The 112,694-nt window shown below is 67.4% G+C and carries 103 protein-coding genes and 1 riboswitch (1 of these 104 running past the window's edge); of the genes, 39 read left to right on the top strand and 64 right to left on the bottom strand.

Annotation, left to right across the window (positions count from 1 at the left end; genetic code table 11):
- The first annotated feature begins 17 nt into the window (after positions 1-17).
- The 3 genes from mgtA to ABD017_RS10625 all read left to right on the top strand — a co-directional run bounded on the left by mgtA (position 18) and on the right by ABD017_RS10625 (position 7,296).
- Positions 18-2,645, top strand: coding sequence for a magnesium-translocating P-type ATPase (gene mgtA, locus ABD017_RS10635; protein ID WP_343882731.1), 2,628 nt, complete (start codon positions 18-20; stop codon positions 2,643-2,645).
- A 629-nt stretch (positions 2,646-3,274) separates the two neighbouring features.
- The gene (locus ABD017_RS10630; RefSeq protein WP_343882730.1) at positions 3,275-4,924 is read left to right on the top strand and encodes a DNA recombination protein RmuC; all 1,650 of its coding nucleotides are present in this window, start codon (positions 3,275-3,277) and stop codon (positions 4,922-4,924) included.
- A 170-nt stretch (positions 4,925-5,094) separates the two neighbouring features.
- Positions 5,095-7,296, top strand: a complete 2,202-nt coding sequence (locus ABD017_RS10625; RefSeq protein WP_343882729.1) for an AAA family ATPase — start codon at positions 5,095-5,097, stop codon at positions 7,294-7,296.
- A 486-nt stretch (positions 7,297-7,782) separates the two neighbouring features.
- On the opposite strand, the gene ABD017_RS10620 is transcribed toward ABD017_RS10625, so the two are convergent.
- The 6 genes from ABD017_RS10620 to rpsU form a co-directional block, all read right to left on the bottom strand.
- Positions 7,783-8,769, bottom strand: coding sequence for a bile acid:sodium symporter family protein (locus tag ABD017_RS10620; protein ID WP_343882728.1), 987 nt, complete (start codon positions 8,767-8,769; stop codon positions 7,783-7,785).
- Positions 8,770-8,813: 44 nt separating this feature from the next.
- On the bottom strand, positions 8,814-9,434 hold the full coding sequence (locus ABD017_RS10615; RefSeq protein ID WP_343882727.1) for a DedA family protein: 621 nt from the start codon (positions 9,432-9,434) through the stop codon (positions 8,814-8,816).
- Between the two features lie 130 nt (positions 9,435-9,564).
- Positions 9,565-11,310 (bottom strand): DNA primase, encoded by a 1,746-nt coding sequence (dnaG, locus tag ABD017_RS10610; RefSeq protein WP_343882726.1) that lies wholly within the window; start codon positions 11,308-11,310, stop codon positions 9,565-9,567.
- A 65-nt stretch (positions 11,311-11,375) separates the two neighbouring features.
- A complete protein-coding gene (locus ABD017_RS10605) occupies positions 11,376-11,546 on the bottom strand; it encodes a DUF1328 domain-containing protein (protein WP_343882725.1) in 171 nt (56 codons plus the stop codon).
- A gap of 102 nt (positions 11,547-11,648) precedes the next feature.
- Complete coding sequence (locus ABD017_RS10600; protein ID WP_343882724.1) at positions 11,649-12,095, bottom strand: GatB/YqeY domain-containing protein; 447 nt, start codon at positions 12,093-12,095, stop codon at positions 11,649-11,651.
- A 194-nt stretch (positions 12,096-12,289) separates the two neighbouring features.
- Positions 12,290-12,505 (bottom strand): 30S ribosomal protein S21, encoded by a 216-nt coding sequence (gene rpsU / locus ABD017_RS10595; RefSeq protein WP_007081639.1) that lies wholly within the window; start codon positions 12,503-12,505, stop codon positions 12,290-12,292.
- A 66-nt stretch (positions 12,506-12,571) separates the two neighbouring features.
- On the opposite strand from rpsU, the gene tsaD reads away from it, so the two are divergent.
- A complete protein-coding gene (tsaD, locus tag ABD017_RS10590) occupies positions 12,572-13,636 on the top strand; it encodes a tRNA (adenosine(37)-N6)-threonylcarbamoyltransferase complex transferase subunit TsaD (RefSeq protein ID WP_343882723.1) in 1,065 nt (354 codons plus the stop codon).
- A gap of 75 nt (positions 13,637-13,711) precedes the next feature.
- On the opposite strand, the gene ABD017_RS10585 is transcribed toward tsaD, so the two are convergent.
- The 3 genes from ABD017_RS10585 to ABD017_RS10575 all read right to left on the bottom strand — a co-directional run bounded on the left by ABD017_RS10585 (position 13,712) and on the right by ABD017_RS10575 (position 16,278).
- Positions 13,712-14,431: a pseudouridine synthase gene (locus tag ABD017_RS10585; protein ID WP_343882722.1), complete on the bottom strand. Its 720-nt coding sequence runs from the start codon at positions 14,429-14,431 to the stop codon at positions 13,712-13,714.
- Between the two features lie 123 nt (positions 14,432-14,554).
- Entirely contained in the window at positions 14,555-15,334 is a 780-nt protein-coding gene (locus ABD017_RS10580; protein WP_343882721.1) for an ABC transporter permease, read from the bottom strand.
- On the bottom strand, positions 15,331-16,278 hold the full coding sequence (locus tag ABD017_RS10575; RefSeq protein ID WP_343882720.1) for an ABC transporter ATP-binding protein: 948 nt from the start codon (positions 16,276-16,278) through the stop codon (positions 15,331-15,333). The genes ABD017_RS10580 and ABD017_RS10575 overlap by 4 nt, the downstream gene beginning before the upstream one ends.
- A gap of 91 nt (positions 16,279-16,369) precedes the next feature.
- On the opposite strand from ABD017_RS10575, the gene ABD017_RS10570 reads away from it, so the two are divergent.
- The 8 genes from ABD017_RS10570 to ABD017_RS10535 all read left to right on the top strand — a co-directional run bounded on the left by ABD017_RS10570 (position 16,370) and on the right by ABD017_RS10535 (position 24,450).
- Positions 16,370-17,131 carry a ferredoxin--NADP reductase gene (locus ABD017_RS10570; RefSeq protein WP_343882719.1) on the top strand — a complete coding sequence of 254 codons (762 nt, stop codon included), beginning with the start codon at positions 16,370-16,372 and terminating at the stop codon, positions 17,129-17,131.
- 108 nt (positions 17,132-17,239) lie between these two features.
- Positions 17,240-18,175 carry an alpha/beta fold hydrolase gene (locus ABD017_RS10565; protein ID WP_343882718.1) on the top strand — a complete coding sequence of 312 codons (936 nt, stop codon included), beginning with the start codon at positions 17,240-17,242 and terminating at the stop codon, positions 18,173-18,175.
- Positions 18,176-18,207: 32 nt separating this feature from the next.
- Positions 18,208-18,816 carry a hypothetical protein gene (locus ABD017_RS10560; protein WP_343882717.1) on the top strand — a complete coding sequence of 203 codons (609 nt, stop codon included), beginning with the start codon at positions 18,208-18,210 and terminating at the stop codon, positions 18,814-18,816.
- Positions 18,809-19,003 carry a helix-turn-helix transcriptional regulator gene (locus ABD017_RS10555; protein WP_343882716.1) on the top strand — a complete coding sequence of 65 codons (195 nt, stop codon included), beginning with the start codon at positions 18,809-18,811 and terminating at the stop codon, positions 19,001-19,003. Before ABD017_RS10560 ends, ABD017_RS10555 begins: the two co-directional genes overlap by 8 nt.
- A gap of 129 nt (positions 19,004-19,132) precedes the next feature.
- Positions 19,133-20,698 carry an alpha/beta hydrolase gene (locus ABD017_RS10550; RefSeq protein WP_343882715.1) on the top strand — a complete coding sequence of 522 codons (1,566 nt, stop codon included), beginning with the start codon at positions 19,133-19,135 and terminating at the stop codon, positions 20,696-20,698.
- Positions 20,699-20,710: 12 nt separating this feature from the next.
- On the top strand, positions 20,711-21,445 hold the full coding sequence (locus ABD017_RS10545) for an ABC transporter ATP-binding protein (protein WP_343882714.1): 735 nt from the start codon (positions 20,711-20,713) through the stop codon (positions 21,443-21,445).
- On the top strand, positions 21,442-22,650 hold the full coding sequence (locus ABD017_RS10540) for an ABC transporter permease (protein WP_343882713.1): 1,209 nt from the start codon (positions 21,442-21,444) through the stop codon (positions 22,648-22,650). Before ABD017_RS10545 ends, ABD017_RS10540 begins: the two co-directional genes overlap by 4 nt.
- Positions 22,651-22,734: 84 nt before the next feature.
- Positions 22,735-24,450: a dipeptidyl-peptidase 3 family protein gene (locus ABD017_RS10535; protein WP_343882712.1), complete on the top strand. Its 1,716-nt coding sequence runs from the start codon at positions 22,735-22,737 to the stop codon at positions 24,448-24,450.
- 231 nt (positions 24,451-24,681) lie between these two features.
- Here ABD017_RS10535 and ABD017_RS10530 read toward each other — a convergent pair whose 3' ends face one another.
- The 7 genes from ABD017_RS10530 to ABD017_RS10500 all read right to left on the bottom strand — a co-directional run bounded on the left by ABD017_RS10530 (position 24,682) and on the right by ABD017_RS10500 (position 32,430).
- Positions 24,682-25,296 (bottom strand): FmdE family protein, encoded by a 615-nt coding sequence (locus tag ABD017_RS10530; protein ID WP_343882711.1) that lies wholly within the window; start codon positions 25,294-25,296, stop codon positions 24,682-24,684.
- A 3-nt stretch (positions 25,297-25,299) separates the two neighbouring features.
- Entirely contained in the window at positions 25,300-25,566 is a 267-nt protein-coding gene (locus ABD017_RS10525; protein ID WP_343882710.1) for a DUF2249 domain-containing protein, read from the bottom strand.
- A gap of 91 nt (positions 25,567-25,657) precedes the next feature.
- Positions 25,658-26,425, bottom strand: coding sequence for a bifunctional demethylmenaquinone methyltransferase/2-methoxy-6-polyprenyl-1,4-benzoquinol methylase UbiE (ubiE, locus tag ABD017_RS10520; protein ID WP_343882709.1), 768 nt, complete (start codon positions 26,423-26,425; stop codon positions 25,658-25,660).
- A gap of 183 nt (positions 26,426-26,608) precedes the next feature.
- The gene (gene plsB / locus ABD017_RS10515; protein WP_343882708.1) at positions 26,609-29,140 is read right to left on the bottom strand and encodes a glycerol-3-phosphate 1-O-acyltransferase PlsB; all 2,532 of its coding nucleotides are present in this window, start codon (positions 29,138-29,140) and stop codon (positions 26,609-26,611) included.
- A gap of 242 nt (positions 29,141-29,382) precedes the next feature.
- Positions 29,383-30,288, bottom strand: coding sequence for a hypothetical protein (locus tag ABD017_RS10510; RefSeq protein ID WP_343882707.1), 906 nt, complete (start codon positions 30,286-30,288; stop codon positions 29,383-29,385).
- Between the two features lie 129 nt (positions 30,289-30,417).
- Positions 30,418-31,344 carry a 2OG-Fe(II) oxygenase gene (locus tag ABD017_RS10505; RefSeq protein WP_343882706.1) on the bottom strand — a complete coding sequence of 309 codons (927 nt, stop codon included), beginning with the start codon at positions 31,342-31,344 and terminating at the stop codon, positions 30,418-30,420.
- 237 nt (positions 31,345-31,581) lie between these two features.
- The gene (locus ABD017_RS10500) at positions 31,582-32,430 is read right to left on the bottom strand and encodes a 5'-nucleotidase, lipoprotein e(P4) family (RefSeq protein WP_343882705.1); all 849 of its coding nucleotides are present in this window, start codon (positions 32,428-32,430) and stop codon (positions 31,582-31,584) included.
- Positions 32,431-32,568: 138 nt separating this feature from the next.
- Here ABD017_RS10500 and ABD017_RS10495 point away from each other — a divergent pair, with 138 nt between their 5' ends.
- From ABD017_RS10495 to ABD017_RS10485, 3 genes are all read left to right on the top strand, one after another.
- Positions 32,569-33,615 carry an AI-2E family transporter gene (locus ABD017_RS10495; RefSeq protein ID WP_425543715.1) on the top strand — a complete coding sequence of 349 codons (1,047 nt, stop codon included), beginning with the start codon at positions 32,569-32,571 and terminating at the stop codon, positions 33,613-33,615.
- 179 nt (positions 33,616-33,794) lie between these two features.
- Complete coding sequence (locus ABD017_RS10490) at positions 33,795-35,516, top strand: RHS repeat domain-containing protein (protein WP_343882704.1); 1,722 nt, start codon at positions 33,795-33,797, stop codon at positions 35,514-35,516.
- Positions 35,517-36,718: 1,202 nt separating this feature from the next.
- Positions 36,719-37,096 (top strand): SecDF P1 head subdomain-containing protein, encoded by a 378-nt coding sequence (locus ABD017_RS10485; RefSeq protein ID WP_343882703.1) that lies wholly within the window; start codon positions 36,719-36,721, stop codon positions 37,094-37,096.
- Between the two features lie 101 nt (positions 37,097-37,197).
- Here the strand turns inward: ABD017_RS10485 and ABD017_RS10480 are convergent, their stop codons facing one another.
- Positions 37,198-39,180: a UvrD-helicase domain-containing protein gene (locus ABD017_RS10480; protein ID WP_343882702.1), complete on the bottom strand. Its 1,983-nt coding sequence runs from the start codon at positions 39,178-39,180 to the stop codon at positions 37,198-37,200.
- Positions 39,181-39,322: 142 nt separating this feature from the next.
- Here ABD017_RS10480 and ABD017_RS10475 point away from each other — a divergent pair, with 142 nt between their 5' ends.
- Complete coding sequence (locus tag ABD017_RS10475) at positions 39,323-40,693, top strand: NAD(P)/FAD-dependent oxidoreductase (RefSeq protein WP_343882701.1); 1,371 nt, start codon at positions 39,323-39,325, stop codon at positions 40,691-40,693.
- Between the two features lie 154 nt (positions 40,694-40,847).
- On the opposite strand, the gene ABD017_RS10470 is transcribed toward ABD017_RS10475, so the two are convergent.
- Positions 40,848-41,339 carry a GAF domain-containing protein gene (locus tag ABD017_RS10470; RefSeq protein WP_343882700.1) on the bottom strand — a complete coding sequence of 164 codons (492 nt, stop codon included), beginning with the start codon at positions 41,337-41,339 and terminating at the stop codon, positions 40,848-40,850.
- Between the two features lie 59 nt (positions 41,340-41,398).
- Between ABD017_RS10470 and ABD017_RS10465 the strand changes: the two genes are divergently transcribed.
- From ABD017_RS10465 to ABD017_RS10445, 5 genes are all read left to right on the top strand, one after another.
- Positions 41,399-42,088, top strand: coding sequence for a TMEM175 family protein (locus ABD017_RS10465; protein WP_343882699.1), 690 nt, complete (start codon positions 41,399-41,401; stop codon positions 42,086-42,088).
- Positions 42,085-42,771: a dethiobiotin synthase gene (gene bioD / locus ABD017_RS10460; RefSeq protein ID WP_343882698.1), complete on the top strand. Its 687-nt coding sequence runs from the start codon at positions 42,085-42,087 to the stop codon at positions 42,769-42,771. The genes ABD017_RS10465 and bioD overlap by 4 nt, the downstream gene beginning before the upstream one ends.
- 84 nt (positions 42,772-42,855) lie before the next feature.
- Positions 42,856-43,203, top strand: coding sequence for a hypothetical protein (locus tag ABD017_RS10455; RefSeq protein ID WP_343882697.1), 348 nt, complete (start codon positions 42,856-42,858; stop codon positions 43,201-43,203).
- A 96-nt stretch (positions 43,204-43,299) separates the two neighbouring features.
- Positions 43,300-45,441: a peptidyl-dipeptidase Dcp gene (gene dcp, locus ABD017_RS10450; protein ID WP_425543714.1), complete on the top strand. Its 2,142-nt coding sequence runs from the start codon at positions 43,300-43,302 to the stop codon at positions 45,439-45,441.
- A 114-nt stretch (positions 45,442-45,555) separates the two neighbouring features.
- Complete coding sequence (locus ABD017_RS10445) at positions 45,556-46,614, top strand: STAS-like domain-containing protein (protein WP_343882696.1); 1,059 nt, start codon at positions 45,556-45,558, stop codon at positions 46,612-46,614.
- A gap of 110 nt (positions 46,615-46,724) precedes the next feature.
- Here the strand turns inward: ABD017_RS10445 and ABD017_RS10440 are convergent, their stop codons facing one another.
- The 3 genes from ABD017_RS10440 to trxA all read right to left on the bottom strand — a co-directional run bounded on the left by ABD017_RS10440 (position 46,725) and on the right by trxA (position 50,754).
- Positions 46,725-48,092, bottom strand: a complete 1,368-nt coding sequence (locus ABD017_RS10440) for a glutamate--cysteine ligase (RefSeq protein ID WP_343882695.1) — start codon at positions 48,090-48,092, stop codon at positions 46,725-46,727.
- A gap of 304 nt (positions 48,093-48,396) precedes the next feature.
- Positions 48,397-50,262 (bottom strand): transcription termination factor Rho, encoded by a 1,866-nt coding sequence (gene rho / locus ABD017_RS10435; protein ID WP_343882694.1) that lies wholly within the window; start codon positions 50,260-50,262, stop codon positions 48,397-48,399.
- Between the two features lie 165 nt (positions 50,263-50,427).
- Complete coding sequence (gene trxA / locus ABD017_RS10430) at positions 50,428-50,754, bottom strand: thioredoxin TrxA (protein WP_007081605.1); 327 nt, start codon at positions 50,752-50,754, stop codon at positions 50,428-50,430.
- A 465-nt stretch (positions 50,755-51,219) separates the two neighbouring features.
- Between trxA and ABD017_RS10425 the strand changes: the two genes are divergently transcribed.
- The 5 genes from ABD017_RS10425 (at position 51,220) to ung (ending at position 56,371) form a co-directional block, all read left to right on the top strand.
- Positions 51,220-52,953 carry a DEAD/DEAH box helicase gene (locus tag ABD017_RS10425; protein WP_343882693.1) on the top strand — a complete coding sequence of 578 codons (1,734 nt, stop codon included), beginning with the start codon at positions 51,220-51,222 and terminating at the stop codon, positions 52,951-52,953.
- Between the two features lie 111 nt (positions 52,954-53,064).
- Complete coding sequence (gene ftsE, locus ABD017_RS10420; protein ID WP_343882692.1) at positions 53,065-53,742, top strand: cell division ATP-binding protein FtsE; 678 nt, start codon at positions 53,065-53,067, stop codon at positions 53,740-53,742.
- The gene (gene ftsX / locus ABD017_RS10415; protein ID WP_343882691.1) at positions 53,739-54,701 is read left to right on the top strand and encodes a permease-like cell division protein FtsX; all 963 of its coding nucleotides are present in this window, start codon (positions 53,739-53,741) and stop codon (positions 54,699-54,701) included. The genes ftsE and ftsX overlap by 4 nt, the downstream gene beginning before the upstream one ends.
- 85 nt (positions 54,702-54,786) lie before the next feature.
- Complete coding sequence (locus ABD017_RS10410) at positions 54,787-55,653, top strand: response regulator (protein ID WP_343882690.1); 867 nt, start codon at positions 54,787-54,789, stop codon at positions 55,651-55,653.
- Positions 55,646-56,371, top strand: coding sequence for a uracil-DNA glycosylase (gene ung / locus ABD017_RS10405; RefSeq protein ID WP_343882689.1), 726 nt, complete (start codon positions 55,646-55,648; stop codon positions 56,369-56,371). The genes ABD017_RS10410 and ung overlap by 8 nt, the downstream gene beginning before the upstream one ends.
- Here ung and ABD017_RS10400 read toward each other — a convergent pair.
- From ABD017_RS10400 to thiC, 8 genes are all read right to left on the bottom strand, one after another.
- Entirely contained in the window at positions 56,368-57,042 is a 675-nt protein-coding gene (locus ABD017_RS10400) for a Fe2+-dependent dioxygenase (protein ID WP_343882688.1), read from the bottom strand. The two genes, ung and ABD017_RS10400, sit on opposite strands and share 4 nt — an antisense overlap.
- A gap of 102 nt (positions 57,043-57,144) precedes the next feature.
- Positions 57,145-57,891 carry a bifunctional hydroxymethylpyrimidine kinase/phosphomethylpyrimidine kinase gene (gene thiD, locus ABD017_RS10395; protein ID WP_343882687.1) on the bottom strand — a complete coding sequence of 249 codons (747 nt, stop codon included), beginning with the start codon at positions 57,889-57,891 and terminating at the stop codon, positions 57,145-57,147.
- Complete coding sequence (locus ABD017_RS10390) at positions 57,888-58,874, bottom strand: ThiF family adenylyltransferase (protein ID WP_343882686.1); 987 nt, start codon at positions 58,872-58,874, stop codon at positions 57,888-57,890. Before ABD017_RS10390 ends, thiD begins: the two co-directional genes overlap by 4 nt.
- Positions 58,871-59,479 (bottom strand): thiamine phosphate synthase, encoded by a 609-nt coding sequence (locus ABD017_RS10385; RefSeq protein ID WP_343882685.1) that lies wholly within the window; start codon positions 59,477-59,479, stop codon positions 58,871-58,873. The genes ABD017_RS10390 and ABD017_RS10385 overlap by 4 nt, the downstream gene beginning before the upstream one ends.
- Entirely contained in the window at positions 59,476-60,246 is a 771-nt protein-coding gene (locus ABD017_RS10380; RefSeq protein WP_343882684.1) for a thiazole synthase, read from the bottom strand. Before ABD017_RS10380 ends, ABD017_RS10385 begins: the two co-directional genes overlap by 4 nt.
- A 3-nt stretch (positions 60,247-60,249) precedes the next feature.
- A complete protein-coding gene (gene thiS, locus ABD017_RS10375; RefSeq protein ID WP_343882683.1) occupies positions 60,250-60,447 on the bottom strand; it encodes a sulfur carrier protein ThiS in 198 nt (65 codons plus the stop codon).
- Entirely contained in the window at positions 60,432-61,418 is a 987-nt protein-coding gene (thiO, locus tag ABD017_RS10370) for a glycine oxidase ThiO (protein WP_343882682.1), read from the bottom strand. Before thiO ends, thiS begins: the two co-directional genes overlap by 16 nt.
- Before the next feature lie 5 nt (positions 61,419-61,423).
- Positions 61,424-63,256, bottom strand: a complete 1,833-nt coding sequence (gene thiC / locus ABD017_RS10365; protein WP_343882681.1) for a phosphomethylpyrimidine synthase ThiC — start codon at positions 63,254-63,256, stop codon at positions 61,424-61,426.
- Between the two features lie 72 nt (positions 63,257-63,328).
- Positions 63,329-63,429: riboswitch (TPP riboswitch) on the bottom strand.
- A 267-nt stretch (positions 63,430-63,696) separates the two neighbouring features.
- On the opposite strand from thiC, the gene rpoH reads away from it, so the two are divergent.
- Positions 63,697-64,557, top strand: coding sequence for an RNA polymerase sigma factor RpoH (gene rpoH, locus ABD017_RS10360; protein WP_343882680.1), 861 nt, complete (start codon positions 63,697-63,699; stop codon positions 64,555-64,557).
- Between the two features lie 81 nt (positions 64,558-64,638).
- Here rpoH and ABD017_RS10355 read toward each other — a convergent pair whose 3' ends face one another.
- Together ABD017_RS10355 and hemH are read right to left on the bottom strand one after the other, a co-directional pair.
- Positions 64,639-65,946: an NAD(P)/FAD-dependent oxidoreductase gene (locus tag ABD017_RS10355; protein WP_343882679.1), complete on the bottom strand. Its 1,308-nt coding sequence runs from the start codon at positions 65,944-65,946 to the stop codon at positions 64,639-64,641.
- A 191-nt stretch (positions 65,947-66,137) separates the two neighbouring features.
- A complete protein-coding gene (gene hemH / locus ABD017_RS10350; protein ID WP_343883089.1) occupies positions 66,138-67,202 on the bottom strand; it encodes a ferrochelatase in 1,065 nt (354 codons plus the stop codon).
- A gap of 115 nt (positions 67,203-67,317) precedes the next feature.
- Here hemH and ABD017_RS10345 point away from each other — a divergent pair, with 115 nt between their 5' ends.
- From ABD017_RS10345 to tatC, 4 genes are all read left to right on the top strand, one after another.
- The gene (locus ABD017_RS10345; protein WP_343882678.1) at positions 67,318-68,007 is read left to right on the top strand and encodes a lipid-binding SYLF domain-containing protein; all 690 of its coding nucleotides are present in this window, start codon (positions 67,318-67,320) and stop codon (positions 68,005-68,007) included.
- Positions 68,008-68,068: 61 nt separating this feature from the next.
- Positions 68,069-68,290, top strand: a complete 222-nt coding sequence (gene tatA / locus ABD017_RS10340; RefSeq protein ID WP_343882677.1) for a twin-arginine translocase TatA/TatE family subunit — start codon at positions 68,069-68,071, stop codon at positions 68,288-68,290.
- 30 nt (positions 68,291-68,320) lie between these two features.
- The gene (gene tatB / locus ABD017_RS10335; RefSeq protein WP_343882676.1) at positions 68,321-68,743 is read left to right on the top strand and encodes a Sec-independent protein translocase protein TatB; all 423 of its coding nucleotides are present in this window, start codon (positions 68,321-68,323) and stop codon (positions 68,741-68,743) included.
- Positions 68,740-69,501, top strand: coding sequence for a twin-arginine translocase subunit TatC (gene tatC / locus ABD017_RS10330; protein ID WP_343882675.1), 762 nt, complete (start codon positions 68,740-68,742; stop codon positions 69,499-69,501). Before tatB ends, tatC begins: the two co-directional genes overlap by 4 nt.
- A gap of 6 nt (positions 69,502-69,507) precedes the next feature.
- Here the strand turns inward: tatC and ABD017_RS10325 are convergent, their stop codons facing one another.
- Both ABD017_RS10325 and ABD017_RS10320 read right to left on the bottom strand, forming a co-directional pair.
- Positions 69,508-70,863 carry a S41 family peptidase gene (locus ABD017_RS10325; protein WP_343882674.1) on the bottom strand — a complete coding sequence of 452 codons (1,356 nt, stop codon included), beginning with the start codon at positions 70,861-70,863 and terminating at the stop codon, positions 69,508-69,510.
- A gap of 76 nt (positions 70,864-70,939) precedes the next feature.
- Positions 70,940-72,154 carry a murein hydrolase activator EnvC family protein gene (locus ABD017_RS10320; protein ID WP_343882673.1) on the bottom strand — a complete coding sequence of 405 codons (1,215 nt, stop codon included), beginning with the start codon at positions 72,152-72,154 and terminating at the stop codon, positions 70,940-70,942.
- Between the two features lie 197 nt (positions 72,155-72,351).
- On the opposite strand from ABD017_RS10320, the gene ABD017_RS10315 reads away from it, so the two are divergent.
- Entirely contained in the window at positions 72,352-73,227 is an 876-nt protein-coding gene (locus ABD017_RS10315) for a methylglyoxal synthase (protein WP_343882672.1), read from the top strand.
- Here ABD017_RS10315 and ABD017_RS10310 read toward each other — a convergent pair.
- Genes ABD017_RS10310 through ABD017_RS10285 form a run of 6 tightly spaced genes read right to left on the bottom strand, consistent with a single transcriptional unit; the run spans position 73,224 to position 78,356 of the window.
- Positions 73,224-74,144 carry an SMP-30/gluconolactonase/LRE family protein gene (locus tag ABD017_RS10310; RefSeq protein ID WP_343882671.1) on the bottom strand — a complete coding sequence of 307 codons (921 nt, stop codon included), beginning with the start codon at positions 74,142-74,144 and terminating at the stop codon, positions 73,224-73,226. The two genes, ABD017_RS10315 and ABD017_RS10310, sit on opposite strands and share 4 nt — an antisense overlap.
- Entirely contained in the window at positions 74,141-74,908 is a 768-nt protein-coding gene (locus ABD017_RS10305) for an SDR family NAD(P)-dependent oxidoreductase (RefSeq protein ID WP_343882670.1), read from the bottom strand. The genes ABD017_RS10310 and ABD017_RS10305 overlap by 4 nt, the downstream gene beginning before the upstream one ends.
- Before the next feature lie 5 nt (positions 74,909-74,913).
- Positions 74,914-76,062 carry a galactonate dehydratase gene (dgoD, locus tag ABD017_RS10300; RefSeq protein ID WP_343882669.1) on the bottom strand — a complete coding sequence of 383 codons (1,149 nt, stop codon included), beginning with the start codon at positions 76,060-76,062 and terminating at the stop codon, positions 74,914-74,916.
- Positions 76,059-76,691 carry a 2-dehydro-3-deoxy-6-phosphogalactonate aldolase gene (locus ABD017_RS10295; RefSeq protein WP_343882668.1) on the bottom strand — a complete coding sequence of 211 codons (633 nt, stop codon included), beginning with the start codon at positions 76,689-76,691 and terminating at the stop codon, positions 76,059-76,061. The genes dgoD and ABD017_RS10295 overlap by 4 nt, the downstream gene beginning before the upstream one ends.
- Complete coding sequence (locus ABD017_RS10290; protein WP_343882667.1) at positions 76,688-77,656, bottom strand: 2-dehydro-3-deoxygalactonokinase; 969 nt, start codon at positions 77,654-77,656, stop codon at positions 76,688-76,690. The genes ABD017_RS10295 and ABD017_RS10290 overlap by 4 nt, the downstream gene beginning before the upstream one ends.
- Entirely contained in the window at positions 77,640-78,356 is a 717-nt protein-coding gene (locus ABD017_RS10285; RefSeq protein WP_343882666.1) for a FadR/GntR family transcriptional regulator, read from the bottom strand. The genes ABD017_RS10290 and ABD017_RS10285 overlap by 17 nt, the downstream gene beginning before the upstream one ends.
- Positions 78,357-78,624: 268 nt before the next feature.
- Between ABD017_RS10285 and ABD017_RS10280 the strand changes: the two genes are divergently transcribed.
- From ABD017_RS10280 to ligB, 3 genes are all read left to right on the top strand, one after another.
- On the top strand, positions 78,625-79,785 hold the full coding sequence (locus ABD017_RS10280; protein ID WP_343882665.1) for an aldose epimerase family protein: 1,161 nt from the start codon (positions 78,625-78,627) through the stop codon (positions 79,783-79,785).
- Between the two features lie 72 nt (positions 79,786-79,857).
- Positions 79,858-80,625 (top strand): NRDE family protein, encoded by a 768-nt coding sequence (locus ABD017_RS10275; RefSeq protein WP_343882664.1) that lies wholly within the window; start codon positions 79,858-79,860, stop codon positions 80,623-80,625.
- Between the two features lie 113 nt (positions 80,626-80,738).
- Positions 80,739-82,418: an NAD-dependent DNA ligase LigB gene (gene ligB, locus ABD017_RS10270; protein ID WP_343882663.1), complete on the top strand. Its 1,680-nt coding sequence runs from the start codon at positions 80,739-80,741 to the stop codon at positions 82,416-82,418.
- A gap of 24 nt (positions 82,419-82,442) precedes the next feature.
- Here ligB and ABD017_RS10265 read toward each other — a convergent pair whose 3' ends face one another.
- From ABD017_RS10265 to dinG, 3 genes are all read right to left on the bottom strand, one after another.
- Positions 82,443-82,844 (bottom strand): YchJ family protein, encoded by a 402-nt coding sequence (locus ABD017_RS10265; RefSeq protein WP_343882662.1) that lies wholly within the window; start codon positions 82,842-82,844, stop codon positions 82,443-82,445.
- A 78-nt stretch (positions 82,845-82,922) separates the two neighbouring features.
- Positions 82,923-83,120 (bottom strand): hypothetical protein, encoded by a 198-nt coding sequence (locus ABD017_RS10260; protein WP_343882661.1) that lies wholly within the window; start codon positions 83,118-83,120, stop codon positions 82,923-82,925.
- A gap of 544 nt (positions 83,121-83,664) precedes the next feature.
- Entirely contained in the window at positions 83,665-85,785 is a 2,121-nt protein-coding gene (gene dinG / locus ABD017_RS10255) for an ATP-dependent DNA helicase DinG (protein ID WP_343882660.1), read from the bottom strand.
- A gap of 274 nt (positions 85,786-86,059) precedes the next feature.
- Here dinG and ABD017_RS10250 point away from each other — a divergent pair, with 274 nt between their 5' ends.
- Positions 86,060-88,963 carry a bifunctional diguanylate cyclase/phosphodiesterase gene (locus tag ABD017_RS10250; protein ID WP_343882659.1) on the top strand — a complete coding sequence of 968 codons (2,904 nt, stop codon included), beginning with the start codon at positions 86,060-86,062 and terminating at the stop codon, positions 88,961-88,963.
- A 70-nt stretch (positions 88,964-89,033) separates the two neighbouring features.
- Positions 89,034-89,201 (top strand): hypothetical protein, encoded by a 168-nt coding sequence (locus tag ABD017_RS10245; protein ID WP_343882658.1) that lies wholly within the window; start codon positions 89,034-89,036, stop codon positions 89,199-89,201.
- 46 nt (positions 89,202-89,247) lie between these two features.
- Here the strand turns inward: ABD017_RS10245 and ABD017_RS10240 are convergent, their stop codons facing one another.
- From ABD017_RS10240 to ABD017_RS10195, 10 genes are all read right to left on the bottom strand, one after another.
- The gene (locus tag ABD017_RS10240) at positions 89,248-89,901 is read right to left on the bottom strand and encodes a DsbA family oxidoreductase (protein ID WP_343882657.1); all 654 of its coding nucleotides are present in this window, start codon (positions 89,899-89,901) and stop codon (positions 89,248-89,250) included.
- A gap of 83 nt (positions 89,902-89,984) precedes the next feature.
- On the bottom strand, positions 89,985-91,286 hold the full coding sequence (locus ABD017_RS10235) for a type II toxin-antitoxin system HipA family toxin (protein WP_343882656.1): 1,302 nt from the start codon (positions 91,284-91,286) through the stop codon (positions 89,985-89,987).
- A complete protein-coding gene (locus ABD017_RS10230) occupies positions 91,283-91,573 on the bottom strand; it encodes a helix-turn-helix domain-containing protein (protein ID WP_343882655.1) in 291 nt (96 codons plus the stop codon). The genes ABD017_RS10235 and ABD017_RS10230 overlap by 4 nt, the downstream gene beginning before the upstream one ends.
- Before the next feature lie 94 nt (positions 91,574-91,667).
- Complete coding sequence (locus ABD017_RS10225) at positions 91,668-93,290, bottom strand: NAD(P)/FAD-dependent oxidoreductase (RefSeq protein WP_343882654.1); 1,623 nt, start codon at positions 93,288-93,290, stop codon at positions 91,668-91,670.
- A gap of 111 nt (positions 93,291-93,401) precedes the next feature.
- Entirely contained in the window at positions 93,402-93,908 is a 507-nt protein-coding gene (locus ABD017_RS10220) for a DUF1993 domain-containing protein (RefSeq protein WP_343882653.1), read from the bottom strand.
- Positions 93,905-95,179, bottom strand: a complete 1,275-nt coding sequence (locus ABD017_RS10215; protein ID WP_343882652.1) for a TCR/Tet family MFS transporter — start codon at positions 95,177-95,179, stop codon at positions 93,905-93,907. The genes ABD017_RS10220 and ABD017_RS10215 overlap by 4 nt, the downstream gene beginning before the upstream one ends.
- Before the next feature lie 109 nt (positions 95,180-95,288).
- Positions 95,289-95,684 carry an EF-hand domain-containing protein gene (locus tag ABD017_RS10210; RefSeq protein WP_343882651.1) on the bottom strand — a complete coding sequence of 132 codons (396 nt, stop codon included), beginning with the start codon at positions 95,682-95,684 and terminating at the stop codon, positions 95,289-95,291.
- Positions 95,684-96,886, bottom strand: a complete 1,203-nt coding sequence (locus ABD017_RS10205; protein ID WP_343882650.1) for a GGDEF domain-containing protein — start codon at positions 96,884-96,886, stop codon at positions 95,684-95,686. The genes ABD017_RS10210 and ABD017_RS10205 overlap by 1 nt, the downstream gene beginning before the upstream one ends.
- A gap of 69 nt (positions 96,887-96,955) precedes the next feature.
- The gene (gene folE / locus ABD017_RS10200; protein WP_343882649.1) at positions 96,956-97,558 is read right to left on the bottom strand and encodes a GTP cyclohydrolase I FolE; all 603 of its coding nucleotides are present in this window, start codon (positions 97,556-97,558) and stop codon (positions 96,956-96,958) included.
- Between the two features lie 77 nt (positions 97,559-97,635).
- Complete coding sequence (locus ABD017_RS10195; protein WP_343882648.1) at positions 97,636-99,078, bottom strand: DNA recombination protein RmuC; 1,443 nt, start codon at positions 99,076-99,078, stop codon at positions 97,636-97,638.
- Positions 99,079-99,200: 122 nt separating this feature from the next.
- Here ABD017_RS10195 and ABD017_RS10190 point away from each other — a divergent pair, with 122 nt between their 5' ends.
- The gene (locus tag ABD017_RS10190) at positions 99,201-100,394 is read left to right on the top strand and encodes an NAD(P)/FAD-dependent oxidoreductase (RefSeq protein WP_343882647.1); all 1,194 of its coding nucleotides are present in this window, start codon (positions 99,201-99,203) and stop codon (positions 100,392-100,394) included.
- 6 nt (positions 100,395-100,400) lie between these two features.
- Here ABD017_RS10190 and ABD017_RS10185 read toward each other — a convergent pair whose 3' ends face one another.
- From ABD017_RS10185 to ABD017_RS10145, 9 genes are all read right to left on the bottom strand, one after another.
- Positions 100,401-101,468 carry a DNA topoisomerase IB gene (locus ABD017_RS10185; protein ID WP_343882646.1) on the bottom strand — a complete coding sequence of 356 codons (1,068 nt, stop codon included), beginning with the start codon at positions 101,466-101,468 and terminating at the stop codon, positions 100,401-100,403.
- Between the two features lie 42 nt (positions 101,469-101,510).
- Entirely contained in the window at positions 101,511-102,680 is a 1,170-nt protein-coding gene (locus tag ABD017_RS10180) for a class I SAM-dependent rRNA methyltransferase (protein ID WP_343883088.1), read from the bottom strand.
- 41 nt (positions 102,681-102,721) lie between these two features.
- Positions 102,722-104,827 (bottom strand): hybrid sensor histidine kinase/response regulator, encoded by a 2,106-nt coding sequence (locus tag ABD017_RS10175; RefSeq protein WP_343882645.1) that lies wholly within the window; start codon positions 104,825-104,827, stop codon positions 102,722-102,724.
- Positions 104,811-106,322, bottom strand: a complete 1,512-nt coding sequence (locus tag ABD017_RS10170; RefSeq protein WP_425543713.1) for an ATPase domain-containing protein — start codon at positions 106,320-106,322, stop codon at positions 104,811-104,813. The genes ABD017_RS10175 and ABD017_RS10170 overlap by 17 nt, the downstream gene beginning before the upstream one ends.
- Before the next feature lie 185 nt (positions 106,323-106,507).
- Positions 106,508-106,945, bottom strand: a complete 438-nt coding sequence (locus ABD017_RS10165) for a hypothetical protein (RefSeq protein WP_343882644.1) — start codon at positions 106,943-106,945, stop codon at positions 106,508-106,510.
- Positions 106,946-106,999: 54 nt separating this feature from the next.
- Positions 107,000-108,181 carry a glutathionylspermidine synthase family protein gene (locus tag ABD017_RS10160; RefSeq protein ID WP_343882643.1) on the bottom strand — a complete coding sequence of 394 codons (1,182 nt, stop codon included), beginning with the start codon at positions 108,179-108,181 and terminating at the stop codon, positions 107,000-107,002.
- Complete coding sequence (locus ABD017_RS10155) at positions 108,181-108,723, bottom strand: DUF1190 domain-containing protein (RefSeq protein WP_343882642.1); 543 nt, start codon at positions 108,721-108,723, stop codon at positions 108,181-108,183. Before ABD017_RS10155 ends, ABD017_RS10160 begins: the two co-directional genes overlap by 1 nt.
- 74 nt (positions 108,724-108,797) lie before the next feature.
- Complete coding sequence (locus ABD017_RS10150) at positions 108,798-109,760, bottom strand: serine/threonine protein kinase (protein WP_343882641.1); 963 nt, start codon at positions 109,758-109,760, stop codon at positions 108,798-108,800.
- 73 nt (positions 109,761-109,833) lie between these two features.
- Positions 109,834-110,274 carry a hotdog fold thioesterase gene (locus tag ABD017_RS10145; protein WP_343882640.1) on the bottom strand — a complete coding sequence of 147 codons (441 nt, stop codon included), beginning with the start codon at positions 110,272-110,274 and terminating at the stop codon, positions 109,834-109,836.
- Positions 110,275-110,393: 119 nt separating this feature from the next.
- On the opposite strand from ABD017_RS10145, the gene ABD017_RS10140 reads away from it, so the two are divergent.
- On the top strand, positions 110,394-111,446 hold the full coding sequence (locus ABD017_RS10140; RefSeq protein ID WP_343882639.1) for a 2Fe-2S iron-sulfur cluster-binding protein: 1,053 nt from the start codon (positions 110,394-110,396) through the stop codon (positions 111,444-111,446).
- A 44-nt stretch (positions 111,447-111,490) separates the two neighbouring features.
- Here ABD017_RS10140 and ABD017_RS10135 read toward each other — a convergent pair whose 3' ends face one another.
- The 3 genes from ABD017_RS10135 to ABD017_RS10125 form a co-directional block, all read right to left on the bottom strand.
- A complete protein-coding gene (locus tag ABD017_RS10135) occupies positions 111,491-111,937 on the bottom strand; it encodes a rhodanese-like domain-containing protein (protein ID WP_343882638.1) in 447 nt (148 codons plus the stop codon).
- Between the two features lie 88 nt (positions 111,938-112,025).
- Positions 112,026-112,433: a hypothetical protein gene (locus tag ABD017_RS10130; protein WP_343882637.1), complete on the bottom strand. Its 408-nt coding sequence runs from the start codon at positions 112,431-112,433 to the stop codon at positions 112,026-112,028.
- A gap of 69 nt (positions 112,434-112,502) precedes the next feature.
- A protein-coding gene (locus tag ABD017_RS10125; protein ID WP_343882636.1) for a YiiD C-terminal domain-containing protein crosses the window boundary here: on the bottom strand, positions 112,503-112,694 show its 3' end. 309 nt of this gene lie beyond the right edge of the window; only the last 192 of its 501 coding nucleotides appear in the window; the start codon falls outside the window, past its right edge; the stop codon is at positions 112,503-112,505.

Below are 112,694 nucleotides of genomic sequence, written 5' to 3'. Positions count from 1 at the left end.
CTCCAAAGCAGCATCCGATGAACAACTTCACCATCCAGCGAGCGGAAAAAAAGGCGCCGAGGCCGGCTGCCGCGGCGGCGGCGTTCCGTCCCGCCGATGCGTTGTTGCACGCCCTGGACAGCACGCACGGCGGCCTCGACGAGACGCAGATCAGGGCCCGGCTGCACCGCGACGGGCCCAACGAAGTAGCGCACGAGAAGCCGCCGCACTGGGCGCGGCAGCTGCTGCGGGCGTTCATGAACCCTTTCATCGTGGTGCTGCTGGTGCTGGCCGGCGTGCAGCTGTTCACCGATCGCGGCGACCTGACCGGTCCGGCGATCATCGCGGTGATGGTGGGGATCAGCGTGGCACTCGGCTTCAGCCAGGAGTACCGCTCCTCGCGCGCGGCCGACAGCCTGAAGGCGATGGTGCGCAACACCGCCAGCGTCACGCGGCGCGCGTCCGACGGCCACAGCGAGATGATCGAGGTGCCGGTGGCCGAGCTGGTCGCCGGCGACATCGTGCACCTGGGCGCGGGCGACATGGTGCCCGCGGACGTGCGCCTGCTGGTCGCCAAGGACCTGTTCATCAGCCAGGCCATCCTCACCGGGGAGTCGCTGCCGGTGGAGAAATCCGCGCCCGTCTCCATTGCCCATGAGCAGGCGGGCGGTGATCCGCTGGAGCTGCCCACGATCTGCTACATGGGCACCAACGTGGTCAGCGGCACGGCGGTCGCGGTGGTGCTTGCCACCGGCCCGCGCACGTACCTGGGGTCGCTGTCGCACAGCATGACCGGCCAGCGCGTGCAGACCAGTTTCGACCGCGGCGTGAGCGGGGTCAGCTGGCTGCTGATCCGCTTCATGGCGGTGATGGTGCCGGTGGTGTTCCTGATCAACGGGCTGGACAAGCACGACTGGACCGAGGCGTTCCTGTTTGCGCTGTCGATCGCGGTGGGGCTGACGCCGGAAATGCTGCCGCTGATCGTCACCGCCAACCTGGCCCGCGGTGCGATGGCGATGTCGCGGCGCAAGGTGGTGGTGAAGCAGCTCAACGCGATCCAGAACTTCGGCGCGATGGACGTGTTGTGCACCGACAAGACCGGCACGCTCACGCTCGACCGCATCGTGCTCGAACGCCACCTCGACCTCGATGGCGAGGCCTCGGGCGAGGCGCTGGAATACGGCTATCTCAACAGCCGCTTCCAGACCGGCCTGCGCAACCTGATGGACAAGGCCGTGCTGGAACACCGCGAGCTGGAAACGGCGGCGGCGCGCTTTCGCGTGGTCGACGAGATCCCGTTCGACTTCCAGCGCCGGCGCATGTCGGTGGTGGTGGCCGAAGGCGACGGCGACCATCTGCTGATTTGCAAGGGCGCGGTCGAGGAGATGCTGGCGATCTGCGATTTCGCCCGGACCGGCGACGCTATCGAGCCGATGACCGACGCCCGTCGCCGCGCGATCAAGGCCATGACCCGTCGCCTCAACGAGGACGGCCTGCGCGTACTGGTGGTGGCCATGCGGCGCCAGCGCGCCCACGGACGACCCTACGGCGTGGCCGACGAAAGCGGCCTGACCGCGGTCGGTTGCCTGGCGTTTCTCGACCCGCCCAAGGATTCGGCGGCCACCGCGATCCGCGCCCTGCATCAGCATGGCGTCGCGGTGAAGGTGATCACCGGCGACAACGAGGCGGTGACGCGCAAGATCTGCCGCGAGGTGGGGCTGGAGGTGCGCCACGCGATGCAGGGCAGCGAGGTGGAGGCGCTCGACGATGCGGCGCTGGATGCGCAGGTCGCGCGCGTCACCGTGTTCGCCAAGATGTCGCCCCTGCAGAAGTCGCGGGTGGTGCGCTCGCTGCAGCGGCTGGGCCATACCGTGGGCTTCCTCGGCGACGGCATCAACGACGCGCCGGCGCTGCACGATGCCGACGTGGGTATCTCGGTGGACACCGCCACCGACATCGCCAAGGAGTCGGCCGACATCATCCTGCTGGAAAAAAACCTGATGGTGCTGGAGGAGGGCGTGCTGGAAGGGCGCGTCACCTTCGGCAACATCATGAAGTACATCAAGATGACCGCCAGCTCCAACTTCGGCAACGTGTTCAGCGTGCTGGTGGCCAGCGCGTTCCTGCCGTTCCTGCCGATGCTGCCGCTGCAGATCCTGGTGCAGAACCTGCTCTACGACATCTCGCAACTGTCGATCCCGTTCGATCGCATGGACGAGGATTACCTGAGCCGGCCGCGGCAGTGGGATGCCGGCGACATCGGCCGGTTCATGGTGTGGGTGGGGCCGGTCAGCTCGATCTTCGACCTCACCACGTTCTGGCTGATGTGGCATTACTTCGGTGCGAATTCACCGGCGCAGCAGTCGCTGTTCCAGTCCGGCTGGTTCATCGAGGGCCTGCTGTCGCAGACCCTGATCGTGCACATGATCCGCACCCGCCGCATCCCGTTCCTGCAGAGCACGGCCGCCGCGCCGGTGCTGGGCCTGACCATCGCCATCATCGTCGCCGGCATGCTGATTCCGTTCAGCGCGCTGGGCGCGAAGATCGGCATGGTTCCTCTGCCGCCGGTGTACTTCGCGTGGCTGGCGCTTACCCTGGCGAGTTATTGCGTGCTGACGCAGTTGGTGAAGGTGATCTACATCCGCCGTTATGGGCGCTGGCTCTGATCGCGAGAACTCCTTCCGCTCGCTGTAGGAGCGCACCCTGTGCGCGATGCTCTTGCTTCATCCATGGTGGCGGGTTTCAAAGCCACGGGCTTTAGAGCGAAGAGCTTTCGATCGCCTACGGCGCTCGAGTCACTTTTCTCTTGCGTGGCCAAGAGAAAAGTAACCAAAAGAGAAGGCCACCCCGCTTGGCGCTTGCCGGGCCTCCTGCCCGGCAAGTCCGTGAGCCGGGGCCGGGCTTTTCGACAGGGCATCGTGCCCTGACGAAAAGGAGCCGACATCCATGTCGACTCCCGCTGCGCGGCCTGTCGACCCCGACTCACCGCCGCACAGGGGCCCCGGGTAGAGCAGCGGGCCATCGTGGCCCGCACTCTTCAGAAGGGCCAAGCAACAGCAACGGGCGTCGCGGACAGTAACCGCGCGCCATCACTTGAAAATAAGCACCTCAATAAAAGCAAGCTTGACGGTCTGCTATCGACCCAAAGCGGACATTCGGGCGAAAGACTTGAATCGAGGCAAGTCCGGGTTGCTACGTCTTAATGGGGCGCCTCAGGGTTCTGGCGACAACGGGGCTGCGGGGTTTGCGCCCGCACGCCCCTGTGCGTAGGCTTTAATGCACAGGGAGGAGTGCCATGTTGATGCCGATTTGGGGATGGGGCCTTGTCGTACTGGCGAGCACTTTGGGTGTGCTCTGGCGCTGGACGACGCGTCGTCAGCTTCTAAGCCAACTCAGCGAACGCGATCGTCAGGTCCAAGAGCTACGCGATCGCGTTGACGCACTCGCCCGTGATGCGGCACGCCTGCCGGACGCCCTGGATCGGGTCGTCGAAATGGAGACCACGGCCAAGCAGCTCCAGCAGGCAATCACCGAGGCCACCGCCCGAGAGGCGGGTCTGCAGGCCCAGCGGCAAACCGCGCTGGAGCAGGTCGCGGTCCTGCAACAAGAACGGGACACTGCCCGCGCTTCCCTCGAGATCGAGAGAGACGCAGCGTCCAAGTTGCGGGCCGCACACGAGCGGGCTGCGGCCGAACGCGCGGCCGCCACCGACCAGGCGGGTGTCCTGCAGGCGGAACGCGATGCTGCCCGGCTCGCACTCGATGCGGAGAAGGACGCGACGGCCCAACTGCGCGCCGCGAACGCGCGCGCCATTGCCGAACGCGCGGCCGCCGTTGAGGCCTACGAGGGCGTCAAGCAATTCCTGACCAACGCAGAAGAACAGCTGCGCAACGCATTTCTTGCCGCGTCGAGCCAGGTATTTGACCAGAAGGCTGCCGCGCTCGATCAACGTATCAAGGACTCCGGCGAGGCTTCCAAACGCGGTCTCGATGAGACCTTGAAGCCCTTCGCAGACCGCATCGCGGAATTCCAGGCCGAGGCGCGCAAGTTGCACGACGACTCGGCCACCAAGGTCGCCACACTCACTGGCAATATCCAAAGTCTCCAGACGCTGAACCAGCACATGGCGACCGCGACGGAGAATCTCGCGCGCGCGCTCAAGGGCAACGCCAAGACGCGTGGCGACTGGGGCGAAATGATTCTCGATACCGTACTCAAGGCCTCGGGCCTCGAAGAAGGCACGAACTTCCTCAAGCAAGATCCCAACCGCGATGAGGAATCCGGTCGTTTGCGCAAGCCCGACGTCATCGTGAACCTGCCCGACGGACAGCAGGTCGTTGTCGACTCCAAGGTCAACTTGGTCGCTTGGGCAGACGCATGCAATGCGGAGTCGCCGGAAAGCTACCAAGACGCGCTCATTCGCCACACGGCCGCGCTGCGCCAGCACGTGCGGGACTTGGCCGACAAGAATTACCCCAAGGTCGTCGGTCCGTCCGCATTGGACATGACCATTCTCTTCGTACCGATCGAGGGGGCGTTGGCGGCCGCCCTGTCGGTAAACCACGACCTGCAGACCGAGGCGTTTGCCAAGCGCGTCGTGTTCGCATCACCCAACACGCTCATGGCGATGCTGCGCGTGGTCGAACGTCTGTGGATGCGCGACAAGCTTCAGAAGCAAGTCGGCAAGATCGGTGAGGAAGCCGGCAAGTTGCTCGATTCGCTGGCGGCATTCTTGGAGGAATTTCAGGCCATCGGCAACAGTCTCGACAAGACCCGCGGCGTCTTCGACACGGCGCGCAAGCGCCTCATCGAGTCGCCGCAGTCGGTGACTGCGCGCGCCAAGCGCCTGGTCGAGGCCGGGGCCAAAGGGAAGAAGGCTCTCCCCGATGAGCTGCTGCCTGTCATGGATGTCCCCGCACTTTCGCTGGAGACGAGGCTCGACTAGTCCGCGCGACGACCCTGTACCGCGCCGGCACGGAAGCGGTTGCAGGTCGAATCAAGCAGCCGTTGAAGCCTAAGAGAAGGCCGCATTCGACCCAATGCGGAAGTTCAGATGCGTAGGACGGATTGCTTTGTTAGGCGCTCATGACGAGCCATGGGTTTTTTGGGGGGGGTATGCTTCGGCGGATTGAATCCATTTCACAGGCGGCCGTGTGGGACGGCTACGATGGGCGGACGAGTGCAGCGCCAGATTTCGCGCGCTACAACCTGATTTATGGTTGGAACGCTTCTGGCAAGACAACCCTGTCCCGTGTCTTCGGGCTATTGAACGGTCCGGCCGTAAGTCGGCTGCCGGCCGGCGCACATGTGCGTGTCAGCGTGGGGCAGGGAGTGCTGGATAGCCGGAAAGAGCAGGATCGGGGACGGATCTCCGTGTGCATCTTCAACCGGGACTTTATCGATGCCAACCTGCAGCAGGCCGATTACACGCAAGCGCCTGCCTTGTTCATCGTGGGCGAAGACAACATCCGGCTGAGTAACCGCATTGCCTCGTTGTCCCGGAGGCGGGAACGCGTGGCGGCAATGTATCGCTCGGTCCAGGCGAAACAGAGTGAGACCAGTGCCGCCAGAGATAAAGCGGCCACTGACCTAGCTAGGGATTGCGGGACGATGTTGGGTGTCCGCGACTTTAGGGCACCCAATCTGAAAGGTATCCAGCAACGGCTGACCGCGCCGGCTGAGCATCTTCTGGACGCTGTCACTCTGGAAGCAATGGTCAACCAGGCGAGAGACCAGAACGAGTTCGCTCCCATTAGTAACCTGCCAGCGGTGATGCCTCCGCTTCCGCCTGGGGTCGATGATGTCGCTGGGTTGTTGAGGGAGACGCCTAGGCAGAACACGATCAAGCACTTGGCTGACGATCCTGCGCTGAGCGATTGGGTACGCACCGGTCTGCAATTTCATGAGCACAGTACGACCTGTGCCTTTTGTGGAAACGATGCAGCGCAAGCGCTGGAAGCCTACGCGAACCACTTCTCCGATGAATATCGCCGACAGCACGCTGCCGTCACGGCGGCAATCGGGCGGCTGGAACAGCCTAGGCAGGCGCACACCTTTCCGCACGAGAAGGAGTGGGTTCCTGATGTTCGGGCCAAGGTCCAAGCTGCACTGAGTCGACTCGCGGCTTGGGAAGCTCGCGAAACCGAGATTCGTGCGAGTTGGGCCCGCCTATTGAGGGAAAAGCTTGCCAACATGGAGACGGCACTCACTGTGGAGTTGGTTGGAGATCGAGCTCCCGAGTTGATGGCTATCCTTGCGGAGCTTCGCCAAGCAAAGGACGACCACAACCGCGCATGTGACGAACTTTCCGCCAGACGCCGGGGTGCAGCCGAGAAAGTCAAGGAGCACTTCGCAGCCCGTTTTGTGCTCGACCCCGGAGCGGCGGAAGCGATCGCGTTCTTGACCCAGGTTGAAGCGGAGCTGGGACGGATCAAGACTGTCGGGCAGAAGATCGCAGGGCAAGCAACTACGGCGAATGCCGAGCTACAGCGTAGCTCAGTGGCCGCAAGCCAAATCAATGGGCTATTGAAGCGATTGCTTGGACCGCGCATATCCGTCGAGCAGGCTCAGGACAATCGGATCCAGTTCATCCGCGAAGGTCAGCCGGCCACCAACATGAGCGACGGCGAGCGGACGGCGATCTCGCTGGCGTACTTTCTGGTCAGCTTGGGACAGAACGGTCAGCGGCTTGAGGATCTGGTCGTTTTCGTGGATGACCCGATCTGTAGCCTGGACGCCAACCACATCTACGACGTGGCCTACCTCCTTATCACGAGCCTGAAGGTATGTCGGCAGCTCTTCGTTTCAACGCACAACTCGGAGTTCTTCAACACGATCAAGCAGGACTGGAGCGATCGTGGGAAGTTCAAGAAGGAGCACGCTGCGTACCTCGTCCACCGAGAGCCTGACGGCGCCAGCCAGCTGATAGAGCTTCCAGGACACTTGGCGAAGTTCCGCTCCGACTACCACCACGTCTTCTATTGCCTGCGCCAGTTCCAGACGAGCACCAGCCAGGAGGTTGATGCCTATCTGAACTGTCCGAACTTGCTCAGGCGGTTCCTGGAGATGTATCTCGGCTTTCGGCGGCCCACACCGAAGGGCTATCTGACCAAGCTCGACGTTTTATTCGACGACGAAGTGGAGCGTGGCGCGGTAGGAAGGTATGTGGACGAGGGGTCGCATAGCGCATCAACCCTCCGCCTTCTGGAGTTTTCTGATTTCCCTGCGATGTCGCGGGGTATGGTGAGGCGCGTTATGGAAGCATTGGAGCGCGTGGACGCAGATCACTATGCAGTGTTGGTGTCGGAAACCACCTAGGAGTCTAGGTCCGCTTCTGGCCGATCGCGGACGTTTTTAGTCAATCGAAAAGTCTTCCAGTGCCGAGAATTCTTTGCTCTCGCAACCGCGCAGCGGTTGCGCACCGAGTGCGGGCCAGGATGGCCCGCTGCTCTACCCGGGGCCCCTGTGCGGCGGTGAGTCGGGGGCGGCAGGCCACGTAGCGGGCATCGACAGGGATGTCGATGCCTTTTCGCCAGGACAGGAGTCCTGTCGAAAAGCCCGGCCCCGGCTCACGGACTTGCCGGGCAGGAGGCCCGGCAAGCGCCAAGCGGGGTGGCCTTCTCTTTTGGTTACTTTTCTCTTGGCCACGCAAGAGAAAAGTAACTCGAGCGCCGTAGGCGATCGAAAGCTCTTGCTCTAAATCCAACATCAAAACCAGAAAGCGTCGCGACTGAAGTCGCTCCTACAGTGGTTTGGCGTGCGGGCGATCATCGCGACCGCCCCAACCATCAATCCGCCTCGCGATCATCTTCGCCAACAGGATGCGCCCCCGCGCCTCGCATACCGCCGCGCCACCACCGCGCACACCATCAGCTGCAGCTGGTGGAAGATCATCAGCGGCAGCACCAGCGCGCCCAAGCCGCCGAGCTGGCCGGCGAAGAGGATCTTGGCCATCGGGATGCCGCTGGCCATGCTTTTCTTGGAGCCGCAGAACACGATGGCGATCTCGTCCCTGCGCGAGAAGCCCAGGCGTCGCGCGGCCCAGGTCACAGTGGTCATCACCAGCCCCAGCAGCAGCGCGCTCATCGCCAGGGTGGAAACCAGTGCGCCCAGCGGCGTGTCGTGCCACAGGCCTTGCACCACGGCGGCGCTGAACGCGGTGTACACCACCAGCAGGATCGTGCCCTGGTCGGTGAGGCGCAGCAGCGGCTTGTGCCGGTCCACGAACGTGCCGATCCAGCGCCGTGCGACGTGGCCCAGCACGAACGGCAGCAGCAACTGCAGCACGATGTCCAGCACGCCGTGCCATGACATGCCGCCACCGTGGCTGGCCAGCAGCAAGCCCACCAGCAGCGGCGTCAGCACGATGCCGATCAGGTTGGACACCGAGGCACTGACCACCGCCGCCGGCACGTTGCCGCCGGCGATCGAGGTGAAGGCAATGGACGACTGCACGGTGGACGGCAGCGCGCAGACAAACAGTACGCCCAGGTAGAGCTGGGGCGTCAGCAGCGCCTGGCCCAGCGGCTGCAGCGCCAGCCCCAGCAGCGGAAACAGCACGAAGGTGCTGGCGAACACGGTCAGGTGCAGTCGCCAATGCGTTACGCCCTGCACGATCGCCTGGCGCGGCAACTTGGCGCCATGCAGGAAAAACAGCAGCGCGATTGCGCCATCGGTGACGATGTCGAACACCCGCGCCGCCTCGTCCCGACAGGGCAGCAGCGAGGCCAGCGCCACCGTGGCCAGCAAGGCCAGGGTGAAGCTGTCGGGGAGCAGGCGCCGTGGCGACATGGATCAGCGTCCGATCGATCGGCGAGATGGCCGATGCGTGGCGATCAAGGCAGGTTGCAGCGCGCGCGGCGGCGGTGGCGCCACCACAGCACCAGCAGCGTCAGCAGCAGGATGCCCAGCATCACCCACAGGCTGGTCTGGCCGCGATGCATCCACATCACCAGCCACTCGTGGTTGTTGGCGCCGATGTAGCCCAGGTAAACCCAGAACGGCACGCTGATCAGCGCCGCCAGCGTGTCGATCAGCAGGAACCGCCAGAACGACACCCGGTGCGTGGTGCCGGCGGTGATGTACACCGTGGTGCGCATGCCGGGCAGGAAGCGGGCGAAAAACAGCACGCGGTTGCCGTAGCGGTCGAACTTCTCCTGCACCCGGGCGTATCGCTCGGGCGTCAGCACGCGCGCCACCAGGCGCCACTTCAGCATGCGCGCGCCGTAGTGGTGGCCCAGCAGGAAGATCGCCGCGTCGCCCAGCAGCACGCCGAACATCGTCAGCGCGAACATCACGTGCACGTTGGCGTAGCCCAACCCGGCGATCACGCCACCGGCGACCAGGGTGATGTCCTCCGGCAGCGGCAGGCCCGCGCCGCAGATCATCAGCGCGATGAAGACGGCGACGTAGCCGTTCTCGGCAAACACCGTGATCAGTTGTTGCAGAAGATCCATCAAAATCCTTGCGCGCCGTGCGCGGCATGCACCGCCGCGGGCCGGCATGATCCCACAGTCGACCGGCGCGGGAGGGAGGGCGGGACACGATGACGCGGTGCGCGCAACGCGATGCGGCTCTGCAGCATGCTCATGCCGGGGCCACGGGCGGACGCACGCGCGCGGCCAGCAACTCGCGCAGCTCGGCCTTTTCGGCGCTGTCCAGCGCGCCGCTGCGACTCTTGGCCAGCAGGCTGTCGCGGCGCTGGGTGGTGGCCTGGTCGTCCATGCGCGCCAGCGCGTCGAAGAACTCCATCGCCTGCGCCTCGGGCTCGCCCACCGAGAGCGTGGCCATCAGTTTCTTCAGCGCGGCGTATTCGGGCCGCTCGGCGAAATGCTCCACCAGCATCGCCGAGTTGATCCCCGGTCGTGCCCGCGCCAGGTCCAGCAACTCGGCCAGCAGACCCACGCCGGGCTTGTCCAGGCGCAGGAAGCGGTAGGGCTTGTCGACCCGGTCGGCCAGCGTCGGCTGGGTCAGCAGCAGCGAAATGGCGCTGCGCACAAGGCTGCGCTGCACCGTCGTGGGCTGATGGGCGGCACGATGGAGCGCGCTGGCGGGGAGGTTGGCACCCACACCGCTGCGTTTTTCCAGCTCCTGCACCATCAGGTCGCGGAACGCGCCATCGGGCAGTCTCCCGATCAGCGGGCGCGCCCGTTCGGCCAGCCGCGCGCGGCCATCGAGGCTGCCCATCTCCACGTCGTGCGACAGCTCGCTGAAGAAATAATCGGACAGCGGCATCGCGTCCCGGATGCGCTTCTCGAAGCCGTCCTTGCCTTCCTTGCGCACCAGTGAGTCGGGATCCTCGCCGTCGGGCAGGAACAGGAAATACGCCTGGCGACCGTCGCGCAGCCGCGGCAGCGCCGATTCCAGCGCTTTCCATGCCGCCGCGCGGCCGGCGCGGTCGCCGTCGAAGCAGAACACCACGTCGGGCGCGGCGCGGAACAGCACTTCGGTGTGGTCGGGCGTGGTGGCGGTGCCCAGCGTGGCCACCGCGATCGGCAGGCCGGCCTGGTGCAGGGCGATCACGTCCATGTAGCCCTCGACCACCACGATGCGCGCCAGGCTCTGGTTGGCCTGCTTCACCTGCCACAGCGCGAACAGCTCGCGGCCCTTGTGGAACAGCGGCGTCTCGGGCGAGTTGAGGTACTTCGGCGGCGCCTGGCCCGAAGCCGGCGAGGCCTGCACCACGCGCCCGCCAAACGCGATCACGCGGCCGCGGCGATCCAGGATCGGAAACATCAGCCGCTCGCGGAAGCGGTCGTACTTGCCGCGATCGCCGCTGGCCAGCATGCCGGCCTGGTCCAGCAGGTCGCGCCGCCGCGTGCTGTTGCCCAGCGCCTTCATCACGCCATCGTAGCCGGCAGGTGCCCAGCCGATGCGGAAACGCTTGATGGTGTCGGCATCCAGCCCGCGCTTCCTGCAGTACGCCTGGGCGTCGGCGTGGCGCGGCAGCTCGCGCTCGTACCAGCTGGCCGCCTCTTCCAGCAGGCTGTAGAGATCGGTCTTGTCCTCGCGCGGTGCGGCGTCGCGGCCGCCTTCGCGCGGCACCGTCATGCCGACGGTCTGCGCCAGCTCCTCCACCGCATCGGGAAATTCCAGGCGGTCGAAGTCCATGATGAACTTGATCGCGCTGCCGCTGACGCCGCAGCCGAAGCAATGGAAGAACTGCTTGGCCGGGCTGACGTAGAACGACGGCGTGCGCTCGTCGTGGAAGGGGCAGCAGGCGGTCCATTCGCGCCCGGCCTTCTTCAGCGGCACCCGCCGCTCGACCACGTCGACGATGTCGACGCGGGCAAGCAGTTCATCGATGAAGCTGTCGGGAATCAGGCCGCGCATAAGCGGCCTAGTTTAGTCGGTTGGCGCCGGCAGGTCTGAACGAGGGCGCCGGGACGCGATGGCGGTCAGAGAATATGGAATACGCCGACCACCGCCAGAATCGCCAGCAGGAACAGGATCACGAAACAGGCGAACAGGATCTTGGCGATCGTGGCGGTGGCGCCGGAAACCCCGCCAAAACCCAGCCAGCCGGTGATCAGCGACACGATGGCGAAAATGATGGCCCACTTCAGCATGCGTTTCTCCCGTCCGTGATGGTCCCGCGGCGCCGTGCCGGCAGGTCGTGGGCCACGTTTTAGCGGGGTGGGCGTGAATGCGACGCATCGGGCGCCGCGGCGTCAGGGCGCCAGGCGCGCCTTGATCTTGCCCGAGACCACGGCCATGTCGGCGCGGCCGGCGGCCTTGTCCTTCACCGCGGCCACCACCTTGCCCATGTCGCGCGGTGAGCTGGCGCCGGTTTCGGCGATGGCGGCGTCGATCAGCGTGTCGATCTCCGCCTCGCTCAGCTTGGCCGGCAGGTAGGTCTCGATCACCGCCATCTCGGCGCGCTCGATGGTGGCAAGATCGTCGCGCCCGGCGGCATCGTACTGGCTGATCGAATCGCGGCGCTGCTTGAGCATCTTTTCCAGCGTGGCCAGTACCAGCGCGTCGGTCTGCTCCACGCGGTCATCCACTTCGCGCTGCTTGATCGCGGCCAGCATCAGCCGGATCACGCCCAGCCGATGCTTGTCGCCGCCGCGCATGGCGGTTTTCATGTCGTCGGTGAGCTGCTGCTTGAGCGTCATGGCAATGCCTCGCGGGAAGGACGGGAAACCGATTCTATGGAAACGACAAAACCGGCGTTGCCCAAGGGACAACACCGGCCAGGTCGAATCCGGGCGCGTTGCGGTGGCTGCGGGCGGCTCCCGTCAGGGAGCTGGCGCCGACCGCGACTCCCGGCTGCCGGATCCACCGATGGTCGGCGGATCGACGCCAGGAATCAGTACAGGCGGACTTTGCGCGACACGTCGCGCGACAGGCGGCGCAGGTGACGCTTCACGGCGGCAGCGCGCTTGCGCTTGCGCTCCTGGGTGGGCTTTTCGTAGAACTCACGCTTGCGCGTTTCAGCCAGGACGCCGGCCTTTTCGCAGGTACGCTTGAAACGACGCAGTGCAATCTCGAACGGCTCGTTCTCGCGAACTTTTACGTTGGGCATGGAAACTCCGAGTGGTAATCTGTCCCGCTACGGGACTGTTGGATAGAGCGAGCCGCGAATTATACCGTGGATAACAAAGAATTTTCAAAGCCGGGCAACAACCGGCCGATCTTGGGCATCGAGAGCTCCTGCGACGAGACCGGCGTGGCCCTGCTGCGCTGGGAACCGGACGCGCCGGGCCGCGGTTTGCTGGCCCACACGCTGTACAGCCAGATCAAGCTGCACGCCGATTACGGCGGCGTGGTGCCCGAGCTGGCCAGCCGCGACCACGTGCGCAAGTTGCTGCCGCTGATCCATGAGGCCCTGGCCCAGGCCGGCCTCACCGTTGAGGACCTGGGCGGCGTGGCCTACACCGCCGGCCCCGGCCTGGTCGGCGCGCTGCTGGTGGGCGCCTCGGCGGGCCGCGCGCTGGCCTGGGCGCTGGGCGTGCCGGCCGTGGGTGTCCATCATATGGAGGGCCACCTGCTGGCGCCGCTGCTGGAGGAAAACCCGCCCGAGCCGCCGTTCGTGGCCTTGCTGGTGTCCGGCGGCCATTCGCTGCTGGTGGAGGTGAAGGCGATCGGCCAGTACACCATCCTGGGCGACACCCTGGACGACGCGGCGGGCGAGGCTTTCGACAAGACCGCCAAGATGATGGGCCTGCCGTACCCCGGCGGTCCGGCGCTGGCGAAACTGGCCGAGCAGGGCACGGCCGGCGCGTACCGCTTCTCGCGCCCGATGACCGACCGGCCCGGGCTGGATTTCAGCTTCTCCGGCCTGAAAACCCAGGTCCTGCTGGCCTGGCAGAAATCGGACCAGAGCGGGCAAACCCGCGCCGACATCGCCCGCGGCTTCGAGGAGGCGATCGTCGACACCCTGATCATCAAGTGCCGCCGCGCACTCGAAGCGTGTGGCGCCAAGCGGCTGGTGATCGCCGGCGGCGTCGGCGCCAACCGGCACTTGCGCGCGGAGCTGGCGAAGGCCGGCGAAAAAGATGGTTTCCAGGTGTACTTCCCGCGGCTGGTGTTCTGCACCGACAACGGCGCCATGATCGCCCTGGCCGGCGCCATCCGCCTGGCCAGCGGTCAGCATCAGGACGACACCGTGCAGGTGCGCCCGCGCTGGGATCTGCAGACGCTGCCGGCGGCGTGATCTTTGGTGTAGGAGCGCACCCTGTGCGCGATGCTCTTCGTGCCTAACGGAAAGCATCGCGCACAGGGTGCGCTCCTACCACTGCGTGCGCCCGGGCAGCAGCCCCTTCAATTCGGCCTCGGTGAGGTTGCGCCACTGGCCGGGTTTCAGGTGGGCCAGCTTCACGTTGTCGATGCGCACGCGGCGCAGCTGGGTGACGCGGTAGCCGAAGGCGGCGGCCATCAGGCGGATCTGCCGGTTCAGGCCCTGGGTCAGCACGATCGAGAAGCCGAATTTCGCGATGCGGCGCACGCGGCAGCGCTGGGTCATCTGGCCGTGGATGCGCACGCCCCTGCCCATGCCGGCAATGAACTCGTCGGTGACGGCCTTGTTCACCGCCACCAGGTATTCCTTCTCGTGGCGGTTTTCCGCGCGCAGGATCTCGTTGACGATGTCGCCGTTGCTGGTCAGCAGGATCAGCCCCTCGGAATCCTTGTCCAGCCGGCCGATCGGGAAGATCCGCTGCGGGTGGTCCACGAAATCCACGATGTTGCCGTCCACGCTGTGGTCGGTGGTGCAGGTGACCCCGACCGGCTTGTTCAGCGCGATGTAGACCGCCTTCTTCGCCGCCGGCGTGGCGGCCAGGATGCGCGCCTTGACGATCTCGCCATCGACACGCACCTCGTCGCCGTCCAGCGCCTTCGCGCCGGTGGTGACGGTTTCGCCGTTGATGGTGACGCGCCCGGCCAGCAGCAGCTCGTCCGCCTCGCGGCGCGAGCACAGGCCGGCTTCGCTGATGTATTTGTTGACGCGCATGGAGACAGCCGACGGTGAACGAGGAATCACATGCCTCGTCATTCCGGCGAAAGCCGGAATCCAGTGCCTTCAGGTGGGGAAAGGCGCTGGATCCCTGCTTGCGCAGGGATGACGGGCAAAAAGTCAGGAGCGCAAGCCGACACCACGCTTCAACAGCTGCAACGCCAATATCGACAACCCCACGACGAAGCCCAGCATCACCACGAACGCCACCCCCACGTGCACGTCGCTGATGCCCAGCACGCCGAAGCGGAAGGCGTTGACCATGTACAGGATCGGGTTGGCACGCGAGATGGCCTGCCACGGTTCGGCCAGCATGTTGACCGAGTAGAACACGCCGCCGAGATAGGTCAGCGGGGTGAGGATGAAGGTGGGCACCAGGGCGATGTCGTCGAACTTCTTGGCGTAGACGGCGTTGACGAAACCGGCCAGCGAGAAGATCGTGGCGCCCAGCAGCACCGAGGTGAAGGTGATCAGCGGATGCACGACGTGCAGGTCGGTGAAGAACAGCGCGATCAGCAGTACCAGCACGCCCACCACCAGCCCGCGCACCACCGCACCGGTCACGTAGCCCAGCAGGATCACCCAGTTCGGCATCGGCGACACCAGCATTTCCTCCACCGCGCGGCTGAACTTGGCGCCGAAGAACGAGCTGGAAATGTTGCCGTAGCTGTTGGTGATGATGCTCATCATCACCAGCCCCGGCACGATGTACTGCATGTAGGTGAAGTGGCCCTGGACGATGCCGATCCTGCTGCCGATCAGCTTGCCGAAGATCACGAAGTACAGCGTCATGGTGATCGCCGGCGGGATCAGCGTCTGCGTCCAGATGCGCATGATGCGCACGATCTCGCGACGTACCAAGGTATTGAGGGCAATCAGGTTGGCGGCGGCGTTGCTCATGCGGCCAGCTCCCGTCCGCCTTCCACCAGTCGCACGAACAGCTCCTCCAGCCGGTTGGTCTTGTTGCGCATCGAGGTCACCGTGATGCCATGCGCGGACAGTTGCGCGAACAGCGAATTGAGGTCGTGCGAGCGGGCCATCTCGGCCTCCAGCGTGCGCTCGTCGCGGCGGCGCAGGATGACGTTGGGCAAGTCGGGCAGCGCGTCGGGGACGGCGATCACGTCCAGCACGAAGGTCTCCACGTCCAGCGTGGCCAGCAGCCGCTTCATGCTGGTGTTCTCGATGATGGTGCCGTGGTCGATGATGGCGATGTTGCGGCACAGCGACTCGGCTTCCTCCAGGTAGTGCGTGGTGAGGATCACCGTGGTGCCGGCCGCGTTGATGGCGCTGACGAACTGCCACATCGAGCGGCGGATCTCGATGTCCACGCCCGCGGTGGGTTCGTCCAGGATCAAGAGCTTCGGCTCGTTCATCATCGCGCGGGCGATCATCAGCCGCCTTTTCATGCCGCCGGACAGCGTGCGTGCCTGCATCTGCGCCTTGTCCCACAGGCGCAGTTCCTTCAGGTATTTCTCCGCCCTTTTCGCGGCTTCCTTGCGCGGGATGCCGTAGAAGCCGGCCTCGTTGACGCAGATGTCGAACGGCTTCTCGAACTGGTTGAAGTTGATCTCCTGCGGCACCAGCCCGATCAGCCGCATCGCGGCGCTGCGGTTGCTGTTGACCGATACGCCGAACACCCTGGCGTCGCCGCTGGTGGAGTTGACCAGCGAGGAAAGGATGCCGATCAGGGTCGATTTGCCCGCGCCGTTGGGGCCGAGCAACGCGAAGAAGTCGCCCGGCTGCACCGTGAGGCTGATGCCCTTCAGCGCCTCCACGCCGTTGCCGTAGGTCTTGCGCAGGTTGTCGACCACGAGCGCGGGTGCGGAAGAAGACTGCAATGACATGGGCTGCACCGAAAAGGCTAGCCCTTTATTATAGCGGGCTACCTCCTGCCGTCTGGCCGTGCCAGAAGCACACACCGTTTCCGGAATCACCATGGCCGATCACTTCCAGCTACGCCTCGTCGACAGCTACATGCTGGCCTCCGCCGTGCGCCATCTGGTGTTCGAACGGGTCGACGGGCAGCCGCTGGCGTTCACCCCCGGCCAGTTCCTGCAGATCCATTTCCACTACGACGACGGCACGGCCACCAAGCGCAGCTATTCGGTGGCCAGCGTGGGCGACGGCAGCTCGCCGAACACGCCGTGCGAAGTCCGGCGCATCGAGATCGCGGTGAGCTACGTGGAAGGCGGCGCGGCCACCAGGTTGCTCAGCGAGCTGCCGATCGGCGGCGTCGTGGACGCCAGCGGCCCGTACGGCCGTTTCTGTCTGCAGGCCACCGACACGCACCCGCGCTACCTGCTGCTGGCCACCGGCACCGGCGTCACGCCTTACCGCGCCATGCTGCCTCAGATCGAGCAACTGCTGGCGCGCGGTGACCGTGAAGTGGTGCTGCTGTACGGCGCGCGCAGCGAGGCGGAGCTGCTCTACGGCGAGCAGTTCGAGGCGTTCGCGCAGGCGCATCCGGGCTTTCTCTTCCACGGCTGCCTCAGCCGCCAGGCGCGTGCCGTGCCACGTTCCAGCGACCGCAGCGGTCACGTGCAGAACGTGCTGGCCGAACTGGGCCCCAGCGCCGAGCGCGACATCGCCTACCTCTGCGGCAACCCCAACATGGTCGATGCGGCTTTCGCCGCGCTCAAGGACTTCGGCCTGCCGGTGGCGCAGATCCGCCGCGAGAAATACATCTCGTCGCGTTGAAACGATGCTCGGGCCCCACTGCGGCGTCGTGTAAAGTTTGCTTGACACGGCGCCGCCGATACTTCTAATCTCGTGTCAAGTTTACTTGACAAGATTGGAGGCATGGCCATGAACAAGATCGGTTGTCGGATGATCGTCCCGTTGTTGCTCGGGTTCGCGGCTTGGCTGTCGCATGGGCCGGCCCATGCGCAGCCGCCCGCGGCGACGAGCACGGTCGGCACCCTGCAAGTCGAGCGCCATGGCGACCATGGCCGGCCGGTGATCCTGATCCCGGGGCTGGAGGGCGGGCCGTGGGTGTGGGAGCGGACGATAGCTGCGCTGCAAAAAGACCACGTGGTGTATGCGGTGACGCTGGCCGGGTTCGATGGCGTACCGGCGCCGGCCGGCGGCGGCAGTCTGTTCGACCGCGCGGATGTATCGCTGAAGCAGCTGATCGAGCAGCAGCGGATCGACAAGCCGGTCCTGGTGGGCCACAGCCTGGGCGGCACGCTGGCATTGCGTTTTGCCGGGGAGCATCCGCAGATGATCTCCGGCGTGGTGGCAGTCGACGGACTGCCGATCTTCCCCGGCATGGAGCGGATGGGCATGGATCAGCGCAAGGCCATGGCGGCGCGGATACGGCAGCAGATGGGCGCGCTCTCGCCCGCGCAGTTCGCGGCGCAGGCGCTGGCGTACATGCAACACGTCGGGGTGATCGACCCGCAGCTGGCCGCGCGCTACGCGCCGATGAATACGCGCAGCGACATCAAGGCCAGCGCACGGTACATGGCCGAGGACATGCTGGCCGATTACCGGCCGCTGCTGAAAAGTGCCAATGTGCCGATCCTGGAGATCTCGCCGTACAACGCGCCGGACTTCATTCAGTCGCCGACGGCAATGAGCGAGGCACGCAAGACGGCCTACTACGAAAGCCTGCTGGCAGGGGCGCCGCAGGCCAGCGTGGTCTCGATCTCGCCGTCGCGGCATTTCGTGATGCTCGACCAGCCGGCAAAATTCCAGCGAACGCTGGAGGGTTTTCTGGCATCGCTTGGAAACCAGCCATGATCGCCAGCATGGACGACCACCGGAGCCGCCGCATGTCCAGACCATCGAAATCACCATCGAAGCTCACCAACCGCCGCGCGCTGGCGATGATGGGAGGCGTGGCCGTGCTTTACGCCTTGCCCTGCCTGATCGCCGGCGTGCTCGGCGGTCGCCGCTGGCTGGTCACCGTGGGTGTTGTCGTCGCCATCACCGGTGTGGCGTGGCTGTTGTGCGCGCATTTCTCCCGCGAGGAGGTGTTGCGCCCGGTGCATGTGCGCTACCTGCGCGAGTTCTTTCCGGCGATGGCGGGCTATGTGGTGCTCATCATGGTGTCCGGTACGTGGGTTCCGCGGATGGAAAGTGTGCCCGCACGCGTGGCGCTGGCGGCACTTCCGCTGCTGCCCATCGCGCTGCTGATCCGTGCCATGGTCCGTGTGCTGCGCGACCAGGATGAACTGGAGCGGCGGATCGACCTGGAAGCCATCGCGATCGCCGCGATGTCGACCGCATTCGGCTTTTTCAGCTTTGGCCTGCTGCCGCTGGCGGATATCGGCTGGCACGTGGGTGGCCCGACGGTCGCGATCTGGGTGATGCCATGCCTGTTCGCCATCTTCGGCATCGCCAAGCCGCTGGTTGCGCGGCGTTACCGCGACCATGAATAACCATGTGCGCGAACTGCGCGGCGAGCAGGGCTGGTCGCAGGCCGACCTGGCCGAGCGGCTGGATGTCTCGCGGCAGACCGTCAACGCGATCGAAACCGGCAAGTACGATCCCAGCCTGCCACTGGCGTTCAAGATTGCCGCGTTGTTTGGCCGTCCGATCGAGTCGATCTTCGATCCGGGCGCATGAGGGTCTTGCCATGCGCAATCTCACCATGACGATGACGATGCGTGGCGAGCGTGCGCAGAGCTGGTTCGATCAACCCTTGCAGCGCCCATGCGCCATCACCCTTTTCCGGTCCCACGAGGAGCCCACGCGATGAAGCTCGCACCCCGTACCGTGTTTCGCATCGTTCTCGCCGCGGCGGGCGTGGGCTGGTTCGGCTGGACGTATTTTCACCCGCGCCAGGCGCACACCGACGCCGCCACTCCACCGGCCAGCGATGATGCGGCAAGCACGCCGCAGAGGCCGCGCACGTGGCGGCTGGGTTCGCTCACGCTGACCGCCTGCGAACTGCCCCAGCCGTACACCGGGCTGTCCAGCGCGGCATGGTGCGCGCCGTTCGAGGTGCCGGAGAACCGCGCCGATCCGCACAGCCGCAAGATCAGCCTGAACCTCGCGGTGATCCGATCGGCGGCGCAGCTGCCGGCGAAAGACATGGTGGTGCTGCTGGCCGGCGGCCCCGGCCAGGCGGCCACGGAAAGCTGGCCGTCGGTGGCCAATGCGCTCGATCCGCTGCTGGCACACCGCAACGTGCTGTTGCTGGATCAGCGTGGCACGGGCAAGTCCAACCCGCTCAGCTGCAAGGGGCCCGAGCAGGCGGCCACGGACGAGAAGGTGGGCTTCGACCCGGTGGCGTTGAAGGCGGAAACCGCGCGTTGCCTGCAGCAGGTGCAGACGCGCGCCGACCCGCGCTACTACACCACCACCATCGCCGTGCAGGATCTGGAAGATGTGCGCCGCGCGCTGGGTTCGCCGACGTTCGACCTGGTCGGCATCTCCTACGGCACCCGCGTGGCGCAGCAGTACGCCATGCATCATCCCGACGCGATCCGCAGCCTGGTGCTCGATGGCGTGGTGCCCAATCCGCTGGTGCTGGGCGAGGATTTCGCGCAGAACCTCGATGCCGCCCTGAAGCTGCAGTTCGCCCGCTGCACGGCGCAGCCCGCCTGCAAGGAGCGCTTCGGCGACCCGTACCAGACGCTCTACCAGCTGCGCGACGCGCTGCGCGCCAACCCGCACAAGGTGAGTTTTCGCGATCCGCAAAGCTACCGCAGCGTGCAGCGTGTGCTGAGCGAGGATTCGCTGGCCAGCGTGGTGCGCATGTTTGCGTACACGCCGATCACCGCCGCGCTGCTGCCGCTGTCGATCGACGCGGCCGCGCGTGGCGACGTGGGCCCGCTGCTCGGCCAGGCGAAATTGCTGCAGGGCGACCTGGTCGATTCGATGGATGGCGGCATGCAGTCATCGGTGATCTGCAGCGAGGATGCGGACCTGCTGCGCCCGCGCCCGCAGGATGAGGACACCATCCTGGGCACGCGGATGATCACCGCGCTGCAGGCGGTGTGCACCGTATGGCCGCGCGGCACGCGGCCGGCCGATTTCCACCAGCCCTTGCGCAGCGCCACGCCGGCCTTGCTGCTGTCCGGCCAATACGATCCGGTGACGCCGCCGGCCTACGGCGAAGCGGTGCTGAAGGGGCTCACCAACGCGCGCCACCTGGTGCTCAAGGGCCAGGGCCACAACGTGATGGGCGCCGGCTGCGCGCCGCGACTGCTGAAAAAGTTCATCGAGGATCTGCAGCCGAAGGCGCTGGACGCCAGCTGCCTGGACCGCTTGCAGGCCCCGCCGCTGTTCATCGATTTCAACGGTTCAACACCTTAAGGGAGCGCCGCCATGATCGAAGTAAAGGATCTGCACAAGGCATTCGGCGACGTGCGCGCCGTGGATGGTGTCGGCTTCACCGCCCGCGACGGCGAGATCACCGGCCTGCTGGGCCCCAACGGCGCCGGCAAGACCACCACGCTGCGCATGCTCTACACCTTGATGACGCCCGACCGCGGCCAGGTGCTGGTCGACGGCATCGATGCCGCCGTCGATCCGCTGGCGGTGCGCCGCCGGCTGGGCGTGCTGCCGGATGCGCGCGGGCTGTACAAGCGCCTCACCGCGCGCGAGAACATCGACTATTTCGCACGCCTGCAAGGCCTGCCCGAGGACGAGCTGCGCACGCGCCGCGAAGCGCTGGTGCAGGCGCTGGACATGGGCGACATCGCCGACCGCCGCACCGAGGGTTTTTCGCAAGGCCAGCGGGTGAAGACCGCGATCGCCCGCGCGCTGATCCACGACCCCGGCAACGTGATCCTCGACGAGCCCACCAACGGGCTCGACGTGATGGCCACCCGCGCGCTGCGCCAGTTCATGCTGAAACTGCGCGCCGAAGGCCGCTGCGTGCTGTTTTCCAGCCACATCATGCAGGAGGTGGGTGCGCTGTGCGATCGCATCGTGGTGATCGCCCGCGGCCGCGTGGTGGCCGACGAAACGCCCGATGCGCTGCGCGCGCAAACCGGCGAGGCGAACCTGGAGGATGCCTTCGTGAAGATCATCGGCAGCGACGAGGGACTGGCCGCATGAACGCCATCCAGCCCAACCGCGTGCGCCGCCGCCGCGCCTTCCTCACCGTGTTCCTGAAGGAGGTGCGCGAGAACCTGCGTGATCGCCGCACCCTGATCAGCGCCTTCGTCACCGGCCCGCTGCTGACACCGCTGATCTTCGTGATGCTGATCAGCGTGTCCATCCACCGCGAGCTGGACAAGGCCGAGCAGCCGCTGAAGGTGCCGGTGATCGGCGCGCAATACGCACCCAACCTGATCGATGCGCTGAAGGCCGGCGGCATCGTGCCGCAGCCGGCCATCGCCAACCCCGAGCAAGCCGTGCGCGAACAGGCGGCGGACCTGGTGCTGCGCCTCAGCGCGGAATACCCCAAGGCCTGGCGCCGCGGCGAGCCGGTGCAGGTGGAGTTGATCTACGACTCCTCCCAGCGCGACACCGGCAGCTCGGTCGACCGGGTGAACCAGCTGGTGCAGTCGTACGCGCGCCAGCAGGGCGTGATGCGGCTGGTGGCGCGCGGGCTGTCGCCCGGCACGGCGTGGCCGGTGCAGGTGGCGCGGCGCGACCAGGCCACGGCCGAATCGCGCGCGGTGCTGCTGTTCAACATGCTGCCGTACCTGTTCGTGCTGACCATCTTCATCGGCGGCATGTACCTGGCGATCGACCTCACCGCGGGCGAGCGCGAGCGCCAATCGCTGGAGCCGCTGTTCGCCAACCCGGTGCCGCGCTGGAAAATCCTGCTGGGCAAGCTGGCGGCGATCTGCACGTTCTCCACCGCGAGCCTGCTGATCTGCCTGCTGGCGTTCTCGCTGGTGGGCCGCTTCCTGCCCACCGACAAGCTGGGCATGGAAATCAACCTGGGCTGGCACTTCGCCGCCAACGTGCTGCTGCTGCAATGGCCGATGATCGTGCTGCTGGCGGCCTTGCAATCGCTGGTGGCCGCGTTCGCCAAGAGCTACCGCGAGGCGCAGACGTATCTGTCGCTGCTGATGATGCTGCCGATCCTGCCCAGCATTCTGTTGATGGTGATGCCGGTGAAGCCGCAGGACTGGATGTACGCCGTGCCGCTGCTGGGCCAGCACCTGGGCATCATCGACCTGCTGCGCGGCACCGGCGTGGCGCCGCTGCACATGCTGCTGTGCCTGGCCGGCACCGCGGCGGCGGCACTGCTGGCGGTGGCGGTCGGCATGCAGTTGTACCGCTCCGAGCGGCTGGCCATTTCCGGCTGAACGGAGCGCGTCTGCGCGCGATCGCCATCGCATTGTCGAGACCGGCGCAAGCGATACCATGAGCCTTTCGCCGGAGGACTTTCCATGCATCGACGCCTGCTTCCGTTGTGCCTGCTGCTTGCGCTGGCGGGTTGTTCATCCGGCCACGATGCGGCGCCGATCGCGCCGGTGTCGAAAGAGGAACTGGCGCCGGCCCCCGCCAGCTCCGCACCGGCGGCTGCCGCAAGCACGGCGGCGGACGGCAGCGTGGCGCAGCGCCTGGCCAGCTATGCGCCGGTGAAACTCGACGCCGACCTGTCCGCGTTCGACAAGCGCCAGAAAAAGATGATCGCCTTGCTGGTCGAGGCGGCCGACAGCATGAACGCGATCTACTGGCGCCAGTCCTGGGGCGACAAGGATGCGCTGCTGGGCAAGATCAGCGACCCGGCCACGCGCGAGTTCGCCGAACTCAACTACGGCCCGTGGGACCGCTTGAACAACGACAAACCCTTCGTCGACGGCATCGGGGAGCGCCCGCCCGGCGCGCAGTTCTACCCGGCCGACATGACCCGCGAGCAGTTCGAGCAATCGCCGCTGAAGGACAAGACCTCGCTGTACACCCTGCTGCGTCGTGACGCCCAGGGCCAGCTGATGACCGTGCCCTATCACGAGGCGTACAAGGCCGAACTGGAGAAAACCGCCGGCCTGCTGCGCGAGGCGGCGAAGCTGGCGCATGACGCGGGCTTCAGGAAATACCTCACGCTGCGCGCCGATGCGTTGCTCGATGACAACTACCAGCCCAGCGACCTGGCCTGGATGGACATGAAGAAAAACCCGATCGACATCGTGATCGGCCCGATCGAAACCTACGAAGACCAGCTCTACGGCTACAAGGCCAGCTACGAATCCTATGTGCTGATCAAGGATCAGGCGTGGAGCGCCAAGCTGGCGCGCTTCGCCAAATACCTGCCCGAACTGCAGCGCGGCCTGCCCGTGCCCGACCGCTACAAGGCCGAAAAGCCCGGCTCCGACGCCGACCTCAACGCCTATTTCGCGGTGTACTACGGCGGCGACGCCAACGCGGGCGCCAAGACCATCGCCATCAACCTGCCCAACGACGAGCAGGTGCAGCTGAAAAAAGGCACGCGCCGGCTGCAGCTGGAAAACGTGATGAAGGCGAAGTTCGGCACCATCATGCTGCCGATCGGCAAGCTGCTGATCGCCGAGGACCAGCAGCAGAACCTCACCTTCGACGCGTTCTTCCAGAACACCATGTTCCACGAGGTGGCGCACGGGCTGGGTATCAAGCAGACGCTGGACGGCAAGGGCACGGTACGCAAGGCGCTGAAGGACCAGGCCTCCAGCTTCGAGGAAGGCAAGGCCGACGTGCTGGGCCTGTACATGGTGGCCAAGCTGGCCGGGAAGGGCGAGCTGGACAAGACCCGGCTGATGGACAACTACGTCACCTTCCTGGCCGGCATCCTGCGCTCGGTGCGCTTCGGCGCCAGCGACGCGCATGCACAGGCGAACATGGTGCGGTTCAACTTCTTCAAGCAGCAGGGCGCCTTCACCCGCGACGACAAGACCGGCCGCTACCGCGTCGACTTCGACAAGATGACCGCGGCGATGACCGCGCTTTCCACCAAGCTGCTGACCATCCAGGGCGATGGCGACTACGAGGCGGCGAAGGAGCTTACCGACCAGCTGGGTGCCGCCGATGCGGACCTGGCCGGCGACCTGAAGCGGCTGGCCGCCGCGCACATCCCCGTGGACGTGCGCTTCGAGCAGGGCCTGGACGTGCTGGGCCTCGGCAAGCCCTGAGCACAGTCGCCCGCTTTGCTCGTCCCCCTGCCCGCAGGGGGAGGTTGGGAGGGGGTGCTCGGGCTGGCGGGGAGATCAAGAGCGAAACCCCTCCCCAACCCTCCCCTGCAAGCAGGGGAGGGAGCAGGCTGAGGTTGGACGGGCATCATCAACCAAGCTGCACGCGTGCTCCTCCCCCTGCGTGCAGGGGGAGGCTGGGAGGGGGTTCGCTCTTCGCCTCTCGGGCAGCGCCTACTGCAGCGGCGTCAGCCGCAGCACGTCGGGGTCATCAGCGTGATCGAGCAACAGCCGCCGCACGCGGTCCTGCCAGGCGTGGCCGAACGCGGCGCGTTGCGCGGTGGTGGCGGCCGGGGAGAGCGCCGCGCCCATCAGTTCGCGCAGTTGCGGGGATGGCGGTATGCGGCCGAGGTCCAGCTCGACGGACACGGCGTCGCCGTTGTCGCGGCGGTGGAACTGCACGGCGCTGGCACCTTTCACCGCGCCATAGCTGAGCAGCGAGCGGCGCACGAACTGGCCTCCAATGCCATGAAAACCGTTGCCGGCGGCCGCGCCGGTGACTAGGGTCAGCACCTGCGCGGTGACGCCGGTGACGCCTTCGTCTTCCGCTGCCGGCATGCGCACGCCCACGCCGCCGCGCTCGGCGGGCTCGTTCGGGTACAGCGCGCGCAGGGCCGCGCGCGCCATCAGGTAGGCGCCCGCCACCGTGGGGCAGGAGTGGCCGGCCAGGCGCACGGCGTCGATGTAGCCGTACTCCATCAGGCCGTCTTCGGCGGCGCCCAGCAGGGCCGCCAGCGGATCGCGCATCGTGATGCGCGGGGCTTCGTCGTAGAACGCAGGGTAGTTCATCGTTTACTCGGCAGGCAGGCCGACGATGCCGAAGTCGATCACGATGGCGCCGGGCTCGCGCTGGCGGTAGGTCACGGTGAGGTAGTCGCCCAGGCGCTCGCGCAATTGCGCGATCAGCGGGATCGGATCGTGATCGTTGATGAAGCGCATCGTCTCGCCCGAGCGCAGCACGCCGATGGCGGCGAAGATGGCCGAATGGCGGAAGCGTCGCGCCACGCCGCGGGCGTCGAACGTGTGGACATGGGCTTCGGTGGGAGCGTCGATCGACATGGTGTTGATACCTCGTGGCAGGAGGTCATCAACATACGCCGCGCTCGGCGCCGGCCCACTGATCTGGATCAGCGGGACGCGCCCGGGCGATCTACAGCTTGTACGCGCGATGGATCGCCACGATGCCGTTGGTGAGGTTGCGCACCTCGACCTTGCCGAAGCCGGCGCGCTCCATCATGCCCTTGAGCGTTTCCTGGTCGGGATGCTTGCGGATCGACTCGGCCAGGTACTGGTAGCTGTCGGCATCGCCGGCGAACAGGCGGCCCAGTTTCGGCAGCACCTTGAACGAGTGGAAATCGTAGAGCGTGTTGAACAGCGCGTTCTGCACCCGCGAGAACTCCAGCACCAGCAGCCGGCCGCCGGGTTTGAGCACGCGACAGATGTCGGCCAGGGCCTTGTCCTTGTCGGTGACGTTGCGCAGGCCGAAGGCCATGGTCACCGCATCGAAACTGTTGTCGGGAAACGGCAGCGCCTCGGCGTTGAGCTGCGCCCAGCGCAGGCCCGACACCAGGCCGCGGTCGGTCAGCCGGTCGCGGCCCACGCCCAGCATGGCGGCGTTGATGTCGCCCACCACCACCTCGCCGTCCGCGCCCACCACCGGTTTCAGCAGCGCGGCGATGTCGCCGGTGCCGCCAGCCAGGTCCAGCACGCGGTCACCGCGGCGCACGCCGCTGATCGCCACGAAATGCCGCTTCCACAGCCGGTGCACGCCAAACGACATCAGGTCGTTCATCAGGTCGTAGTTGCGTGCCACCGAAGTGAACACCTGGCCCACCAGCTTCTGCTTCTCGCCGACGGGCACGTCGCGGAAACCGAAATGGGTGGTGGGGCTGGGGGATGGCGTGGGCTGGTCGGTCATGGGGTGCGATGTTACAGGATGGGTTGAAGTGGTTATGGGGAAAGCGCCCCCTTCCGCCTTCGGCACCTTCCCCCGTAAACGGGGGAAGGAAGTATTCGAGCCTCCTCGAAACAACCAGCTTCCTTCCTCCGCATCGCGGGGGAAGGTGCCCGAAGGGCGGAAGGGGGCGCTCTTAGGCCAGCGCTACGCCACTTGCTCCGCCGCATCGCCGCCGGCTGGCGGCTCCTTCTCGCCGCTGCCCTGGGTGATCTTCAATATCGAATGGCGCACGTCGCGCGACAGGATCACCCGCGCGTCGCGCACCATGCCTTCCAGCGCGCCGTCGTAATCCAGCTTGCCGGCCTCGTCGGTCCACACGATGCGCTGCTCGCGCAGTTTCTGGATGAAGCCGCGGAACAGCGCCTTGTCGAAGAATTCCGGCGCGGACAGTTCATTGAGCAGGCCCAGCCGCTGCGCGGTGAGCGTGCAGGCGGTTTCCAGCTCGGCGCCGGTGATGGTGTGCGGGCCGTGCTTGGCCAGCGCGGCCAGCGTGATGTAGTAGCGCTCGAACGCCTGGATCAGGCCGCGCGCGATCACTTTCAGCTGGAAGGCGCTGTCCTCCTGGCCCGGGCCGCGCTCGATCGTGCGGCCTTCGCTGCGCGATTCCAGCAGGCCGCGGCGCACGAAGAAATCCAGCGTGGCCTCCAGCTGCGCCGCGAAACCGTCGCTGTCCCACGGCAGGAACAGCTCGCCCTGGATGAACGGGTAGATCAACGTGCCCAGCCGCACCACGGTGGCGCGCGCCATGCGCCGGTTGTTGAGGAAACAGCAGGCCACCCACGCCGCGGTGGCGGTGAGGTGCAGCACGTTGTTGCGGAAGTAGCTCAGCAGCACGGCCTGCTCGCCGCTCACCGTCAGCACGTCGCCCAGCGGATGCTTGACGCGCTGGATCCAGCCCATCTGCTCGCCGTAGGCGATGATCCCGGCGGGGTTCATCGGGGTCAGCGTGACGCGGTCGGAATAGGGCAGCTCCTCCAGCAGCGCCTTGTTCAATTCCAGCTGCGCCAGCAGGTCGCTCTCGGCCATGGCGTGCTTGGGCGTGGCCAGCAGCACCAGCGCCAGCAGGTTGATCGGGTTGACGTCGGCGGCGCGGTTGATGTTGACCTGGATGCGCTCGGCCAGCTGGTCGACCACGGTGCCCAGCCACTCCGGCTTCGCGTCGGGGTCGCCGCTGGCGGCGCGCCAGTCGGCACCGGTGGCGTCCAGCAACGGGTTCAGCTCGATCGGCTCGCCGAAGTTCAAGGCCACGTGGCCGTAGCGCTGGCGCAGCACCTTCAGGCCGCGCAGGAAACCCAGCAGGGACTCCTTCTCCTTCGGCTTGCCGCTGAGCTCGCCGATGTAGCTGTTGCCCTCCATCAGCTTCTCGTAGCCGATGTACACCGGCTGGAACAGCACCGGCCGGCGCGGCGCGCGCAGGAACGCGCGCACCGTCATCACCAGCATGCCCGCGCGCGGCGCCAGCAGCCGGCCGGTGCGCGAGCGACCGCCTTCGATGAAATATTCCATCGGCACGCCGCGGTCGATCAGCTGCGCCAGGTATTCGTTGAACACCACCGAGTACAGCGCGTTGCCCTTGAAGCTGCGCCGCATGAAGAACGCGCCGCCGCGGCGCAGGATCGGCCCGATCACCGGCAGGTTGAGGTTCACGCCCGCGGCGATGTGCGGCACCACCACGCCGGAAACGTGCAGCTGGTAGCTCAGCAGCAGGTAGTCGGCATGGCTGCGGTGGCAGGGCACGTAGACCACTTCGTGGCCCGGCGCCACGGCGCGGGCCTTGTCGAAGTGGTGCATCGCGATGCCGTCGTACAGCTTGTTCCAGAAGTTGGACAGCAGGAACGACACCGAGCGCACCACCGGATGCGAGTAGTCGGCGGCGATCTCCAGCACCAGCTTGTGCGCCTTGCGCCAGGCCTTGGCGTGGCTGATCTTTTCCTTGGCGGCGCTGGCGGCGATCGCCGCGCGCACCGGTTCGGCATTGAGCACCGAATCGACCACGGTGCGCCGGTGCGACAGGTCCGGCCCCACCACGGCGGTGCGGATGCGGCGGAAATGGGTGCGCAGCACGCGGGCGATCTTGCGCGCGAAGCGTTCCGGCGCGATGTCGCCCGACTCGTCCAGCACGCTGCGCAGGGACACCGGCGCAGAAAAATGCACCACCGTGTCGCGACCGTTCAGCAGCAGCGCCAGCAGCCGGCGGAAGCGGCCCACCATCACCCAGTTCTCGGAAAACAGCACGCGGAACCAGCCGGTGTCGCGGTTGGGCGCGCGCCCCACATAGATCGATACCGGCACGATCTGGATGTCGCGCTCGGGGAAGCCTTCCAGCGAGTGCACCAGCTGGCCCAGCGGCTCGTTCGGCGGGCGGCTGCGGATGCGGCCGAACAGCCAGCCGTCGCGCCGTGCCAGCGCAAACACCGAGCGCCGCCGGCGGGTGCCGGCCAGCGGCTGCATCGGGCTGGGCAGGCCTGCCTCGCGGCAGGCGCGCTGCAGGATCAGGGCGTCGGAAAAGCCGTCGCGCTCGATCACGTAGCAGACGGGCACGCCCGCCTGCAGCAAGGTGGCCGGCTCGGCCGGGTCGCGGCGGATGCGCACCCACGACTGCAACAACTGCCCGGCCAGGGTGAACCACCAGGGCGCACGGCTGCGCGGGGTCTCCGCGTTCGAAAGATTTGGCATCCGCCTATTCTAAAGGATGGTCCGATCAAGTCTTTGTTCGTCATTCCAGGGAGCCTCGAAAAACCTCCGTCACCCCAGCGAAAGCTGGGGTCCAGCGCCTTCAAGCCATTGAAAAGCAAAGGCACTGGATTCCTGCTTACGCAGGAATGACGGGGAGATGGAGTTATTCGAGGTTCTCTCCAGCGTGCGCCGGGATGACGGCTTGCTCAGGCTCTCTTGAGGGCCGCAACCACCTGCGCCGTTCAGTCCGCGCTGCCGGCCGGTGCCGGCGCGGCGTTGGCCTGCTCCTGGTGCGACTGGCGGGCGTTCTTCAGCATGCTTTGGCTGTACCAGCGGCCATCGACCTCGACCATCTCGGTTTCGGTGGAGAGCGGCTTGCCCAGCAGGGTGTAGTCGATCTTCACCTTGGCGTGGCCGTCCTTGTTTTCCAGCTCGCTGAGCTTGATCGAGTCCAGCGTGTCGTCCACCGACAGGCCATAGATCGCCAGCAACTGCTTGGCGCCTTCATAGCCGATCGCATACTTCTTCATGGCGGTGTCGAAATCCATCGTGCGCAGCGCCTCGGGGCTCTTCAGGTCGAGCTGGCGCACCGTGGTGACGGCCACGTGCACGGCTTGCTTCGCCTTGGCCTGGTCGAACCACGGCGTCTTCTGTGCCCACGGCGTCAGCACGTCGATCACCGCATTGGCCTGGGTTTTCTGCTGCGCGTCCAGCGTGGCGTTCTGCGCGATGCCGCGCTTGACCAGGGCATCGCCCATGCTGATCAGCACCGGCAGCTGATCCTTGTACTGCGCCTCCATCTGGGTGAGCTTGGGCTCCAGCTCGGCGTACAGCTTCTGCTCCGCGTCGGGCGCGGTGAATTTCTGCAGCGTTTCGTCGAAGCGGGCGCGATCCTGCTCGGTGATCGGCGGCTGGTTGGGGTCGCGCTTGGCCCAGTCGGCGCGCAGCGTGGCGTAATCGGCCGGCGGCAGGGCGTGCTTCCACAGGCCGGCGATGTCGCCCTTCTTCAGCAGCTCGACCGAACTCTGCACGGCCGCCACCGGCGTGCTGCCGCCCGGCTGGGTCGGATCGTCCTTGCCATGGCAGCCGGCCAGGACGAACGCGGCCAGCAGCGGCAACAAGGCGTGGCGAACAAGAGGGATACGCATGGGCGGAATCTCGCGGTGGTTGGCAGCAAGGCAAAACGCCGGTGCGCGCCGTGACCGGGCAGGTTAAGGGCCGGCGCGATGCGGAACAAGGGCAGAAGGGTTTCCCCGCCGCCCGTGCGTGCCCGTCGTTCAGCGGCGGAAACGGACGAAGGCGCGCTTGGCGAGGTAAAGGAGATGGCCGGTCAGGCCGGCGTCCTGGGCTTTGCGCAAGGCGGTGTTTTCGGCGTAAAGCAGGCGGATATGGTTGTCCCGCTGGTCGAGCAGGGCCTTGATCGTGGCGGCGTCGGCCGCCGTCAACGTATGGCCTTCGGTCAGGTGCTCGGGCAGTTGCCGGTTGACGTAGTACGTCGTATGTCGATCGGCGATTTCATCGGCGGGCCGATCCTTCGTATAGAAGTACAGGGCGATCGAACGGCGCGTGATGCCGGCATGTTCCGCTGGCAGCCGGATCTGGTCGAACGCATGCCAGGAACGTTCGGACGTCTCGAAAATCACGCCGCGGTTGAAGGCCGGCACGATCGATCGGGCCGGGCTGGCGTCCTTGCCCGGATCGTCGAACAGCTCCAGCTTCCCGCCCCAGGCCGCCTCCCACAGCGGATTGAGGTAGACGATCAGGTTGAGGCGGCGATGCCAGCGTTCGCTGGGATGGAAGTTGAAATCCACATGCGGGTCGAGGCTCATCCCGTTGCGGTTCTCGTGCGTGCCGCCGCCGAGATACCACGGGTCGTAGAGCAGGCCGTCGATGCCGGTGATCGCGCCAATGACCTGCAGGAATTCCGGGCTTTTTATCGCGTCGTCCAGTTGCTGGTAGGCCGGGCCCACGGCGCGGATCTTGTCCAGCGTCGACTTGCCGCCGGGTTTCCCGTCGTCGCCGATGTGATTGCCGCGGTTGAAGTCGGGAAAGCTGGCCAGCAGCGCGCTGGCGAAGGACGGCTCAAGGAAGTCGTCGATCACCACGTGAGGAAACGGCGCATTGGCGCGGAATTGCGCCTGCAGCCCATCGGCGGACGCGAGCACGTGGGGGGCGAGGATCGAGGTGCCAGGCTGTCTGTCCATGCGTTCCGTCGAACAACGTGTGAAAGCGCATTGTACGGGGCCGGCCGGGGCCCACAAAAAGAAAACCCCGCGGGCTGGAGCCTCACGGGGAAATCCGGCAGGGCCGGATGGGAAACGGCCTCGTCCGCAGACGCTTGGTCGGCTGGGGTTGGCGGAACAGATATTACTTTGGCGTGAAAGTTAAGGCAACGCCTTTCTATTGTCGCCTAACATATTGATTTTGGTGATGGCACGCGATCAATAGCGCAGCGCCTCGATCTTCTGCCGCCGGCGTTCCTGCCGCGGCGCACTCCAGCGGTCGTGGAAAAGTGCCGATTCCCAGGCGCCGTAGGTGGCGTTGGGCAGCACGAACCAGCGCGTGCCGATCCACGGCAGATAAGCCGCCATGGCTTGCGAACGCGCCGCGCGGTCGGTGGGGAAATCGGCGAAATCGCCGAGCTGGTCGCCCAGCTGCATCAGCACCCGGTAGTGCCGGCTCACCTGCTGGCGTCGGCAGCTCTTGTCGCTGCCCACCTGGGTGCAGCCGTCCAACACCGTGCCCAGGCCCAGGAACGCGTCCGGCCCGGAAACCGGGAGGCCGACCTTGCGCAGGTTGGCCAGCGTCGCCTGGTCCAGTTCGCGGCTGCGGTTGGAAATGTAGATCACTGCCACGCCGTGGCTGGCGGCGAAGCGGGTGAACGCGACCGCGCCGGGCAAGGCGCGGGCGCTTTCCTCGCGGCACCAGGCCTGCCAGCTCGCCTCGTCGTATTCCTTGCCGCTGCGCACCAGGCGCGCGGCGTAGGGCGAGTTGTCCAGCACGGTCTCGTCGATATCCAGCACCACGGCGGGCGGCAGTTGCGCCGCTGGCGCCACCCGGTCGCCGCTGACCAGCGCGTCCCATTGCGGATCGTGCAGCGCGGTCAGCAACTGCGATTGCGCGTCGCGATAGGTCTGCAGGTAGATCAGGTCGTGCTCGATCGCCGTCTGGCTCCACGCCACCGCATTGAGGTTGTCATCGGCCGGCACCGCGACCGTTGGCGCGGGCATGCTGGCGCAACCGGCCAGCAGGGCAAACGCGAGCAACCCGGCAGGGAGGCGAAGAGTCATGACGATCCTGGGCGTGGGGAAAGGCGTCATGATCGCCGAAGTGGCCGGGGCGAGACATCGGCCGATCGGCATGCATCGCTCTGCCGGATGGCGCCGTCGTTCGCACTACACTGTGCGCCCCCACCCCGAGTGACATGCATGGATCCCGCGCCGTTCCACCCCGCGCCGCCCGTCTGGCGCCCGCCTTCCCCGATGGTGCGCAAGATCAGCTACGTGCTGGCCGCCGCCGCGCTGCTGCTGGTGATGGAGCTGCGCCTGTTGCCCGCGCTGCTGGGTGGCTTGCTGGTGTTCGAGCTGGTGCAGTCGATGACGCCGCTGCTGGGCCGGCGCATTTCCGGCGACCGCGCCCGCGTGGTGGTGGTGGCCGTGCTGGGCGCGCTGGTGGTGGGGCTGCTGGTGCTGCTGATCCTGGGCGCGATCAGCTTCTTCCGCGCCGAGATCGGCAACCCCGAACTGCTGTGGCAACAACAGTTGATGCCGCTGGTGCAGAAGGCCCGCCAGCAACTGCCGGCCGTGCTGATCAACCACCTGCCCGACAGCGTGGACGACCTGCGCGTGAGCGTGATGGACCTCACCCGCAAGCATGCCGGCACGCTGCGCCTGGCCGGCAAGGAGGCGGCGCGCACCTTCGTGCACGTGCTGATCGGGCTGGTGCTGGGTGCCATCATCGCGCTCAGCCGCACACGTCCCGCCCACCAGGTCGGCCCGCTGGCCGCCGCGCTGAGCCTGCGTTGCCGCCGCCTGGCCGAGGCTTTCCACAACATCGTGTTCGCGCAGGTCAAGATCTCGCTGATCAACACCGTGTTCACCGCGATCTTCCTGCTGGGCGTGCTGCCGGCGCTGGGCATCCACGTGCCGTTCGCCAAGACCCTGGTGGTGGTGACCTTCATCGTCGGCCTGCTGCCGGTGATCGGCAACCTCATCTCCAACACCGCCGTGGCGATCGCCGCGCTGTCCATCTCGCTGGGCGTGGGCGTGGCGGCGCTGGCCTTCCTGATCCTCATCCACAAGCTGGAGTACTTCCTCAACGCCCGCATCGTCGGCACCCAGATCCGCGCCCGCGCGTGGGAGCTGCTGGTGGCGATGCTGGTGATGGAAGCGGCCTTCGGCCTGCCCGGCGTGATCGCCGCACCGATCTACTACGCGTACCTGAAAAGCGAGCTGGAAGCAGAGCAGCTGCTGTAACACCGGCGGTCGAAAGAGCTTGCTGCCAGGGTGGCGCCCTGTTCAACACGCCATCGATTGGCCGCCTGGATGCCTAGGCGGCCAACACCACAAAATGTGATCCTGACCCCGCAAGGGCACTGTTCCTCGGATGTCGAATGGTCCAAGGTCGCTCGGCGACTGAGGCTCAGGGGAATGGAGTGCGTCAGTATTTGCAGGGATGGCTGCTTGTGGCGGCGGCGCTGACCACCGCGTACGCATCGGCCGCGCAGCCGACGAATGTCTTGCCCGTTCCAACCGATCGTGTCGACATCTTTCGGTGTGATACGACCTACAACTACACGCCAGGCAACCGCCTTGGCGGCATCGTTTATCCGAGTGGCACGGTCGCCACCTATGGTCGCGATGCAAACGGCAGGGTCAACGCCATCAGCGCTCGATCGGCCGGGCAAACCACCGCCGTGCCGGTGGTCAGCGACGTGACTTACCTGCCCTTTGGCCCGGTTCAAGACGTCGTGTACGGTGACGGCTCACTCACCCTCAAGCGCACCTTCGACCTCAACTACCAGGGGACGGACATTCAGGGGCTGGGCCTGGACCTGCACGTACGCCGCGATGCCAACGGCAATATCGTCGCCCTGCACGAAGGCCGGTTCATCACTCACGCTGCCGAACAGCGCTATCGCTACGACGCTCTGCAGCGTCTTACCGACAAGATTGGCCCCTGGGGCTTCTTCAGCGACCACTACGACTACAACGCCACCGGCGATCGCCAATCGCGCGAGCGGGCGGGGCTGCTGACCGAACGCTATACCTATCAACCCGGTACCCACCGTCTCGGTGGCATCGCCACGCCGGGCTGGCACGGCTGGAAGACGGCCGACGTACTGAGCGACGCCGCGGGCAACATCGTACGCATGCCCCGGCAGGGCCAAGCGTTGGACCTCGATTACGCCGCCAACAATCGCCTGGCCCAAGTGGCCAAGGCTGGCCGGGTCGTCGGCAGCTATGTCTATGATGCCAACGGGCTGCGCGCCCAGAAGACCACGAGCAGCCATGCCCGCCAGTTCATCTATGACGACCAGGCTCACCTGCTGGGCGACTACACACCCGACACCCAGCAAAAGCGCGAATACCTCTGGCTGGAAGGCAACTTGGTTGCCACGCTGGATACATCAGCGCGGGGCGTGTCGATCCACTACGTGGGCACCGATTTCCTCGGTACGCCACGTCGGGTAGTGAATGCCGGCGGTTATCCCGTGTGGGGCTGGGCCTACGCCGGCGAGGTCTTCGGCGATACGCCAGCGCTGGGGTCGTACGACCTGGCCATGCGCTTTCCGGGGCAGTATCACGATGCGGAGTCGGGACTGAACTACAACGTGCATCGGGATTACGATGCGGCGACGGGGCGGTATGTGGAGAGTGATCCTATCGGGCTGCGGGGCGGCCTGAGTTCTTACGCCTATGTTGGTTCAAATCCTGTCAACGCATCTGACTTGTTGGGTCTGTTTCATTTGTCACGCAAATCTGGCCCCGAAGGTGGCGTTTGGTGTGATCATGGTGCTTGGAAAACCTGGGTCAAGGTTCCGGATCAGTACAAGTCCTGTCCGCAAATCGGTATTTGTGCCGTTGCACATGAGCAATCTCACATTGAAGATGTTGACCGAGATAATCCCGGCCTATGTCATTGGTACAGCAATCTAATAGGAGGTCTATATCTGGCTGAAGATACTGACGCAGAAGCCATGGCAACGGAATATAAGGCCTTCAACACTGAGCTCGATTGTCTTGAAAGGTTACTTAAGCAAGAGAAATGTGAGGGTGATGGGTGCCGGCCACTGATTGAGTGGAGAGAAAGCACTATAAAACAGTACTATATTCCAAAAGTTTTGGGCGGGAGCTACGGTTCTGTCGATGACTAGACATGATGATTAGGCGCCGAAATGACAATGTCCAATCCGACAGTTCGTAAGATGGCCGCGATGCTGTGTTGCACCGGAGTCATAGTGGCTGCTGTTTATTTATACTGCTACGAACGAAAGGTCGACTATGACACTCAGCGGGAACACCAGACGCTTGAAATCGCGTGGAGAATAATGAACTTCGATCATGCGCATCATCATCTGCCGGCTGATCTTTCCGCACTTTCGGATGGGCCGATTGGTGGCGTCCCTAACGATCCGAAAACTGGTAGGCAGTACGAATATGCTATCCGCGGAAAACATACATACGAGCTCTGCGCCGTATTTTCCACTACGACCAGAGATCATCTGGGGAGAACGAACCGCGTTCTATATGGCGACCCGATGACGCATGGATATGGCTCGTGGTTCCACGGGAGCGGGCGTCAATGCATGGTCAACACTCTCCCGGTCTGGAAGGTCTATGGCCGATAGCTTCAATCGAATACTTCAGCCAGGCGACTAATGGGGTCAGGTTCACTTACGACTGTTTGAATGGGCGCTGCGTTATAAGAAACAGGGGTCAGTGTGGACTTTCGATGGGCACATAAAGTGCACACTGACCCCTGTTTTGGATTTGGATTATTGGGAGGCGGCATAACAGTTGTGGGCGCTGGGCGAAGCTGTGCGAGGATTCGCCTGGGACACGCTTGGTCATCTGGATTTATGGCTTGTGGCCCTGTCGCAGTTGGTCTTGATGTGTCAGCAGGTATTTTTATCGGGGCGAGTGTAGTCACCTCTTCGGAAACCATCGATTGTGATAATTGCAACAAATAAAAGTTTACATGGCTATGAATGATGAGAACCTTAGGTCAGGCATTTATTATTTCTGTCATCGCGGTAGGAATTCTTTCAATTGTTGCCCTGGTATCTTCAAGAGAGGATTGGCTCGATGATGCTTTCAGCTTTACATTCTTCATCTCTATATTCCTCATCTCGCTGGCGATGATCTCATGGCGGAACCGCAATGGTTCCTGACGTTTATCTGTCAAGGTAAATGGGACGGAGGCGTCCGTCCCCTTTCCGGTTAAATCGTCATGCAAATATAACGACCTGGTGCTCTTCTGGGTCTACGATATGAGCCTGATCCAAGGTGGTGGACATGTCTATGTCGGCGGCATGCTTCCATTCGTTCCGTCCGGGCAGGTACGGCGAGCCAATCCATGCGATTGATTCTTGAACTGGCTACCGTAACTCTGGCCGTCGGGTTGTTGCCTGGCAGCTGTTTAGCCGCGCAGCCGGTGCTTGGTTGCAAACTTTCCATCTACGCGATGGGTTCGGATCAATCCTCCCTCGGCAAGCGGATAGTAGGTCCGGACCAAGTGGTTTCCGCCAGTTACGGCAAATCCAGCATCACTGATGGCGGCACGGTGTTGAGGGTGCATTTGACTGCATCCGGGGCCCTGGCCAACCGAACGTTTTCTGCAAACAATATCGGCAGGAAAATTGCCATTCTGTGTGACAGTCAGGTGCTTGCGCGGCCGGTCATTGCAAGCCAGAGTGGGGCGACGTTTGTCGTTGAGGGCGTCAAGCGGCCTTGAGGTTGCTCTTCCATTCAACGCGGGCGTCGGCCCCAACCGATTGAATACAGACGACGGGTGGCGGAAAAAAAGCCCGAGGCAAAAGTTTCAAGCCGGTGAACTTACCCGCCCGCCAGCATCGCCTTGATCCGCGCCATGTGCGATTCGGCGGTTTCGCGCACCACTTCCTTGTCCGCTTCCGGATCCTTGCCCTGCCAGTGCAGGTCGTCTTGCGGCAGTTCGTGCAGGAAGCGGCTGGGCTGGTTGTTGTGGATTTCGCCCCAGCGTTTTGTCCGGGCCGACCACGACAGGGTCAGCAATTCCTTGGCGCGGGTGATGCCCACGTACATCAGGCGGCGCTCCTCGTCGACGCGGCCTTCGTCGATGGCGCCTTCGTGCGGCAGGGTGCCGTCTTCGCAGCCCACGATGAAGACGAAGCGGAACTCCAGGCCCTTGGCCGCATGCAGGGTCATCATGCGCACGGCGTTGCCCGGTTCGTCGCGGTCAGCGTGGCTGAGCAGGGCCAGTTGCGAGGCGAGATCGCCGGCGGTGTTGCCACCTTTCTGCATCGCGCGGAACCAGTCGGCCAGTTCCTTCAGGTTGCTCAGCTTGCGCTCGCGCGCGCTCGGGTCGGGCGTGGCGGCGGCGATCTGGGCGGCGTAACCCGTGCGTTTCAGGATGCGTTCGACCAGGTCGGCGGCGCTTTCGTGCAACGAGGCGCTGCGCAGCTCATCGAGCAAGTTGGCAAAGGAAGCCAGCGCCGCGGCGGGGCGCGGCGTGAGCTGACGCAGCACGCTGTCGCTGCGGGTGGCGTCGAGCAGGGAGGAGTGGCGCGACTGCGCGATCTGGCCCAGCTTTTCCAGCGTGGTGGCGCCGATCTCGCGTTTGGGCACGTTGACCACGCGCAGGAACGCGGCGTCGTCGCTGGGGTTGGTGAGCAGGCGCAGGTAGCAGAGGATGTCCTTCACCTCGGCGCGGTCGAGGAAGCTCAACGCGCCGGTGAGGTGGTACGGGATGCGTGCCAGCCGCAGCGCCTTTTCCAGCGGCCTCGCCTGGAAATTGCCGCGGTAGAGGATCGCCATCTCGTCCCAGCGCGCCTTGTGTTTCTCCGCCAGCGTGGTGGCGATGGCGGCGATGCGCTCGGCCTCGTGCTCGGCCTCCTTGCATTCCAGCACGCGGATCGGTGCGCCCTCGGGATGCTCGCTCCACAGCTTCTTTTCGTGCAGGTGCGGGTTGTTGGCGATCAGCTTGTTGGCCGCGCGCAGGATGCGTTTGCCGCAGCGGTAGTTCTGCTCCAGCTTGATCACGCGCAGGTTGGGCCAGTCGCGGCCGAGCTGGTCGATGTTCTCGGGGTTGGCGCCGCGCCAGGCGTAGATCGACTGGTCGTCGTCGCCCACGCAGGTGATGCCGCCGCGCTCGCCGGTGAGGGTTTTCAGCAGGCGGTACTGCGCGTCGTTGGTGTCCTGGTACTCGTCCACCAGCAGGTAACGCAGGCGCTCGCGCCAGGCGTCGCGGCATTCGGCGTCGCTTTCCAGGATGCGCAGCGGCAGCCGGATCAGGTCGTCGAAATCGACCGCGTTGAACGCGGCCAGGCGCTGCTGGTAGAGATCGTAGATCGTGGCCGCTTCCAGCTCGCGCGGGCTGCGCGCGGCGGCCAGTGCTTCTTCCGGCGAGAGCCCGCCGTTCTTGGCCCGGCTGAGCAGGTTGCGGATGCCGAACAGCACGTCGGGTTTCACGCCCTTGGGCGCCAGCTCCTTCACGATGCCGCCGCTGTCGTCCGCGTCCAGCACCGAAAAACCGCGGCGCAGGCCGGCGCGCTCGTGTTCGATCTGCAGGAACTTCAGGCCCAGCGCATGGAAGGTGCTGACGGTGAGCGCGGCCGCGTCGTCGCTCGACACCAGCTTGCCCACGCGCTCGCGCATCTCGCGTGCGGCCTTGTTGGTGAACGTGATCGCCGCGATGCGCGAGGGCGCCAGCCGCTTGCGCTGGATCAGGTAGGCGATCTTCTGGGTGATCACCGAGGTCTTGCCGGAGCCCGCGCCGGCCAGGACCAGCAGCGGCGTATCGCAATGTTCGACGGCGGCCTGTTGTTGCGGGTTGAGCATGGATCGGGGCAGCCGGAACGGTGAGGCGGTGGGCGACCGATGGTAGCAGAGGCGTCCATGCGATCTGGGCGGGCCGCGGGCGCTTGGGCATAATCACCGGCTTGCGGCCACGCCGCGACCGGCAATCAACAGGGGAAAATGCATGACGGCTCAGGCACAGGACGGGCACGCACGCGTGGCGCAGGCACAGGACGCCGATGAGCAGTGCGACGTGGTGGTGATCGGTGGTGGCCCCGGCGGCAGCACCGCGGCGGCCTTGCTGGCGCGGCGCGGCTACAAGGTTGTCGCGCTGGAGAAGGATCATCACCCGCGCTTCCACATCGGCGAATCGCTGCTGCCGATGAACCTGCCGGTGTTCGAGCGCCTCGGCGTGCTGGAAAAGGTGCGCGCGATGGGCGTGTTCAAGGCCGGTGCGGATTTCGAGGCCGACAACGAACGCGGCTACAACACCTACGCCTTCGACCGCGCCATCGGCAACAGCCCGCCGCACGCGTTCCAGGTGTGGCGGCAGGATTTCGACAAGATGCTTTACGAGCATGCCCGCGAGTGCGGCGCCGATGCGCGCGAAGGTCATGAGGTGAAGCAGGTCGAGCAGGCCGGTCCGCGCGATTCGCGGCTTGAGGTGCGCACGGACGACGGCGGAAGCTATCGCCTGCGCGCCCGCTACGTGGTGGACGCCAGCGGCCGCGACGCGTTCTTCGCCAGCCGCAAGAAACTGCGGCGCAAGAATCCGGCGCACCAGAGCGCGGCCATCTTCGGCCACTTCCGCGGCGCGCAGACGCGCGACGGCGAGGACGCGGGCAACATCAGCATCTACAACTTCGACCATGGCTGGATGTGGATGATCCCGCTGCCCGATGGCGTGATGAGCGTGGGTGCGGTGGCACGACCGGAATACCTCAAGCAGCGCAAGGGCAGCCCGCGCGATTTCCTGCTGCAGACGCTGCAGCAGGTGCCCGCGTTGTGGCAGCGGTTGCAGCAGGCGGAGTTGATCGGCGACGAGGTGCGCGTCACCGGCAACTACTCGTACGACGCCACGCAGATGGGCGGGCCGGGCTGGATCCTAGTGGGCGATGCGTTCGCCTTCCTCGACCCGGTGTTTTCCTCCGGCGTGTACCTGGCCATGAGCGGCGCGGAAAAGGCGGTCGAGGTGGTCGACCAGGCGCTGCGCGATCCGTCACGCGAGATGGCGCTGATGCGCAAGCTGGAAAAGCGGCAGCGCGCGGGCATGAAGCGCTTCGCGTTTTTCATCTACCGCTTCAACGGCCCGGTGATGCAGCAGATGTTCCGCCAGCCGCGCAACATCTGGCAGCTGGAGCAAGGCGTGATCTCGATGCTGGCCGGCGACCTGTTCGACATGCCGCTGGTGCTGCGCAAGCTGCGGCTGTTCAAGCTGGTGTACGCCGTCTACACCTTGCGCAACTGGCGCCGGGCGCGACGCGAGCGCAAGTACCGGCTGGCGCAGGCGCGGCTGCAGTTCACCGGCGGAACCACGCCGCTGGACCCGGCCTGAGCCTGGGTAGAAGCCATGCTGCTTCTGTGGGAGCGGCTTCAGCCGCGATGCTTTTCCTTGCAACTCCAGAGCAAAAGCATCGCGACTGAAGTCGCTCCCACATGCAGCACCCACACCGTGGCTCGGTTGCGGTCAATCCACGCTTGCATGGATTTCAGTCGCCGACGCTTTCCATGAACACCGCGCACAGCGCCTGCATGCCGGCGCGGTCGTCCTCGTCGAATCGGTTCGTATGCGGGCTGTCCACGTCCCAGACGCCGAGCAGCCGGCCATCGGCGCGAACCAGCGGCACCACGATTTCCGATTGCGAGGCGGCGTCGCAGGCGATGTGGCCGTCGAAGGCGTTGACGTCGGCCACCAGTTGGGTTTCCCGCGTTTGCGCGGCGGTGCCGCAGACGCCGCGGCCGATCGCGATGCGGATACACGCCGGCTTGCCCTGGAACGGACCCACGACGAGCTCGTTGCCGTCGTAGAGGTAGAAGCCGGCCCAGTTGATATCGGGCAGGCTGTGGTAGATGAGCGCACTGAAATTTGCCGCGTTGGCGACCAGGTCGCGTTCGCCCGCCAGCAGGCCGCGCGCCTGCGATACCAGGTCGTCGTAATGCTCGCGTTTGCTGGCGTAGGTATGGGGTTTCAGTTCGAACATGCGGCGCGCCCGGCGGCAAAGCCCGTATTATGCGCCGAGCCATCGTGACGGGAGGGAGCATGAGCTTGATCAGGCAACGCGAAGGCATCGAGGCCGGGCGGCTCGATGCCTTCGTGGACGGCGCATTCGCTTTCACCCTCACCCTGCTGCTGATCGGTGGCGATGCCATCCCCGACAGCACCGACAAGCTGCTGCTGATGCTGGGCGGCATCCCTGCTTTCGCGGTGTGCTTTTTCCATATCGCGTTCTTCTGGCATGGCCATGTGCGCTGGCGCCGCCGATGCCATGAAGCCACCGCCGCGGGCCGCTGGTTGTCGCTGCTGCTGGTGTTTTTCGCGATGATCTTCGTGTACCCGCTGCACATGGTGTTTGCCGGCCTGTTCAACGGATTGAGCGCGGGCCGGCTGCCCAGCGACTTCCATCTCGTGGGCGGTGCTGCGGACATGCGCACGCTGTTCGCCTGTTACGGCCTGGCCTATGCATGCATGGCCGGCACGCTCACGGCGCTGTTCGCGCATGCGGCGCGTCACGCGGGGCGGGCGGGCTTCGACACGCTGGCGGCGCGCCGCGAGATGCGCGTGTGGAGCGTGCCGGCGCTGATCGGGCTGGCGTCGACCCTGGTGGCGCTGGTGCTGCCGCTGTCGGCGCCGGGCTGGATGTGGTCGCTGCCCGGTTTCATGTATGGACTGCTGTTCCTGATCGGTCCGGTGGTGAGCCGTTTCAACCGGCGTCATGGGCAAGCGGCATGACCGCCGTGTTCATCGCCGGTACCGACACCGGCATCGGCAAGACCCACAGCTCCTGCAGCCTGCTGCATGCGTTGCGCGCGGCCGGCCACACCGCGTGCGGGATGAAACCCGTCGCCAGCGGCTGCGAGGAAACGCCCGACGGCCTGCGCAACGAGGATGCGCTGGCGCTGCAGGCGGCCAGCAGCGCAGTACTGCCGTATGCGGTGGTCAATCCGTTCGCGATGCGCGATCCGTTGTCGCCGCACCTGGCCGCGGCCCACGATGGCGTATCGATCACGATGCCGCCATTGCGCGCGGCGTTCGAGCAACTGGAAGGCGCGCATGACTGCGTGGTGGTGGAGGGCGTGGGCGGCTGGATGGTGCCGCTGGCGCCCGGGCTTTCCGCGGCGGACATTGCGCGGCAGTGGCAGTTGCCGGTGATCCTCGTCGTGGGCCTGCGCCTGGGTTGCCTCAACCACGCGCAACTGAGCGCGCGCGCGATTGTCGCCGATGGTTGCCGGCTGATCGGCTGGATCGGCAACACGATCGACCCGGCGATGGATGCGCTGGAGGAAAACCTGGATACTCTGCGCGAACTGCTGCCCGCACCCTGCCTGGGCGTGTTGCCGCACGGCGTGGCGCCGGCGCAAGCCGCCGCGCAATTGCCCGCGGCCGTCGCCCCGGTGATGGCCGCCCGAAGATAGGACAAGGCTGCCGTCAGGCCGGCTTCACGAGCGATATGCGTCGATACCGATCCGGGCGCATCCCCAGGCGCCCACGGAGCCAACATGAGTCGTCATCATTACTATCTTTCCGTCGCCGATCTGGCGCATGCGCGGGGCGATGACCCGCGTTTCAGCTACGACGGGTCCGATCCCGTCAGCTTCGGCGCCGCGTTGCAGCAGGCATTGCGCAACGACGCGCTGTTCCAGAGTTGGCGCGCCGTGCAACCCGATCCGGATGCCGTGGATGCCAGCCTGGGCGAGACCGATCCCGAGGCGCGGGTGAGCGCCCAGCTGGCCGATCTGCATACCGAGGTCGACCTGTTGACCAGCCTGCCGATGAGCGTGGTGCGCCACCGCCTGTACCTGCTGATCGGCGCGGCCTGGCAATTGCGCGATCTGCGCGCCGCCTGAGGGCGAGTCCAGCCGTAACGGCCGCCAGTGCCGTCAGTGACATTGACCTTGCCGTTGCCGCGTAGCACGTTGGGGTGTACTCAACGGAGAAAGCCGATGTTTCCCCTTCGCACGCTCGTGATCGCCACCACCATGTCGCTTGCCTCGTTTTCTTCGCACGCCGCCGTGGAGGGCGCCGCCGGCCTCCGCAGCAACCCGTTCTACGCCGCCAGCACGCTGCCGTTCCAGGCGCCGCCGTTCGACAGGATCACCGATGGCGACTACCAGCCGGCGATCGAGGAGGGCATGCGCCAGCACCTGGCCGAGATCGAGAAGATCGCCAACAATCCGGCCGCACCCACCTTCGAGAACACCTTCGTGGCGATGGAGGGATCCGGCGCCATGCTGACCCGCGTGATGGCCGCGTTCAACGCCGTCACCGGCGCCAACACCGACGACACGCTGCAGAAAATCCAGGAAGAGGAAGCGCCGCGGCTGTCCGCGCATCGCGACGCGATCCGGCTCAACGACAAGCTGTTTCATCGCATCGAGACGGTCTACAACCAGCGCGACGCGCTCGATCTCGATCCGGAATCCAGGCGCCTGGTCGAGGTGGTCTACCGCGATTTCGTCCACGCCGGCGCCAAGCTTTCCGCCGCCGACAAGACCCGCCTGAAGGCGCTGAACAAGGAGGAATCCACGCTCAGCACCGCTTTCACCAACAAGCTGCTGGCCGCCACCAAGGCCGCCGCGCTGGTGGTGGGCGACAAGGCGAAACTCGCCGGCCTGTCCGACGCCGAGCTGGCCGCCGCGGCCGCCGCGGCCAAGGAGCGCAAGCTGGACGGCAAGTACGTGCTGACCCTGCAGAACACCACCCAGCAGCCGGCATTGCAGGATCTTGACGACCGCGCCACGCGCGAGGCCCTGTTCAAGGCGTCGTGGAACCGTGCCGAACAAGGTGACGCCAACGACACCCGCAAGACCATCGAGCGGCTGGCGCAGATCCGCGCCGAGCAGGCCAGGCTGCTGGGCTTCAAGAACTACGCCGCGTGGAAGCTGGACGACCAGATGGCCAAAACGCCGGAAGCGGCGATCACCTTCATGCAGCAGCTCGTGCCCGCCGCCACCGCCCGCGCCGAAGCCGAGGCCAAGGACATCCAGGCCGTCATCGACCAGCAGCACGGCGGTTTCAAGCTGGCGCCGTGGGACTGGAACTTCTACGCCGAGCAGGTGCGCAAGGCGAAATACGACCTCGACGAAAACCAGATCAAGCCGTACTTCGAACTGGACAACGTGCTGCAGAACGGCGTGTTCTACGCCGCCAACCAGCTCTACGGCCTCACTTTCAAGGAGCGCCACGACATCCCCGTATGGCAGCCGGACGTGCGCGTGTTCGAGGTGTTCGACCAGGACGGCAGTTCGCTGGCGCTGTTCTATTGCGACTACTTCAAGCGCGACAACAAGGGCGGCGGCGCCTGGATGAGCAACCTCGTCGACCAGTCGAAGCTGCTGGGCACCAAGCCGGTGATCTACAACGTCGCCAACTTCAGCAAGCCCGCCGCGGGCCAGCCGGCGCTGCTGTCGTTCGACGACGTGATCACCATGTTCCACGAGTTCGGCCACGCCCTGCACGGCATCTTTGCCGACGAGCAGTACCCCACGCTGTCGGGTACCGCCACCGCACGCGACTTCGTCGAGTTCCCGTCGCAGTTCAACGAGCACTGGGCGACCAACCCCAAGGTGTTCGCGCACTACGCCAGGCACTACAAGACGGGTGCGCCGATGCCGCAGCCGATGGTCGACAAGATGAAGAAGGCGGGCAAGTTCAACTCCGGCTACAACATGACCGAGTTGGTTTCCGCCGCGCTGCTGGACATGAACTGGCACACGCTCCTGGCCGACGCGCCGCTGCAGGATACCGACGCGTTCGAGGCGGCCGCGCTGAAAAAAGACAAGGTCGACCTGGGCTACGTGCCGCCGCGCTACCGCTCCAGCTATTTCCAGCACATCTGGGGCAACGGCTACGCCGCCGGCTACTACGCCTATCTTTGGACCGAAATGCTGGCCGACGACGCCTTCGTGGCGTTCAAGGACAACGGCGGCATGACCCGCGCCAACGGCGACCGCTTCCGCAGGATGGTGCTCTCGCGCGGCAACAGCGAAGACCTGGCCACCATGTACCGCAACTGGCGCGGACAGGATCCGGTGATCGAGCCGATGCTGGAGAATCGCGGCTTGAAGGACGCGCCGGCGAACTGAGTGGCCGTCGAACGGGGTCTGTGCAAGCGGACCCCCTTCGTTTCAGGGAGGTGCTAGTTTTAAATAACCCGGTTTTAAGTAGCAAATAAGGCGGGATAACTTTAGAATCGGGCCATGGCCCGCCCCAGTCGCTCCGCTGAAATCGATGCCGCCCTGCTGCAGGCGGTGGCGACGCACCCGCGCGACCTGGTCGGCATGGTGTCGGCCCAACTGGGCTTGTCGAATGCGCGAGTCAGCACGCAGGTGCGCAAGCTGGTGGCCACAGGTTACCTGCGCAAGGACGGCACGACGCGCCCGGTCTACACCATGGGCCGCAACCGCCGGTTCTGGCAGCGCTACCCGCGGGCAGGCCTGGCCGAAGACACCCTCTGGTCGGCGCATTTGTCGCCACTGCTGCGCGACGTGCCGCGCAACGTGCTGGACATTGCCCATCACGGCGCCACGGAGATGATCAACAACGCCATCGACCATTCCGAGGCCACGCACATCGGAGTGCAGCTGGAATTGCGCGATGGTGTGCTCTCGATGACGGTCGCCGATGATGGCATCGGCATCTTCCGAAAGATCGCGCGTGCCCTGCAGCTGCCTGACGAACGTCTGGCGCTGCTGGAATTGTCCAAGGGCAAGTTCACCACGGACCCGCGAAATCACTCGGGCGAGGGCGTGTTCTTTACCTCGCGCATGTTCGACCGCTTCCAGATCATGTCCGGAGAGTTGGTGTTCTCCCACGAGGAAGGACATGACAAGGACATCTTGTTCGATGTCGACGGCATGCCGAAGGAAGGCACCGTCGTATCCATGGGGATATCCACCACATCCGTGCGTACTGCCAAGCAGGTGTTCGATGAATATTCCAGCGGTCCGGACGACTACGCGTTCGCCAAGACCGTGGTCCCGGTTCGCCTTGCCCAAGTGGGGGGTGAGAACCTGATTTCCCGCTCGCAGGCCAAGCGCCTGATGCAACGCGTGGACCGGTTCCGGCACGTGGTGCTCGACTTCAGCGACGTCACCACCATCGGGCAGGCGTTCGCCGACGAGATATTCCGCGTGTTTGCCCAGGCCCATCCGGAAGTCGAACTGGTACCGGTTCACGCCGTGCCGGAGGTGCAGCAAATGATCCGTCGCGCTGAAAGGGCACGCGATGCCGATGGCGGGCAACCAGGGATAGCCTGAACAAGGCGTCATCCCAGCGAAAGCTGGAATGACGAGCAAAGGCTTGTGCAGACATTCCCTCGGTTCGCCCTGAGCGTTGTCTGCTCTGCCGACCCCAGCCCAAGGAAAGCTCAGTACGCGAACTCCCGAAACACCGGGTCCACGCTGCCGTCCCACGGGCCGTGGAAAAGCTCCAGCTTGCGTTCGGCCGGGGTCTGGTTGGCCTGCACGATTTCCAGCAGCGGCTCCAGGAAGACGCGCTCGTCGGCGCCGTTGGCGTTGAGGCGGGCGCGGCGCTTGAGGCCGTGGGCGGCGATCTTCAGTGCCTGCTCGGCAAGATCGCGCACGCTGCCGCCGCGGAATGGCAGCTTCAGCGCGTGCTTCGGCACGCCGTCGCGCAGCGCGTGGCGCTCGGTGAGGCTGAAATCCTTGACCAGGTCCCACGCGGCATCGAGCGCCTCGTCGTCGTACAGCAGGCCCACCCAGAACGCGGGCAGGGCGCACAGCCGGTTCCATGGGCCGCCGTCGGCGCCGCGCATTTCCAGGTATTGCTTCAGCCGCACTTCGGGGAAGGCGGTGGTGAGGTGGTCGGCCCAATCCTTCATGGTGGCGCGGGTGCCGGGCAGGGCGGCGAGGTTGCCTGCCATGAACTGCTTGAAATCCTGGCCGGCCAGGTCGAGGTATTGGCCGTTCTGCAGGCTGAAATACATCGGCACGTCGAGGATGTAGTCGACGTAGCGCTCGTAGCCGAAGCCGTCCTCGAACACGAAATCGAGCATGCCGGTGCGGTCGTTGTCGGTGTCGGTCCAGATGTGCGAGCGGTAGGACTGATAGCCGTTTGGACGGCCTTCCGTAAACGGCGAATCGGCGAACAGCGCGGTGGCGATGGGCTGCAGCGCCAGGCTGACGCGGAATTTCTTGACCATGTCCGCTTCGTTGCCGAAATCCAGGTTCACCTGCACGGTGCAGGTGCGGGTCATCATGTCCAGGCCCAGCGAACCGACCTTGGGCATGTACTCGTGCATGATCTTGTAGCGGCCCTTGGGCATCCACGGCATTTCGTCGCGCGACCATTTCGGCTGGAAGCCCATGCCCAGGAAGCCGATGCCCAGCGTTTCGGCGACCGAGCGCACCTCGTCAAGATGTGCGTTCACCTCGCGGCAGGTGTCGTGCACGGTTTCCAGCGGCGCGCCGGAGAGTTCCAGCTGGCCGGCGGGCTCCAGCGTGATGTTGGCCATGCCGCGGGTCAGCGCCACCGGGATGTCGCCTTCGCGCGCGATCTGCCAGCCGTAGCGACTGGCCAGCGTTTCCAGCAGTGCGCGGATGCCGCGATCGCCCTCGAACGTGGGTGGGCGCAAGGTGTCGGTCAGAAAACCGAACTTCTCGTGCTCGGTGCCGATACGCCACGCCTCGCGCGGCTTTTCGCCGGCGGCGAGGTAATCGGCCAGTTGCTGGCGGCTGCCGATCGGCGTGCTTTTGGCGGCACTGGGTATGGACACGGCGTAGCCTCGCTGGGGAAGCCGACACTATGGGGGCGGCGCAAGGCGACGAAAAGGGGTGTCGCGGGATGCGGGGTCGGACGACCCATTGGACCCGCCCGAGCCGGTTCGCGCCATGAGCTGGATCAGCGCGTCGCGCAACGAAAAACGGCGGCCGGGGATAAGCCGACCGCCGATGCTCGCGAGGCGCAACGCTTCGATGGATCGCCATCGATCAAGACGACACGTGTCCACCAGCCAATACTCGAGGGAAGGGAAGCCAGGCTTTGGCGACTCCCAATCCCGATTCCCGAATCCCCGCCCCTCAGCGCTTCATCGAATTGAAGAACTCGTCGTTGGACTTGGTGTTCTTCATCTTGTCGAGCATGAACTCCATGGCGCTCAGTTCGTCCATCGGATGCAGCAGCTTGCGCAGGATCCAGATCTTGGCCAGCAGGTCGGGGTCGATCAGCAGGTCCTCGCGGCGGGTGCCGGAGCGGTTGATGTCGATGGCCGGGTAGACGCGCTTTTCGGAGATGCGCCGGGAGAGGTGCACCTCCATGTTGCCGGTGCCCTTGAACTCCTCGTAGATCACCTCGTCCATCTTCGAGCCGGTTTCGATCAGCGCGGTGGCGATGATGGTGAGGCTGCCGCCTTCCTCCACGTTGCGCGCGGCGCCGAAGAAGCGCTTCGGGCGCTGCAGCGCGTTGGCGTCCACGCCGCCGGTGAGCACCTTGCCGGAGCTGGGGATCACGGTGTTGTAGGCGCGCGCCAGGCGGGTGATCGAGTCGAGCAGGATGATCACGTCCTTCTTGTGCTCGACCAGGCGCTTGGCCCGCTCGATCACCATCTCGGCCACCTGCACGTGGCGCACGGCCGGCTCGTCGAAGGTGGAGGAGATGACCTCGGCGCGCACGGTGCGGGCGATTTCGGTCACTTCCTCCGGCCGCTCGTCGACCAGCAGGATGATCAGGTGCGCCTCGGGATGGTTGTACTGGATGGCCTGGGCGATGTTCTGCAGCATCATCGTCTTGCCGGATTTCGGCTGCGAGACGATCAGGCCGCGCTGGCCCTTGCCGATCGGCGCGATCAGGTCGAGGATGCGGCCGGTGATGTCCTCGCTGGACCCGTTGCCGCGCTCCAGCTTGAACGCCTTGCGCGGGAACAGCGGGGTGAGGTTCTCGAACAGCATCTTGTTCTTCGATGCTTCCGGCGGGTCGCCGTTGATCGTCTCCACCCGCAGCATGGCGAAGTAGCGCTCGCCTTCCTTCGGATGCCGCACGCGGCCGGTGATGTAGTCGCCGGTGCGCAGGTTGAAGCGGCGGATCTGGCTGGGGCTGACGTAGATGTCGTCGGGGCCGGCCAGGTAGCTCTCGTCGGCCGAGCGCATGAAGCCGAAACCGTCCTGCAGGATTTCCAGCACGCCTTCGGCCCAGATGCCGCCGCCGGAGCGCGCGTGGGCCTTGAGCACGTTGAAGATCACGTCCTGCCGGCGGGCGCGGGCGATGCCTTCGTGAATGCCCAGCGATTCGGCAAACTCCAGCAGCTGCGGCGCGTTCTTGCGCTTCAGTTCGGTGAGGTTGATGACGCGGTCGTTGCTGCCCGGGTCGGCGTTGTCGTCGTCCACCGGCAAGCCGTTCGGGTTGTTGTGCCGCGGGTTGTTGTTCTGCCCGCGCTGCGATTGCTGCTGCGGGTTGCGCTCGTTGCGCCGGCGCCGGCCGCGGCCTTCGCGCCCGCCGTTGCCGTCACGCCCGCCGTTGCCGTTGTTCTGGTTCTGGTTCTGGTTCTGAGCTTGGCCCGGGTTCTGGCCCTGGTTCGGGTTAGGCGCCTGGTTCTGGCCCGCGTTCTGGCCGGACGATGCGTTGGCGGCCGGGGCCGCTTCGCGTGCCTCCTGCGGCGCGCGTGCGGCGGGTGTCTCGCCGGATGATGCGGCGGCCGGTGGCGCCACCGACAGGTTGCCCTGCACCGGGGCGGACGGCGCCGGGGCCGGTGCGGCCGCTGGCCGGTCGGCCGTTTCGGTGGCCGACTTTTCCGTCGCGGACGCCTTGGCGGCCTTCTCGGCGTTGGCCGCCGCGATCGCCGCTGCCGTGCGGCGCGGCGCGCGCGGGCGCGGCTCGGGCTTGCCTTCGGCAACAGGCTTGGCGTCGGCGCCAGCGGCGTCGTTCGGGGTGTGGTTTTCGGTATCGGACACGGGCAATCCTCGCGGGGCGCCGTTGAATTACAGGAGGGGAGGTGTGCGTCGCGCGGAGGGCGCTGGGGGACAGGACTGTCCCGACGGACGCGATGAATCTAGCATCCGCCGCGTGCAGCCGTAAAGCACGCGGCGGGGATCGCTGGAGGGTTCAGCTTGAGTGGTTCAGATGGCCTTGTCGATCATCTGGGCCAGCTGGCCCTTGCTGACGGCGCCGATCTGGGTGGCTTCGACCTTGCCGTTCTTGAACACCATCAGGGTGGGAATGCCACGCACGCCGTAGGTGCGCGGCGTCTGCTGGTTGTGGTCGATATTGACCTTGACCACCCGCAACTTGCCTTCGTAATCCTTGGCCAGGTCCTCGAGCATGGGCGCGATGGCCTTGCACGGGCCGCACCATTCCGCCCAGAAATCGAGCAGTACGGGCACATCCGACTCCAGCACCTGCTGCTGGAAGGCGTCGTCGTTCACATGGGTAATCAGGTCGCTCACCGGGTATCTCCGTGACTGGGCAAAAACGCGATAAGTAAACCGCGTGGTTGAAAAATGGGGCGGCCGCGCCCGAATGCAACAGGCCGGGATGCAACAGGCTGGAACAAGCGGGTTCGAGCGCAACCGGGCGCCGCGACGTGGCGGCCGGCCGGTAAAGACTCCGGGAGCCGTCATCAGCTACACTCGGGTGCCCATGAAGCGCGGGTCGAGCCGGAAGATGGTCTGCCTTGCGGCAGGTTCTTCATTCCAGCGCAACTCCGGGCACGATTCAAGGGCGGCCTGCGAAGGCCGCCAACCAGGGAGCCGACAACCTCCGGTGCCGCCGCTGCGGCGCGGCCCGTCGGGCCTGGCGCTGAGTCGCTCGCTTCACCCGCGCATCCCGTCCTGCACCGCCCTGCGCCGGCTTCCGGCATCAAGCGGGTGCAGCGCTTCACGCCGCCGTCTGGCCAGGTCAACCATCCGCATATGTCACAAACCGTACTCACCGATACCTTTTTCACCAACTTCGATCTTCACCCGCTGCTGCAGCAGGGTCTGGACGACAGCGGTTTCACCCGCTGCACGCCGATCCAGGAAATGACCCTGCCGCTGGCGCTGGCCGGCAAGGACGTCGCCGGCCAGGCGCAGACCGGCACCGGCAAGACCTGCGCCTTCCTGGTCGCGCTGATGAACCGCCTGCTGACCACGCCGGCCGTGGCCGAGCGCAAGGATGCCGACCCGCGTTCGCTGATCATCGCGCCCACCCGCGAGCTGGCCATCCAGATCGACAAGGACGCCCAGGCCATCGGCCGTCACACCGGCCTGAAGATCGCCCTGATCTACGGCGGCGTCGACTATGAGAAGCAGCGCCAGCAGCTGAAGGACGGCTGCGACATCATCATCGCCACGCCCGGGCGCATGCTCGACTACCACAAGCAGGGCGTGTTCAACCTCAACAGCGTCGAGGTGATGGTGATCGACGAGGCCGATCGCATGTTCGACCTCGGCTTCATCAAGGACGTGCGCTTCATCTTCCGCAAGCTGCCGCCGCGCGAGCAGCGCCAGGTGCTGCTGTTCTCCGCCACGCTCAGCCACCGCGTGCTGGAGCTGGCCTACGAGCACATGCACGAGGCCGAGAAGCTGGTGGTGGAGAGCGACAACGTCACCGCCGACAAGGTGCGCCAGGTGGTCTACTTCCCGGCCAAGGAAGAAAAGATGCCGCTGCTGCTGAACCTGATCGACAAGCACCAGCCCAGCCGCAGCATCATCTTCGTCAACACCAAGGCCGCCGCCGAACGCGTCACCGAACGGGTGAAGCGCCACGGTTGCCGGGTGGGCGCGATCTCCGGCGACGTGCCGCAGCTGAAGCGGCAGAAGCTGCTGCAGCGCTTCCAGGATGGCCAGCTCGATATCCTGGTGGCCACCGACGTGGCCGCGCGCGGCCTGCACATTCCCGCGGTCAGCCACGTCTTCAACTACGACCTGCCGCATGAGGCGGAAGATTACGTGCACCGCATCGGGCGCACCGCGCGCCTCGGCGCCGAGGGCGACGCGATCAGTTTCGCCTGCGACCTGTACGCGATGAGCCTGCCGGACATCGAGGCGTACATCGGCCAGAGCATTCCGGTAGCGCACCTGGACGCCGACTTGCTGGTGATGCCCAAGCCGCGCGCCATCGATGCCGAGTTCGCCGCCAACGCCGCCGCCGACAGCGCCGCGTTCGGCGACGTGGTGCCGCCGCGGCCGGGCGAGAAGCCGCGCCGCTCCGGCAGCCGCGGCGGTCGTGGTGGCGAGCGTGGGTCGGACCGTTCGTCCGGCCCGCGCCCGCCGCGCAAGCCGCGGCCGGCTTCCAACGGCGACGCCGGAGCCGAGGTAGCGGCGGCGCAGCCGATCGCGGTGCCGGTGCGCGCCACCGAGGCGGCCGCGCCCGTCAGCGGCGATGCGCCGCGCAAGCCGCGCCGTCGCCGTGGCGGCCGCAACCGTCGTCGCGACGGTGCCGCCACCGAGGCCACCGCCGCGTCGGTGGCCGTGGCCAATGGCGATCGCGCGCCGCGCCCCAGCCGTCCCGCGCGCGAGTCGAACGCCGCTCCGGCCGAAGCCGCCGCCTACCATCGGCCGTCGCGGCAGGTGGCGGTGACCGCGGGCAAGACACGTGACAACGCCTCGGCCAAGAAGCCCGGCCTGCTCAGCCGCCTGACGCGGCTGTTTACCGGCCGCTGACCGGCGTCCCCGACGGCGGCCGACACCGGTCGCCGTCGGCTGTGCTCCGCCACTTCGCATGCGCTTCCCTTATCCTTGTCGCTGGCAGGCCATGCAGGCGCGGGGAAACCGGTGATCCATTTTGATCAAGTGAGCAAACGCTACGAAGGCGGTCATGAGGCGCTTTCGCAGCTGTCTTTCGAAGTGCCCACCGGCGAGATGGCTTTCGTCACCGGCCACTCCGGCGCCGGCAAGAGCACGCTGCTGAAATTGCTGGGCCTGATCGAGCGCCCCTCGCACGGCGTGATCACGCTGGATGGCCAGAACCTGGCCAAGGTGCGTCGCGCTGGCATCCCCAAGCTGCGCCGGCGGATCGGCATGGTGTTCCAGGATCACCGGCTGCTGATGGAGCGCACCGTGTTCGCCAACGTGGAGCTGCCGCTGATGATCGGCGGCGTGGCCCGGGCGGAACGCGCGCGTCGCGTGCGCGCCGCGCTGGAGAAAGTCGGCCTGCTGGCCTACGAACGGCAGTTGCCGGCCACCTTGTCCACCGGCGAGCAGCAGCGCGTGGGCATCGCTCGCGCCATCGTGGCCCGGCCCACCCTGCTGATCGCCGACGAACCCACCGGCAACCTCGACCCCCAGCTGGCGGTGGAGATCATGGGCCTGTTCGCCGAATTCCAGCAGGTGGGCACCACCGTGCTGATCGCCAGCCACGACCTGCCGCTGATCAAGCGCATGCGCCGACGCGTGATCGTGCTCGACCACGGCCGGCTGGTGGCCGATCTTGCCGCGCAGGAGGTGCTGTGAACGCGTCGCCGCAACACAACGGGCCGTCCGCGCAGGCACCGCGGCCGCAGCGATTCGCCAGCTGGCAGGAACACCACGGCTGGAGCGCCGCCGCCAGCCTGCGCCGCCTGGCCACGCGTCCGCTGGGCAGCCTGCTCACCATCGCGGTGATGGGCCTGGCGCTCGCCCTGCCACTGGCGTTCTACCTGCTGCTGGGCAACGTGCAGAAGCTGGGCGACGCCATGGGCCAGAGCCAGGCGATCAGCGTCTTCATGCAGACCGGGCAGAGCGGCCAGGCCACGCAGTTGCTGGCCACGCAACTGGGCAACCGGCCGGAGGTGGCCTCCGTGGCGGTGAAGAGCCCGCAGCAGGGCATGGAGGAGCTGGCGCGGATGCAGGGCTTTTCCGGCGCGCTGGAGCTGCTGGACGACAACCCGCTGCCCTACGTGGTGCAACTGCAGCCGCGCACCGACGCCAGCGCCGCCGCCGTCGGGAGACTGGTCGCCGACGTGCGCGCGATGCAGGGCGTCGAGCTGGTGCAGGACAGCGACAGCTGGCGCAAGCGGCTGGAGGCGCTGCTCGGCGTGGGCAACCGCGTGGTGCTGATGCTGGCCGTGATGCTGGCGCTGGCGGCGCTCCTGGTGGTGGGCAACACCGTGCGGGTGGACATCGCCAGCCGCAGCGAGGAAATCGGCGTGCTCCTGCTGGTGGGTGCCAGCGATGCGTTCGTGCGGCGGCCCTATCTGTATGCCGGTATCTGGTACGGCCTGTTCAGCGGCATCCTCGCCGCCCTGCTGGCGGTGCTGATCGAGCTGGGCCTGGCCGCGCCGGTGGCGCAGTTGAGCCAGACCTACGACGGCAAGCTGCAGGTGGCCGGCCTGCCGATCTGGCTGCTGCTGGCGGTGCCGGTGGCGGCCGCTGCGCTGGGCTGGCTGGGCGCGCGACTGGTCAGCGCCTGGCAGTTGCGCAAGGCCGCCTGAACTGCGACCGGGGCCGGCATTCCGTGCGGTGCCGGTAAAGTATGGTGGCGGACAGGGTCGCGCCGCGACGTGAATCGGGATCCTCATGAATGGTGTGGACAACCAGGACGTGCCCCAGGCCATCAGCAACCGTCTGGTGACCACCGCGCCGCGGGTGCTGGTGGTGGACGGCTCGCGCGTGGTGCGGCAGCTGATCACCCGCGTGCTGGAAGCGGAACTGCCGGGCGTCGAGATCGTGGTATGTGGCAGCGGCAACGAGGCGCAGCTGCTGCTGGGCGAGGGCGTGTTCGACTTCATCACCATCGCGCTGCGCCTGCCCGACATGGACGGGCTGGAGCTGGCCCGCTTCGTGCGCGAATCGGCACCGCAATTCTATGTGCCCATCGTGGTGGTTTCCGGCGACGTGGAATCGCGCCTGCACCGTCGCGAACTGGGCGAGCACGTCACCGACTACTTCGACAAGTCGCTCGGTTTCCAGGCGCTGGCCGAGTTCATTCGCGGCTACGTGCGGCCGGAGAGCAGCGTCGAGGGCATGGTGCTGTACGTGGAGGACAGCCGCGTGGTGGCGCTGGCCACGCGCCGCATGCTGGAGAAATACGGCCTCACCGTGCGCCACGTGATCAGCGTGGAAGACGCGCTGGAGGTCATGGAAGCCGCGCGGGCGCAGGGGCGGATCGGCGCCGACGTGGTGCTGACCGACGTCAGCCTGAAGGGCGAACTCACCGGCGGCGACCTGCTCGAACGCATCCGTACCGAGTTCGGTTACGGCAAGGGCCGCCTGCCGGTGCTGGTGATGACCGGCGACGAGAACCCGGTCAACCAGGCGGCGCTGATCAAGGCCGGCGCCAACGACCTGGTGGAGAAGCCGGTGGAGGAAAAACTGCTGGTCACCAAGCTGCTGTTCCAGCTGCGGGTGGCACGCCACCTGCGCGAAGCGGCTGGCGATGAGTGACGCCCCGATCCGGCTGGAAGCGTCATGGAAGACGCGGCTGGAGGACTATTTGCGGCGCCCCGACATGCAGGCACTGGCCGCCTTCCTGCGGGCCGAGAAGGCGGACGGCAAGCGCATCCATCCGCCCGGTCCGGCGATTTTCTCGGCCTTCGAGCACACGCCGTTCGATGCGGTGCGCGTGGTGGTGCTGGGGCAGGACCCGTACCACGGCCCGGGCCAGGCGCACGGCCTGTGCTTCTCCGTGGCGCCGGGCGTGCGCGTGCCGCCCTCGCTGGAAAACATCTTCAAGGAAATCCAGCGCGACCTGGGCATTGCGCGCCCCGACCACGGTTGCCTCACGCCCTGGGCCGACCGCGGCGTGCTGCTGCTCAACAGCGTGCTGACGGTGGAAGAGGGCCGCGCCGGCGCGCACCAGGGCAAGGGTTGGGAAGGCTTCACCGACGCGGCGATCGCCGCACTCGACCGCGAGCGCGAGGGCCTGGTGTTCCTGCTGTGGGGCGCGTATGCGCAGCGCAAGGGCGCCCTGATCGACCGCAACCGCCATTGCGTGCTGACCTCGGCGCACCCCTCGCCGCTGTCGGCTCATCGGGGTTTTCTGGGTTGCGGCCATTTCTCGGCGGCCAACCGCTATCTGGAAAGCCGCGGCCAGGCGCCAATCGACTGGTCGCTGCCGCCGCGGGCGGCGTTGCAAACAGCGGTGAATTTCGCGACGCCCTAGACGTCCGCCCACATGCGCAGCAGGTTGGCGTGCGATCGGCTGACCGTGTCGAAAGTGACGCTCTTGCCTTCGCGGCCGAAAATCTGCCGCTTGGCGTTTTCCAGATCCCACAGCAACTCGCGCCGGGCCGGATCGCGCACCAGGCTTTGCACCCAGATGATCGCCGCGTGGCGACTGCCGCGCGTCACCGGGGTGACGTGATGCAGCGAGTTGGCGGGGTAGGCGATGGCGGCACCCGCGTCCAGCTTGAACGCGTATTCCATGCCGCCGGAATCGATCATCAGCTCGCCGCCGTCGTAGCTCGTCGGCTCGGAAACGAACAGCGTGATGGCCACGTCGGTGCGTACCGCATTGCCCATGCCGCCCATCACCGGCGCGTCGACGTGCTGGCCGTACTGCATGCCGACGTCGTAGCGGTTGAACAACGGCAGCGTCGACGCCGCCGGCAGCAGCGCCGTCTGCAACATGCCGTTGCGCATGAACGCGCTGCGCACCATGTCGCGCAGACGCTCCTGCTTCGGACTGTCGTCGTTGGCCTGCAGGTTCTTCTTCACTTCCCGCGCGGACCAGCCCGCGGTGCGCGCGCCGTCGGTGAACGACGCGTCGCGCAGTTGGTTGCGGATGGCGCCCAGCTCGTCGGCCGTCAACACGTTGGGTACGCAAAGGATCACGGGATGCCGCCTGGACGCAGTGGAGGGGAGCGCGTTCGACGCGCCCATCATTGTATCGGGCGTCGATGGGCGGGGAAACGCGCGGCGCAGCAGCGCCCGGCGTCAGTGCCGCGCCCGATCCATCAGCACCCGACGCAGGTGGCGCCTGGAACGATCCACCGCTTCGTGCAGCGAACAGGCTTTCGCCAGCCCGGCCGCGATGCCGGCCGCGAGCATGCAGCCGGTGCCATGCAGCCGGGTGGTGGCTACCCACGGCGCGGCGAACCGTTGCGTGCCTTGCGCGGTAACCAGCAGGTCGACCGCTTCGGGCAAGGCGGTGTGCCCGCCTTTCATCAGCACCGCCCGCGGCCCCAGCGCGAGCAACGCACGCCCTTGACGCGCCATCCCCGGCTCGTCGGTGGCCTGCGGCGCATCCAGCAGCGCGGCCGCCTCGGCCAGGTTGGGCGTGAGGCAGTCGGCCAGCGGCAACAGCCGCGTGCGCAGCACGTCCACCGCGTCGGCTTCCAGCAGTGGCGCCCCCGAGGTGGCGAGCAGTACCGGATCGAGCACCACGACCGGCGGTCGCCGCCATTCGAGTTGCTGCGCCACGGTGACCACGATATCGGCGCTGGCCAGCATGCCCAGCTTCACGGCAGCGATCGCCATTTCCTCGAATACCGCGTCCAGCTGTGCCCGCACCATCGCCGTGGACATGGGCGCGATGGCGCGCACGCCGGCGGTGTTCTGGGCGGTGACGGCGGTCACCACGGTGGCGCCGTCGACGCCGAAGGCAGCGAACGTTTTCAGATCCGCCTGCAGGCCGGCGCCGCCACAGGAATCGGAGCCGGCGATGGACAGCACCTGCCTCATGCCGCCGTTTCGGCGAGCGCGATCAGCGCCAGCCTGGCATAGCCGCGTGACTGCAACTGCCGCGCGCTGCGCCAGGCGCGCACGCCGCTGTGGCAGCACAGCACCACGCGACGGCCGGCCGGCGGATGCGTGGCGATGAAAGCGTCGATCTGCTCCGCGGTGAAACGCAGGGCCGTTGCCAGCGGCGATACCGGGGCTTCGTCCAGACTGCGCAGGTCGATCACCAGGTCGTCGGGCACCACATCGCCGGCGTCGATGAAGCGCAATGCATCGCCTTCGGGTTCGCTCGCCCCATGAAATTCGAACCCGCCAAACGCCAGGCGGCCCGCATCGAAACGCAGCAATCGGCCCAGCGGCGATGGCGCGATGCCCAGCAGCAGTTGCAACACGCATTGCGCCTGCAGGCTGCCGATGATGCCGACCACGCTACCCAGCACGCCCGCGCTGCTGCAGCTGGCCGCGCGCGTGGGCATGTCGGGAAACACGGCGCGATAGCTGGGCGCGCCGCCGCAGAAGCCGCCGACGTAACCGCTGAGGCCCACGGCCGATGCGCTGATCAGCGGTGTGTGGTGCTGCAGGCAGGCGTCGCTCACGGTGTAGGTGACGGCGAGGCTGTCGGCCGCGTCGACGACGATATCGGCGCCGACGACCAGCGTTGCCGCGTTGGCTGGCGTCAGCCGCTGGGGCAAGGCTTCCACGGCGATGGCTGGATTGAGCCGCAGCACGGCGGCGCGCGCCGCCTGCGCCTTGAACGAACCGACATCGCCCATCGCATACAGCGGCTGCCGGTGCAGGTTGCTCTCCTCGACGCGGTCGTGATCGATCACGGTGATCCGGCCGATGCCGGCACCCGCCAGGTATTGCAGCACGGGACAACCCAGGCCGCCGGCACCGATCACCAGCACATGCGCGGCCGCCAGCCGTGCCTGGCCCGCCGCGCCGATCTCGGGCAGCGCGACCTGGCGCGCGTAACGCTCGTTCATGGGTGTGCCGCCGTGGCGGTGAGCCACGCCGCCGCGCGTGCCAGCGGGTCGGCATGGCCGGTCACGTCGCCGATGGTGGCGATGCTGTCGGCGCCCGCATCGAAGCAGTCGGCAGCGCGCTCCAGCGTGACGCCGCCGATCGCCACCAGCGCCCGATCGCCGATCAACCGCTTCCACTCGGCGATGCGCGCCAGGCCCTGCGGTGCCCATGGCATCGCCTTGCGCGTGGTGGCGTAGATCGGCCCCAGCGCCACGTAGTCGGGTGACGCCGCCAGTGCCCGATCCAGTTCGGCGTAGTCGTGCGTGCTGATGCCCAGCCGCATGCCGCGCCCACGGATGGCCTTCAGATCCGCGCCGAGCAGATCCTGCTGGCCGAGGTGGATGAAGTCGGCGCCCTCGTCCAGCGCGATCTGCCAGTAATCGTTGACCACCAGTTGCACGCCTTGCCAGCGGCAGACTGCCAGCGCGGCGTGAACCTCGCGACGGACCACTTCCGCTGGCTGCGCCTTGAGCCGCAACTGCACCAGCTCGATGCCCAGCGGCGCCAGCCGGCCGACCCATTCGGCGCTGTCCACGATGGGGTAGAACGGGGGCAGGATGATCACGCCAGCCACGCCTTGCCGGCGACCGGCGTCGAGGGTTCGGCCAGATCGCGCGGGGCCATCGGCTGCGCCTCGAAACCCGCGCGGCCCGCCTCGACCGCGCGGGCAAACGCGGCGGCCATCGCCACCGGATCGCCGGCCAGCGCCACGGCGGTGTTCAGCAGCACGCCGTCGAAACCCAGCTCCATCGCCTCCACCGCGTGCGATGGCCGGCCGATGCCCGCGTCGATGATCAGCGGCACGTCGGGAAAGTGCGCGCGCAAGGTGCGCAGGCCGAAGGGGTTGTTCAGCCCGCGCCCGCTGCCGATCGGCGCGCCCCACGGCATCAGCACGCGACAGCCCGCCTGCAACAGCCGGTCGGCCACGACCAGGTCGTCGGTGGTGTACGGAAACACCTGGAAACCGTCGGCGCACAATTCGGCCGCCGCCTCGACCAGGCCGAACGCATCCGGCTGCAGCGTGTCGGCGTCGCCGATCACTTCCAGCTTGATCCACGGCGTCTGGAAGATGTCGCGCGCCATCCGTGCGGTGGTCACCGCCTCCTTCGCCGAATGGCAGCCGGCGGTGTTCGGCAGCACGCGCACGCCCAGGTCGCGGATCAGCGACCAGAAGCCCTGCCCGCTGCGCTGCCCGCCCGACTCGCGCCGCAGCGACACGGTGACCACCTCGGTGCCCGAGGCGCGCACCGCATCGGCAAGCATCGCCGGCGACGGGTAACGGGCGCTGCCCAGCAGCAGGCGCGATGTCAGTTCGATGCCATAAAGCTGCATGGCTCAGCCTCCCTGCATCGGCGCGAGGATTTCCAGCGCATCGCCGTCGGCCAGCGTGGTGGTTTCGCGTCGGTCGGCGGGCACGAACACGCCGTTGAGCGCCGTGGCCACGACGGCTTGTCGATAACCGAGCGCGTCCAGCGCCTGCGACACATCAGTGGCGTGCAGCTCCTGCGCCGCGCCGTTCACGAGGATATGCATGCTGCCTCCGGCATGTCGGCCAGCGCCATCTGCGCGGCCTGCTGCGCCATCGCGGGCGAGAGCAGGAAGCCGTGGCGATAGAGGCCGTTGAGGTGGATGACGTTGCCGCGGCGGAACACCCGCGGCAGGTTGTCGGGAAACGCGGGGCGCACGCCCACGCCCAGTTCCAGGATCTGCGCCTCGCCGAACGCGGGATGCAGCGCGTAGGCAGCGTTGAGCAGCTCCATCGCCGAGCGCACGGTGACCGGCGCGTCGCTGCTGCTTTCCAGCAAGGTGCCGCCGAGCATGAAGATGCCCTGGCCGCGCGGGATCACGTACAGCCCGAAACGCGGATGCAGCAGACGCACGGGACGGGTGAGATGGATATCGGGGGCGCGCAGCATGATCATCTCGCCACGCACGCCGCGCAGATCCGCCAGCGTGTCGCGCGCGGCGATGCCGCGGCAATCGATGACCCGATCAGCCGTCACGCGCTCGGCGCTGGCGTCCACGCCGTAGCGGATCGCCGCACCCATCGCATCCAGTTGCGCCGTCAGCGCCTGCAGCGCGCGGCGCGGGTCCAGGTGCGCCTCGTCGGGAAAGAACAGGCCGCGATGAAACCGTCCCGCCAGGTCCGGTTCGAGCGCGCCGATGAGGACGGCATCGGCGGCTTCGAACCGGTCGGTGCGGCGGCCGAACAGGTCCAGTTCGCCAGCATCGCGGCTGGCGGCGACCACCAGCGTGCCGCGCTGCACGGTATCGGCGAAATGATGCTGCCACCACGCGATGGAAGCGGCGCCCAGCGCAGCCACGGGCGGTTCGGCGGTGGCCTGTTCGCACCAAGGCGCCAGCATGCCGCCGGCAAACCACGCACAAGCCTGCGCACCCGCTCCGGCGCCACGTTCCAAAATCTCCACCCGGGCGCCCCTGCCGGCCAGTTCGATCGCCGTGACCAGGCCGGCCACGCCCGCGCCGATGACGGTGACGCGCACGGCGCTCACTCCGCCACCGGCACGTAGAGCGTGGCGCCCTGCGCGGCGAACTCGCGCGATTTCGCCGCCATGCCCGCGCGCGCCGCGGTTTCCTCCCTGTGGCGCACCTCGCGGCGCAAGTCCTGGGTGATCTTCATCGAGCAGAATTTCGGCCCGCACATCGAGCAGAAATGCGCCACCTTGTGCGCCTCCTTCGGCAGCGTGGCGTCGTGGTAGGCGCGCGCCGTGTCGGGATCCAGCGAGAGCTTGAACTGATCCTCCCAGCGGAATTCGAAACGCGCGCGTGACAGCGCGTTGTCGCGCTGCTGGGCGGCGGGGTGGCCTTTGGCGAGGTCGGCGGCGTGCGCGGCGATCTTGTAGGTGATCACGCCGGTCTTGACGTCGTCGCGGTCGGGCAGGCCCAGGTGTTCCTTCGGCGTCACGTAGCAGAGCATCGCGGTGCCGAACCAGCCGATCATCGCCGCGCCGATGCCCGAGGTGATGTGGTCGTAGCCCGGCGCGATGTCGGTGGTCAGCGGGCCCAGCGTGTAGAACGGCGCCTCGGCGCAGTGCTCGAGCTGCTTGTCCATGTTGGCCTTGATCTTGTGCATCGGCACGTGGCCGGGGCCTTCGATCATCACCTGGCAACCGTGGTCCCACGCGATCCGCGTCAGCTCGCCCAGGGTTTCCAGCTCGGCGAACTGGGCTGCGTCGTTGGCATCGGCGATCGAGCCGGGACGCAGGCCGTCGCCCAGCGAGAAGGCCACGTCGTAGCGGCGCATGATGTCGCAGATCTCGGCGAAGTTTTCGTACAGGAAACTGTCGCGGTGATGGCTGAGGCACCAGCGCGCCATGATCGAGCCGCCACGCGAGACGATGCCGGTGACGCGTTGCGCGGTCAGCGGCACATGCTGCAGGCGCACGCCGGCATGGATGGTGAAATAGTCCACGCCCTGCTCGGCCTGCTCGATCAGGGTGTCGCGGAAGACCTCCCAAGTGAGCCTGGCCGGGTCGCCGCCGACTTTCTCCAGCGCCTGGTAGATCGGCACGGTGCCGATCGGCACCGGCGAGTTGCGGATGATCCACGAGCGGATGTTGTGGATGTTGCGGCCGGTGGACAGGTCCATGATCGTGTCCGCGCCCCAGCGGATCGCCCACACCAGTTTCTCCACTTCCTCGGCCACGCCGGAGGACACCGCCGAATTGCCGATGTTCGCGTTGACCTTCACCAGGAAGTTGCGCCCGATCACCATCGGCTCCAGCTCGCCGTGGTTGATGTTGGCGGGAATGATGGCGCGGCCGAGCGCGATCTCGCTGCGCACGAATTCGGGCGTGACGAAGGCCGGCAGCGCGGCGCCGAACGCCTCGCCGTCGGCCAACCGGGCGGCGGCGTCTTCGTGCATCTGTGTGCGCCCCAGGTTCTCGCGCTGGGCGGCGTAGATCATTTCCTCGGTGATGATGCCGGCGCGGGCAAATTCCAGCTGGGTCACCGGCTGGCCGGCTTCGCCACGGCGCAAGGTGCGACGGGCAGGACACGGCGCCACCAGCCGATCCGGGCTGACCCCGCCGTTGTCTTCCGGCCGGCCGGCGCGTCCGTCGATGGTGGGAAAACCGCGCGCCGCGATCCATGCGTCGCGTACCGGCGGCAAGCCCGCGGCCAGGTCGATCCGTGCCGCCTCGTCGGTGTATGGCCCCGACGCGTCGTAGACATGCAGCGCGGGCGACAGCGGGTCGTCCAGCGCGATCTCGCGCACCGGCACCCGCAACGACGGATGCGCGGGCGGCGAGACGTAGACCTTGCGCGAACCGCCGATCGGTCCGGTCGTAACCTTGTGGGGTGCCGCCGCGGGATGGTTCATGGATCTCCTCCTTCGATGGAGATCCGGGACGCGACGCTGCAACGGCGCACGGACGCGCCGCCGCCGGCCGCCCATGGTGGTGATTCCCGTTCCTACGCCGGCATTACCCGGATCAGGTTCAAGGGTCAGCTCGCGCTATCTCAGCCCCTTGCGGGGCACCCCTCGGAATGGCCGGCAGGATGGTGGCGCCAGTCCGGTGCTGTCAAGCCGCGCCCGCTTCCGGGCTGCTCGAATGGTGCGGGGCGCAAAGGCGCCGGTACGCGGGCATGACGCGTTTTGAACGTAACCCCCGTCACACTGGCAACGAAGAAAACGGCGGATGGACAACGCCGGGCAATATGTGTACCATGTGGTTCATTAAAGGCCCGGAACCAATGTCCGGACTTAGCACTCAAACCTGCCGAGTGCTAAACTTTGTCGCCATTCTGGAGGTTCCAACCATGTCCCAAGCCTTGGTAACCGCCAACTTCCCGCTGCCGAGCGTGGTCGGAAGTCTGGATGCCTATATTTCGGCCGTGCATCGCATCCCGGTATTGAGCTCCGAGGAAGAACAGGCGCTGTCGCGCGACTATATCGAGGACGCCAACCTCGACGCGGCCAAGAAGCTGGTGATGTCCCACCTGCGTTTCGTGGTGCACGTGGCGCGTGGCTACTCGGGCTACGGCCTGCAACTGGCCGACCTGATCCAGGAGGGCAACATCGGCCTGATGAAGGCGGTGAAGCGCTTCGACCCGGACCAGGGCGTGCGTCTGGTGAGCTTCGCGGTGCACTGGATTCGCGCCGAGATGCACGAATTCATCCTGAAGAACTGGCGCATCGTGAAGGTCGCCACCACCAAGGCGCAGCGCAAGCTGTTCTTCAACCTGCGCAAGAGCAAGAAGCGGCTGGGCTGGATGAATGCCGCCGAGGTGCGCACGGTGGCGAAGGACCTGGGCGTGCCGGAGTCGACCGTGCGCGAGATGGAGTCGCGCCTGTCCGGCCGCGACATCGGTTTCGAGCCGGTCACCGACGACGAGGACGCCAAGCCCGCACCGGCCGCGTTCCTCATCGATGATGGGGCCGATCCGTACGAGAACGTGTCCGATGCCGATGCCAGCGACAGCCGCCTGCAGGCCCTGTCCGACGCGCTGGTACAGCTGGATGCCCGCTCGCGCGACATCATCCAGCGCCGCTGGCTGGACGATGGCAACAAGGCCACGCTGCAGGATCTGGCCGATGAGTACGGCGTGTCGGCCGAACGCATCCGTCAGGTCGAGGCCAATGCGATGAAGAAAATGCGTGGGTTGTTCGCCGAAGCCTGAGCCCTCCGCAACGCATTGACCGACGGCCCCGCAAGGGGCCGTTTGCGTTGGCGGGCACGGAGGCGACGGCCTCGGAAAGCATCAGGGGAGGCGCGGGGTCTCCTGCGTTTCGTCGCGGCCGCTGACGATGCGGGCGTGGCGCTCGTGGGTCCAGTAGGCCCACGCCCAGTCCAGCATCACCACCAGCCGGTTGCGGAAGCCGATCAGGAAGTAGATGTGGGCCAGCAGCCACACCGCCCACGCGGGGAAGCCCGACAGTTTCAGGCGGCCAAACTGGGCCACCGCGGCCATGCGGCCGATCGTGGCCAGCGAGCCGGCGTCGCGGTAGCGGAACGGCGCAGGGCTGTCCTTCCCGTCGAGTCGCGCGCGGATGGCCGCGCCGACGTATTCACCCATCTGCTTGGCCGCCGGCGCCACGCCGGGCACCGGTTTGCCGTCCGCTTGGCGCACGTCGGCCAGGTCGCCGATGACGAACACCTCCGGATGCAACGGCAGGCTGAGGTCGGGTGCAACCTGCACCCGGCCGGCGCGATCCAGCGGTGCGTCCAGCAGGCGCCCCAGCGGCGAAGCCGCCACGCCGGCGGCCCACAACACGGTGCGCGCCGGCAGCCGCTGCGCGCCAAGGTCCACGCCTTGCGCATCGATATGGGTGACCGCCGTGCCGGTATGCACCGCCACGCCCAGCCGTTCCAGCTGGCGCCGTGCGCGCTCGGACAGGATCGGGTCGTAGCCGGCCAGCAGGCGTGGGCCGGCCTCGATCAGCCGCACGCTGGCCCGGCGCGGATCGCTGCGCCGAAACTCGCGCGCCAAGGTGCGACGCGCCAGTTCCGCCAGCGTGCCCGCCAGTTCGACGCCGGTGGAACCACCGCCCACAACCACGAAATTGAGCCAGGCCTGGCGTCGCGCCGGATCGGTCTCGCGTTCGGCATGTTCGAAAGCCAGCAACACCCGGCGACGGATCAGGAACGCATCGTCCAGGGTCTTCAACGCGGGCGCGAACGGCGACCATTCGTCGTGGCCGAAATAGGCATGCGTCGAGCCGGTGGCCACGACCAGGGTGTCATAGTGCAGCTTGCCATGGGCCAGCGTCACTTCGCGTGCCGACAAGTCCACGCCGGTGACTTCGTCGAGCAGCACGGTGAGATCGCGTTGCCGGCGCAGGATCTGGCGCAAGGGTGCGGCAATGGAAGGCGCCGCCAGGCTGGCGGTGGCCACCTGGTACAGCAGCGGCTGGAACAGGTGATGGTTGCGCCGGTCCACCAGCGTCATGCGCACCGGTGCGCCGGCCAGCCGTCGCGCTACGGCCAGCCCGGCAAAGCCGCCGCCCAGGATCACGACATGGGGCCAGGTTGCGCGGGTGTCCCGGTCGTCGGGCGGGTGGTTCGGCATGGACGACTCCTTCGGCGATGGCGGGTGCCAGTCGCTGCATCCTTGCAGTGCGGGTGTCGATGCGCGGTCGAACGCCGCGGCATCTCCACCTCCCTGGCGATCGAGGCCGATGCTATCGCGCGGCTTCGCCCGCGGCCCTGATCCAGATCGCCACGGCTACGGCAGCGCGCTGCGCCGTTCGCGCGGTTCGATCACGCCGCGCCTTCGCCGGCCTGAGCCGGCCAGCCGCCGAGATGCCGTCGCAGCAGGGCGGCCAGGCTGTCGACCTGCTCGGGGCTATCGTTCAGCGCGGGGATGTAGCGCAGCGATTCACCGCCGGCAGCGAGGAAGAAGTCGCGGTTCTGCATCGCGATTTCCTCCAGCGTCTCCAGACAATCCACCGCGAAACCGGGACAGGCCACGTCCAGCCGCTTCACGCCGTCGGCCGCCAGCTGGCGCACGGTGGCGTCGGTGTAGGGCTGCAGCCAGCGTTCGCGGCCTACCCGCGACTGGAAGCTCACCAGCAGTTCGTCCTCGCCCAGCCGCAGGCGCTGGCGCAGCAGGCGCGCCGTCGTCTGACACTGATCGGCGTAGGGATCGCCCAGCCGCACGTAGCGCTCCGGAATGCCATGGAACGACAGCAGCAATTTGTCGCCGCGCCCGTTCTCGGCCCACCAGCGCTCGATGCGCAGGGCCAGCGCCTCGATGTGGCCGGCATCGTCGTGGTAGTCGTTGATGACGCGCAGCTCCGGCGGCCAGCGCAGCGCCTTCATCGCGTCGGCCACCGCGTCGATCACCGAACCGGTGGACGTGGCCGAGTACTGCGGATACAGCGGCAGCACCAGCAGCCGGCGCACACCGTCCCGATGCAGCTGCGCGATGGTGTCGGCCACGGCGGGCTCGCCATAGCGCATCGCCAGCGCCACCCGCAGCGTGCCCGGCTGCTCGCGCTCGAATGCCGCCTGCAACGCCGCCGCCAGCGCCTCGCTCTCGAAGCGCAGTGGCGAGCCGCGCTCGGTCCAGATGCGCGCGTACGCGTGCGCGGATCGCGCCGGCCGCGTGCGCAGGATGATGCCGTGCAGGATCGGCCACCACAGCCAGCGCGGGTAGTCGATGACCCGCGTGTCGCCCAGGAACTGCGCCAGGTAGGGCCGTACCGCCGCCGCCGTGGGCGCGTCGGGCGTGCCCAGGTTGACCAGCAGGACGGCTGTCTGAACGGACGGATCGCCAGGCGTGTGGGAATGGCTGGCGGGGCCGGTATAGTGATTGGGTGGCATCGTGGCGATGGCGATGGCGTCGATGGCGATCAATCGCGCAGTCTGCCACAAGCGCCCCTGCCGGCAGTGCGCACGCATGTCGTCCCGCATCCCCAACCCACGTGGAGCTGAGCCCATGTTCACCACCTCCCTGCATCGTCTGCTCGTGATCGGCGCCGCCCTGCTGCTGCCGGCGATGGCCGTGCACGCCGAAGATCCGCCGCTGGTCCGCGCCAACAACGCCGTGCGCGTGCTGGGCGAGATCATGCAGGCGCCGGACAAGGCCATACCCAGCGACCTGCTGCGCGAGGCGAAGGCGATCGCGGTGATTCCGGACATGATCAAGGCCGGCTTCATCTTCGGCGGCCGCCGCGGCGAGGGGCTGATCTCGGTGAAGACCCGCGACGGCACCTGGTCCAACCCCAGCTTCATCACCATGACCGGCGGCAGCGTGGGTTTCCAGGCGGGCGTGTCGTCCACCGACGTGATCCTGGTGTTTCGCACCCAGCGCGGCGTGGATTCCATCGTCAACGGCAAGTTCACGCTGGGCGCAGACGCCTCGGCGGCGGCCGGTCCGGTCGGGCGCACCGCCAGCGCCGCCACCGATGGCCAGCTGAAGGCGGAAATCTATTCCTACTCGCGCACGCGCGGTCTGTTTGCCGGCGTGGCGCTGGATGGTTCGGCGCTGCGCATCGATTATGATGCGAATGCCGCCGTCTACGGCCCCGGCATCACGCCGCGGCGCATTTTCGAGGGTGGCGTCACCAACGTCCCCGCGCCGGTGGTCGATTTTCGCGACCGGCTGGAAGAGTACACTCAGCGATGAGCCGTCGGCGCCGCGGCGCGCTCCGGCACATCGCTGTCCGTCGCCGTTTTGAGGTCAAACCATGAGCATCACCCATCTCGTCATCCTGCTGATCGTCGTCGTGCTGATCTTCGGCACCAAGAAGCTGCGCAACATCGGCTCGGACCTGGGCGGCGCCATGCGCGACTTCAAGAAGGGCCTGGAGGGCGAGGACAAGCCCAAGGACGAGCAGCGCCTGCAGGCCGATCCGCCGGCGGCCAACCCGGCCGAGCACAAGCAACCCGATTCCACCGAATCGAAGTAACCGCGCGCGGGCGCGGCGGGATCCATCGCGATGATCGAGATCAGCTTCGGCAAGCTGGTGCTGCTGGCGCTGGTCGCCCTGATCGTGCTCGGGCCGGAAAAGCTGCCGGGCGTGGCGCGAACCGCCGGCGCCCTGCTGCGCCGGGTGCGCAGCGGCTGGGACAACGTGCGCGCCGAGGTGGAGCGGGAGCTGGAGATCGAGGAGATCAAGCGCACCGCGCGCGAGGCCGCGGCGCGCGCCGAAGCGCTGCAGAACCAGTTGAAGGATGGCGTGCAGCAGGTGCGCGAACCGCTGGCCGGGATGGTGGATCAAGCCTCCACGATGATCGGCCCGCAGCCCCCGGCGGCCAGTGATGGCGTGGAAGCGGGCGATGATCCGTCCAGCCAGGTGCAGGCTGAACTGCCGCTGGCCGCGCCGGCGTCTGCCGAGCCGAACAGGGATCGCACCGCATGACCACACCCGACGACGATCCCGCCGATGACCTGCAGCAGGGTCTGTTCTCGCACCTGATCGAACTGCGCTCGCGCCTGCTCAAGGCGGTGGCGGCGGTGGTGGCGATCCTGCTGGTGCTGATCCCGTTTGCCAACCGCCTCTACACCGAACTGGCCGCGCCGCTGGTGGCCCGGTTGCCCGAGGGTGCGCACCTGATCGCCACCGAGGTCGCCAGCCCGTTCGTGACGCCGCTGAAGCTGGCGTTCTACGCCGCACTGTTCATCGGCATGCCGATGATCCTCTACCAGCTGTGGGCGTTCGTCAGCCCCGGCCTGTACAAGCACGAGAAGCGGCTGGCGCGGCCGTTGCTGGTGGCGGCGATGGGGCTGTTCTACCTCGGCTGCGCGTTCGCGTATTTCCTGGTGCTGCCGGCCGCGTTCCGCTTTCTCACCGCGGTGACGCCGCAGGGCGTGGAGATGATGACCGACATCTCCCACTACCTCGATTTCGTGATGCTGATGTTCTTCGCGTTCGGGCTGTGCTTCGAGGTGCCGGTGGCGGTGGTGATCCTGGCCGCGGTGGGCGTGGTGGACGTGAAGCAGTTGCGCAGCGGTCGTCGCTACGCGGTGGTGGGCGCGTTCGCGATCGCCGCCTTCATCACGCCGCCGGACATCACCTCGATGATCATGCTGGCGATCCCGATGTGCCTGTTGTACGAGCTGGGCGTGCTGGCGGTGGGCTGGCTGGTGAAGCCGCCCGCGCCGTCGCCCGGCGCGTGAGGCGCTTTACCGTGCCGGCCTGGCCGCGCCGCGGTTGAGCGACATCCCCTTGAGCACGTTCAGCGCCTGCGACAGGGCGTAATCCTGGGTGGCCAGCCGCGCCTCCTGCTCGGCGGTGTCCGGGTGGGCGGTGGCGCCTTTCTCGTTGGCCAGGTGATGGGGCAGGTCGGATTCGAAATTCACCGACCCGGCGGCGCGATCGGCCTTGCGCACGGCCAGGTCGGCCAGCACGATGTCGGGCCGGATGCCCTGGGCCTGGATCGAGGTGCCATTGGGCGTGTAGTAGCGCGCCGTGGTGATCTTCACCGCGTGGTCGGCGTCCAGCGGCAGCACGGTCTGCACCACGCCCTTGCCGAAGGTGCGCTGGCCGATGATCAGCGCACGGTGGTTGTCCTTCAGTGCGCCGGAGACGATCTCGGCGGCCGAGGCGGTGCCGTTGTTGACCAGCACCACCAGCGGCGCGTCATCGAGCAGGTCGCCCGGATGCGCGGCAAAACGCAGGTTGGCGTCGGGCAGGCGGCCGCGGGTGGTGACGATCACGCCCGAGTCGAGCAGGTCGTCGCTGACCGCGACGGCGGCGGTCAGCAGGCCGCCGGGGTTGTTGCGCAGGTCCAGCACCGCGCCTTTCAGCGGGCCGATCTTCTGCAGCAGTTCGGGCAGCTTCTTTTCCAGGTCGGCGGCGGTGTCGCTCTGGAACTGGGTCAGCCGGATATAGGCGTAGCCCGGCTCCAGCTGGCGCGTCTTGACGCTGGCGATGGCGATGTTCTCGCGCACCAGGTCCAGGTCGATCGGCTTGTCGCTGTTGGCGTGCACGATGGTCAGGCGGATCTTGCTGCCGGGCTCGCCGCGCAGCTCTTTGAACATCGCGTCCACGTTCTGCGGGTCGATGGTGATGCCGTTGATCTTGACGATGTCGTCGCCCGGCTGGATGCCGGCGCGTGCGGCGGGCGTGTCGTCGATCGGGGTGACGATGTGCAGGCCACCATCGGTCTGCAGCACCTCGATACCCAGGCCGCTGTACTGGCCGGTGGTGTCCTCGCTTAGCTGCTGCAGGCCTTCCTTGTCCAGGTAGGCGCTGTGCGGATCGAGCTGGCCGAGCATGCCGCTGATCGCCGCATCCATCAGGGTCTTGTTGTCGACCTTTTCCACGTAGGCCTGGCGCACCACCTCGTACACGCGGCTGAAACGGCGCACGTCGTCCAAGTCGATGGCGTCCTCGTTCGGCCCGGCGGCCGAGCTGGCGGCGGCCGGTGCGGCGGCGCTGCGGGCGGCCGCGGGTGCGGCGGGCGTTTGCGCCGGCAGCGGCGTGGCCAGCAGCAGGCCGGTCAGGGCGGCGAGGGATCCGCGAAGGAAAGAACGCATGACGCAAGACTCCAGGGAAACGTGGTGCGTCGTGGGGACGCGGTTCGGGCCAGCCTGCGGCGCCGCTCCGTCGGCGTCAACGGTGCTTGCTCAGCCAGCTGCGCGGATCGACCGGTTTGTTGTTGTGCCGCAGCTCGAAATACACGCCGGTATTGACGCCGGTGGGTGCGCTGGCGGTGCCGATCGCCTGGCCCGCTTCGATCGCGTCGCCGACACCGTGCAGCAGGGCTTCGTTGTTGCCGTACATGCTCATCCAGCCATCGCCGTGGTTGAGGATCAGCAGCATGCCGTAGCCGCGCAGGAAGCCGGCGTAGATCACCCGCCCGCGCGCCACGGCGTGCACCTCGCTGCCGCCGCTGGCGCGGATCAGCACGCCGTTGCCGTAGCTGTGCACGTCGCCCGCCGCTGGCCACGGCAGGTTGCCGCGGATGTTGGCGGCGGCCTTGCCCACTTCCACCGGTGGCGCCTTGTGGCCGCCGCGCTTCTGGCGCGCGGCCTCGCGTGCCGCTTCCTCGCGGGCCTTGCGGGCCGCTTCGTCGATGGCCTTCTGCAGCTTGTCCACCAGGGCGTTCAGGGCCTGCGCGTTCTGTTTAAGCGCGGCCAGCCGCTGCGCCTGGTCCTGGTAGGTGGCGTCGGCCTCGCGCGCGAGTTTCTGTTGCGCGGCGCGCTGTTTCTTCAGCGCCTCGGCCTGCGCCGCGCGCTTTTCGCGCACCGCCTGCAAGGCCTGCTGCTCGGCGGTGATGGTGGTTTCGACCTCCTGCAATCGGGCCAGGTCGGTCATCAGCAGGCGCACGCGCTCGACCCGGTCGCGCTGGAAATAGGTGGAATAGACCAGCGCCCGCGAGATCCGCCCCACATCCTCGTCGCCCAGCAGCAGGCGCAGGTCGGAGCCGCGGCCCAGGGTGTAGGTGGCGCGCAGCAAGGCGGCGATGGCGGCGCGTTGTCCGGCCAGTTTTTCCTGCAATGCGCTGCGCTGTTGCTTGAGGTCGTCGAGTTGTTGCTGCTTGGCCGCCTGCTCGGCTTCGGTCTGGCGCAGGGCACGGGCGGCGGTGGCCAGTGCCGTGGTCTGCCTGGCGAGCTCGGCGTTGAGCTGTTCGCGCCGCGCGGCGGTTTCCGACTGCTGTTTCGTCAGGGCCTGCATCTTGCTCTGCACGTCGGCCAGCTTCTTGCGGGCGGCGGCCTGCTCGGTGCGGCTTTGCGGGCTTGCCGCCAGCGCGGGCGCCGCGCCGCACAGCACCGCGGCGATGGTCAGGCAGGCGGGCAGGCGAAAGAAACGGGCGGGACTGGGCATCGCACGATTATCACCGAGCCGGCCGGTGGGAGCGAGCGGCCACGGCGTGCCGCATGACACACGGATGTCCCCGGAGACAGCCACCTTGTCGCGCAGGTTGGTTAAGCTTCCCGTCTGTCGAATGCCGACCGCGCCGCACCGGCGTGGCCGATGGCTTCGACGCATCCCCGATCGAAACACCTCCCAAGGAGATCACCATGCGCATGGGCCTGGCTGCCAACCAACGCCACCACGGTCACGAAGATGCGGCGTTGTTTCGCTGGCTGCGCGCCTGCGAGCCGGGTATCCGCGAACTGGGATTGGGCCTGCACGCGGTGGGGCGCACCTGCGATGCCATTGTCCGCGCCGGCTGGCTCAACAACTACCCGGCGCTGCGCCGTTACCCCTACGGCCGCGACGGCGGCCTGATGAAGCTGGTGGCGGAGGTGGTGGGGCTGCAGGAGTCGGAGCGCGCGCTGGATGGCGCGATCTACCTGATCGATCCGGTGGATCCGTCCTCGATCTTCCCCGAGGCGGTCGCGCTGAAGCGCCAGTGCGTGATCCACCAGAAGCCGTTCATTTCGACCGTGGCGTCGGCGCGCGACTGGGTGGAAATCGAGCGTGTCCACGCCGGTTTCGCGCCGGACCCGGGCGCCAACGAGTTGCACGCGCTGGAAACGCATACGCTGGCATTGATCGCCCACGATGCAATGAAGCCGCAGATGCTGGCGTTCGCCGCCGAACACTTCGACCTGCTGTCGCGCTTTGCCGCCCGCGTGGCCACCGGCACCACGGGCCAGCGGCTCAACGAGCTGGCCTGGAGCCGCGGCTGGCCGCAGGACAAGCCGTGGGTGCAGCGCTACCAGAGCGGCCCGATGGGCGGCGATGCGCAGATCGCCGACCTGGTGCTGGAGCGCCGCTGCCAGCGCGCGATCTTCTTCGAGGACCCGCACGTGGCGCGCCAGCACGAGGCCGATATCCAGCTGCTGGAGCGGGCCGTGACCACGGTGACCGACAGCACGGTGTGCATGACCTCGCCCAAGGCCGCCACCCGCTGGGCCGAGGCGGTGGCGCTGCGCAAGGCGGCCGTCTAGACGTCCGTTTGCCCGGGCGACGGACTGCCGCCGAACCGGGCCTCGGCAAGGCCGCGCACGCCTTCGGGCACCGACGCGCAGAACAGCGCGCCGTTCAACGGCTGGTGGCGCACCTCGTCCGCAGGCAGGCCGTCGCGGGCGCTGGTGATGTACAGCGTGTCCAGCGCCGCGCCGCCCAGGGCCGGCCGCGTCGGTTGGCGTGCGGGCAGTGTCACGATGATGTCCTCGCTGCCGTCGGCGCGGTAACGCACCACGCGCGACATGCCCCATTGCGCATTCCACAGGCCGCCCTCGGCATCCACCGTGGAACCGTCGGGATCGCCGTCGATGCCGCTCAGGTCGACGAAGGTGCGCGGCGCGCCCACGCGGCCGTCGGCCGCGTAATCGCAACACTGGATGCGCCGCGTGGGGGAGTCGCAGAAGTACAGCGTGCCGCCATCGGGGCTGAACGCCAGGCTGTTGCTGATCGCCACCGACGGCAGCGGCAGGCGTTCCAGCGACAGGTCGGTGTTGAGCCGGTAGAAGCCGCCGATGGCCTGCTTCGGCGCGTCGCCCGCCGGTTCGTGCAGGGTGCCGAAAACGAAGCGGCCCTGGCGATCGCAGACGGCGTCGTTGAGGCGGGTGGGGAGGTCCGGTTCCACCTCGGTGATCGGCTGCAGCGCGCCGCTTTCTAGATGGAAGAACGCCAGCCGCGAGGCCAGCCCCAGCAGCAGCCAGCCATCGGTTTCGCACAGCGCGAACGAGGCCAGCCGCTCGGGCATGGCCCAGGTGCGGGTGGCGCCGTCGTGCGGGGTGTAGCGCCACAGCGTGGCGGCGTGGATGTCGGTCCAGTACAACGCCTGCGTGCGCGGGCACCACTGCACGCCTTCGCCCAGCGTGTTGGCCGCCAGTACGACGGCTTGCGCGATCGTGTTCATACCCAGCCTCCGTCGATGATGATGTCTTTTGCCGTCAGCATGCGGCTGTCGTCGGCCGCCAGGAACAGCGCGGCGCGGGCCAGGTCGTCGGCCATCACGTGGCCGGGCAGGCATTGGTTGCGGGCGATGTTGGCCTCGCCCTCGGCATCCAGCCACAACCGCCGCTGCTTGTCGGTGATCACCCAGCCGGGCACCAGGCAGTTGATGCGGATGAGGTGCTGGCCCAGCTCGCGCGCCAGGCCCGCCACCAGGCCGTGGATGGCGGCCTTGGCCATCGCGTACATGGGGTAGCCGGCGTTCTTGATCATCCAGCCGGTGGAGCCCAGGCAGATCACCGAGCCGCCGCCCAGCGATTTCATGTCCTCGACCACGGCCTGGGTGGCGAAATACTGGTGGCGCAGGTTCACCGCTACGCTGCGCTCGAAATCGGCGGCGGTGGTGGCGGCGAAGTCGTGCCGCACGTCGTTCGCGGCGTTGTTGACCAGCGCCGCGATCGGGCCGATGTGCGCGCGCGCCTGCTCGATCGCCCCCTTCAGCGCATCGAGGTCGGTGAGGTCGCAGGCGATGAAGACGGGCCTGTGGTCCACCTCGCCCAGGCCATCGAGCAGCGATTGTGCGCAGGCGGCATCGACGTCGAGAAACGCCACCCGCGCGCCCTGGCGCGCGAAATGCTCGACGAAGGCGGCGCCGATGCCGCTGGCGCCGCCGGTGATCAGTACAGCGCGGTCTTCGAGGCTGGGATAGCTGGCGTAGGCAGGTTTCATCGGGCTCACCATTCCGCCACGCTGCTGTCGGCGTGGCGCCAGATCGGGTTGCGCCAGCGGTGCCCCACGGCGGCGCGCTCGGTCACGTAGTCCTGGTTCACCGTGATGCCCAGACCGGGGCCGCCGGGGATGCTGACGAAGCCGTTCTCGTAGGCGAACACGCGGCGGTCGCTGACGTAGTCGAGCAGGTCGTTGGCGGCGTTGTAGTGGATGCCCAGGCTCTGCTCCTGGATGAAGGCGTTGTGGCATACCGCATCGAGCTGCAGGTTGGCCGCCAGCGCGATCGGGCCCAGCGGGCAATGCAGCGCCAGTGCCACGTCCCAGGCTTCGGCCATGGCGGCGATCTTGCGCGTTTCGGTGATGCCGCCGGCGTGCGACGGATCGGGCTGGATGATGTCCACGCCGCCGCGCTGCAGCACCCGCTTGAAGTCGTAGCGCGAGTACAGCCGTTCGCCCAGCGCGATCGGCGCGGGCGAGATCGCCGCCAGCTCGGGGATCGCCTCCAGGTGATCGGACAGCACCGGCTCCTCGATGAACATCAGCTTGTACGGCGCCAGCTCGCGCATCAGCACCTTGGCCATCGGCTTGTGCACGCGGCCGTGGAAATCCAGCCCCAGGCCGACGTTCGGGCCGACCGCCTCGCGCACGGCCTGCACGTTGGCCAATACGTGCTCGACCTTGTCGTGCGTGTCGACGTACTGCATTTCTTCGGTGGCATTCATCTTCACCGCGGTGAAGCCGCGCGCCACCGCGTCGCTGGCGGCCCTGGCCGTATCGGCCGGGCGATCGCCGCCGATCCACGAATACACGCGGATGCGCTCGCGCACCGGGCCGCCCAGCAGCGCATGCACAGGCACGTCCAGATGCTTGCCCTTGATGTCCCACAGCGCCTGGTCGATGCCGGCGATGGCGCTCATCAGGATCGGGCCGCCGCGGTAGAAGCCGCCGCGGTACATCACGTTCCACAAATCCTCGATGTGGCGCGGGTCCTTGCCGACCAGGTAATCGGAGAGTTCGTCCACGGCCGCGGCGACCGTGTGCGCGCGGCCTTCCACCACCGGCTCGCCCCAGCCGCTGATGCCCGCGTCGGTGTCGATGCGCAGGAACAGCCAGCGCGGCGGCACCTGGAAGGTGGTGAGTCGGGTGATTTTCATGCGCGTTCTCCCCGCAAGGCGTTCCACGCTTGCGCGAACGCGCGCGCGCGGCGGCCTACGTCGGCCACGTCGCGGCCAGGCGCGTACAGTGCCGAGCCGATGCCGAAACCATCGGCGCCGGCATCGACGTAAGGCTGCATGGTGTCGGGCGTGATGCCGCCCACCGGCAGCAGCGCGAGCTCGCGCGGCAGCACGGCGCGCCATGCCTTGACCACCGCCGGGCCGACCTGTTCGGCGGGGAAGATCTTCAGCGCATCGGCACCGGCGGCCAGTGCGGCGAACGCCTCGGTGGGCGTGGCCACGCCGGGCGTGCAGACCATGCCGGCGCGTTTGGCGGCGGCAATCACCTGCGTGTCCGCGTGCGGCATCACGATCAGCCGGCCGCCGGCGGCGGCGACGTCGTCGACCTGCGCCGGCGTCATCACCGTGCCGGCGCCGATCAGGCAGCGCTCGCCGAAGCGCTCGTGCAGCAGGCGAATGCTTTGCAGCGGATCGGGCGAATTCAGCGGTACTTCCAGCACGCGAAAGCCGGCGTCGGCAATCGTCTCGCCAATGGCGACCGCCTCGCGCGGCGCCAGGCCGCGCAGGATGGCAATCAGTGGCAGCGGGTCCAGCCAGGAACGGATCATCCGGGAAACTCCATCGAAGCAAGTTGGGTGCAGTCGCCGGCCAGGCCGGCAACGTGGGCGATCCGCCACAGGCCGCGCGCGGCGGCGTCGGCAACCCAGGCGGGATCGGGCAGGTAGAACAGGGCCGCGGCGCGGCGGTAGCGCAGGCACAGCGCCTCGTCGCCGATCAGCACCGGGGTCCTGCCGCTGTCGAGCCAGCCGGCGGCCAGCGCGGCGCGCCACTCTTCGCCGATCAGCAGGCCGGACAGGTAGTCGGGTACGGCGGCGGCATCCAGCGCCCCTTCGAGCATCAGCGTGCGCGCGGAGAACAGCCGCGTCAGCACCCCGGCCGCGCCGCTGGCGCGGGCGGCACGCACGCCTTCGTCGAAACTGCCGCCGGGCGCCGTGGCGGACACATCGGGCAGCGAGGCGCCAAGCACCGAGCGATGGCGCAGCAGCCCGTACAGCTCGCCGGTCATCAGGGTGGTGAAACCGGCGATGCGGCGCCGCTGCAGCCGCACCCACTTGCTGTGCGTACCGGGCAACACCAGCGGCGTGCCTTCGGCAAGACGTGGCTGCAGATCCAGCGCGCCGACCAGTTGGGTCTCCTCGCCCCGCATCACGTCGGGCGCGGCGCTGTCGCGTACGCCCGGAACGATATGGATACAGCGGCCATCGGCAGTCTCGACCGTCACCAGGCGGTCGGCCAATGCGTGCGCGTCGGCGGGGGCGTCGACGTACGGCGCCTCGCGCCAGCCCTGGCGGCTGCCGACCATGCCGGCGGCCAGCACCGGGCACGACGGCCAGCCGGCGCCGATCGATGCCAGCGCCGCCTCGAATCCGCCCTCGGGCAGGTGGCGAACACCCCATGGCCGGTGCCGGGTCTCGTGCACGTTGCCTTCGCCGTCGAACAGCATCGCGCGCAGGCTGGAGGTGCCCCAGTCGAGGCCGATCAGCCAGCCCGTGGTTTCAGGCTTTCTCCGCATGGCGGCGCGTCTTGGTCATGTGGCTGCTGGAGTCGGCGATCATGCGTTGCATGGCGCGCCGGGCGGCTTCGGGCTGGTGGCGGCGCACCGCGTCGAGCACCTTGCGATGGTGCGGCAGCGAATACTTGAAGTTCTTCGCGGTGCGCGCGGACAGCACGAAGAAGGTGCCCAGCGCCGTTTCGATCACCGAGAACAGCGAGATCATCAACTCGTTGTTGGTGGCGCTGAGCAGCGCCTCGTGGAAATCCAGGTCGGCCCTGGCCCAGTCCTCCAGCGTCTGCGCGGCGTCCATTGCGGCGTAGGCGGTTTCCAGTCGTGCCAGTTGCTCGCCGCTGCAGCGGCGGGCGGCGGCGGCGGCGGCGCTCGGCTCGATGATCTCGCGCATCTCCGCCAGCTTCTGCACGAAATCCTCGGTGGGCATCAGCGCGCAACGCCATGCCAGCACGTCGGCGTCCAGCTGGTGCCAGTGGCGCGGATCGCGCACGCGCGTGCCGACCTTGGTGCGCGATTCCACCAGCCCCTTGGCCGAGAGCACCTTCATCGCCTCGCGCAGCGCGGTGCGGCTCACTTGCATCTGTTCGGCCAGCAGTTCCTCGCGCGGCAACAGGTCGCCCGGGCGCAGTTCGCCGCCCACGATGCGCCGGCCCAGTTCATGCACCACGTGGCCGTGCAGGTTGCGGGGGGATGACGGCTTGATCATGTCCGTGAGCCATCCACGCGGGTCCCGCGCCAGGCTTGCGCTGCCTTCGGGCGGTCGCCTTGCTGCAAGCAGGGTGCTGTCGTCATAGTGGGCGCTTCGGTCGGAAGGGATGTCTGGAAGGCTGAACGGGTTGGCGTGGGGCCTCACCGGGCCGCGGCATGAACGGTGGAGCGTGGCCCGCGCCGGACTAAGGGAAGGTCGATTAGTCATACAATATTATCACACGGGTCGGCGTGCACGGCGCTGCATCCATCATCGAGGCCGACACATGAAGCGAGCGAATCGAATCAGGCAGTGGCTGGGTTGTGCCGTGGTGGCGGTGCCGCTGGCCGCGGGTGCCACCAGCGTCAGTCGTGGCGATTTCGGCACGATGCCCGACGGCCGCAAGGTGGGCGAGGTCACGCTGGACAACGGCCACGGCATGGTGGCGCAGGTGATCACGCTGGGCGCTGCCGTGCGCTCGCTCACGGCGCCCGATCGTGATGGCAAGTCGGCCAATATCGTGCTGGGTTCGGTCGACCTGGCCGAATACCTGGCCAAGCCGCAGTGCTTCGGCGCCACGGTGGGGCGTTATGCCAACCGCATCGCCAAGGGGCGCTTCACGCTGGACGGCCACACCTACCAGTTGCCGCTCACCGATGGCGTCAATTCGCTGCACAGCGGCCCGATCGGTTTCGACAAGGTGTTGTGGACGGTGGTCGATGCCACCCACGACGCCAACGGCGCCAGCGTCACCCTGCGCTACGTCAGCCTCGACGGCGACATGGGTTTTCCGGGCAAGCTGACCGCCACGGCTGTCTACACGCTGGGCGTCGACAACCGCCTGACCATCGACTACAGCGCCACCACCGACAAGCCCACGATCGTCAACATCACCAACCACATCTACTGGAACCTGGCCGGCGAGGCGTCGGGCGACGTGCTGGGCCAGCGCCTGACGATCCCCGCCGATACCTACCTGCCGGTGGATGCCGGCGCGATCCCCACCGGCCAGTTTGCCGACGTGGGCGGCACCGCGTTCGATTTCCGCCAGGGCAAGCCGATCGGCCAGGACATCCGCCGCGGTGGCGAGCCGCAGTTGCTGATCGCGCATGGCTACGATCACAACTGGGTGATCAGCCGCCACCCCGACCACAAGATGCGGCTGATGGCGCGGGCGGAAGATCCCGTCTCCGGCCGCGTGCTCACCCTGCATTCCAACCAGCCAGGCTTGCAGTTCTATTCCGCCAATCATCTGAACGGCACCTCGATCGGCACCAGCGGCTCGCTGTACCGGCAAAGCGCGGGGTTCGCGCTGGAGCCGGAGCTGTTTCCCGACACGCCGAACCAGCCGGCCTTCGGTTCGGCGCGCCTGCTGCCCGGCCAGACCTACCGCAACCACATCGTGTACGCGTTCTCCACCACGGATGCCCGCACGCCATCGCCTTGATCGCGGCCACGGCTGGCCCAGCCGTGGCGCATCGCCCACAATGGCCGGCATGTTGACCCTCACTGCTACGCCATGTGCCTGATCGCTTTCGCCTGGGACGCCCATCCACGCTGGCGCCTGCTGCTGGCGGGCAATCGCGACGAAATGCACGCACGCCCCAGCGCCGCGCTGGCACGCTGGGATGACCTGCCGATCGTCGGCGGGCGCGACCTGCAGGCCGGCGGCACCTGGCTGGGCGTCACCGATGCGGGGCGCTGCTGCGTGGTCACCAACGTGCGCGATCCGCGCGATCCGCAGCTGGGCGTGTCGCGCGGCATGCTGGCCACCGACTACCTGGCCGGTGCCGCCGATGCCGCCACTCATGCCACGCAATTGCTGGCATCGGCGGCCACGTTCCGGCCATTCAACCTGCTCACCTTCGACGGCCGTGACGGCTTCTACCTGGGCAACCGGCCGCAACCGCGGGCGCAGGCCATCACGCCGGGCGTGCATGGCTTGTCCAACGCCGACTTCAATACGCCGTGGCCCAAGACGCGCCATCTGATGGAAAGGGTGCAGCGTTGGATCGATGACGGCGGCGACGATGGCTTCGAGCCGCTGTTTGCGGCGCTGGCGGACGAACGCCCCGCGCCCGACGCCGAACTGCCGCAGACCGGCGTGGGGCTGGAACGCGAGCGGCTGCTTTCGGCCGCCTTCATCCGCGGCGAGCAGTACGGCACGCGCGCCAGCACGGTGGTGGCCATCGACCGCCATGGCGCGGGCGTGATCGTCGAGCGCCGCTATGGACCGAATGGCCGTATGGACGGCCAGACATCGCTGCCCATCGGCGGTGCGCGCTAGCGATCGGCTGCGCCGCGTTGCGGCGACCGACTACGACGGGCCAGGACATGCGCCGCTACTGCGCAACCCGCGTGGCCGTCACGCTGGGGTGACGATCACGATGCGGAACGCACATGCGCAAGCGATGGCGGTGGCTGGGGTTGCCGTTTTTCCTGGTGGCGACGATGGCGGCGGCGACCTGTCCGTCGTGGACGGAGGCGCAGGCCCGGCAGGAGCTGCGCGCCCTGCACGACCGGCTGGATGGCTGGAACCATGCCTACCGCGTCACCGGCCAGTCGCCGGTCGATGACGCGGTCTACGACCAGGCGCTGCAGCGGTTCGAGCGCTGGCGTGCCTGTTTTCCCGCCCAGGCGCCGGCGCCGCTCGCGCATCTGGCGGACGCCGGTGGCGCGGTCACCGCACCGGTGGCGCAGACCGGGCTGGCGAAGTTGCCCGATGCCGCCGCGGTGGCCGCGTGGGTGCAGTCGCACGGCGACGATCTCTGGGTACAGCCCAAGGCCGATGGGGTGGCGGTAACGCTGTTGTACCGCGATGGCGAGTTGCGCCAGGCCACCAGCCGTGGCGACGGCCTGCACGGATCGGACTGGACCGCCAAGGCGCGGTACATCGGCGCGATCCCGCACCACCTGCCCAACGCGCCGCCGCGCGTGGTGTTGCAGGGCGAGCTTTACTGGCGCCTGCCGGATCACGTGCAATCGCGCGACGGCGGCCTCAATGCGCGCTCGGCGGTCGCCGGCGCGATGGCGCGCGATACGCTGGATGCGGCCACCGCGGCGCGCATCGGCCTGTTCGTGTGGGACTGGCCCAGCGGCCCGTCCGACATGCCGTCGCGACTGGCCGGCCTGCGCGCCATGGGTCTGGCCGACAGCGCGGCCTACACCCAGCCGGCAAGCACGCTCGCCGAGGTCGAACGCTGGCGTCGCCGGTGGTATGAGCATCCGCTGCCGTTTGCCGCCGATGGCACCGTGCTGCGCCAGGGCCGGCGACCGGAGGCCTCGACCTGGCGGGCGGAGCCGCCGGACTGGGCGGTGGCGTGGAAATATCCCGCCGCCCAGGCGCTGGCCGAAGTGCGCGCGGTGATCTTCACCGTCGGTCGCAGCGGCCGCATCACGCCGGTGCTGGAACTGGAGCCGGTGCAACTGGACGATCACCATGTGCAGCGGGTCAGCGTGGGTTCGCTGCGGCGCTGGCAGCAGTTGGACATCCGTCCCGGCGATCAGGTGGAGGTAGCGCTGGCCGGCTTGACCATCCCGCGCCTGCAGTCGGTGGCGTGGCGTGCGCAGCAACGCCAGCCGGTGACGCCGCCCGATCCGGCGCGGCACGATTTCCTCAGTTGCTGGCGGCTGGCGCCGGGTTGCGAGCAACAGTTCCGGGCGCGGCTGGTCTGGCTGGGCGGCAAATCCGGATTGAAGCTTGACGGCGTGGGCGCCGACACTTGGCAAGCCTTGATCGACGCCGGCCTGGTGCATGGGCTGCTCGACTGGATGGATCTCACCGCCGCGCAGCTGGCGATCGCGCCCGGAGTCGGCGCGGCGCGAGCCGATGCGCTGGCGCGCGCATTCGCCGCCGCACGAACGCGGCCCTTCCATCGCTGGCTGCAGGCGCTGGGCGCGCCCGCAACCGGTGCCGCCGTGCCGGGCGATTGGCGCACGTTGGCATTGCGCAGCGACGATCAATGGCAGGCCGCCGGCATTGGTGCGGGAAGGGCGCGGCACCTGGTGGCGTTTTTCCGGCATGCAGACGTGCGTGCGCTGGCGATGCGCCTGCATGGGCTGGGCGTGGCTGGATTCTGAAGAAGGCTGCGGCGGCGCGGACGGTCAGGCCTTGATTTCGCCGTCGCGGTAGAACCAGCGACCGTTCTCGCGCACGAAACGGCTGGTTTCATGCTGGCGCTGCGCACGGCCGCCGCCGAGCCGGTAGCGGGCCACGAACTCTACCGTGGCGTGGTCGTCGTCGATCACGTGGTGCTGGCGGATATCCAGCCCCAGCCAGGTCGGTGCCGGCTGCTGGGCCGACAAACGCAGCGACGCCGGCCGTGTGTCGGCGTGCCAGGTGGCCAGCAGGTAATCCTCGCGCAACAACACGTAGGCGCTGTAGCGCGAGCGCATCAACTGCTCGGCCGATCCGGCCGGTTTGCCCTCATGTAGCGGGCCGCAGCAACCGGCGTAGCCGGCCTCGTTGCCGCACGGGCACGGCGTCATGGTGTCGATGGATTTCATGCCGCACTTGTACCCGGTTTGGCGGCGTCGTGCAGGTCGTTCGATCGACCTGCGGGGTTTGGGAAGGTCGGCTCGCCCTCAGACCGGACGCCCACGCAGCACGCGGGCCGGCAGCATCAGCAGCGCACCGAGGAAGGCAAACACCGCCGTCACGGTGATGCCCACCAGCCGCAACGGCAGCAACAGCAGCCACACGATCGGATACAGCACCAGCGCCAGCAGGGCCAGCGGCCAGCAGAACACCAGCAGCAACAACCAGAGCAGGAAACCGGCCATGTCGTGTTCCTCGCGGATCGAAGGATGCAGCCACTCTAGCGCAGGGTCGTCGTGCGGCGTAGATGACTTCTGGTACCTCCGGGCGCGGGAGAACAGGAGCAAGAGCGACCCCTCCCCAACTCTCCCCTGCGAGCAGGGGATGGAGTAGAGCGTGGTGCTTTTTTGCTTCTCCCCCTGCTTGCAGGGGGAGACTGAGAGGGGGTTGCGCGGGATCGCGGGAAGCAAGATCAAGAGCGGACCCCACCCCAACCCTCCCCTGCGAGCAGGGGATGGAGTAGAGCGTGGTGCTTTTTTGCTTCTCCCCCTGCTTGCAGGGGGAGATTGAGAGGGGGGTGCGCGGGATCGCGGGAAGCAAGATCAAGATCGGACCCCACCCCAACCCTCCCCTGCGAGCAGGGGAGGGAGTAGAGCGCGGCGCCTTTTGCTTCTCCCCCTGCTTGCAGGGGGGGCTGAGAGGGGGTTGCGCGGGATCGCGGGAAGCAAGATCAAGAGCGGACCCCACCCCAACCCTCCCCTGCGAGCAGGGGAGGGAGCGGCCGCGCGGTCAGTTGCCGCGTTCGATCACGCGCCTGAACGGCGGCAGCGCCTTCAGGATGCCGCTGCCGTAGCGCTTGGTGACTACGCGCCGGTCCAGCAGCACGATGCGGCCGTGGTCGGTTTCGGCGCGGATCAGGCGGCCGCAATACTGGGTGAGCAATCGCGTGGCCTCGGGGATGCTGACCTCGATGAACGGGTTGCGGCCGCGCGATTCCAGCCATTCGGCGTAGGTGGCACCCACCGGATCGGTGGGCACGGCGAACGGCAGCTGGGTGATCACCACCGTCTCGCACAGCTTGCCCGGCAGGTCCAGGCCCTCGCCGAACGAGGCCAGTCCGAACAGCGTGCTGCCCTTGCCGGCCTCGATGTCGGCACAGTGTTCGGCGACCAGTTGCGACTTGCCCAGCGAGCCCTGCGCGCGCACCTTGCGCACCATCGCGATCGGCAGTTTCTGCAGCACGCGATCGAGCTTCGCCCGCGAGGTGAACAGCACCAGGTTGCCCGCGTCCCAGTCGAGGTTATCGGCCAGCCATTGGCTGATTTCCTCGGCGTGCGCCTCGCGCGCGTCGGGCAGCGTGCGCATCGCCGGCACTTCCAGCCGTGCCTGCGCGGCGAGGTCGAACGGCGAGGGCAGGCTTACCGTCACCGCCTCGCCGGGCAAACCCACCGCGTCGGCAAAGCCGCGGAAATTGCCGCCCGCGCTCAGCGTGGCCGAGGTCAGCACCACGCCGCTGGCGTTGCCCCACAGCACGCTGCGCAGCAGGCCGCCGGCGGAGACGGCCGAGGCGTGGCAGACCAGTTGCTGGTCGCCGCCCAGGGTGACCCAGCGCGCCATCGGCGGGGCGTTGTCGGGGTCATCCGCGGCCCATGCGCGCCAGCAGCGGGCCTGCCTGTCGATGCGCTCCAGCGCCATGCCCAGTTCGCGCGACAGCGCCTCCTGGGTGGGGCCGCCGTCGGTCATTTCCACCACCGCGCGGCGCACGGCGGCCAGCCAGCGCTGTACCTCGTTGGTGTTCGCGCTGAGCACCTGCGCGTGCGCCACCCACGCATCCGGCAACTGGCCCAGCGAGCCGCGGTACATCGGCTCGGTTTCCGATGGATCGGGCAGCCAGGCCAGGCGGATTTCCTTTTCCAGTTCCTCCAGCGCGTCGCTGAGTTCCTGCAGCTTCTCGTCGCCCTTGTCCAGGCTGAGCTTGCCCAGGGTTTCCTTGTCGGTGAGCGAATAGGCGGCGTGCACCTGGCGGCCGAGCCGGCTCAGCTGGCGCACGGTGGCGTTGATGTAGACCTCGGCCGCGCCGCGGTCGATCGCCTTGCCGGGCACGTGGTGGCCTTCGTCGAAGATGTACAGCGTCTCGTCCGGGCGCGGCAGGATCACGCCGCCCCAGGACGGGTCGCCGTTGCCGGCGCTCTCGCCGGGCATGGTCAGGTCGGCCAGCACCAGGTCCTGGTTGGCGACGATGATCTCCGCATCCTCCACCGCGCGGCGGGCGGTGAAGAACGGGCAGTTCATGAAGTGCGCGCACTTGCGGTTGGTGCAGCCGCCGGCGCTGGTGGTGAGCATGGGGCGCAGCAGGTCGCTGACCGGCTCCGGCGCGCTGTCCATGTCGCCGTCCCACTCGCGCCGCTCGAACGCGGCGCCGAGCTTGGCCAGCGCCTGCTTGTCGCGCGGCTGCGGCGGCTTGGTCCACAGCACCAGGTCGGCGTCGAAACCGGCCAGGCCCATCTGCGCGCTGTCGTTGATGCTGTTGGCGGCCAAGGCCAGGTTGCGCGGGCACAGGTAGCGGCCGCGGCCCTTGGCCAGCGCCACCTTTGCCTCGATGCCGTTGAGCTTGAGATACAGCGGGATGTCACGCTGCACCAGCTGCTCCTGCAGCGCCACGGTGGCGGTGGCGATCAGCAGCTTTTTCTTCTGGAAGCGCGCCACTTCCACGCCGGCGATCAGGTAGGCCATCGACTTGCCGGTGCCGGTGGGCGCCTCGATCACCGCCACGCCGCCGGCCTGGCCGAACGCCTTGGCCACCTCGGCGATCATCCGGCCTTGGGAGGCGCGCGCGCGGAAGCCGGGCAGGCCGTCCTTCAGCCGCGCATAGGCGGCGCGGATGGCATCTTTGGTGGTGTCGGCAAGCATGCTCGGGGGAACCTGTGACGCAGTAAGGGCATCGCCGCCGCCGATGCGGGCAGGCGCGGACGATGCCGCGGGCACCGGCCGTGCGCGCGGTGCGAGCGGCACAGTTTATATCGGTATTGCGCCGGCGCCCGCTTGCGGGCACGCTGACGCGGCGCACAAGGAGCGGTGCGCGACACTAGCGCGTCGGTAGCCAACGGGTATTGGCGGACCGCGGTCGGGGAACCACAGAATGATGCAGGCGGGTGCTGTGCGGTCGACGCCGTCAGAAGGCTCATTGCAGCTGATATGGCTGGCGCGTCTGGCCGCCGCCCACACGCCCGACGAAGTCGGCGTGACGATTGCCTCGCTGGCGCAGGCGCAGCCCGGGTGCGAGCAGGCGTTCGTGGTGTGGGGCCTGAGCGATCCGGCCAATCATTACAGCGCACCGCCATGCTGGGTCGATTCGTCCGACTGGCCCTGGTTGCAGGACGCCGCGCGCGCCAGTTCGGCGCGCGCGCACCCGCAGGACAATCGCGTGGCGCTGCGCATCTGCCAGCGGCCCGAGCCGGTGCTGCTGGTGCTGACGATCGCGCCAGGCCACGATGGCATCGCGCTGCTCGACGATCTGGCGGCGCCGTTGCAACTGGCCGGCCAACATCTGCGCCGGGCGCTGGAGTGGTTCGAGCTGCAGGATTCCCACCGCCAGCTGGCGCGTTCGGAAACGCTGCAGCGCGCGCTGTTCGCCATTTCCGACCTGGCCGGCTCCGACCGCGACATGCCCGACATGCTGAGCGACATCCACAGCATCGTCAGCACGCTGATGTACGCGGAAAACTTCTGCATCGTGATGTACCACCCGGCCAACGACACGATCCGCTTCCTGTACTTCGTGGACGTGGAGGAGCCGGTCGTCCCCGGCAACGGGCGGGATCTGCCGCTCAGCGCCATCGAGCACACGCTCACCTGGTACGTGATCCGCGACGGCAAGGCGCGCATGGGCAATGCGCGCGAGCTGCGCAGCCAGGTCTCCGGCCCGATGAACCTGCAGGGCCCGGAAAGCTACGACTGGCTGGGCGTGCCGATGCTGCGCGATGGCCAACTCGGCGGCGCGCTGGTGGTGCACAACTATCAGCAGGGCGTGGGGTTCACCAACGAGGATCTGGCCCTGCTGGAATTCGTCGGCAGCCACATCCTCACCGCGCTGGAACGCAAGCAGTCCAAGGCCGACCTGGAGCAACGCGTGCAACAGCGCACGCTGGAGCTGGCCGAGGCGAACCGCGGCCTGCAGCTGGAGATCATCGAACGCCAGCGCGCCGAGCACCTTCAGGCGGCGTTGTTCCAGATTGCGCAGCTGGCCACCGCCGACATCGGCCAGGACGAGTTCTATCGCCGCGTGCACGCGGTGGTCGACGATCTGCTCAACGCCAAGAATTTCTACATCGCGCTGGTTTCCGACGACGGCAAGCGGCTGATGTTTCCCTACGCGGTGGACGCGACCCAGCCGCGGCAGGAGGAGCGACCGCTCGGCCGCGGCCTCAGCGAATACGTATTGCGCCACCGCAAGGCGCTGCTGGCCGACAAGGCCGACATCCGCAAGCTGGTGCGCAGTGGCGAGGCATCGCCGGTGCAGTCCGGCGCCAGGGCCACCTGCTGGCTGGGCGTGCCGCTGATCGTGGGCGACGAGGCGATCGGCGTGGTCACCGTGCAGAGTTATTCGCGCGACGTCGTCTACGACCAGGCAGACCAGGAGCTGCTCAGCTTCGTCGCCACCCAGATCGCCAGCAGCCTGATGCGGCGAAGGTCGGCCGAATCGCTGCGGCGCGCCTACGAAGAGCTGGAGCAGCGCGTCGAGGAGCGCACGCTGGCGCTGCGCAAGGAGATCATCGAGCGCGAGCGCGTACAGGACCAGCTCAAGCACCAGGTCATGCACGACCTGCTCACCGGCCTGCCCAACCGCGGCTACCTGCGCGACCGCATGGATCGCGTGCTGGCCGCCATCCGGCGCGAGCCCTCCCGCCGTTGCGCCTTGCTCTATCTCGACGTCGACCGCTTCAAGATCATCAACGACAGCCTCGGTCACCTGGCCGGCGACGAGGTTCTGAAAGAGGTATCCAACCGGCTGGCCAACTGCGTGCGCTACCCCGACCTGGTGGCCCGGTTGTCGGGCGACGAGTTCGCCATCCTGGTGGAGGAGGTGGAAAAGCCCGCCGACGCCACGATGGTGGCGCAGCGCGTGCTCGACGCCCTGAGCGTCCCGATGATGGCGGCCGGCAAGGAGCTGCAGACCACCGCCAGCGTGGGCATCGCCATCGGCGATGGGCAGTATGGCGCCGCCGACGAGATGCTGCGTGACGCCGACATTGCGCTGTACCGGGCCAAGGCGCTGGGCCGCAAGCGCTATGCGCTGTTCGACGAGACGCTGGCCAAGAACGTGGTCGACGTGCTGGCGATGGAGGGCGAACTGCGCCAGGCGCTGGCGCAGGATCAGTTCGAGCCCTATTTCCAGCCCATCTGCCAGCTCGATGGCGGCAAGGTGGTCGGTTACGAGGCGCTGATCCGCTGGAACCATCCGCAACGCGGCGTGCTGCGTCCGGCCGACTTCCTCAAGATCGCCGAGGACAGCGGGCTGATCGAAGCGATCGACTGGCGCATGTTCGAACTCAGCTGCACGCACCTGATGCGCCACGGCGCGGCCGGCACGTTCATGACGATCAACGTGTCGGCGCTGCACCTGCGCCATGCCGATTTCGACGAGCGGCTGATCGCCCTGCTGCAACGCACCGGCCTGCCGCCCGCACGCCTGATCACCGAGGTCACCGAGGGTGCGCTGCTGGACAACCCCGAACGCGTGCGTGACACGCTGGAGCGGCTGCGCGCTGCCGGTATCGGCGCGGCGCTGGACGATTTCGGCACCGGCTATTCCTCGCTCAGCTACCTGCATTCGCTGCCGTTGCGCATGCTCAAGATCGACCGCGCTTTCGTGCACGAGCTGGACAAGGGCGCCAACACCAACAGCACCACGGTGGTCGCGGCGATCTTGGCGCTGTCGCGCGCGCTGGGCATCGAGGTGATCGCCGAAGGCATCGAAACCGACGTGCAATACGGCGCGTTGCAGGCGATGGGTTGCGAGCTGGGGCAGGGCTACCTGATGGGTTATCCCTCGCCGATCACGCACTGGCTGGCGTCCGAAAGCGCCTGACGCCGGCGCGGCATCACGAATCCGTCAACGGCGACGGCCTACCCTGGGCGAAAACCCCCGGAGAAACGCCATGACCCGTCCACCCGCTGACCGCAAGCACGGCACCGGCGACCGCAACGACGGCGATGTCGCCAAGCTCGACGAGAAACTGCAGGATCGTCGTGACGACAAGAAGGAAAAAGGTGCCGAGGAAGTGAAGCGCCAATCGCATCACGACATGGGCATCGAGCATCCCTGAAACGCCGCAGCGCGACCCCGCAGCGCGGTGCGTCCGCGCGCAGGGCTCAGGCTGCCGCAACGATCTGCCGCAACGCCTGCTCGAACGCCTCCGGTGGCTGACCGCCGGAAATCAAATGCTGGCCGTTGACGATCGTGGCCGGCACCGAGTGGATGCCGCGCGACTGGAAGAACTGCTCCTGCGCGCGCACCTCGTCGGCAAACTCGTCGCTGGCGAGAATCTGCCGCGCACGCTGCGCATCCAGCCCCGCCTCGACCGCCAGCCGCAGCAGCGTGTCGTGCGCGCTGACGTCCTCGCCGTCGGTGAAATACGCGCGCAGCAGGATCTGCTTCAACGCCATGTGCCGCCCCTCCAGCTCGGCCCAATGCAGCAGCCGGTGCGCATCGAAGGTGTTGTAGACGCGGCTGCGCCGGTCCATGTTGAAGGTGAAGCCCAGCGCCGCGCCGCGCTCGCGGATCATCGCGCGGTTGGCGTCGATCTGCTCGGCGGAACTGCCGTACTTGCGCACCAGATGCCCGGTGGCATCCTCGCCCTCGGCGGCCATCTGCGGATTGAGCTCGAACGGCTGGAAGTGGATTTCGGCGGCCACCTCGCCCTCGAGTTTCGCCAGCGCCTGCTGCAGCGAGGCCAGCCCGATCGCACACCACGGACAGGAAACGTCGGAGACGAAGTCGATGCGGACGGAGGCGGGAGTGGTCATGGTTGTCTGCCGATGGGGTGAACAGACACGAAATTGGGGGTGGGGCGGGGCGCTTCAAGGCGTGCCGTAGCAGGCGGTGAACGTCAATCCTCGTGGCCGGCGGGCTGCGCCAGTCGCCGACTTTTCTCGCGAGCACTATCGATGAGCGAATCCGGCAGGGACTGCAGGATCGGATGTTCCAAACCGCCACCGCGCATGGTGCGGGCAAGGTCGCTGGCGAGGTCCGGAAGTGCTTCGGCCATCCCGGTGATGCGTGTCAGCCCGGCGTCGATGTCGATACGCGCATCGCGCAACAGCGATTCCCAGTGGCGCTGGCGGATGTCGCGCAAGCGATAGGTGTTGCCGACTTTCATCGCCATGGCCAGTTTGTCCTGGCGCAACGCCGGGTAGGGCAGTGCGCTGCCGAGGTCGTACAACGGCGCCAGGCGAATGCGGCCGCCACGACCGAACAGCAGCGCGTAGTTCTTGGCGTGGGCATCGGTGCCGGCGATCAGCCAGTTGAAGGCAAGCGCGTCGATGAAAGTGTCCACGTCGCGGGACGGGGCACTGGAATGGATGCGCAACACGTCAATGATGGCCAGCGGGCCGGGGCCGCCGTCGCTCTGGTATTTGCGTGTCGGCGGAACGGCCAATGCCTGGCACAGGTCTTCCTGATGCACGCGCAACAGCCGACCCCCTTGCTCGATGCGGTCGAAACGGGTCACCACGATGGCGGGTTCGCCGTCGAACCGGTGCACCTCGGACTGCGCCACCGGCAGGCCAAGCCGACGGGCCAGGGCAAGGCAGAAATGTTCGTTCTCGGCGTGACCATCGAACGCGGCGGTCGGTGGCTTCAGGATGTGCGTGGTGGGCGTGCGCCCGGCGGGCACGCCCCAGCGGCCATCGCGCCGCAGCAGCGCCGTCTTCGGTTGCGCGCCAGAGAGACTGAACTGGCCATGGTCGGTGGCGCGGCGGGTGGCCGAAGGGTCTTGCCGCAAGGCGCGCAGGCGCTCGCCGATCTCCGCTTCGTCCAGCCATTCGATATCGTCGGCAACCTGCTCCTGCAGCGCCGGCAGGCGCTCGACGGGCACGAATTGCACCGCGCCGGCGCAATCCTCGCCGATGTGCGCCAACAGGCCGAAGGCGTTGCGGGCGGAGACGTGAAACTGGCGGGACCAGCGCGCCAGGATCTGCTCGTTGTCGGGCAACAGGCCCCACAGGAAGGCGTCGACGACGGCATGCGGATGCGTCGCGCGGACCAGTGGCATGGACAACGACAGCGGCACGGCATCCGGATGCCGGCGCCATGCGTCCGCATAGTCAAAACGCAACCGGCCGCTGCGTTCGCGGACGACGGTACCGATGGCCGCGCCGTCCATCACGGCGACCAGGGCGTCGACCGTCACTGCGGCGGCTTCCGCGCGGCGTCGATGATGGCATCGATGTCGATGGCCGGCGTATCGGCGACGTGGCCGTAGGAAGGTGGCGCCATGCCGGTTTGCAGCGGATTGTCGAGCGTGTTGAGTGCACGCAGCACCAGGCCTATTTCCGCCCGCGGTTTGCCGCGCTCGACCTCCACCACCCATTGCCGGCTGACGCCGATGCGACGGGCCAGTTCGGCTTGGCCCAGGCCGGCCTGCTTGCGGCTCTCACGCAGCAGCGCGCCGATGTCCTGCGGGGTCCGGATGAACATGGTGGCCTCAAGTCGTCGCACGACGACATCATGGAATGTCAGCGATCGGAGACACTATAGCTATGTCGTCGATCGTTGACAATGCTTGGAAGGGTCAGTTTTTCGTGATGTTTCGCGCCACCGCCTCGGCCACCTTGATGCCGTCCACGGCGGCGGAAAGGATGCCGCCGGCGTAGCCGGCGCCCTCGCCGGCGGGGTACAGGCCGCGCGTGTTGCGGCTTTGCAGGCTGTCGTCGCGGGTGATGCGCACGGGCGAGGAGGTGCGTGTTTCCACGCCGGTGAGGATGGCGTCGCGCATCGCGTAGCCACGGATCTGCCGTTCGAACGCGGGCAGCGCTTCGCGGATCGCGGCGATGGCGTAGTCGGGCAGGGCGCTGTCGAGGCTGCCCAGGTTCACGCCCGGCTGGTACGACGGCTGCACGTCGCCGAAGTCGCGCGAGGCGCGGCCGGCCAGGAAATCGCCCACCAACTGCGCCGGCGCGCTGTAGTTTTCGCCGCCGAGCACATAGGCGTGGCTCTCCAGCGTGCGCTGCAGGGCGATGCCGGCCAGCGGGCCGTCACCGTAGGGCGCGAAATCGGGCGGATCGATGCCCACCACCACGGCGGCATTCGCATTGCGCTCGTTGCGCGAGTACTGGCTCATGCCGTTGGTGACCACGCGGCCGGGCTCGCTGGTGGCGGCCACCACGGTGCCGCCTGGGCACATGCAGAAGCTGTAGACCGAACGCTTTTTGCCGTGATGCACCAGGTGGTAATCGGCCGCGCCCAGGATCGGATGGCCGGCCTGCGGTCCGAAGCGGGCGCGATCGATCACCGACTGCGGATGCTCGATGCGGAAGCCGATCGAGAACGGCTTGGCTTCGAGATACACGCCGCGCGCATGCAGCATCTCGAAGGTGTCGCGTGCGCTGTGGCCCAGCGCCAGCACCACGTGATCGGCGCGGATCTGCTCGCCGCTGGCCAGGGTGACGCCGCGGATCTGCTGCCGTCCGTCCGCGCCCGCCTCCAGCAAGAGGTCATCCACGCGCTGGCTGAAGCGGACTTCGCCGCCCAACGATTCGATTGTGGCGCGCATGTTCTCCACCATCGACACCAGCCGGAAGGTGCCGATGTGCGGCTTGCTGACGTAGAGGATTTCCTCCGGCGCGCCGGCCTTGACGAATTCGGTGAGTACCTTGCGCCCGTGATGCAGCGGGTCGCGGATCTGGCTGTGCAGCTTGCCGTCGGAAAACGTGCCCGCGCCGCCCTCGCCAAACTGCACGTTGGATTCCGGATGCAGGTTGCGCTTGCGCCACAGGTCCCAGGTGTCTTTCGTGCGCTCGCGCACTTCCTTGCCGCGATCCAGGATGATCGGGCGAAAACCCATCTGCGCCAGGATCAATCCCGCGAACAGGCCGCAGGGGCCGAAGCCGACCACCAGCGGGCGGTGTTCGATGCGCGGCGGCGCCTTGGCCACGAAGCGATAGCCGGTGTCGGGCGTGGGCCGCACATGCGTGTCGTCGGCGAAGCGCTGCAGCAGCTCGGCCTCGCGCGGCGTGTCGATATCCAGCGCGTAGATCAGCATGATCGCGCCGCGCTTGCGCGCGTCGTAGCCGCGCCGGGCGATCGTGTATCCGGTGAGGTCGGCCGCCCCGATATGCAAGCGCTTGAGGATGGCAGCCTCCAGCGCGGCCTCGCCGTGGTCGAGTGGCAGCTTGAGGTCGGTCAGTCGCAGCATGGGCGGGTCCGGCAGATGGGTGCTGCATTTTCGCAGATGTGGATCACCCGCCCGAACGTGTTCCCCGCCCCGGTCCTCTCCTCCGGCATCGTCGGAGGAGAGGTTGACGCATCACGCCTGGCCGATGAAATCCGTCTTGCCGATCTCGGTGCCCGCTTCGCGCAGGATGTTGTACGCGGTGGTGCAGTGGAAAAACAGGTTCGGGATCACGAAATGCAGCAGATACGTCTGGCCGTCGAAATCCAGCTCGCCGTTGCGCATCTTCAGGTGGATGGCGCGGGTCTCGCTGCCGTCGATCTGCTCGGCGGTGAAGCTCTTGATGTAGTCGGTGGCGCGCGCGATGCGGTCGTACGCCTGCGCCAGCGTGGTCTCGTTGTCCTCGAAGCTTTTCGGTTCCACGCCGGCCAGGCGGGCGATGCCGCGGGTAGCCATGTCGCAGGCGATCTGCACCTGCTTGATCAGCGGCAGCATGTCGACGATCAGCCGCGTCTGCAGCAGGGTTTCGTCGCTGACGCTCTTCGCCTTGGCGTGCGCCTCGCCCTTTTTCAGCACGTGCGTGAGATTGGTCAGGGCGCGGACGAAGACGGGGACGGAAGCCTGGTACATGGACAGGGTCATGGTTGTTCCTGGGGTTGGTGGAGAAGCGGAGCGGTCGCCGCCGGTGGCGGGTGTCGGGTGACGCGCGCAGCGATCACCATGCCCACCAGCATCAATGCGGCCGAAAGCACAAAGGCTACACCGGGCAGATGGATCGAGGCAGACGGCGCGATCGACAGCGCGAAAACCTGCGCGAAGAGATACGGCCCGAAGATGCCCGCGAAACTGCCGAGGCTGCCGATGGCGCCCTGCAGCCGGCCTTGCTCGGACGGGTCGACATGCTGGGTCATGATCGACTGGATCGGCGGCATCGCCAGCCCCCACAGCGCCAGCAGCGGAACGCCGAGCAGGAACATGCTGCCGCTGCCGGCCGCGCCCATCACCAGGAAGGCGCCGATGCCGAACGCCATGCCGGCCAGCAGCACGCGCCGCTCGCCGAAGCGCGGCGCCAGCTTGCCGGTGAGCACCGCCTGCACGAAACCGTCGCAGGCGCCCACCAGCATCAGCACGTAACCCACCGCCTGCGGGCCCCAGCTGTAGCGGTAATCCGCGTACAGCACGAACACGGTCTGCAGCACGTAATGCGCCAGGTAGACCAGAAACAGCACCACCGCCAGCCCGAGCAGTTGGGATTGGCGGCGCAGCAGCTTCAGCGCGCCGAACGGATGCGCGCTGTGCAGTTCGATGCGTGCGGTGCGGCGTTCGGGCGGCAGCGATTCGGGCAGGATGAAGCAGCCGTACAGGAAGTTGCACAGCGCCAGCCCCGCCGCCACCCAGAACGGCAGCCGCAGCGCGATGCCGCCGAGGAAGCCGCCCAGCCCCGGGCCGATGATGAAACCCAACCCGAACGCGCTGCCCAGGATGCCGAACGCGGCCGCGCGTTTCTCCTTCGGCGTGATGTCGGCGATGTAGGCGTTGGCGGTGCTGAAGCTGGCCGCGGTCATGCCCAGCAGGATGCGCGCCACGAACAGCAGCCACAGCGTGGGCGCCAGCGCCAGAATCACGAAATCCACCGCCAGCCCCAGGTTGGAAATGAGGATCACCGGCCGCCGCCCGAACCGGTCCGACAACGCGCCCTGCACCGGCGAAAACACGAACTGCACGATCGCGAACACCGTGCTGAAGATGCCCACCCACCACGCCGCCTTGGCGATGCCGCCGCCGGCCAGCTGCTCGATCAGGTGCGGCAACACCGGAATGATGATGCCGAACGCCAGCATGTCCAGCAGCACGGTGACGTAGATGAAGGCCAGCGCGGCGCGGTGACGTGGGGTGGCGGTCGGCGGGTTCATGGGTTGGGGGAGGGGAAAGAAGCGCACGATAGCGGAATCATGCCGACATGGCGCGGATGCCCCAGCTTGCCGCTCCCACGGGAAAGGAGCGCCATGGCGTCGTCTGCCGCTAACGCGGCGGCTGGGCCAGTTCCTTCGCGCTCAGGGTGCCGTCGCCGTTGCGATCCAGCCGGTGGAACTGCGCCGCCAGGTCGGCCTGGAACGCCGCCAGCGTGCGCGGCGTGTGGCGCGGGCCGGGCGGCAGCTCGCTGGTATCGAGCACGTTGTCGCCGTTGCGGTCCATGCGGCGGAAGCCGGCGCTCAGGTAGTCCACGTATTCCGCCTCGCTGATGCGGCCGTCGCCGTTCGCGTCGATCATCGCCAGGTAGCCGGACGGCGTGGCGGGATAATCGCGCCCGTGGGCAGCGCCGACGCAGCAGAGGGAAAGCAGCAGGATCAGCCGTAGGCGCATCGGCGCATTGGAGCAGTTCGGCCTTGCGCTTGCCAGCGCCAGGGCGTTGGCCATCAGTCGCCGCATTCCGCGACGTCGCGGGCCGGGGCAGGCGGCGTGGCTTCCAGCGTGGCCACCCGATTGCGGCCGGCGTTCTTGGCGGCGTAGAGCGCACGATCGGCGCGGTGGATCAGGGTGGCGGGTTCCGTATCGGTCGCATCGCGTGCGGCGGCGCCGATCGAAACCGTGACGCTCTGCGGTTCGCCATCCAGCACGACCTGGAGGCGGGCCGCCGCCATGCGCAGCCTTTCGGCCAGCACCAACGCGTCGTCGATGCCGGTGTCGGGCAGCAGCACCAGAAACTCCTCGCCACCGACGCGGCCCAGCACGTCGTCCTTGCGCAGGCAGCCGCCGATGCCGCGGGCCAGCGCGGCCAGCATGCGGTCGCCGCCCGCGTGGCCGAAGCGGTCGTTGATCGTCTTGAAATGGTCCACGTCGATCATCAGCACCGCGCCCGAATGCGGCGTGGCGCGCTGGAAAAGCGCCTGCGCCATCTCGTCCAGCGCCAGCCGGTTGAGCGTGCCGGTGAGCGGATCGGTGCGTGCCAGCCGCCGCAATTCGGCCTGCGCCATTTCGTTGTACATCAGCAGGAATCCGACGCTGGCGAACACCGGCTCCATCGCGCTGTAGATCATCTGCGCCACGTTGCCCGGCGTGGCGTCCAGCAGGCCAGGCGCCGGCACGTCGCCGAATACCAGCTCGCCAAGGTGGAAAAACCAGCCCGCGGCCGCGCCCAGCAACACCAGCAGCATCACCCGCTGCGCGCTCGACCCGCCCGGCCGCAGCGCGTGCCGCAGCGGCCACAGCAACAACAGCAGAAAGCCGCCCAGCGACGCGGTGGCGATATACACCCGCATCGGGTAATCCGGCTGCACCTGCGCAAACCACACGATGCCGAGCCAGCCGCCGATGCCGATGGCGGCCAGCAGGCCGCGCCGCGGCGGCACGCCCAGCAGCAGGCGCAACGCGCGCGCCGTCTCGGCGTAGGAAACCATCAAGATGCCGTTGGCCAGCACGATCGAAAACCAGTCGCTGATCTGGCCGCGCGCGCCCATCAGCGCCCAGCCCAGCGCCTGCAACACCAGCACCGTGCCCCAGATGCGCAGGCTCTGGCGCGCCACGCCGGTATAGGCGCGGGTGGCGGCAAGCAGCAGTGGCGCCAGCAGCAAGGCCTGCAGCGCGCCGACCAGGCTCAGGGTGACCAGATCAATGTGCACGGTGGGGGAAGGGTCGGGGCGGCCGTCGCTACGACCGGTGGATCTTCATCGGCCGATGCCGGAAGTTCTTCAGCGATGGCCGCCCTGCAGGCCGATGAACTGCAGGAATTCCATGCGCGTGCGGGCGTCGTCGCGAAACGAGCCCAGCATCTGGCTGGTCACCATCGACACGCCGCGCTTGTGCACGCCGCGGGTGGTCATGCACTCGTGGCTGGCATCGATCACCACCGCCACGCCGGCCGGCTGCAGGGTTTCCTGGATGCAGTGGGCGATTTCCGCGGTGAGCTTTTCCTGCACCTGGAAGCGTCGCGCGAAGCCGTCCACCACGCGCGCCAGCTTGCTGATGCCGACCACCCGGTTGGTCGGCAGGTAACCGACATGGGCGCGGCCGATGATCGGCGCCATGTGGTGCTCGCAATGGCTTTCGAACTCGATGTCGCGCAACACCACCATCTCGTCGTAGCCATCGACTTCCTTGAACGTGCGCTTCAGGAAGTCGGCCGGATCCTCGGCATAGCCGGCGAACCAGTCGCCGTAGGCCTTCACCACCCGCCGGGGGGTGTCGAGCAGGCCTTCGCGCGTGGGGTCTTCGCCGGCCCAGCGCAGCAGCACACGGACGGCATCTTCGGCTTGTTCCTGGCTGACGCCGTGAGGTTTGTGCTGATCGCTCATACGGATGCCTTTGGGGTTGCGGGTCGGGCCAGTTTAACGGTTGCGTCAAGCCCGCGAGGAGATGCGCGGCGGGATGCTCAGGTTCCCGGGTCGTCGCCCTCGTCCAGCACGGGCGCATCGTCGCCCAGCAATTGCTGGGTGACTTCCCCCGGCGCCGTCTCCACGTCGCGCAGCCTGCGCTCGATCGCGCGGGTGCGTATGCCGGTCGCGTCGATCTGATTGCTGGCCTGATCGAGATTCTTTTTTACCTTGTCCAGCACCGCACCGAACTTGCCGAACTCGGTCTTGACCGCGCCGAGCAACTGCCATACCTCGCTGCTGCGCTTCTCGATCGCCAGCGTGCGGAAACCGGCCTTGAGGCTGGTCAGGATCGCTGCCAGCGTGGTTGGCCCGGCGATCGTGATGTGGTGGTCACGCTGCACCGACTCGAACAGCCCGGGCCGACGCAGCACCTCGGCGAACAGTCCCTCGGTGGGCAGGAACAGGATGGCGAAATCCACCGTGTGCGGCGGCACCACATACTTGCTGCGGATGCGCTTGGCCTCGTCGCGCACGCGCCGCTCCAGCGCGTTGGCCGCATCCGTTGCGGCGATGCCATTGGCGCTTTCCTGGGCCTCCTGCAGGCGCTGGTAGTCCTCGAGCGGAAACTTGGCGTCGATCGGCAGCCACAGTGCGGCGCCGTCGGTGCCGTTGGGCATGTGAATGGCGTACTCCACCCGCGCGTCGGTGTCGGGCACCACGGCCACGTTGACGGCGTACTGGTCGGGTGTCAGCAGTTGTTCGAGCAGGGCGCCGAGTTGGGTTTCGCCCAGCACGCCACGCGTCTTCACGTTGGTCAGCACACGCTTCAAGTCACCCACGCCGGTGGCCAGGTTCTGCATTTCGCCCAGGCCGCGCTGCACCGCTTCGAGCCGCTCGGACACCAGCTTGAACGATTGGCCCAGCCGGGTTTCCAGCGTGGCGTGCAGTTTTTCATCGACGGTGGCGCGCATCTGTTCAAGTTTTGCGGCGTTGTCCTGCTGGATCGCGCCGAGCTTGGCTTCCAGCGTGGCGCGCATCTCGCCCATGCGTTTTTCGTTGTCGGCGGTGAGCGCGGCCAGCCGCTGCTGTTGCTGCTCGCCCAGCCGGTTGAGCGTGGCGGCGATTTCCTCGCGGCCCTTGCGGGCGTCGTCGATCAGCCGCTGGGTCAGGGATTGCAGGCCGTTGTCGGTGCGTTCGGTGAGCTGGGTCAGGCGCTGGGCGAAGCTTTCGATGCGCTCGGCCTGCTGTTGCGAGGCGTTGCCGAGCTGTTCGCCCAGATGGCCGCGAAAGCGGTCGAACCCCTGTTGCAGCTCCGCGCGGCCGGCGCGCTGTTCCTCGCGCAGGGTGCGTTCGACGCGGGCGCTGTCGTCCTTGAGGGTGTCGAGTTTCGCGCCCAAGCCAGGGTCGCCGCGGCCGCGCAGCAGGGCTACGACCTGAAGCAGCAGCACGGCGGCGGCCAGCACGACGAGGAGAATCAGCAAAATCTGGTTGAGCGGCATGGAACGTTTTCCCGGGTGGATGCATCCAGTGTACGTCGCGCCGTCTCACCCGCTGCGTCGGGATGTCCCTCCGCCGTTGTCGAAACCAGGCGCATCATGGCTGCGTCAGCCAGGAGAACAGCATGGAATATGTACACGATTACCTGATCATCGGTGGCGGCATGGCGGCCGACGCGGCGGCCAAGGCCATTGCCGAGGTCGAGCGCGGGGCGAACATCGGCATCGTGGGCGATGACGTCTCGCCGCCGTACCAGCGTCCGCCGCTGAGCAAGGCGTTGTGGAAGGGCGACAAGTCGCCCGCCGACATCGACCTGGCCACGGCGCGGAGCGGGGCGGCCCTGCATCTGGGGCGGCACATCGTCTCGCTCGATCGCAAGGCCCGCCTGGCGCGCGACGAACAGGGCGATACCTACCGGTACCGCCGCCTGCTGCTGGCCACCGGCGCCACGCCGCGCAAGCTGGCATTCGATGGCGGCGAGCGGCTGATCCATTTCCGCACCCTGGCCGATTACGAGGCGCTGCGCCGGTATGCGAAGCCCGGCGCACACGTCGCGGTGATCGGCGGCGGTTTCATCGGCAGCGAACTGGCCGCGTCGCTTTGCGGCATCGGCTGCAAGGTGACGATGCTGTTTCCCGGCACGTCGATCGGCGCGGGCCGCTACCCGGAGGGCTTGTGCGCTTTTCTCGATACGTATTACCGCGAGCACGGCGTCGAGCTGCGCGCGGGCACCAAGGTGAGCGGTGGGCGGGAGGTCGACGGCGGCGTGGCGCTGGAACTGTCCGACGGAAGCACGCTGCGCCTGGATGCGGTGGTGGCCGGCATCGGCGCGACGCCGAACACGGCGCTGGCCGAGCAGGCCGGCCTGGCCGTCGACAACGGCATCGTGGTGGATGCGCAGTTGCGCAGCAGCGATGCGGACATCTGGGCCGCCGGCGACGTGGCCAGTTTCCACAGCGTGGCGCTGGACCGGCGCATGCGGGTGGAGCACGAGGATGCCGCCGTCGGCATGGGCCGGCATGCCGGCCGCGCCATGGCCGGAGTCAACGAAGACTACGTCAGCCAGCCGTTCTTCTATTCGGACCTGTTCGACCTGGGTTATGAGGCGGTGGGCGTGCTCGACACCCGGCTGCAGGTGGTCGAGGACTGGCGTGAGCCCAACCGCGAAGGCGTGGTCTATTACCTCGACGGCGGCCGCGTGCGTGGCGTGCTGCTGTGGAACGTGTGGGACCAGGTCGACGCGGCGCGCGCCCTGCTGGCCGCGCCCGGCCCGTTCGATGCGGCGAGCCTGCGCGGGCGGCTGCCGGCCAAGGCTTGACCTGCCTCAGCCGCGCCGGGCACGCCGCAGTTGGCGGCGCAGGTAGCGCAACGTGTGCTGTTCAAGCTGGCGCGGATGCACCGCCACGGTGGGCGTGATGGCGCGCTGCAGGCTGCCGTCCTGCCAGCCCTGCAGGATCAGCGGATGGATGTAGGAGGCGCGGCACACCGCCGGCGTGTTGCCGAGGATCGCCGCCACCTCCTTGACCGCCGCCGCCAGCGTGCTGCGCAGCGCCTGCTCAGCGCCGGTCTGCGGCAGCGGCGTGCGCGCCAGCACCCCGGCCGCGTTCACGGTGCCGCCCCAGGTGCGGAAATCCTTGGCGCTGAAGGTTTCGCCGCAGACCTCGCGCAGGTACTCGTTCACCTCGCCCGAGTCGATCGGCTGCCGCTGGCCGTCGTCGTCCAGGTACTGGAACAGGCGCTGGCCGGGCAGTTGCTGCACGCGGCGCACGATGCGCGCCAGGCGACGGTCGCTCAATTCCACCTCCTGCTCCTGCCCGCTCTTGCCGCGAAAGGCGAAACGCAGGCGGCCGCGTTCGGCGCGTACGTGGCGCGAGCGCAGGGTGGTCAGGCCGAAGCTCTTGTTGTCGCGCGCATAGCCCTCGTTGCCGATGCGGATCAGGGTCTCGTCGAGCAGGCGCACGACCAGGGCCAGCACCTTCTCGCGCGGCAGGCCGGGACGGGCAAGGTCACGCCGCACGCGCCGGCGCAGCGCCGGCAGCGCCGCCCCGAACGCGAGCACGCGGTCGAACTTGCCGTGGTCGCGCAACGTCCGCCATTGCGCGTGGTAGCGGTACTGCTTGCGCTGGCGCGCATCGCGGCCGGTGGCCTGCAGGTGGCCGCGCGGGTTGGCGCAGATCCACACATCCACGTAGGCCGGCGGAATGGCCAGCGCGCGGATGCGTTGCAGGTGTTGCTCGTCGCACACGCAGCGGCCATCGGCGTCGCGATAGCTGAAGCCCTTGCCGCAACGCTGCCGACGGATACCGGGTTGGTCGTCGTGCACGTAGACGAGGCCGGCAGCGCGCACTTCGCGCCGCAGTGCGGGGTCGATGTCATCGGGAGAACTGGCCATGCGCGGATGGTGCGCAAGGCCACGGTCAAGCCGATGTGAGCTTCAATCCACCCGGCAGAACACGGCTTTCAGGTAGCGCCCTTCGGGCACGTCGGTGCGAAACGGATGGTCGGCACCGGCGCCGCGCACCTCCAGCACCTGGATCTGGCGGCCGGCGTTGAGCGCCACCCGGCGCAGCATTTCCAGGAACTCGGCTTCACCGACCAGCCCGGTGCACGAGCAGGTCAGCAGCAATCCGCCGGGCGGGATAACGTCCAGCGCCAGGCGGTTCATCGCGAAATATTTCTTCAGCGCATCCATCACCCGGTTGCGGTCGCGGGTGAGCTTGGCCGGGTCCAGAACCACGGCGTCGTATTGCTCGCCGCGCGCCACGGCAGCACGCACCCAGTCGAAGATGTCCGCCTGCTCGAACGCCACGGCCACGTTGTTGGCCTGCGCGTTCGCGCGGGCCACGTCGAGGATGCCGGCATCCAGGTCCACGCCCACCGCCTCGCGCGCACCGGCCGCCATCGCGTGCACGGCGAAGCCGCCGGCGTTGCAGCACAGGTCGAGCACGCGGCGGCCCTTGGCCAGCTCCGCAAAACGCTTGCGGTTGTCGCGCTGGTCGGCGAAGAAGCCGGTCTTGTGGCCCAGCCCCGGCGCGGCGTGGAAACGCAGGCCGTGCTCGTGCACCTCGAACGGCGCCGGCACCTCGGGGCTGCGGCAGTCGAAGGATTCCTGCTTCTGCACGTGCGACTCGGCGAACCAGTACAGCTGCGCGCCGGGGAAATGGGCCAGCAATGCGGCGTGGATCGTCTCGCGGAAACGCCACATGCCGGCGGCGAAATATTCGATCACCAGCACGTTGGCATAGCGGTCGACGATCAGCCCGGAAAGCCCGTCGCCCTCGCTGTGCACCACGCGCCAGGCGTCGCTCACCTTGTCCAGCTGCAGCCAGTCGCGGCGCAACTGCACGGCGCGGGCGATGCGGGCGGCGATCCAGACCGCATCGACGGGTTCGTCCGGATGCGTTTCCAGCAGCCGCAGCGCGATGCGCGCATGGCCGTTCCAGAACGCCTTGCCGACCGGGCGATCACGCGCATCGTGCACGTCGACCAGGCTGCCGGGCGGCAATTTCTGCCCGGGCTTGTGCACCTGGGCGGACCACACCCAGGGGTGGCCGGGGGCGCGGTCGGATTTGAGGCGGATGATGGGCAAGGCGGGCGTGGACATCCGCGCATGATAGCCGGTCGCCATGGCCGGCCGTTGCAAAGTCACATGGCCTGCACGGCGTGTGCGGGGGTGCCGGCGATCATCTCGTCGATCTTGCCGGCCAGCGCCTCCAGCGAGAACGGTTTCGTCATCATGGCCATGCCGTCGCCGAGAAAATCCTGGCGATGCGCCGCGCTCTCGGCATAACCGGTGAGAAACAGGATCGGCAGGGCAGGGCGATGGCGGCGGGCGATCTCGGCCAGCTGGCGCCCGTTCATGCCGGGCAACCCGACGTCGGAGAGCATCAGGTCGATGGCGCACGGCGAGCTGAGGATCGGCAAGGCGGCGTCGGCGTTGGCTGCCTCGTGCACCTCGTACTGCAGCTCGTTGAGCAGCTCGCGCACCATCATCCGCACCGACGGGTCGTCCTCGATCAGCAGCACGCTCTGGCCCTTGCCCTCGCGCACCGCGCCCGCCGCGGGCGGCTGCTCCAGGCCGGCGGCGTCGTCGTTGGCGGGCAGGTAGAGGGTGACGGTGGTGCCGCGGCCAGGTTCGCTCTGGATGCGCACCTCGCCGCCGGATTGCCGCGCGAAACCGTAGATCATCGACAGGCCCAGACCGGTGCCCTGGCCGATCGGCTTGGTGGTGTAGAACGGCTCGAACACCTTGTCCAGCATGTCGCGGGTCATGCCCACGCCGGTGTCGGTCACGGCGATGGCCACGTAGCGGCCGGCCTGCATGTCGGGCTCGGCGGCAACCCGAGCCTGGTCCAGGTCCGCCATCGACGTCTCCACCGTGAGTTCGCCGCCGTGGGGCATCGCGTCGCGCGCGTTGATGGCCAGGTTGAGCAGGGCGCTTTCCAACTGGTTGCTGTCGGCCACCACCAGACTGAGGTTCTGCCCGGGCACCACGCGCAGGCGGATCGACTCGGTGAGGCTGCGGTGGAGCAAGTCCTCCAGCGAGACCACCAGTGCATTGATGTCGAGCGGCCGCGCGTCCAGCGACTGCTTGCGCGAGAACGCCAGCAGCCGCGCGGTGAGGCTGGCGGCGCGCTGCGCTGACGCGATGGACGCCTCCATGAAACGCTCCACGCCATCGAAACGGCCGCTGTCGATGCGCCGCTTGATCAGGTCCAGCCCGGCGAGCACGCCGGCCAGCATGTTGTTGAAGTCGTGGGCGATGCCGCCGGTGAGCTGCCCCACCGCTTCCATTTTCTGGCTTTGTCGCAGCGCCGCTTCCACTTCGCTGCGGCTGGCCATTTCCGCTTCCAGTGCGGCGGTGCGCGCGGCTACCAGTTGTTCCAGCTCCTCGCGCGAACGCGCCAGCACTTCACGCGCCTCGACCAGGTCCTGGATTTCGGTGCAGGTGCCGAACCAGCGCACGATGCGTCCGTCATCACCGCGCTGCGGCTGCGCGCGGCCCAGCACCCAGCGGTAGCTGCCGGTGTGGTGGCGCAGGCGGTATTCGATCTCGTACGGTTCGCCGGTCGCCAGCGAGGCTTGCCACCGCTTTTTCGACGGTTCGCGGTCGTCGGGGTGCACGGCGTTCCAACCGTTGCCTTCCGTGGTGTCTGGCGCCAGGCCGGTGAATTCATACCAGCGGTCGTTGTAGTAATCGTTGTGTCCGTCGGGCAGGGTGGTCCAGATCATCTGGTCGACGGAATTGGTGATGGCCTTGAAGCGCCGGTCGCTCTCGCGCAGTTCGACCAGGCGATCGCGCATCTCGAATTGCTTGCGGCGCAGCCGCAACGCCGAGGCCACCGCGCTGGTGAGCGAGCGCTTGCCGATCGGCCGCTCCAGGATCACGCAGTTGGTGGTCAGCTCCAGAAACTGCAGGCGCGTCGCCTCGGCACGGCCGCTGCGCCGGCTGGAGGCCGCGATCAGCAGCACGAACGGCACGTCCGACCATGGCGGTTGCCGGTCGAGGGCGTCGTTCAAGGCCGCCATGTTGCCCGCCAGCGCTTCCTGCGTGAGCAGCACGGCACCCGTCCGCGCGTCGATCCGTGCGCCAAGCTCGCGCAGGTCGGCGCAGATCACCGCTTCATGGCCGGCCTGTTCCAGCAGCTTCGCCACGCTTTGCGCATCGCGGCCGAACGGCGCGACGATCAGCACGCATCGCCCCTCCGGCCGCTGCGCCTTGGCGGCGTCCAGGTCAGGCGCGATGGCCATCGTCACGGTTCTCCAGCAAGGGCGATACCGCGCCAACGTATTCGGGCGTGCCGGTAAGCACACCCTTGAATTCGGACAGCGGATCGCCCACGCGCAGCCCCCGGGAGTCGATGCGCAACTCGCGGATGCAGTCTTCGTGCTTGCCGCTGCGGTTCTTCAACACCGAGATGGCCTTGCGGATGCGCCCCCCCGCTTCGAAAAACCGCAGCAGCAGTACCGTGTCGGCGATGTACGAGAGATTGAGCTCGCTGGACATGTTGCCGAGCAGGCCGCTCTGCGGGTTGAGCAGGAAGGTCACCACGCCCTGTTGGCTCAGGTAGGACAGCAGCTCGTGCATCTGCAGCATCAAATGCTGCTCCTGTGGCATCGCCGCCAGGTAGCCGTTGAGACTGTCGATCACGATCATCTGCGCGTGGCGTTCGGCCACCTGCTGGCGCACCCGCCACGAGAATTCGCCCGGCGGCAGTTCGGCCGGGTCGATCTGCTCGATCACCAGCAGCCCGTCCGCGACGTGCTTGTCCAGATCCAGGTTGAACGCCCTGGCCCGCGCCATCAGCGTGCCGATGCGCTCGTCGAATTCGTAGATGGTGCAGCGTTCGCCGCGACGGCAGGCCGCGTCGACGTACTGAAGGGCGACCGTGGTCTTGCCCGCGCCCGCCGGCCCGGTGACCAGCGTGCAGGTGCCGCGCAGCGGGCCACCGCCCAGCAGGTGGTCGAGCGCGTCCACGCCGCTGGGCGTGGGCGTGCCATCGAAGGCACGGTGATGCGAGGCGGCGATCAGGCGCGGCCAGATCTCCAGCCCGCCCTTGCGGATCGCCAGGTCGTGATAGCCGGCCACGAAATCGACGCCACGCAATTTCTGCACCTGCATTCGCCGGCGCGCCGCGCCGAAATCCAGGGTCAGCCGCTCCAGCGTGATCACGCCGTGGCAGAGGCTGTGCAGGTGCGCGTCCGTGCCGTTCTCGCCGCCGGTCATGTCGTCGACCAGGAGCACGGTGGCGTTGCGCCTGCCAAAAAAGCGCTTCAACGCCAGCACCTGGCGGCGGTAGCGCAGGGAGTCCTGGGCCAGCAGGCGCATTTCCGACAGGCTGTCGAACACGATCCGCGCCGGCTTCACGCGCTCCACCTCGCGCTGGAGCAGCTGGATGGTCTCGTCCAGCTCCAGCTCCCACGGGTGCAGGATCGACTGCTCGGTGCCGCCGCCCAGCACGTCGGCGGCCGACTCCAGCTCGAACACGTCGAAGGTCTCGATGTCCCATCCGTGCGATGCGGCCACCACCGCCAGCTCGTCGTAGGTTTCCGACAAGGTGATGTACAGCGCCCGCTCGCCGCGGCGTACGCCCTCGAGCAGGAATTGCAGCGCCAGCGTGGTCTTGCCCGAGCCGGGGGCGCCTTCGAGCAGGTACAGCCGGTGGGCCGGCAACCCGCCGCCCAGAATCGCATCCAGGCCGGCATTTCCGGTGGAAACCACCGGTGAAGGTGAAAGAGGGGTCAAGGTTTCGCTCCGAATGGTCAAGCCCTCGTTTGCCCAGGGATTTCGCCCGGCACGCTAAGCCAACGGCGACTGGCGCGAAAGCGTACCCGAGCCGCTTGTGACGATATGTGAAATCCCGAGGGCGGCGGGCGTGGCCCGAACCCGTCGTTCGCCAACGGTGAAGCGGCCGCCGGGCCTGCCGCCGGCTAGCGCAACCGCAGCACCAGCCACGAGCCCAGCGCCAGCAGGTTCACGCCCAGCCGCGAGACCGCCGGCCCCGCCAGCGCCAGCGCGAAATGCTCGGTGCCCGCATCCCAATGGAAACGAAGCCGGGGGCTGGCCTGCACGGTGGCAAACAGGTGGGCGAACGCGCCGCTGTGCAGCGCATAGCTGAACACCGGCGTGGCGATCAGCGGCAGTTGCAGCAACTGCGCCCAGCGCGAGAGCCGCACGCCTTGTTCGCTGCCTTCCAGCAGCAGCACGCCGGCCACCAGCACGAAGCCGAACACGGCCAGGCCGATCAGCGCCAGCACGCTGTCCACGGTGGCGCCCAAGGGCAGCAGGCGCCTGGTCATCGCCACCGCGCCGTACAGGCCGCCGGCGATTTCCAGGATGCCGATCAGGCGGAACAGAAAAGTGCGCACGCTGGGGTCCTGTGCAGAAAGACGGGGAGCTTAGCCGATGCCTGCGACCGGCGGTTACGCCATCAACACGCCGCGTGCTTCCTCGACGATGACGTGCGGCACGAAGCGCGCGGTGTCTTGGGTGATCAGGGAGCTGTCCTCGCGGATGCCGATGCCGCAGGCCCGATCGCCGACCACCCAGCTGCCGATCAGCGGGTAGTGGCCTTCGAAGCGCGGCAGCGGGTGGCAGGCCTGGCGAATGCTGGCGCCGTGGAGATACGGCCCCTCGCTCCGCAGCTCGCTGCCGTCGTCCAGGTGCATCGCGATGTTGGCGCCCTCGCGCGAATGCAGCGGTTTGCGCACCCAGCCGCGCGGCAATGCACCGCCGTCGTCGAACACGGCCGGCAGCAGGTTGGGATGGCCGCGATGCGCGTCCCACAACAGCGGCAGGATGCCCTTGTTGCTGAGCAGCGCTTTCCACGGCGGCTCGATCAATTGCAGGCCCGAGCGCGGCAGGTACGGGCCGAACGACTCGCGGAACATGTCCTCCAGCGGATACAGCTTGAACAGGCAGCCGATCACGTTGTCGTCCAGATCGGTGAAGCGGCCGTCCCCGGAGACGCCGATGTCCTCGATCGCCAGCGCGCCGCATTCGATGCCCGCCTGCAGCGCGCAGTCACGCAGGTAATCCACCGTGCCCTGGTCTTCCGCCGAGTCGCGCACCGCGGCGAAATGAAACGGTCGCGCGATGCGGCGCGCGATGGTGCCGAACGCTTCCACCAGCGTCTCGTAGATCGAATTGAACTGGTCGCTGCCGGACGGAAGCCGGCCACGCGCGAGCTGGTCCTCCAGCCATTGCCACTGGAAGAACGCCGCCTCGAACAGCGAGGTCGGGGTGTCGTAGTTCAGCTCGTAGAGCTTGGCCGGGCCGCTGCCGTCGTAGGCGAGATCCATGCGGCCGTACAGGTGCGGCTGGCGCTCGCGCCAGCTCTGCGCGATCCAGTCGCGATAAGGGTCGGGGATCGCCAACTGCTGCATGTGCCGTTCGCTGGCGACGATGCGGTCGACCATGTCCAGCGCCATCGCGTGCAGCTCCTCGGTCGGCGCCTCGAGGTCATCCTCGATCGCGCGCAGGCCAAAGGCGTAGTACGCCGACTCGTCCCAGTACGGCGCATCGTCGATGGTGTGGAAACCGAAGCCGCAGGCGGCCGCCTTGTCGCGCCAGTCGGGACGCTCGACCGTGGCGACGCGCCGCATCAGCCGCCGAAGCCGCGGCTGTGGCCCGAGCTGCCGAAGCCGGCGCGGCTGGTGGTGACGGCGCGGTTCGGCGTGGCGCTGATCGGCACCATCGCCGTGCGGTTGCTGCCGCGGTACACGCTGCCGCGCGCGCCACCGGTGGCGGGCCGCTGCCAGTTGCCGCTGCTGTCGCGGAACGCCGGACCGCTGGTGAAGCCGTTCATCGGCGCGCCGTTGCGCGACAGCATCTGCGACAGGAAGAAGCCGGTCATCAGCGGGCCGAAGAACGAATGGTGGGCGCCGTCGCTGCGCTCGGCGCATTTTTCCTCGCCATAGCTGGCCTCGCATGCCTCGCGGCTGGCGAAGCGCGGCGCGGTGGCGACCGCCTCCTGCTCGGCCTTGGCGTAAGCCTGCTGGCAGGTGTAGCTGTCGTTGGTCTGCGCGGTGCAGGCCTCGACCGAGGTGTACAGTCCTTCGCGCGCCGGGCTTTCGCTGTCGCAGGCGGTCAGCAGCAACGGGGCCGCGCTCATCAGCAGCAGGGCGGCGGTCTTGGATCGCTTCATGGGGAGGCTCGGGGAAAGTATCCACTCAAGCATGCCTGCTCGATCGCGCAGGGGGAAGCCCGCGCGCGCCGCGGCTAGGCCAGTTCGTCGGCCAGTTCGTGCAGGTCGGCCACGTGCTGCTCCCACCAGCGCGGTTCGGCGGCGAACGGGAAGGCCGCGGGGAAGGCCGGATCGCTCCAGCGCTCGGCGATCCAGCCGGCGTAATGCAGCTGGCGCATGGCGCGCAAGGCCGGGATCAGCGCCAGTTCGCCGTCGTCGAAATCGCGAAACTGCCGGTAGCCCTCCAGCAGCGCTTCCATCGCCGCCTCGTCGCCGGCCAGCATCCACAGATCCTGCACCGCCGGGCCGCGGCGGGCGTCGTCGAAGTCGACGAAATGCGGGCCGTTGTCGGTCCACAGCACATTGCCCGGATGGCAGTCGCCATGCAGCCGGATCTGCCGCACCGCGCCCACGGCTTCCTGCCGCCGCGCGATGGCGTCGTCCAGCCGGCCGGCGGCCGCGCGGTAATGGCCGTGCAGCGACGCGGGCAACAGCGTGGAGGCAAGCACCGCCTGCATCGGCTGGTGCACCATGGTGTCGCGATCGATCCGGCTGCGATGGACGAACGCACCGCGCGCGCCCACCACGTGCATGCGGGCGATCAGCCGCCCCAGCCATTGCAACTGCTCGGCCGACTCGAGCGAGGGTGCCCGGCCACCGCGTCGCGGCGTCAGCGCGTAGCGAAAGCCGTGGTGGTGCAGCAGGGTCTTTCCATGGAACGCCAGCGGCGCCACCACGGGCAACTCGTCGTTCGCCAGCGCCTGCGCGAACGCGTGCTCCTCCTCGATCGCCGCATCGCTCCAGCGGCCGGGCCGGTAGAACTTGGCGATGACGGGCGTCGCCGGTTCGTCGCCCACCGCCTCCAGCCCGACCTGCCACACGCGGTTCTCGTAACTGTTCAACGCCAGCAGCCGACCATCGGGCCACAGTCCGCAGGCGCCGACGGCGTCCAGCACCAGGTCGGGGCTCAGTCGTGCGTAGGGTGCCTGCGCGGTCATGGCGCGATGCGCTCCTTGCTTTCGCCTTTTCTGCGCGTCGCGGAGCGGAGCCGGTGCATGCGGAAAAGCGCGTTCAACGCGGCCCCGCCACGCGCGCGGGAACCACCGCCATGGTGAGGCGCGAAATGCACACCAGCGCACCGTGGTCGTCCTCGATGCGGATCTCCCACACCTGCGTGGTGCGGCCCAGGTGCAGCATGCGCGCGGTGCCGATGACGGTGCCTTCGCGCACGCCGCGGACATGGTTGGCGTTGATCTCCAACCCCACCGCCACCTCCTTGTCCGGGTCCAGCGTCAGCATTGCCGCGGTGCTGCCCAGCGTCTCGGCCAGCACCACCGACGCACCGCCGTGCAGCAGGCCGTAAGGCTGGTGCGTACGGTGGTCGACGGGCATGGTGCCCTGCAGCCAGTCGTCGCCGATGCCGGTGATGCGGATGCCCAGCGTCTCCATCATGGTGCGCTCGCTCCAGCCGTTGATGCGGGCCAGGTCGGTGGGCTGTTTCCAGATGCTCATCGTTGCTTCCTCCCGGTCGAAACCGTATTGTTGATCGCTGATATCGCTGCGGCAACGCGATACGACACTGTGTTGTTGCACTTACGCTGCCGCGTGCAGCGGATCATTCGGGGCATGCCTTGTTTACCGTCACCCTGCAAGCGTCTGGCCGCCAGTTTCCGGTGGCCACTGGTGAAACCGTGTTGGGGGCGGCGCAACAAGCCGGGGTGGCCTTGCCCTATTCGTGCCGCGCCGGCGTGTGCGGCAGCTGCAAGGCGATCATGCTCGAGGGCAGCTGCGAGTACCCCACCAATCCGCCACAGGCGTTGAGCGCGGGCGAACTGGCGCAGCACGCGATCCTGCCGTGCCAGGCGGTCGCCACCAGCGACCTGTTGCTGCGCGCGCGCGAGGTCACCTCGGTCGAGGACATCGCCCGTCGCCAGCTCAGCGTGATGGTGGTGGAGAAATGGACGCTGGCGTCCGGCGTGATCGGCCTGCGCCTCGCGCCGGCACCCGGCGAACGCCGCCTGCTGCGCCTGCCCGGCCAATACCTCGACGTGGTGCTGGAGGACGGCCAGCACCGCCCGTTCTCGATCGCCAACGGCCCGCAGGACGACGGCATGATCGAGCTGCACGTGCGCCACGTGGCGGGCGGCGAGTTCACCTCGTGGGTGGACGGCCAGCTGCAGGTTGGCGACCGGCTGCGCATCGAAGGGCCGCTGGGCACGTTCGTGCCGCGCGAGGACTCGGAGCGGCCGATGATCTTCATGGCCGGCGGCACCGGCTTTGCGCCGGTCAAGGCCATCGTCGAGCATTTCATCGGGCTGGGTTCGCGCCGTCCGATGGACGTGTACTGGGGCGCGCGCAGCGCGGCCGACCTGTACCTGCGACCGCTGGCGGAACGCTGGGCGGCGACGACGCAGAACGTGCGTTTCCACGCGGTGATTTCCGGCGCCGAGGTGGGCCCGGGCGAACGGCCCGGCCTGGTGCACGAGGCGGTGCTGGCCGATTACCCCGACCTGTCCGGCCACGATCTCTACATGAGCGGCCCGCCGCCGATGATCGACGCCGGCCACAAGCTGTTTCTGGAGGCGGGGTTGCCCGAGGACCGGCTGTACTACGACTCGTTCGACTACGCGCCCGAAGTGCTGGCGCGCATCATCACCGGACGCGCGGGCTTCACCGGCTTCTGATGGGTGTGGCCTGACCGATGGCGGCGTCCGCCGCCACGGACCGGTTACTTGCTGCCCTTGGCCACCGGCAACTGCGCCGCCTGCCACGCCAGCACGCCGCCGGCGAGGATGTAGACCTTGCTGAAGCCGGCCTTCACCAGCCGCTGCGCGGCCTTCGGCGCGTTGCCGCGGCCATCCTTGTCCATCACCACCACGGGCAGCTCGCGCGCGCTGGCAATGTCTTTCTTCTCCGGATCGAACTGGCTCATCGCCACGTGCTTCGCGCCGGGCACGTGGCGCTTCTCGAAATCGTTGATCGCGGACAGGTCGATCAGCAGCGGGCTTTCGCGATTGATCAGCGCGGTCAGGCCGGCCGGCGTCAGCTCGCGCGTCTTGCTGAAAAGCAGGCTGACCTGGACCACGATCAGGGCCAGCAGCAGGATCACGAAAAGGGCCGACAAGGCCATGTGGTTGCCGACGAATTCCGGCAGCTTGTGCAGTATTTCGTTCATCGTGTTTCCGCAGGCGCGGCGACCGCGCGGGTTCGGGTGAACCGGCGATTATACGGGCAGCGCGGGGCGAGCGCCCCGTGTCGCGGACTCAGTCGTGGGTGACGTCGGGCAGGCCGCTGGTAAGCCACCAGCGCTTCTTTTCCTCGTCGTAGCGCCAGGTCTGGCGATCGATCACGGTGCGCTCGGACTGCGTGTGGATGTTGATCAGGTGCAGCTGCACCACCTGCTGCACCTCGTTGTCCGTCACCGCGACCGGGCCGGCGCCATCGTCGTAGTCGCTTACGCGCATCTGCTGGTAGCGCGCCATGTCCAGCGAGCTGGGCGGGTTGGTCTGCAGCACCTTGGGGTCGACGAACTGCAGCGCGCTCTGGAAGCTGCCCCAGCGCAAGGTGGCGGCGTACGTGTTGAGCGTGCTGGTCAGCGCATCCTTGCGCTGGGCCGTGGCGCAGCCGGCCAGCAAGAAGGCAGTGGCGACGGCGATCAGGATGCGACGCATGGATGGTTCCCCCGGCAGGCGCGATGCCCTGCATTCTGCCGCAAGACGTGCGCCGCTGCGCGCGGCCGGTTAGTGCGTGCCGTCGGCGGCGGTGGTGGAATCGGCGCGGCGCTTCGCCACGAAGCGCGCGATCAGGGTGGCGGCGGGCTTGCCGTCGTCGCCCGGCACCACGCAGCTGACCTCGATGCGCGCCTTGCCGCGGGCGTCCAGCGTACGGAAGAAGCTGGCCCAGCTGGCGTCGACCGGCAAGCGCGCCACGCT

The sequence above is a fragment of the Rhodanobacter caeni genome, from assembly GCF_039523575.1.
Classification (GTDB): domain Bacteria; phylum Pseudomonadota; class Gammaproteobacteria; order Xanthomonadales; family Rhodanobacteraceae; genus Rhodanobacter; species Rhodanobacter caeni.
Note: the sequence above shows the minus strand (reverse complement) of the source record. Positions and strands in the feature narration are given on the sequence as shown.

What these genes read in the sequence shown, in the direction of transcription:
- mgtA (WP_343882731.1), top strand. Translation starts at nt 18, where the DNA reads ATGAACAACTTCACCATCCAGCGAGCGGAAAAAAAGGCGCCGAGGCCG.
- ABD017_RS10630 (WP_343882730.1), top strand. Translation starts at nt 3,275, where the DNA reads ATGTTGATGCCGATTTGGGGATGGGGCCTTGTCGTACTGGCGAGCACT.
- ABD017_RS10625 (WP_343882729.1), top strand. Translation starts at nt 5,095, where the DNA reads ATGCTTCGGCGGATTGAATCCATTTCACAGGCGGCCGTGTGGGACGGC.
- ABD017_RS10620 (WP_343882728.1), bottom strand. Translation starts at nt 8,769, where the DNA reads ATGTCGCCACGGCGCCTGCTCCCCGACAGCTTCACCCTGGCCTTGCTG.
- ABD017_RS10615 (WP_343882727.1), bottom strand. Translation starts at nt 9,434, where the DNA reads ATGGATCTTCTGCAACAACTGATCACGGTGTTTGCCGAGAACGGCTAC.
- dnaG (WP_343882726.1), bottom strand. Translation starts at nt 11,310, where the DNA reads ATGCGCGGCCTGATTCCCGACAGCTTCATCGATGAACTGCTTGCCCGC.
- ABD017_RS10605 (WP_343882725.1), bottom strand. Translation starts at nt 11,546, where the DNA reads ATGCTGAAGTGGGCCATCATTTTCGCCATCGTGTCGCTGATCACCGGC.
- ABD017_RS10600 (WP_343882724.1), bottom strand. Translation starts at nt 12,095, where the DNA reads ATGACGCTCAAGCAGCAGCTCACCGACGACATGAAAACCGCCATGCGC.
- rpsU (WP_007081639.1), bottom strand. Translation starts at nt 12,505, where the DNA reads ATGCCCAACGTAAAAGTTCGCGAGAACGAGCCGTTCGAGATTGCACTG.
- ABD017_RS10585 (WP_343882722.1), bottom strand. Translation starts at nt 14,431, where the DNA reads ATGCGCGTCAACAAATACATCAGCGAAGCCGGCCTGTGCTCGCGCCGC.
- ABD017_RS10580 (WP_343882721.1), bottom strand. Translation starts at nt 15,334, where the DNA reads ATGAGCAACGCCGCCGCCAACCTGATTGCCCTCAATACCTTGGTACGT.
- ABD017_RS10575 (WP_343882720.1), bottom strand. Translation starts at nt 16,278, where the DNA reads ATGTCATTGCAGTCTTCTTCCGCACCCGCGCTCGTGGTCGACAACCTG.
- ABD017_RS10570 (WP_343882719.1), top strand. Translation starts at nt 16,370, where the DNA reads ATGGCCGATCACTTCCAGCTACGCCTCGTCGACAGCTACATGCTGGCC.
- ABD017_RS10565 (WP_343882718.1), top strand. Translation starts at nt 17,240, where the DNA reads ATGAACAAGATCGGTTGTCGGATGATCGTCCCGTTGTTGCTCGGGTTC.
- ABD017_RS10560 (WP_343882717.1), top strand. Translation starts at nt 18,208, where the DNA reads ATGTCCAGACCATCGAAATCACCATCGAAGCTCACCAACCGCCGCGCG.
- ABD017_RS10555 (WP_343882716.1), top strand. Translation starts at nt 18,809, where the DNA reads ATGAATAACCATGTGCGCGAACTGCGCGGCGAGCAGGGCTGGTCGCAG.
- ABD017_RS10550 (WP_343882715.1), top strand. Translation starts at nt 19,133, where the DNA reads ATGAAGCTCGCACCCCGTACCGTGTTTCGCATCGTTCTCGCCGCGGCG.
- ABD017_RS10545 (WP_343882714.1), top strand. Translation starts at nt 20,711, where the DNA reads ATGATCGAAGTAAAGGATCTGCACAAGGCATTCGGCGACGTGCGCGCC.
- ABD017_RS10540 (WP_343882713.1), top strand. Translation starts at nt 21,442, where the DNA reads ATGAACGCCATCCAGCCCAACCGCGTGCGCCGCCGCCGCGCCTTCCTC.
- ABD017_RS10535 (WP_343882712.1), top strand. Translation starts at nt 22,735, where the DNA reads ATGCATCGACGCCTGCTTCCGTTGTGCCTGCTGCTTGCGCTGGCGGGT.
- ABD017_RS10530 (WP_343882711.1), bottom strand. Translation starts at nt 25,296, where the DNA reads ATGAACTACCCTGCGTTCTACGACGAAGCCCCGCGCATCACGATGCGC.
- ABD017_RS10525 (WP_343882710.1), bottom strand. Translation starts at nt 25,566, where the DNA reads ATGTCGATCGACGCTCCCACCGAAGCCCATGTCCACACGTTCGACGCC.
- ubiE (WP_343882709.1), bottom strand. Translation starts at nt 26,425, where the DNA reads ATGACCGACCAGCCCACGCCATCCCCCAGCCCCACCACCCATTTCGGT.
- plsB (WP_343882708.1), bottom strand. Translation starts at nt 29,140, where the DNA reads ATGCCAAATCTTTCGAACGCGGAGACCCCGCGCAGCCGTGCGCCCTGG.
- ABD017_RS10510 (WP_343882707.1), bottom strand. Translation starts at nt 30,288, where the DNA reads ATGCGTATCCCTCTTGTTCGCCACGCCTTGTTGCCGCTGCTGGCCGCG.
- ABD017_RS10505 (WP_343882706.1), bottom strand. Translation starts at nt 31,344, where the DNA reads ATGGACAGACAGCCTGGCACCTCGATCCTCGCCCCCCACGTGCTCGCG.
- ABD017_RS10500 (WP_343882705.1), bottom strand. Translation starts at nt 32,430, where the DNA reads ATGACTCTTCGCCTCCCTGCCGGGTTGCTCGCGTTTGCCCTGCTGGCC.
- ABD017_RS10495 (WP_425543715.1), top strand. Translation starts at nt 32,569, where the DNA reads ATGGATCCCGCGCCGTTCCACCCCGCGCCGCCCGTCTGGCGCCCGCCT.
- ABD017_RS10485 (WP_343882703.1), top strand. Translation starts at nt 36,719, where the DNA reads ATGCGATTGATTCTTGAACTGGCTACCGTAACTCTGGCCGTCGGGTTG.
- ABD017_RS10480 (WP_343882702.1), bottom strand. Translation starts at nt 39,180, where the DNA reads ATGCTCAACCCGCAACAACAGGCCGCCGTCGAACATTGCGATACGCCG.
- ABD017_RS10475 (WP_343882701.1), top strand. Translation starts at nt 39,323, where the DNA reads ATGACGGCTCAGGCACAGGACGGGCACGCACGCGTGGCGCAGGCACAG.
- ABD017_RS10470 (WP_343882700.1), bottom strand. Translation starts at nt 41,339, where the DNA reads ATGTTCGAACTGAAACCCCATACCTACGCCAGCAAACGCGAGCATTAC.
- ABD017_RS10465 (WP_343882699.1), top strand. Translation starts at nt 41,399, where the DNA reads ATGAGCTTGATCAGGCAACGCGAAGGCATCGAGGCCGGGCGGCTCGAT.
- bioD (WP_343882698.1), top strand. Translation starts at nt 42,085, where the DNA reads ATGACCGCCGTGTTCATCGCCGGTACCGACACCGGCATCGGCAAGACC.
- ABD017_RS10455 (WP_343882697.1), top strand. Translation starts at nt 42,856, where the DNA reads ATGAGTCGTCATCATTACTATCTTTCCGTCGCCGATCTGGCGCATGCG.
- dcp (WP_425543714.1), top strand. Translation starts at nt 43,300, where the DNA reads ATGTTTCCCCTTCGCACGCTCGTGATCGCCACCACCATGTCGCTTGCC.
- ABD017_RS10445 (WP_343882696.1), top strand. Translation starts at nt 45,556, where the DNA reads ATGGCCCGCCCCAGTCGCTCCGCTGAAATCGATGCCGCCCTGCTGCAG.
- ABD017_RS10425 (WP_343882693.1), top strand. Translation starts at nt 51,220, where the DNA reads ATGTCACAAACCGTACTCACCGATACCTTTTTCACCAACTTCGATCTT.
- ABD017_RS10410 (WP_343882690.1), top strand. Translation starts at nt 54,787, where the DNA reads ATGAATGGTGTGGACAACCAGGACGTGCCCCAGGCCATCAGCAACCGT.
- ung (WP_343882689.1), top strand. Translation starts at nt 55,646, where the DNA reads ATGAGTGACGCCCCGATCCGGCTGGAAGCGTCATGGAAGACGCGGCTG.
- thiD (WP_343882687.1), bottom strand. Translation starts at nt 57,891, where the DNA reads ATGAGGCAGGTGCTGTCCATCGCCGGCTCCGATTCCTGTGGCGGCGCC.
- ABD017_RS10390 (WP_343882686.1), bottom strand. Translation starts at nt 58,874, where the DNA reads ATGAACGAGCGTTACGCGCGCCAGGTCGCGCTGCCCGAGATCGGCGCG.
- ABD017_RS10380 (WP_343882684.1), bottom strand. Translation starts at nt 60,246, where the DNA reads ATGCAGCTTTATGGCATCGAACTGACATCGCGCCTGCTGCTGGGCAGC.
- thiS (WP_343882683.1), bottom strand. Translation starts at nt 60,447, where the DNA reads ATGCATATCCTCGTGAACGGCGCGGCGCAGGAGCTGCACGCCACTGAT.
- thiC (WP_343882681.1), bottom strand. Translation starts at nt 63,256, where the DNA reads ATGAACCATCCCGCGGCGGCACCCCACAAGGTTACGACCGGACCGATC.
- rpoH (WP_343882680.1), top strand. Translation starts at nt 63,697, where the DNA reads ATGTCCCAAGCCTTGGTAACCGCCAACTTCCCGCTGCCGAGCGTGGTC.
- ABD017_RS10355 (WP_343882679.1), bottom strand. Translation starts at nt 65,946, where the DNA reads ATGCCGAACCACCCGCCCGACGACCGGGACACCCGCGCAACCTGGCCC.
- hemH (WP_343883089.1), bottom strand. Translation starts at nt 67,202, where the DNA reads ATGCCACCCAATCACTATACCGGCCCCGCCAGCCATTCCCACACGCCT.
- ABD017_RS10345 (WP_343882678.1), top strand. Translation starts at nt 67,318, where the DNA reads ATGTTCACCACCTCCCTGCATCGTCTGCTCGTGATCGGCGCCGCCCTG.
- tatA (WP_343882677.1), top strand. Translation starts at nt 68,069, where the DNA reads ATGAGCATCACCCATCTCGTCATCCTGCTGATCGTCGTCGTGCTGATC.
- tatB (WP_343882676.1), top strand. Translation starts at nt 68,321, where the DNA reads ATGATCGAGATCAGCTTCGGCAAGCTGGTGCTGCTGGCGCTGGTCGCC.
- tatC (WP_343882675.1), top strand. Translation starts at nt 68,740, where the DNA reads ATGACCACACCCGACGACGATCCCGCCGATGACCTGCAGCAGGGTCTG.
- ABD017_RS10325 (WP_343882674.1), bottom strand. Translation starts at nt 70,863, where the DNA reads ATGCGTTCTTTCCTTCGCGGATCCCTCGCCGCCCTGACCGGCCTGCTG.
- ABD017_RS10320 (WP_343882673.1), bottom strand. Translation starts at nt 72,154, where the DNA reads ATGCCCAGTCCCGCCCGTTTCTTTCGCCTGCCCGCCTGCCTGACCATC.
- ABD017_RS10315 (WP_343882672.1), top strand. Translation starts at nt 72,352, where the DNA reads ATGCGCATGGGCCTGGCTGCCAACCAACGCCACCACGGTCACGAAGAT.
- ABD017_RS10310 (WP_343882671.1), bottom strand. Translation starts at nt 74,144, where the DNA reads ATGAACACGATCGCGCAAGCCGTCGTACTGGCGGCCAACACGCTGGGC.
- ABD017_RS10305 (WP_343882670.1), bottom strand. Translation starts at nt 74,908, where the DNA reads ATGAAACCTGCCTACGCCAGCTATCCCAGCCTCGAAGACCGCGCTGTA.
- dgoD (WP_343882669.1), bottom strand. Translation starts at nt 76,062, where the DNA reads ATGAAAATCACCCGACTCACCACCTTCCAGGTGCCGCCGCGCTGGCTG.
- ABD017_RS10295 (WP_343882668.1), bottom strand. Translation starts at nt 76,691, where the DNA reads ATGATCCGTTCCTGGCTGGACCCGCTGCCACTGATTGCCATCCTGCGC.
- ABD017_RS10290 (WP_343882667.1), bottom strand. Translation starts at nt 77,656, where the DNA reads ATGCGGAGAAAGCCTGAAACCACGGGCTGGCTGATCGGCCTCGACTGG.
- ABD017_RS10285 (WP_343882666.1), bottom strand. Translation starts at nt 78,356, where the DNA reads ATGATCAAGCCGTCATCCCCCCGCAACCTGCACGGCCACGTGGTGCAT.
- ABD017_RS10280 (WP_343882665.1), top strand. Translation starts at nt 78,625, where the DNA reads ATGAAGCGAGCGAATCGAATCAGGCAGTGGCTGGGTTGTGCCGTGGTG.
- ABD017_RS10275 (WP_343882664.1), top strand. Translation starts at nt 79,858, where the DNA reads ATGTGCCTGATCGCTTTCGCCTGGGACGCCCATCCACGCTGGCGCCTG.
- ligB (WP_343882663.1), top strand. Translation starts at nt 80,739, where the DNA reads ATGCGCAAGCGATGGCGGTGGCTGGGGTTGCCGTTTTTCCTGGTGGCG.
- ABD017_RS10265 (WP_343882662.1), bottom strand. Translation starts at nt 82,844, where the DNA reads ATGAAATCCATCGACACCATGACGCCGTGCCCGTGCGGCAACGAGGCC.
- ABD017_RS10260 (WP_343882661.1), bottom strand. Translation starts at nt 83,120, where the DNA reads ATGGCCGGTTTCCTGCTCTGGTTGTTGCTGCTGGTGTTCTGCTGGCCG.
- dinG (WP_343882660.1), bottom strand. Translation starts at nt 85,785, where the DNA reads ATGCTTGCCGACACCACCAAAGATGCCATCCGCGCCGCCTATGCGCGG.
- ABD017_RS10245 (WP_343882658.1), top strand. Translation starts at nt 89,034, where the DNA reads ATGACCCGTCCACCCGCTGACCGCAAGCACGGCACCGGCGACCGCAAC.
- ABD017_RS10240 (WP_343882657.1), bottom strand. Translation starts at nt 89,901, where the DNA reads ATGACCACTCCCGCCTCCGTCCGCATCGACTTCGTCTCCGACGTTTCC.
- ABD017_RS10230 (WP_343882655.1), bottom strand. Translation starts at nt 91,573, where the DNA reads ATGTTCATCCGGACCCCGCAGGACATCGGCGCGCTGCTGCGTGAGAGC.
- ABD017_RS10225 (WP_343882654.1), bottom strand. Translation starts at nt 93,290, where the DNA reads ATGCTGCGACTGACCGACCTCAAGCTGCCACTCGACCACGGCGAGGCC.
- ABD017_RS10220 (WP_343882653.1), bottom strand. Translation starts at nt 93,908, where the DNA reads ATGACCCTGTCCATGTACCAGGCTTCCGTCCCCGTCTTCGTCCGCGCC.
- ABD017_RS10215 (WP_343882652.1), bottom strand. Translation starts at nt 95,179, where the DNA reads ATGAACCCGCCGACCGCCACCCCACGTCACCGCGCCGCGCTGGCCTTC.
- ABD017_RS10210 (WP_343882651.1), bottom strand. Translation starts at nt 95,684, where the DNA reads ATGGCCAACGCCCTGGCGCTGGCAAGCGCAAGGCCGAACTGCTCCAAT.
- folE (WP_343882649.1), bottom strand. Translation starts at nt 97,558, where the DNA reads ATGAGCGATCAGCACAAACCTCACGGCGTCAGCCAGGAACAAGCCGAA.
- ABD017_RS10195 (WP_343882648.1), bottom strand. Translation starts at nt 99,078, where the DNA reads ATGCCGCTCAACCAGATTTTGCTGATTCTCCTCGTCGTGCTGGCCGCC.
- ABD017_RS10190 (WP_343882647.1), top strand. Translation starts at nt 99,201, where the DNA reads ATGGAATATGTACACGATTACCTGATCATCGGTGGCGGCATGGCGGCC.
- ABD017_RS10185 (WP_343882646.1), bottom strand. Translation starts at nt 101,468, where the DNA reads ATGGCCAGTTCTCCCGATGACATCGACCCCGCACTGCGGCGCGAAGTG.
- ABD017_RS10180 (WP_343883088.1), bottom strand. Translation starts at nt 102,680, where the DNA reads ATGTCCACGCCCGCCTTGCCCATCATCCGCCTCAAATCCGACCGCGCC.
- ABD017_RS10175 (WP_343882645.1), bottom strand. Translation starts at nt 104,827, where the DNA reads ATGGCCATCGCGCCTGACCTGGACGCCGCCAAGGCGCAGCGGCCGGAG.
- ABD017_RS10160 (WP_343882643.1), bottom strand. Translation starts at nt 108,181, where the DNA reads ATGCGGCGCGTCGCCACGGTCGAGCGTCCCGACTGGCGCGACAAGGCG.
- ABD017_RS10155 (WP_343882642.1), bottom strand. Translation starts at nt 108,723, where the DNA reads ATGAAGCGATCCAAGACCGCCGCCCTGCTGCTGATGAGCGCGGCCCCG.
- ABD017_RS10150 (WP_343882641.1), bottom strand. Translation starts at nt 109,760, where the DNA reads ATGACCGCGCAGGCACCCTACGCACGACTGAGCCCCGACCTGGTGCTG.
- ABD017_RS10145 (WP_343882640.1), bottom strand. Translation starts at nt 110,274, where the DNA reads ATGAGCATCTGGAAACAGCCCACCGACCTGGCCCGCATCAACGGCTGG.
- ABD017_RS10135 (WP_343882638.1), bottom strand. Translation starts at nt 111,937, where the DNA reads ATGAACGAAATACTGCACAAGCTGCCGGAATTCGTCGGCAACCACATG.
- ABD017_RS10130 (WP_343882637.1), bottom strand. Translation starts at nt 112,433, where the DNA reads ATGCGTCGCATCCTGATCGCCGTCGCCACTGCCTTCTTGCTGGCCGGC.